At 54.9% G+C, this 115343-nt stretch carries 99 protein-coding genes, 5 tRNA genes, 1 other RNA gene and 1 pseudogene (2 of these 106 only partly in view); 55 read left to right on the top strand and 51 right to left on the bottom strand.

Annotated features, from left to right (window positions below):
* The 17 genes from L2Y28_RS16980 to luxS all read left to right on the top strand — a co-directional run.
* A protein-coding gene (locus tag L2Y28_RS16980) for a metal ABC transporter ATP-binding protein (protein WP_022649143.1) crosses the window boundary here: on the top strand, window positions 1-342 show its 3' portion. 312 nt of this gene lie to the left of the window's left edge; the window shows 342 of its 654 coding nt (coding positions 313-654); the start codon falls outside the window, past its left edge; it ends in the stop codon at window positions 340-342.
* Window positions 339-1199 carry a metal ABC transporter permease gene (locus L2Y28_RS16975; protein ID WP_022649142.1) on the top strand — a complete coding sequence of 287 codons (861 nt, stop codon included), beginning with the start codon at window positions 339-341 and terminating at the stop codon, window positions 1197-1199. Before L2Y28_RS16980 ends, L2Y28_RS16975 begins: the two co-directional genes overlap by 4 nt.
* Window positions 1200-1213: 14 nt before the next feature.
* The gene (locus tag L2Y28_RS16970; RefSeq protein ID WP_022649141.1) at window positions 1214-2092 is read left to right on the top strand and encodes a metal ABC transporter substrate-binding protein; all 879 of its coding nucleotides are present in this window, start codon (window positions 1214-1216) and stop codon (window positions 2090-2092) included.
* Between the two features lie 130 nt (window positions 2093-2222).
* Window positions 2223-2720 (top strand): nicotinamide-nucleotide amidase, encoded by a 498-nt coding sequence (gene pncC, locus L2Y28_RS16965; protein WP_003862172.1) that lies wholly within the window; start codon window positions 2223-2225, stop codon window positions 2718-2720.
* 89 nt (window positions 2721-2809) lie between these two features.
* Window positions 2810-3868, top strand: coding sequence for a recombinase RecA (recA, locus tag L2Y28_RS16960; protein WP_022649140.1), 1059 nt, complete (start codon window positions 2810-2812; stop codon window positions 3866-3868).
* A 68-nt stretch (window positions 3869-3936) separates the two neighbouring features.
* Window positions 3937-4437 (top strand): recombination regulator RecX, encoded by a 501-nt coding sequence (gene recX / locus L2Y28_RS16955; protein ID WP_017382782.1) that lies wholly within the window; start codon window positions 3937-3939, stop codon window positions 4435-4437.
* A gap of 131 nt (window positions 4438-4568) precedes the next feature.
* Entirely contained in the window at window positions 4569-7196 is a 2628-nt protein-coding gene (gene alaS / locus L2Y28_RS16950; protein WP_022649139.1) for an alanine--tRNA ligase, read from the top strand.
* 241 nt (window positions 7197-7437) lie between these two features.
* Window positions 7438-7623 carry a carbon storage regulator CsrA gene (gene csrA / locus L2Y28_RS16945; protein ID WP_000906486.1) on the top strand — a complete coding sequence of 62 codons (186 nt, stop codon included), beginning with the start codon at window positions 7438-7440 and terminating at the stop codon, window positions 7621-7623.
* Between the two features lie 342 nt (window positions 7624-7965).
* A tRNA-Ser gene (locus L2Y28_RS16940) sits at window positions 7966-8058 on the top strand.
* 4 nt (window positions 8059-8062) lie between these two features.
* Window positions 8063-8139: transfer RNA gene (locus L2Y28_RS16935), tRNA-Arg, on the top strand.
* Window positions 8140-8203: 64 nt separating this feature from the next.
* Window positions 8204-8280: transfer RNA gene (locus L2Y28_RS16930), tRNA-Arg, on the top strand.
* Window positions 8281-8344: 64 nt separating this feature from the next.
* Window positions 8345-8421: transfer RNA gene (locus L2Y28_RS16925), tRNA-Arg, on the top strand.
* Window positions 8422-8485: 64 nt separating this feature from the next.
* Window positions 8486-8562 (top strand) — tRNA-Arg (locus tag L2Y28_RS16920).
* Between the two features lie 126 nt (window positions 8563-8688).
* The gene (gene yqaB, locus L2Y28_RS16915) at window positions 8689-9255 is read left to right on the top strand and encodes a fructose-1-phosphate/6-phosphogluconate phosphatase (protein ID WP_022649138.1); all 567 of its coding nucleotides are present in this window, start codon (window positions 8689-8691) and stop codon (window positions 9253-9255) included.
* Entirely contained in the window at window positions 9252-9680 is a 429-nt protein-coding gene (locus L2Y28_RS16910) for a YqaA family protein (protein WP_017692791.1), read from the top strand. The genes yqaB and L2Y28_RS16910 overlap by 4 nt, the downstream gene beginning before the upstream one ends.
* An 83-nt stretch (window positions 9681-9763) precedes the next feature.
* A complete protein-coding gene (gene gshA, locus L2Y28_RS16905; RefSeq protein ID WP_022649137.1) occupies window positions 9764-11308 on the top strand; it encodes a glutamate--cysteine ligase in 1545 nt (514 codons plus the stop codon).
* A 152-nt stretch (window positions 11309-11460) separates the two neighbouring features.
* Complete coding sequence (gene luxS / locus L2Y28_RS16900) at window positions 11461-11976, top strand: S-ribosylhomocysteine lyase (RefSeq protein ID WP_003862180.1); 516 nt, start codon at window positions 11461-11463, stop codon at window positions 11974-11976.
* 61 nt (window positions 11977-12037) lie between these two features.
* Here the strand turns inward: luxS and L2Y28_RS16895 are convergent.
* Window positions 12038-12181: pseudogene (locus tag L2Y28_RS16895) on the bottom strand (hypothetical protein); the annotation flags it as partial.
* A gap of 310 nt (window positions 12182-12491) precedes the next feature.
* On the opposite strand from L2Y28_RS16895, the gene L2Y28_RS16890 reads away from it, so the two are divergent.
* Window positions 12492-13598, top strand: a complete 1107-nt coding sequence (locus L2Y28_RS16890; RefSeq protein ID WP_226860881.1) for a DDE-type integrase/transposase/recombinase — start codon at window positions 12492-12494, stop codon at window positions 13596-13598.
* Window positions 13599-13682: 84 nt separating this feature from the next.
* Here the strand turns inward: L2Y28_RS16890 and emrB are convergent, their stop codons facing one another.
* The 12 genes from emrB to L2Y28_RS16830 form a co-directional block, all read right to left on the bottom strand.
* Window positions 13683-15230 carry a multidrug efflux MFS transporter permease subunit EmrB gene (gene emrB / locus L2Y28_RS16885; protein WP_022649134.1) on the bottom strand — a complete coding sequence of 516 codons (1548 nt, stop codon included), beginning with the start codon at window positions 15228-15230 and terminating at the stop codon, window positions 13683-13685.
* A 16-nt stretch (window positions 15231-15246) separates the two neighbouring features.
* Entirely contained in the window at window positions 15247-16419 is a 1173-nt protein-coding gene (gene emrA / locus L2Y28_RS16880; RefSeq protein WP_022649133.1) for a multidrug efflux MFS transporter periplasmic adaptor subunit EmrA, read from the bottom strand.
* A 128-nt stretch (window positions 16420-16547) separates the two neighbouring features.
* Window positions 16548-17078, bottom strand: coding sequence for a multidrug efflux transporter EmrAB transcriptional repressor EmrR (emrR, locus tag L2Y28_RS16875; RefSeq protein ID WP_017694792.1), 531 nt, complete (start codon window positions 17076-17078; stop codon window positions 16548-16550).
* A gap of 314 nt (window positions 17079-17392) precedes the next feature.
* Window positions 17393-18577 (bottom strand): MFS transporter, encoded by a 1185-nt coding sequence (locus L2Y28_RS16870; RefSeq protein WP_017692795.1) that lies wholly within the window; start codon window positions 18575-18577, stop codon window positions 17393-17395.
* Between the two features lie 209 nt (window positions 18578-18786).
* Window positions 18787-19782 carry a glycine betaine/L-proline ABC transporter substrate-binding protein ProX gene (proX, locus tag L2Y28_RS16865; RefSeq protein WP_017382774.1) on the bottom strand — a complete coding sequence of 332 codons (996 nt, stop codon included), beginning with the start codon at window positions 19780-19782 and terminating at the stop codon, window positions 18787-18789.
* A 9-nt stretch (window positions 19783-19791) separates the two neighbouring features.
* Window positions 19792-20856, bottom strand: a complete 1065-nt coding sequence (proW, locus tag L2Y28_RS16860) for a glycine betaine/L-proline ABC transporter permease ProW (protein ID WP_022649132.1) — start codon at window positions 20854-20856, stop codon at window positions 19792-19794.
* Entirely contained in the window at window positions 20849-22051 is a 1203-nt protein-coding gene (gene proV / locus L2Y28_RS16855) for a glycine betaine/L-proline ABC transporter ATP-binding protein ProV (RefSeq protein ID WP_022649131.1), read from the bottom strand. Before proV ends, proW begins: the two co-directional genes overlap by 8 nt.
* Window positions 22052-22384: 333 nt before the next feature.
* A complete protein-coding gene (nrdF, locus tag L2Y28_RS16850; protein WP_022649130.1) occupies window positions 22385-23344 on the bottom strand; it encodes a class 1b ribonucleoside-diphosphate reductase subunit beta in 960 nt (319 codons plus the stop codon).
* Window positions 23345-23353: 9 nt separating this feature from the next.
* Window positions 23354-25498: a class 1b ribonucleoside-diphosphate reductase subunit alpha gene (nrdE, locus tag L2Y28_RS16845; protein WP_022649129.1), complete on the bottom strand. Its 2145-nt coding sequence runs from the start codon at window positions 25496-25498 to the stop codon at window positions 23354-23356.
* Entirely contained in the window at window positions 25471-25881 is a 411-nt protein-coding gene (nrdI, locus tag L2Y28_RS16840; protein ID WP_022649128.1) for a class Ib ribonucleoside-diphosphate reductase assembly flavoprotein NrdI, read from the bottom strand. Before nrdI ends, nrdE begins: the two co-directional genes overlap by 28 nt.
* On the bottom strand, window positions 25878-26117 hold the full coding sequence (gene nrdH, locus L2Y28_RS16835; RefSeq protein ID WP_017382770.1) for a glutaredoxin-like protein NrdH: 240 nt from the start codon (window positions 26115-26117) through the stop codon (window positions 25878-25880). Before nrdH ends, nrdI begins: the two co-directional genes overlap by 4 nt.
* Window positions 26118-26360: 243 nt before the next feature.
* A complete protein-coding gene (locus L2Y28_RS16830) occupies window positions 26361-26687 on the bottom strand; it encodes a DUF883 domain-containing protein (protein WP_017382769.1) in 327 nt (108 codons plus the stop codon).
* Window positions 26688-26845: 158 nt separating this feature from the next.
* Between L2Y28_RS16830 and L2Y28_RS16825 the strand changes: the two genes are divergently transcribed.
* Window positions 26846-27190 (top strand): DUF2002 family protein, encoded by a 345-nt coding sequence (locus L2Y28_RS16825; protein WP_006811693.1) that lies wholly within the window; start codon window positions 26846-26848, stop codon window positions 27188-27190.
* A gap of 32 nt (window positions 27191-27222) precedes the next feature.
* Here L2Y28_RS16825 and alaE read toward each other — a convergent pair whose 3' ends face one another.
* On the bottom strand, window positions 27223-27672 hold the full coding sequence (gene alaE, locus L2Y28_RS16820; RefSeq protein WP_022649127.1) for an L-alanine exporter AlaE: 450 nt from the start codon (window positions 27670-27672) through the stop codon (window positions 27223-27225).
* A 497-nt stretch (window positions 27673-28169) separates the two neighbouring features.
* Between alaE and stpA the strand changes: the two genes are divergently transcribed.
* Entirely contained in the window at window positions 28170-28574 is a 405-nt protein-coding gene (gene stpA / locus L2Y28_RS16815; protein ID WP_022649126.1) for a DNA-binding protein StpA, read from the top strand.
* A 37-nt stretch (window positions 28575-28611) separates the two neighbouring features.
* On the opposite strand, the gene L2Y28_RS16810 is transcribed toward stpA, so the two are convergent.
* Window positions 28612-28791: a hypothetical protein gene (locus tag L2Y28_RS16810; RefSeq protein WP_006811690.1), complete on the bottom strand. Its 180-nt coding sequence runs from the start codon at window positions 28789-28791 to the stop codon at window positions 28612-28614.
* An 82-nt stretch (window positions 28792-28873) separates the two neighbouring features.
* Window positions 28874-29392 carry a rhodanese family protein gene (locus L2Y28_RS16805; protein ID WP_022649125.1) on the bottom strand — a complete coding sequence of 173 codons (519 nt, stop codon included), beginning with the start codon at window positions 29390-29392 and terminating at the stop codon, window positions 28874-28876.
* Window positions 29393-29571: 179 nt separating this feature from the next.
* Here L2Y28_RS16805 and L2Y28_RS16800 point away from each other — a divergent pair, with 179 nt between their 5' ends.
* A complete protein-coding gene (locus L2Y28_RS16800; RefSeq protein ID WP_003862203.1) occupies window positions 29572-29730 on the top strand; it encodes a YqaE/Pmp3 family membrane protein in 159 nt (52 codons plus the stop codon).
* Here L2Y28_RS16800 and L2Y28_RS16795 read toward each other — a convergent pair.
* Window positions 29727-30656, bottom strand: a complete 930-nt coding sequence (locus tag L2Y28_RS16795) for a LysR substrate-binding domain-containing protein (RefSeq protein ID WP_022649124.1) — start codon at window positions 30654-30656, stop codon at window positions 29727-29729. The two genes, L2Y28_RS16800 and L2Y28_RS16795, sit on opposite strands and share 4 nt — an antisense overlap.
* 320 nt (window positions 30657-30976) lie before the next feature.
* Between L2Y28_RS16795 and L2Y28_RS16790 the strand changes: the two genes are divergently transcribed.
* The 7 genes from L2Y28_RS16790 to L2Y28_RS16760 all read left to right on the top strand — a co-directional run bounded on the left by L2Y28_RS16790 (window position 30977) and on the right by L2Y28_RS16760 (window position 39430).
* Window positions 30977-31582: an ankyrin repeat domain-containing protein gene (locus tag L2Y28_RS16790; protein ID WP_022649123.1), complete on the top strand. Its 606-nt coding sequence runs from the start codon at window positions 30977-30979 to the stop codon at window positions 31580-31582.
* A gap of 108 nt (window positions 31583-31690) precedes the next feature.
* Complete coding sequence (gene fdrA, locus L2Y28_RS16785; RefSeq protein WP_023330176.1) at window positions 31691-33232, top strand: acyl-CoA synthetase FdrA; 1542 nt, start codon at window positions 31691-31693, stop codon at window positions 33230-33232.
* On the top strand, window positions 33232-34647 hold the full coding sequence (locus L2Y28_RS16780; RefSeq protein WP_022649121.1) for a DUF1116 domain-containing protein: 1416 nt from the start codon (window positions 33232-33234) through the stop codon (window positions 34645-34647). The genes fdrA and L2Y28_RS16780 overlap by 1 nt, the downstream gene beginning before the upstream one ends.
* Window positions 34648-34658: 11 nt before the next feature.
* Entirely contained in the window at window positions 34659-36239 is a 1581-nt protein-coding gene (locus tag L2Y28_RS16775) for a hypothetical protein (protein ID WP_022649120.1), read from the top strand.
* A complete protein-coding gene (locus L2Y28_RS16770; RefSeq protein WP_022649119.1) occupies window positions 36236-37192 on the top strand; it encodes a carbamate kinase family protein in 957 nt (318 codons plus the stop codon). The genes L2Y28_RS16775 and L2Y28_RS16770 overlap by 4 nt, the downstream gene beginning before the upstream one ends.
* A 1-nt stretch (window position 37193) precedes the next feature.
* Complete coding sequence (locus L2Y28_RS16765; RefSeq protein WP_022649118.1) at window positions 37194-38573, top strand: amidohydrolase family protein; 1380 nt, start codon at window positions 37194-37196, stop codon at window positions 38571-38573.
* 125 nt (window positions 38574-38698) lie between these two features.
* Window positions 38699-39430, top strand: coding sequence for a bifunctional 2-polyprenyl-6-hydroxyphenol methylase/3-demethylubiquinol 3-O-methyltransferase UbiG (locus tag L2Y28_RS16760; RefSeq protein WP_022649117.1), 732 nt, complete (start codon window positions 38699-38701; stop codon window positions 39428-39430).
* On the opposite strand, the gene L2Y28_RS16755 is transcribed toward L2Y28_RS16760, so the two are convergent.
* Window positions 39427-40029, bottom strand: coding sequence for a short chain dehydrogenase (locus L2Y28_RS16755; protein WP_022649116.1), 603 nt, complete (start codon window positions 40027-40029; stop codon window positions 39427-39429). The genes L2Y28_RS16760 and L2Y28_RS16755 overlap by 4 nt on opposite strands.
* A gap of 97 nt (window positions 40030-40126) precedes the next feature.
* On the opposite strand from L2Y28_RS16755, the gene L2Y28_RS16750 reads away from it, so the two are divergent.
* Together L2Y28_RS16750 and L2Y28_RS16745 are read left to right on the top strand one after the other, a co-directional pair.
* Window positions 40127-41014 carry a LysR substrate-binding domain-containing protein gene (locus L2Y28_RS16750; protein WP_022649115.1) on the top strand — a complete coding sequence of 296 codons (888 nt, stop codon included), beginning with the start codon at window positions 40127-40129 and terminating at the stop codon, window positions 41012-41014.
* 20 nt (window positions 41015-41034) lie between these two features.
* Window positions 41035-42216 carry a PLP-dependent aminotransferase family protein gene (locus L2Y28_RS16745; protein WP_022649114.1) on the top strand — a complete coding sequence of 394 codons (1182 nt, stop codon included), beginning with the start codon at window positions 41035-41037 and terminating at the stop codon, window positions 42214-42216.
* Between the two features lie 54 nt (window positions 42217-42270).
* On the opposite strand, the gene L2Y28_RS16740 is transcribed toward L2Y28_RS16745, so the two are convergent.
* Complete coding sequence (locus L2Y28_RS16740; protein WP_022649113.1) at window positions 42271-42690, bottom strand: nuclear transport factor 2 family protein; 420 nt, start codon at window positions 42688-42690, stop codon at window positions 42271-42273.
* 95 nt (window positions 42691-42785) lie between these two features.
* Between L2Y28_RS16740 and L2Y28_RS16735 the strand changes: the two genes are divergently transcribed.
* Window positions 42786-43517, top strand: a complete 732-nt coding sequence (locus tag L2Y28_RS16735; protein ID WP_022649112.1) for an AraC family transcriptional regulator — start codon at window positions 42786-42788, stop codon at window positions 43515-43517.
* Here L2Y28_RS16735 and nudI read toward each other — a convergent pair.
* The 6 genes from nudI to L2Y28_RS16705 all read right to left on the bottom strand — a co-directional run bounded on the left by nudI (window position 43489) and on the right by L2Y28_RS16705 (window position 61514).
* On the bottom strand, window positions 43489-43914 hold the full coding sequence (nudI, locus tag L2Y28_RS16730) for a nucleoside triphosphatase NudI (RefSeq protein WP_022649111.1): 426 nt from the start codon (window positions 43912-43914) through the stop codon (window positions 43489-43491). The two genes, L2Y28_RS16735 and nudI, sit on opposite strands and share 29 nt — an antisense overlap.
* Before the next feature lie 133 nt (window positions 43915-44047).
* On the bottom strand, window positions 44048-45247 hold the full coding sequence (locus tag L2Y28_RS16725) for an HlyD family efflux transporter periplasmic adaptor subunit (protein ID WP_022649110.1): 1200 nt from the start codon (window positions 45245-45247) through the stop codon (window positions 44048-44050).
* A complete protein-coding gene (locus L2Y28_RS16720; protein ID WP_022649109.1) occupies window positions 45228-47420 on the bottom strand; it encodes a type I secretion system permease/ATPase in 2193 nt (730 codons plus the stop codon). The genes L2Y28_RS16725 and L2Y28_RS16720 overlap by 20 nt, the downstream gene beginning before the upstream one ends.
* On the bottom strand, window positions 47417-48820 hold the full coding sequence (locus tag L2Y28_RS16715) for a TolC family outer membrane protein (RefSeq protein ID WP_022649108.1): 1404 nt from the start codon (window positions 48818-48820) through the stop codon (window positions 47417-47419). Before L2Y28_RS16715 ends, L2Y28_RS16720 begins: the two co-directional genes overlap by 4 nt.
* 82 nt (window positions 48821-48902) lie before the next feature.
* Window positions 48903-59702, bottom strand: coding sequence for a BapA/Bap/LapF family large adhesin (locus tag L2Y28_RS16710; protein WP_022649107.1), 10800 nt, complete (start codon window positions 59700-59702; stop codon window positions 48903-48905).
* An 894-nt stretch (window positions 59703-60596) separates the two neighbouring features.
* Window positions 60597-61514 (bottom strand): LysR family transcriptional regulator, encoded by a 918-nt coding sequence (locus tag L2Y28_RS16705; RefSeq protein WP_022649106.1) that lies wholly within the window; start codon window positions 61512-61514, stop codon window positions 60597-60599.
* A gap of 98 nt (window positions 61515-61612) precedes the next feature.
* On the opposite strand from L2Y28_RS16705, the gene L2Y28_RS16700 reads away from it, so the two are divergent.
* The gene (locus L2Y28_RS16700; RefSeq protein ID WP_022649105.1) at window positions 61613-62335 is read left to right on the top strand and encodes an SDR family oxidoreductase; all 723 of its coding nucleotides are present in this window, start codon (window positions 61613-61615) and stop codon (window positions 62333-62335) included.
* Window positions 62336-62374: 39 nt separating this feature from the next.
* Here the strand turns inward: L2Y28_RS16700 and L2Y28_RS16695 are convergent, their stop codons facing one another.
* The 3 genes from L2Y28_RS16695 to L2Y28_RS16685 form a co-directional block, all read right to left on the bottom strand.
* Complete coding sequence (locus L2Y28_RS16695) at window positions 62375-63121, bottom strand: SDR family oxidoreductase (protein WP_022649104.1); 747 nt, start codon at window positions 63119-63121, stop codon at window positions 62375-62377.
* 101 nt (window positions 63122-63222) lie between these two features.
* A complete protein-coding gene (locus L2Y28_RS16690; protein ID WP_022649103.1) occupies window positions 63223-64104 on the bottom strand; it encodes a helix-turn-helix domain-containing protein in 882 nt (293 codons plus the stop codon).
* Between the two features lie 18 nt (window positions 64105-64122).
* Window positions 64123-64728 carry an NADPH-dependent F420 reductase gene (locus L2Y28_RS16685; RefSeq protein WP_022649102.1) on the bottom strand — a complete coding sequence of 202 codons (606 nt, stop codon included), beginning with the start codon at window positions 64726-64728 and terminating at the stop codon, window positions 64123-64125.
* A gap of 108 nt (window positions 64729-64836) precedes the next feature.
* Here L2Y28_RS16685 and L2Y28_RS16680 point away from each other — a divergent pair, with 108 nt between their 5' ends.
* On the top strand, window positions 64837-65766 hold the full coding sequence (locus L2Y28_RS16680; protein ID WP_022649101.1) for a LysR family transcriptional regulator: 930 nt from the start codon (window positions 64837-64839) through the stop codon (window positions 65764-65766).
* A 14-nt stretch (window positions 65767-65780) separates the two neighbouring features.
* Here L2Y28_RS16680 and L2Y28_RS16675 read toward each other — a convergent pair whose 3' ends face one another.
* The 6 genes from L2Y28_RS16675 to L2Y28_RS16650 all read right to left on the bottom strand — a co-directional run bounded on the left by L2Y28_RS16675 (window position 65781) and on the right by L2Y28_RS16650 (window position 71900).
* Window positions 65781-66959 carry a hypothetical protein gene (locus L2Y28_RS16675; RefSeq protein ID WP_022649100.1) on the bottom strand — a complete coding sequence of 393 codons (1179 nt, stop codon included), beginning with the start codon at window positions 66957-66959 and terminating at the stop codon, window positions 65781-65783.
* Window positions 66960-66970: 11 nt separating this feature from the next.
* The gene (locus tag L2Y28_RS16670; RefSeq protein WP_022649099.1) at window positions 66971-67762 is read right to left on the bottom strand and encodes an HpcH/HpaI aldolase/citrate lyase family protein; all 792 of its coding nucleotides are present in this window, start codon (window positions 67760-67762) and stop codon (window positions 66971-66973) included.
* Window positions 67744-68487 carry an alpha/beta fold hydrolase gene (locus tag L2Y28_RS16665; protein WP_022649098.1) on the bottom strand — a complete coding sequence of 248 codons (744 nt, stop codon included), beginning with the start codon at window positions 68485-68487 and terminating at the stop codon, window positions 67744-67746. The genes L2Y28_RS16670 and L2Y28_RS16665 overlap by 19 nt, the downstream gene beginning before the upstream one ends.
* A gap of 8 nt (window positions 68488-68495) precedes the next feature.
* Complete coding sequence (locus L2Y28_RS16660; RefSeq protein WP_023330173.1) at window positions 68496-69260, bottom strand: SDR family NAD(P)-dependent oxidoreductase; 765 nt, start codon at window positions 69258-69260, stop codon at window positions 68496-68498.
* A 3-nt stretch (window positions 69261-69263) separates the two neighbouring features.
* Complete coding sequence (hisD, locus tag L2Y28_RS16655; RefSeq protein WP_022649096.1) at window positions 69264-70586, bottom strand: histidinol dehydrogenase; 1323 nt, start codon at window positions 70584-70586, stop codon at window positions 69264-69266.
* A gap of 75 nt (window positions 70587-70661) precedes the next feature.
* Window positions 70662-71900 carry an MFS transporter gene (locus L2Y28_RS16650; protein WP_022649095.1) on the bottom strand — a complete coding sequence of 413 codons (1239 nt, stop codon included), beginning with the start codon at window positions 71898-71900 and terminating at the stop codon, window positions 70662-70664.
* A 308-nt stretch (window positions 71901-72208) separates the two neighbouring features.
* Here L2Y28_RS16650 and L2Y28_RS16645 point away from each other — a divergent pair, with 308 nt between their 5' ends.
* The 5 genes from L2Y28_RS16645 to L2Y28_RS16625 all read left to right on the top strand — a co-directional run bounded on the left by L2Y28_RS16645 (window position 72209) and on the right by L2Y28_RS16625 (window position 78163).
* Complete coding sequence (locus tag L2Y28_RS16645; RefSeq protein ID WP_023298419.1) at window positions 72209-73279, top strand: LacI family DNA-binding transcriptional regulator; 1071 nt, start codon at window positions 72209-72211, stop codon at window positions 73277-73279.
* A complete protein-coding gene (locus tag L2Y28_RS16640) occupies window positions 73276-74247 on the top strand; it encodes a nuclear transport factor 2 family protein (protein WP_022649093.1) in 972 nt (323 codons plus the stop codon). Before L2Y28_RS16645 ends, L2Y28_RS16640 begins: the two co-directional genes overlap by 4 nt.
* 106 nt (window positions 74248-74353) lie before the next feature.
* Window positions 74354-75496, top strand: coding sequence for an ester cyclase (locus tag L2Y28_RS16635; protein WP_015571629.1), 1143 nt, complete (start codon window positions 74354-74356; stop codon window positions 75494-75496).
* Window positions 75497-76792 (top strand): histidinol dehydrogenase, encoded by a 1296-nt coding sequence (gene hisD, locus L2Y28_RS16630; protein ID WP_022649092.1) that lies wholly within the window; start codon window positions 75497-75499, stop codon window positions 76790-76792.
* Window positions 76793-76846: 54 nt separating this feature from the next.
* Window positions 76847-78163: an amidase gene (locus L2Y28_RS16625; protein WP_022649091.1), complete on the top strand. Its 1317-nt coding sequence runs from the start codon at window positions 76847-76849 to the stop codon at window positions 78161-78163.
* 343 nt (window positions 78164-78506) lie between these two features.
* Here L2Y28_RS16625 and L2Y28_RS16620 read toward each other — a convergent pair whose 3' ends face one another.
* The 6 genes from L2Y28_RS16620 to L2Y28_RS16595 all read right to left on the bottom strand — a co-directional run bounded on the left by L2Y28_RS16620 (window position 78507) and on the right by L2Y28_RS16595 (window position 80971).
* Entirely contained in the window at window positions 78507-78800 is a 294-nt protein-coding gene (locus tag L2Y28_RS16620; protein WP_022649090.1) for a contact-dependent growth inhibition system immunity protein, read from the bottom strand.
* Between the two features lie 391 nt (window positions 78801-79191).
* A complete protein-coding gene (locus tag L2Y28_RS16615; protein ID WP_022649089.1) occupies window positions 79192-79419 on the bottom strand; it encodes a DUF5983 family protein in 228 nt (75 codons plus the stop codon).
* Window positions 79416-79796 carry a TA system toxin CbtA family protein gene (locus tag L2Y28_RS16610; protein WP_022649088.1) on the bottom strand — a complete coding sequence of 127 codons (381 nt, stop codon included), beginning with the start codon at window positions 79794-79796 and terminating at the stop codon, window positions 79416-79418. Before L2Y28_RS16610 ends, L2Y28_RS16615 begins: the two co-directional genes overlap by 4 nt.
* Before the next feature lie 32 nt (window positions 79797-79828).
* The gene (locus L2Y28_RS16605) at window positions 79829-80155 is read right to left on the bottom strand and encodes a type IV toxin-antitoxin system YeeU family antitoxin (protein WP_022649087.1); all 327 of its coding nucleotides are present in this window, start codon (window positions 80153-80155) and stop codon (window positions 79829-79831) included.
* A 10-nt stretch (window positions 80156-80165) separates the two neighbouring features.
* Window positions 80166-80633: a DNA repair protein RadC gene (radC, locus tag L2Y28_RS16600; RefSeq protein ID WP_022649086.1), complete on the bottom strand. Its 468-nt coding sequence runs from the start codon at window positions 80631-80633 to the stop codon at window positions 80166-80168.
* Between the two features lie 14 nt (window positions 80634-80647).
* Window positions 80648-80971, bottom strand: a complete 324-nt coding sequence (locus L2Y28_RS16595) for an antirestriction protein (RefSeq protein ID WP_022649085.1) — start codon at window positions 80969-80971, stop codon at window positions 80648-80650.
* A 629-nt stretch (window positions 80972-81600) separates the two neighbouring features.
* On the opposite strand from L2Y28_RS16595, the gene rdrA reads away from it, so the two are divergent.
* From rdrA to L2Y28_RS16580, 3 genes are all read left to right on the top strand, one after another.
* Window positions 81601-84261 carry an antiviral RADAR system adenosine triphosphatase RdrA gene (gene rdrA, locus L2Y28_RS16590; protein ID WP_022649084.1) on the top strand — a complete coding sequence of 887 codons (2661 nt, stop codon included), beginning with the start codon at window positions 81601-81603 and terminating at the stop codon, window positions 84259-84261.
* A gap of 92 nt (window positions 84262-84353) precedes the next feature.
* A complete protein-coding gene (gene rdrB, locus L2Y28_RS16585; protein WP_227746616.1) occupies window positions 84354-87011 on the top strand; it encodes an antiviral RADAR system adenosine deaminase RdrB in 2658 nt (885 codons plus the stop codon).
* A gap of 11 nt (window positions 87012-87022) precedes the next feature.
* Entirely contained in the window at window positions 87023-87709 is a 687-nt protein-coding gene (locus L2Y28_RS16580; protein WP_022649082.1) for a hypothetical protein, read from the top strand.
* A 481-nt stretch (window positions 87710-88190) separates the two neighbouring features.
* Here L2Y28_RS16580 and L2Y28_RS16575 read toward each other — a convergent pair.
* Window positions 88191-89338, bottom strand: a protein-coding gene (locus L2Y28_RS16575; protein ID WP_088263183.1) for an IS3 family transposase whose coding sequence is annotated in 2 segments (ribosomal slippage) — window positions 88191-89101 and window positions 89101-89338 — 1149 coding nt in all. Because the reading frame shifts where the segments join, the coding sequence is not laid out codon by codon here.
* 213 nt (window positions 89339-89551) lie between these two features.
* On the opposite strand from L2Y28_RS16575, the gene L2Y28_RS16570 reads away from it, so the two are divergent.
* The 5 genes from L2Y28_RS16570 (at window position 89552) to L2Y28_RS16550 (ending at window position 96782) form a co-directional block, all read left to right on the top strand.
* The gene (locus tag L2Y28_RS16570) at window positions 89552-91861 is read left to right on the top strand and encodes a TerB N-terminal domain-containing protein (protein WP_022649079.1); all 2310 of its coding nucleotides are present in this window, start codon (window positions 89552-89554) and stop codon (window positions 91859-91861) included.
* Between the two features lie 3 nt (window positions 91862-91864).
* The gene (locus L2Y28_RS16565; protein ID WP_022649078.1) at window positions 91865-93181 is read left to right on the top strand and encodes an ATP-binding protein; all 1317 of its coding nucleotides are present in this window, start codon (window positions 91865-91867) and stop codon (window positions 93179-93181) included.
* The gene (locus L2Y28_RS16560; RefSeq protein ID WP_022649077.1) at window positions 93178-95376 is read left to right on the top strand and encodes a DEAD/DEAH box helicase; all 2199 of its coding nucleotides are present in this window, start codon (window positions 93178-93180) and stop codon (window positions 95374-95376) included. Before L2Y28_RS16565 ends, L2Y28_RS16560 begins: the two co-directional genes overlap by 4 nt.
* A 294-nt stretch (window positions 95377-95670) precedes the next feature.
* Window positions 95671-95868: a hypothetical protein gene (locus L2Y28_RS16555; protein ID WP_022649076.1), complete on the top strand. Its 198-nt coding sequence runs from the start codon at window positions 95671-95673 to the stop codon at window positions 95866-95868.
* A gap of 251 nt (window positions 95869-96119) precedes the next feature.
* Window positions 96120-96782, top strand: coding sequence for a GIY-YIG nuclease family protein (locus tag L2Y28_RS16550; protein WP_022649075.1), 663 nt, complete (start codon window positions 96120-96122; stop codon window positions 96780-96782).
* A gap of 401 nt (window positions 96783-97183) precedes the next feature.
* Here L2Y28_RS16550 and L2Y28_RS16545 read toward each other — a convergent pair whose 3' ends face one another.
* The 5 genes from L2Y28_RS16545 to smpB all read right to left on the bottom strand — a co-directional run bounded on the left by L2Y28_RS16545 (window position 97184) and on the right by smpB (window position 104404).
* Window positions 97184-97822 (bottom strand): hypothetical protein, encoded by a 639-nt coding sequence (locus L2Y28_RS16545; RefSeq protein ID WP_014226448.1) that lies wholly within the window; start codon window positions 97820-97822, stop codon window positions 97184-97186.
* Between the two features lie 432 nt (window positions 97823-98254).
* Window positions 98255-101884 (bottom strand): ATP-binding protein, encoded by a 3630-nt coding sequence (locus tag L2Y28_RS16540; RefSeq protein ID WP_022649073.1) that lies wholly within the window; start codon window positions 101882-101884, stop codon window positions 98255-98257.
* A 138-nt stretch (window positions 101885-102022) separates the two neighbouring features.
* Window positions 102023-103264, bottom strand: a complete 1242-nt coding sequence (locus tag L2Y28_RS16535; protein ID WP_022649072.1) for an integrase — start codon at window positions 103262-103264, stop codon at window positions 102023-102025.
* Between the two features lie 204 nt (window positions 103265-103468).
* Window positions 103469-103832, bottom strand: a transfer-messenger RNA (tmRNA) gene (gene ssrA, locus L2Y28_RS16530).
* 89 nt (window positions 103833-103921) lie between these two features.
* On the bottom strand, window positions 103922-104404 hold the full coding sequence (smpB, locus tag L2Y28_RS16525) for an SsrA-binding protein SmpB (protein ID WP_003863115.1): 483 nt from the start codon (window positions 104402-104404) through the stop codon (window positions 103922-103924).
* 156 nt (window positions 104405-104560) lie between these two features.
* Between smpB and L2Y28_RS16520 the strand changes: the two genes are divergently transcribed.
* Complete coding sequence (locus tag L2Y28_RS16520) at window positions 104561-104998, top strand: type II toxin-antitoxin system RatA family toxin (RefSeq protein ID WP_003863117.1); 438 nt, start codon at window positions 104561-104563, stop codon at window positions 104996-104998.
* Entirely contained in the window at window positions 104988-105275 is a 288-nt protein-coding gene (locus L2Y28_RS16515) for an RnfH family protein (RefSeq protein ID WP_003863119.1), read from the top strand. The genes L2Y28_RS16520 and L2Y28_RS16515 overlap by 11 nt, the downstream gene beginning before the upstream one ends.
* A gap of 61 nt (window positions 105276-105336) precedes the next feature.
* Here the strand turns inward: L2Y28_RS16515 and bamE are convergent, their stop codons facing one another.
* The 3 genes from bamE to nadK all read right to left on the bottom strand — a co-directional run bounded on the left by bamE (window position 105337) and on the right by nadK (window position 108439).
* Entirely contained in the window at window positions 105337-105675 is a 339-nt protein-coding gene (gene bamE, locus L2Y28_RS16510) for an outer membrane protein assembly factor BamE (protein ID WP_003863121.1), read from the bottom strand.
* A 138-nt stretch (window positions 105676-105813) separates the two neighbouring features.
* Window positions 105814-107475 (bottom strand): DNA repair protein RecN, encoded by a 1662-nt coding sequence (recN, locus tag L2Y28_RS16505; protein ID WP_022649071.1) that lies wholly within the window; start codon window positions 107473-107475, stop codon window positions 105814-105816.
* A gap of 85 nt (window positions 107476-107560) precedes the next feature.
* On the bottom strand, window positions 107561-108439 hold the full coding sequence (gene nadK, locus L2Y28_RS16500) for an NAD(+) kinase (protein ID WP_022649070.1): 879 nt from the start codon (window positions 108437-108439) through the stop codon (window positions 107561-107563).
* Window positions 108440-108561: 122 nt separating this feature from the next.
* On the opposite strand from nadK, the gene grpE reads away from it, so the two are divergent.
* The gene (gene grpE / locus L2Y28_RS16495) at window positions 108562-109155 is read left to right on the top strand and encodes a nucleotide exchange factor GrpE (RefSeq protein ID WP_003863126.1); all 594 of its coding nucleotides are present in this window, start codon (window positions 108562-108564) and stop codon (window positions 109153-109155) included.
* 52 nt (window positions 109156-109207) lie between these two features.
* On the opposite strand, the gene L2Y28_RS16490 is transcribed toward grpE, so the two are convergent.
* Together L2Y28_RS16490 and L2Y28_RS16485 are read right to left on the bottom strand one after the other, a co-directional pair.
* The gene (locus tag L2Y28_RS16490) at window positions 109208-110494 is read right to left on the bottom strand and encodes an HlyC/CorC family transporter (RefSeq protein WP_026094274.1); all 1287 of its coding nucleotides are present in this window, start codon (window positions 110492-110494) and stop codon (window positions 109208-109210) included.
* 19 nt (window positions 110495-110513) lie between these two features.
* Complete coding sequence (locus tag L2Y28_RS16485) at window positions 110514-111305, bottom strand: inner membrane protein YpjD (RefSeq protein WP_032622392.1); 792 nt, start codon at window positions 111303-111305, stop codon at window positions 110514-110516.
* Window positions 111306-111471: 166 nt separating this feature from the next.
* Here L2Y28_RS16485 and ffh point away from each other — a divergent pair, with 166 nt between their 5' ends.
* From ffh to L2Y28_RS16455, 6 genes are all read left to right on the top strand, one after another.
* A complete protein-coding gene (ffh, locus tag L2Y28_RS16480) occupies window positions 111472-112833 on the top strand; it encodes a signal recognition particle protein (protein ID WP_003863132.1) in 1362 nt (453 codons plus the stop codon).
* A gap of 116 nt (window positions 112834-112949) precedes the next feature.
* Window positions 112950-113198 carry a 30S ribosomal protein S16 gene (gene rpsP / locus L2Y28_RS16475; RefSeq protein WP_022649067.1) on the top strand — a complete coding sequence of 83 codons (249 nt, stop codon included), beginning with the start codon at window positions 112950-112952 and terminating at the stop codon, window positions 113196-113198.
* 15 nt (window positions 113199-113213) lie between these two features.
* Complete coding sequence (rimM, locus tag L2Y28_RS16470) at window positions 113214-113753, top strand: ribosome maturation factor RimM (protein WP_003863136.1); 540 nt, start codon at window positions 113214-113216, stop codon at window positions 113751-113753.
* Window positions 113754-113784: 31 nt separating this feature from the next.
* The gene (gene trmD / locus L2Y28_RS16465; protein WP_003863138.1) at window positions 113785-114552 is read left to right on the top strand and encodes a tRNA (guanosine(37)-N1)-methyltransferase TrmD; all 768 of its coding nucleotides are present in this window, start codon (window positions 113785-113787) and stop codon (window positions 114550-114552) included.
* 43 nt (window positions 114553-114595) lie between these two features.
* A complete protein-coding gene (gene rplS / locus L2Y28_RS16460; RefSeq protein ID WP_002914145.1) occupies window positions 114596-114943 on the top strand; it encodes a 50S ribosomal protein L19 in 348 nt (115 codons plus the stop codon).
* Between the two features lie 132 nt (window positions 114944-115075).
* On the top strand, window positions 115076-115343 hold the 5' portion of the coding sequence (locus L2Y28_RS16455; protein ID WP_022649065.1) for a DUF2946 domain-containing protein. 137 nt of this gene lie beyond the right edge of the window; 268 of the gene's 405 nt are visible here — the first part of the coding sequence; the start codon lies at window positions 115076-115078; the stop codon falls past the right edge of the window.

Below are 115343 nucleotides of genomic sequence, written 5' to 3'. Positions count from 1 at the left end.
GATACCCGCATGCGCATTGCCGGCGCGCTTGAGCGCGTGGGGCTGGCGTCCATGGCGTTATCCACCATCGATGAACTCTCCGGCGGGCAATTCCAGCGCATGCTGTTTGCCCGCGTTTTAGTGCAGCAGGCACCGCTGGTGATGCTGGACGAACCCTTCACCGGCGTTGATGAAGCGACCTGCAACGTGCTGATGGATCTGATGCTGGAGATGTATATGCAGGGGCAGACCCTACTGGCGGTTCTGCATGACAGCGAGCGCGTAGCACGTCACTTCCCGCAGACGTTACGTCTGGACGCTGATAGTCCCCAATGGAAAACCGAGCGGGTGAGGGTGGCATGATCTGGCATACATTCTTCCAGCCGTTTATTGAGTACGGCTTTATGCGCCGTGCACTGGTGGTTTGCCTGGCGCTCTCCGTCAGCACCACGGCGCTGGGGGTATTCCTTCAGCTGCGTCGGATGAGCCTGATGGGGGACGCCCTTTCTCATGCCATTTTGCCGGGTGTCGCGGTGGGCTATCTGCTCAGCGGTATGTCGCTTCTGGCAATGACTGTCGGCGGGTTTATTGCCGGTATCGCCGTTGCGCTGGTGGCCGGGCTGGTCAGCCGCCGCACGCCCCTTAAAGAGGATGCCAGCTTCGCGGGGTTTTACCTGGGTTCCCTGGCGCTGGGCGTCACGCTGGTGTCGCTGCGCGGTTCAAATGTCGATCTGCTTCATCTTCTGTTTGGCTCCATTCTCGCCGTGGATAGCGCGTCAGCCCTGTTCGTGACGGGCGTTTGCATGTTCACGCTCCTCACGCTGGCGATGTTTTATCGTGGGCTGGTCAGCGAAGCGTTCGATACCGCGTGGTTGCAGGTGAACGCGCGCTGGCTGCCCGGGATGTTACACGGTCTGTTTCTGGCGCTGCTGGTGCTCAACCTGGTGGCCGGTTTTCAGGTGCTCGGCACGTTGATGGCCGTCGGGCTGATGATGTTACCCGCCGTGGCAGCACGCTGTTGGGTGCGCACCCTGCCAGGGTTACTTCTGATGGCGGGTATCAGCGGTATTTTTTGCGCGTGGCTGGGCTTAAGCCTTTCCTGGGCAGTGAGTCTGCCCGCCGGGCCCTCCATTGTGCTGACCGCCAGCGCATTGTTCTTTATTTCCGTTTTATTTGGCACGCGCAGCAGGCTGGCGGATAGCCTGCGGGCGCTTTTTTAACGCAAGGGGAAACGATGAAACGTACAGGGTTAGCCGTGGCGCTCGCGCTCGGCATGATGACGCACGGCGTAATGGCGAAAACGCTTAATGTGGTGACCAGCTTTTCCATCCTGGGAGACATCACGCAGCAGGTTGGCGGCGATCGTGTGAAGGTTACGACGCTGGTGGGGCCGGACGGTGATCCCCATACTTTCGAACCCTCGCCCAAAGACAGCGCGGCGTTGAGTAAAGCTGACGTGGTGGTGGTCAATGGGCTGGGGCTGGAGGGCTGGCTCGATCGTCTGGTGAAAGCCTCCGGATTCAAAGGCCAGCTGGTGGTTGCTTCGGACGGCGTGAAAACGCACACGCTGGAAGAGGACGGTAAAACCGTGACCGATCCGCACGCGTGGAACAGCGCGGCGAACGGCGCGCTGTATGCGCAAAATATTCTCTCTGGGCTGGTGAAGGCCGATCCTGAAGATACGGCGGCGCTTGAAGCTACCGGTAAACCCTATATTGCGCAGCTCTCTCAGCTGGACGGTTGGGCTAAAAAGCGTTTCAGCGACATCCCACAGGCGAAGCGCAAAGTGCTGACCAGCCACGACGCCTTCGGCTATTTCAGCCGCGCCTACGGCGTGACGTTTATGGCGCCGCAGGGGCTGTCGTCTGAGAGTGAAGCCAGCGCGGCGCAGGTAGCGGAGATCATCAATCAGATTAAAGCTGACGGTGTGAAAACCTGGTTTATGGAAAACCAGCTTGATCCGCGCCTGGTGAAGCAGATTGCGACCGCCACGGGCGCCCAGCCGGGCGGTGAACTTTACCCGGAAGCGCTGTCCGCGAAGGGCGGCGTGGCGGACACTTACGTCAAGGCGTTTCGCCACAATGTGGATACCCTCGCTAACAGCATGAAATAAGCGTCTCTCTGGCCGATGCGCCCGCATCGGCTTTTTTCTGAAGCCCCCTCGTAAAACCCGACGCGCATCCCCATATTTGATGAGAAAGTGCTATCTTGTGCTGCATGTTTTTCTAAGGCCTGGAGCGAGAATGACTGACCATGAATTGATGCAGCTAAGCGAAGTGGTGGGGCTGGCGCTGAAACAGCGCGGCGCGACTCTTACGACCGCAGAATCCTGCACCGGCGGCTGGGTGGCGAAAGCAATTACCGATATTGCTGGCAGTTCCGCCTGGTTTGAACGCGGCTTTGTGACCTACAGTAACGAGGCTAAAGCGCAGATGATTGGCGTGCGTGAAGCCACGCTTGAGCAGCATGGCGCGGTCAGCGAGCCGGTGGTGATCGAAATGGCGATTGGCGCGCTGAAAGAGGCGCGCGCAGATTACGCTATCTCCATCAGCGGTATCGCGGGGCCGGACGGCGGCAGCGACGTGAAGCCTGTCGGCACCGTCTGGTTTGGCTTTGCCACCTCAAAAGGTGAAGGGATCACCCGCCGGGAATGCTTCAGCGGCGATCGCGAAAGCGTGCGTCGTCAGGCAACGGAATACGCGTTAAAAACGCTCTGGCAACAATTTCTACAAAATACTTGATACTGTATGACTATACAGTATAATTGCCTCAACAGAACAGAAGTCCATGGTGAAGCGCAGTTGCTTCTCCCGGCATGACAGGAGTAATAATGGCTATCGACGAAAACAAACAGAAAGCGTTGGCGGCAGCACTGGGCCAGATCGAAAAGCAATTCGGTAAAGGCTCCATCATGCGCCTGGGTGAAGACCGTTCCATGGATGTGGAAACTATCTCCACTGGTTCGCTTTCTCTTGATATCGCACTGGGCGCTGGCGGTTTGCCGATGGGCCGTATCGTAGAAATCTACGGTCCGGAATCCTCGGGTAAAACCACCCTGACGTTGCAGGTTGTTGCGGCGGCACAGCGCGAAGGTAAAACCTGTGCGTTTATCGATGCCGAGCACGCGCTGGACCCGGTCTATGCCCGTAAACTGGGCGTTGATATCGACAACCTGCTGTGCTCCCAGCCGGATACCGGCGAGCAGGCCCTGGAAATTTGTGACGCGCTGGCGCGCTCAGGTGCGGTTGACGTGATCATCGTCGACTCCGTTGCGGCGCTGACGCCAAAAGCAGAAATTGAAGGTGAAATCGGTGACTCTCACATGGGCCTCGCGGCACGTATGATGAGCCAGGCGATGCGTAAGCTGGCGGGTAACCTGAAGCAGTCCAATACGCTGCTGATCTTCATCAACCAGATCCGTATGAAAATTGGTGTAATGTTCGGTAACCCGGAAACCACCACCGGCGGTAACGCTCTGAAATTCTACGCTTCTGTCCGTCTGGATATCCGCCGTATCGGCGCGGTGAAAGAGGGGGATAACGTCGTCGGTAGCGAAACCCGCGTGAAGGTTGTGAAGAACAAAATCGCAGCACCGTTCAAACAGGCTGAGTTCCAGATCCTCTACGGCGAAGGTATCAACTTCCTCGGCGAGCTGGTTGACCTGGGCGTGAAAGAGAAGCTGATTGAAAAAGCGGGCGCATGGTACAGCTACAACGGTGACAAGATTGGTCAGGGTAAAGCGAATGCTATCTCCTGGCTGAAAGAGAACCCGGCGGCGGCGAAAGAGATTGAGAAGAAGGTGCGTGAACTCCTGCTGAGCAACCAGGACTCTAAACCTGATTTCGTGGTCGACGGCGCGGATGCTGAAGAAACCAACGAAGACTTTTAATCCTCTCGGATAAAAATGAAGGGCTGCTGATGCGGCCCTTTTTGCATTTCTGAATCGACAGGTTTTTTATGAGTGAACCGACATCACGCCGACCAGCCTACTCACGCTTGCTGGATCGGGCCGTGCGTATTCTTGCCGTGCGTGACCATAGTGAACAGGAGCTGCGGCGGAAACTGTCAGCGCCCGTCATGAGCAAAAACGGTCCGGAAGACATTGATGCCACCGCGGAAGATTATGACCGCGTGGTTGCCTGGTGCTACGAGCATCACTATCTGGATGACGGCCGTTTTGCCGCTCGCTTTCTTGCCAGCCGTGGTCGTAAAGGCTATGGGCCAGCGCGTATCCGCCAGGAGCTGAACCAGAAAGGTGTAGCCCGTGAATCGATTGAAAAAGCCATGCGCGAAAGTGAAATCGACTGGTGCGAACTGGCGCGTGAGCAGGCGGTACGAAAGTACGGTGAGCCGCTGCCGCGTGAATTTTCAGAAAAAGTTAAAATCCAGCGCTTTTTGCTCTACCGCGGCTTCCTGATGGAAGATATTCAGGATATCTGGCGTAATTTTACCGATTGAACGCATGCGGGATTTTACTTCCCACTAAAGAAAACTTATCTTATTCCCACTTTTTCAAGTAGCTGGTCCGTCCAACTGTTTACAGATACAGATCTGCTGCGACATTTCGTTAGCTTGATTTCAGGATAATTATGAGCAAGAGCACCGCTGAGATCCGTCAGGCGTTTCTCGATTTTTTCCATAGTAAGGGACACCAGGTTGTTGCCAGCAGCTCCCTGGTACCGAACAATGACCCGACTCTGCTGTTTACCAACGCCGGGATGAACCAGTTCAAGGATGTGTTCCTTGGTCTCGACAAGCGTAATTATTCCCGCGCCACAACCTCACAGCGTTGCGTGCGTGCGGGCGGTAAACACAACGATCTGGAAAACGTCGGTTACACCGCGCGCCACCATACTTTCTTCGAAATGCTGGGTAACTTCAGCTTCGGCGACTACTTCAAACACGACGCCATTCAATATGCGTGGGAACTGCTGACCGGTGAAAACTGGTTTAATCTGCCGAAAGAGCGTCTGTGGGTGACCGTGTATGAGACCGATGACGAAGCGTTCGACATCTGGGAAAAAGAAGTGGGTATCCCTCGCGAACGTATCATCCGTATCGGTGACAACAAAGGCGCGCCTTACGCGTCTGATAACTTCTGGCAGATGGGTGACACCGGCCCTTGCGGTCCGTGCACCGAGATCTTCTACGATCATGGTGACCACATCTGGGGCGGCCCTCCGGGAAGCGCGGAAGAAGATGGCGATCGCTACATTGAGATCTGGAACATTGTCTTCATGCAGTTCAACCGTCAGGCCGACGGCACCATGGAGCCGCTGCCAAAACCGTCCGTAGATACCGGTATGGGTCTTGAGCGTATCGCGGCCGTTCTGCAACACGTTAACTCCAACTATGAGATTGACCTGTTCAGCACCCTGATCAAAGCCGTTGCCGAAGTGACGGGCGCAACCGATCTGAACAACAAATCACTGCGCGTTATCGCAGACCATATTCGTTCCTGTGCGTTCCTGATTGCTGACGGCGTTATCCCGTCGAATGAAAACCGTGGCTATGTGCTGCGTCGTATCATTCGTCGTGCGATCCGTCATGGCAACATGCTGGGCGCGAAGGACACCTTCTTCTATAAACTCGTTGGGCCACTGATTGGCGTGATGGGCTCTGCCGGTGACGAGCTGAAACGCCAGCAGGCGCAAGTTGAACAGGTTCTGAAAACCGAAGAAGAGCAGTTTGCCCGTACGCTGGAGCGCGGACTGGCGCTGCTGGACGACGAGCTGGCGAAACTCAAGGGCGACACGCTGGATGGCGAAACCGCTTTCCGCCTGTACGACACCTACGGCTTCCCGGTTGACCTGACGGCGGACGTTTGCCGCGAGCGCAACATCAAAGTTGACGAAGCAGGCTTTGAAGCCGCAATGGAAGAGCAGCGTCGTCGTGCGCGTGAATCCAGCGGTTTTGGCGCGGACTACAACGCGATGATCCGCGTTGATAGCGCGTCTGAATTTAAAGGCTACGAAGAGCTGGCTCTGACCAGCAACGTGACCGCGCTGTTTGTTGACGGTAAAGCCGTAGACAGCATTAGCGCAGGTCAGGACGCGGTTGTTATCCTGGATAAAACACCGTTCTATGCGGAATCCGGCGGCCAGGTTGGCGATAAAGGCGAACTGAAAGGCAATGGCTTCAGCTTCAGCGTAAGCGATACCCAGAAATACGGTCAGGCAATTGGTCACCAGGGCAAACTGGTTTCCGGTTCTCTGAAAGTGGGCGAGGGCGTTCAGGCCAACGTTGACGAAGCTCGCCGCGCGCGCATTCGTCTGAACCACTCGGCAACCCACCTGATGCACGCAGCCCTGCGCGAAGTGCTGGGTACGCACGTTGCACAGAAAGGTTCTCTGGTTAACGACAAAGTGCTGCGTTTCGACTTCTCGCATTTTGAAGCGATGAAGCCGTCTGAAATTCGTGCGGTGGAAGACCTGGTGAATGCCCAGATCCGCCGCAACCTGCCAATCGAAACCCACATCATGGATCTTGAGGCAGCGAAGAAGAAAGGTGCGATGGCGCTGTTTGGCGAGAAATATGACGACCGCGTTCGCGTGCTGAGCATGGGCGACTTCTCTACCGAACTGTGTGGCGGTACTCACGCATCCCGCACCGGTGACATCGGCTTGTTCCGCATCGTTTCCGAGTCGGGGACGGCGGCAGGCGTGCGTCGTATTGAGGCGGTGACCGGGGAAGGCGCGATTGCCAGCCTGCATGCGCAGAGCGACCAGCTGCACGAGATCGCGCAGCTGCTGAAAGGCGATAGTCAGAACCTGGGCGAAAAAGTGCGTGTCGCGCTGGATCGTACCCGTCAGTTGGAAAAAGAACTCCAGCAGCTGAAAGAACAGGCTGCGGCGCAGGAGAGCGCAAACCTCTCCAGCAAAGCGGTAGACATTAAGGGCGTCAAACTGCTGGTCAGCGATCTGGCGGGCGTTGAGCCTAAGATGCTGCGTACCATGGTCGACGATCTGAAGAACCAGCTTGGTTCGACGGTTATCGTGCTGGCAACGGTCGCAGAGGGTAAGGTTTCTCTGATTGCGGGCGTCTCTAAGGATGTGACGGATCGTGTCAAAGCAGGGGAACTGATTGGCATGGTCGCCCAGCAGGTGGGTGGCAAAGGTGGCGGTCGTCCGGACATGGCGCAAGCCGGTGGTACGGATGCGGCGGCACTTCCCGCGGCATTAGCCAGCGTTGAAAGCTGGGTAAGCGCGAAACTGTAATAACTACAAAGCACAAGCAGACGCCATAGCGGTAACGTTATGGCGTCTTGCTCACTGCGCTATCGATAACGATAAAGTCAGGTTGAGTTTGTGTATATCGGCTAAACTTACGTTTAACAGAATGTGATGCCGTGACTGCTTACACTTTACGTGTTTGTCATCGCTTACTTTTTGGCGTTATATGATGGATAATGCCGGGATACAAGAGACCCGACTCTTTTAATCTTTCAAGGAGCAAAGAATGCTGATTCTGACTCGTCGAGTTGGTGAGACCCTCATGATTGGGGATGAGGTCACCGTGACAGTTTTAGGGGTAAAGGGTAACCAGGTACGTATTGGTGTTAACGCTCCTAAAGAAGTATCTGTCCACCGTGAAGAGATCTACCAGCGTATCCAGGCTGAAAAATCCCAGCAGTCCAGTTACTGATATTGTCGCGTCTCGCTGTCGGGCGAGACGCAACCCTCCTGTTATTTTTCCTGCATAAAGTTACCGTTCTATTTCAAACGCTTCGTTTTTGACCACTCTCATAACCTTATCTCATCCAAATGACGCGCTTCTCTCAACAGAATTCTGTGAAGATGCCTGCAAAATCCGCTTATAAAACACTCTCTTTGCGGCTTTTACATGCGAATTGCGTGCGAATTGTGCAAACGAAAAAAGCATGTGGAAAATTGTTTGACTTATAAGTCCCAGAAAGTAATATATGCGCCACGCAGCGACGAGAAGCTCTTAACGAGTTGCTCGAAGCACTCGAAAGAGGCGTTGTGTGGTGAGGTGGCCGAGAGGCTGAAGGCGCTCCCCTGCTAAGGGAGTATGCGGTCAAAAGCTGCATCCGGGGTTCGAATCCCCGCCTCACCGCCATTTTGCATCCGTAGCTCAGCTGGATAGAGTACTCGGCTACGAACCGAGCGGTCGGAGGTTCGAATCCTCCCGGATGCACCATCTATTACTTCATATTGCTTTCGAAGTGATATGAATATCGAGCAGTACAGTAGTAAATCCCGATGCATCCGTAGCTCAGCTGGATAGAGTACTCGGCTACGAACCGAGCGGTCGGAGGTTCGAATCCTCCCGGATGCACCATCTATTACTTCATATTGCTTTCGAAGTGATATGAATATCGAGCAGTACAGTAGTAAATCCCGATGCATCCGTAGCTCAGCTGGATAGAGTACTCGGCTACGAACCGAGCGGTCGGAGGTTCGAATCCTCCCGGATGCACCATTTTTTAATTCATATTGCTTTTGAAGTGATATGAGTATCGAGAAGTACAGCAGCAAATCCCGATGCATCCGTAGCTCAGCTGGATAGAGTACTCGGCTACGAACCGAGCGGTCGGAGGTTCGAATCCTCCCGGATGCACCATCTCTTCTTGTGATCCCCTTCGATGTTTAGTTCTTAATCACTCTCATTGTTATCACTTCGCAATCAGCGACAAAAATCCCCTTTTACGATAAAGTAATGCTTTGTTAATCGTTTAGCGAGAGCACGATGTACGCACAGTATGACGGTTTGATCTTCGACATGGACGGCACCCTCCTGGATACCGAACCCACGCATCGTCAGGCCTGGACCGAAGTCCTGGGCCGTTACGGTATGCGCTTCGATTTACAGGCGATGATTGCCCTCAACGGATCGCCCACCTGGCGTATCGCACAGGCCGTGATTGAGCTGAATCAGGCCGATCTCGACCCGCACCAGCTCGCGCGTGAAAAAACCGACGCGGTAAAAGCCATACTGTTAGACACCGTGCAGCCTTTACCACTCATTGACGTCGTCAAGGAGTGGCACGGGCGTCGTCCTATGTCTGTCGGTACGGGCAGCGAGAGCGCGATTGCTGAAGCGCTACTCAAACACCTTGGCCTGCGCCACTATTTTTCTGCCGTCGTTGCCGCCGATCATGTTAAACATCACAAACCCGCACCGGATACCTTCCTGCGCTGTGCAGAATTAATGGGTGTACCACCTGCAAAATGCGTGGTGTTTGAAGATGCTGATTTTGGCATTCAGGCCGCGCGTGATGCCGGAATGGCGGCGGTGGACGTTCGCTTACTGTGAGTGACGCGCTGTCACTCGCTTCATTATTCGCCAGCAGTTTTTTAAGCTCCACCCTCTTACCGGGGAATTCGGAAGTGGTGCTGGTGGCGATGCTGTTGTCCGGCGTGAGTCAGCCCTGGTTGCTGGTCTTAATAGCAACAATGGGTAATAGCCTTGGAGGGCTGACTAACGTTATTCTTGGACGTTTCTTTCCGCTACGCGAAAAATCTCGCTGGCAGGAAAAGGCAGTGGGCTGGCTAAAACGCTATGGCGCTGCCACGCTGTTATTAAGCTGGATGCCTGTAATAGGCGATTTACTGTGTCTGCTGGCGGGATGGATGCGCATCTCCTGGGGACCGGTGCTCTTTTTTTTGTGCCTTGGCAAGGCGTTACGCTATGTTTTACTGGCATGGGTAACACTACAGGGTATGACGTGGTGGCACTAATTGGTGGAATGAATTCGCGACCTTCAATCGTCAACCATTACAATTATGCTGAGTGACAATTTTTTGACAGGCGGGAGGTCAAATTGATCCCGGACGTATCACAGGCGCTGGCCTGGCTGGAAAATCACCCTCAGGCACTGAAGGGGATTCAGCGTGGGCTTGAGCGCGAAACGCTGCGCGTAAATGCGGATGGTAGCTTAGCGACTACGGGACACCCGAAGGCGTTAGGCTCGGCGCTGACACATAAATGGATCACAACCGATTTCGCCGAAGCGCTGCTGGAGTTCATTACGCCAGTAGACGGTGATATTGATCATATGCTGACGATCATGCGCGACGTGCATCGCTTCACCGCCCGCAACCTCGGCGACGAGCGTATGTGGCCGCTCAGCATGCCGTGCTATATCGAGCAGGGGCAGGATATCGAGCTGGCTCAGTACGGCACCTCGAATATTGGACGGCTGAAAACGCTGTATCGCGAAGGACTGAAAAATCGCTACGGCGCACTGATGCAGACGATCTCTGGCGTGCACTACAATTTCTCTCTGCCGATGGCGTTCTGGCAGGCGAAGTGCGGTGAAACGGATAAAGAAGCGATCTCCGCGGGCTACTTCCGCCTGATCCGCAACTACTACCGTTTTGGCTGGGTTATTCCGTATCTGTTCGGCGCGTCCCCGGCCATTTGTTCATCGTTCCTGCAAGGGAAACCGACCACGCTGCCGTTCGAGAAGACCGAGTGTGGCATGTACTATCTGCCGTACGCGACCTCGCTGCGCCTGAGCGACCTTGGCTATACCAATAAATCGCAAAGCAATCTCGGAATTACGTTTAACGATCTGCACGAATATGTGGCAGGCCTGAAGCGGGCGATAAAAACCCCGTCGGAAGAGTACGAAAAAATCGGCCTCGAAAAAGACGGCAAGCGCCTGCAAATTAACACCAACGTATTGCAGATTGAAAATGAACTGTATGCGCCGATTCGTCCGAAGCGCGTGACGCGCAGCGGTGAAACGCCGTCGGATGCGCTACAGCGCGGCGGGATCGAATACATTGAAGTGCGCTCGCTGGATATCAACCCGTTCTCACCGATTGGCGTTGACGAGCAGCAGGTTCGCTTCCTTGACCTGTTTATGGTCTGGTGCGTACTGGCGGATGCGCCGGAAATGAGTTCCGACGAACTGCTGTGTACTCGTGCCAACTGGAATCGCGTGATTCTGGAAGGGCGCAAGCCGGGTCTGACGTTAGGTATTGGCTGTGAAACGGCCCAGTTCCCACTGTCCAAGGTAGGGAAGGATCTGTTCCATGACCTGAAGCGCGTAGCCCAGACGCTGGATAGCGTGTACGGCGGCGAAGCTTACCAGAAGGTCTGCGACGAACTGGTTGAAAGCTTCGATAACCCGGAACTGACATTCTCAGCACGTATTCTGCGTTCTATGATTGAACAGGGAATTGGTGGCACAGGGCGTTCACTCTCAGCGGAGTACCGTGAGATGCTGATGCAGGAGCCGTTAGAGATCCTGAGCGAAGCGGATTTTGTGGCAGAGCGCGATGCGTCCGTTGTGCGTCAGAAAGAGGTCGAAGCGGCGGATACGGAGTCGTTTGAGGCGTTTCTGGCGAAGCAGGCCTGAACCAAAAGAAAAAGGCCACATCGCTGTGGCCAAAATATACATCTCTGAATTCAGGGATGATGATAACAAATGCGCGTCTTTCATATACTCAGACGCGCATTCTGTAGAAGAGTTCAGTTTATTTTAAAAAAAATCACTATCGGAGGTGACGTATGCCGTTATTAGATAGCTTTACTGTCGACCATACCCGTATGGAAGCACCAGCAGTCCGCGTGGCGAAGACCATGAACACGCCGCACGGCGACACGATCACCGTTTTCGACCTGCGCTTCTGCGTGCCGAATAAAGAAGTGATGCCAGAGAAAGGCATTCACACGCTGGAACACCTTTTCGCCGGATTCATGCGCGACCACCTGAACGGCAACGGCGTGGAGATCATCGATATCTCTCCGATGGGCTGCCGCACCGGTTTCTACATGAGCCTGATTGGTCAGCCTGAAGAGAAACGCGTCGCGGATGCGTGGAAAGCGGCCATGGAAGACGTGCTGAAGGTGAAAGAGCAGAACCAGATCCCAGAGTTGAACGTTTACCAGTGTGGCACTTACCAGATGCACTCTCTGGAAGAAGCTCAGGAGATTGCCCGCCATATCATCGAACGTGATGTTCGTGTAAACAGCAACGACGAGCTGGCCCTGCCAAAAGAAAAACTTCAGGAACTGCACATTTAGTATTGTGCCTGTGGATGCCCGGTGGCGCTTCGCTGACCGGGCCTACAATACTGATGACGACAACCACGGCCAGCTCCGCGCTGGCGACGCCGGTATCGCGATCGTTTTGCGGATGCACGCTGTTACAGACGTCGCTGCGGCGGCTGAAGTAGTGGCAGAAATATTCGATCTGGTCGAGATAGACGTTCGGCGTGCTCACTTCGACGTAAGTCTGTCGAGAGCCAGCGCGTGGCGCGGGTGTGTTCAGCATGGTACGCTCCTGTTGTCTTTTCACTCTCGTGAATCAATTTCAGGCGCGCTGCTTTATCGGAAGTGACAATCGCTGTCGCGTTTTGGACACGGTGCGGTGTTTTGCCGGATGGCGGCTACGCCTTATCCGGCCTACGTTCGTAGGCCCGGTAAGCGTAGGGTATGAACCGGAAACATGGGTAACAGTTATAACTGGCATAGAAGAGGAGACTCGCTATGCCCTGGACTGAGACCCGACCTATGCAACGCCTTGATTTTATCCGTGCCTGCCATGCAGGTACGGATTCTTTTCTGCCCTCTGCCGTCTCTTCGGCATCAGTCGAAAAACCGGTTACAAATGGCTTCAGCGTTTTGACCCCTCTGACCTGTCATCTCTCTCTGACCGGTCGCGTGCTCCGCACTCCCACTCCCGGACAGTTCCTGATGATATCGCCGGGCAGCTTACGGCCCTGAGGCAAAAACACCCTGACTGGGGCCCCAAAAAACTGCGGATGTGGCTGCTCAATCATCACGTCGATTTTACCGTCCCCGCTGCCAGCACTATCGGCGATATCCTCAAGCGTGAAGGCCTGGTTCCGGATAAAAAGCGAAAGCGCAGAACCCCGGGCAATCGCCAGCCCCTGACCATCATCAGTGAGAACAATCAGGTCTGGAGCGCTGATTTTAAAGGCAAGTTCAGGCTGCTGAGCCGGAAATACTGTCATCCCTTCACCCTCACCGACAATCACAGCCGGTATCTTCTGAGCTGCCGGGGAGCAGACCGGGAGAGCGAGCCCTTCGTCAGGCAGTGCCTGACGGATGCGTTCCTGGAGTACGGTCTGCCGGAAGTCCTGAGAACGGATAATGGTCAGCCTTTCGCAGGAACAGGTATCGCCGGGTTAAGTCGCCTTGCAGTCTGGCTGATAAAGCTGGGCATCAGACCGGAACGCATCAGAAAGGGGCATCCGGAAGAAAACGGCCGTCATGAGCGAATGCATCGTTCGCTGAAAAGTGCAGTAAAACAGGGCAACATATTTATGACGATGGAAGAACAACAGCGGTGGTTCAGTGGCTACCGGGAAGAGTTTAACTACGAAAGGCCGCATGAAGCCCTGGCGGGTGCAACGCCCGGAACGGTATGGCAACCCTCAGGCCGGCACTGGGATGGCAGGGTTCCTGAATATGCTTATCCGGAAGGAGGTACGGTCTACAGGGTGAAATCAAGGGGGACACTCTATATGGGGAAAAAGGGGACGGTGTACCTGAGTGAAGCGCTGACTGATGAGTACATCATGCTGGAAGAACAAGATGATGGCCTGGAGGCCATCATCTTTAATGGAATAACGCTTGCGTACTACGACCGAAAAACCCAGAGTGTGCTCCGGATAGACTGAAAAGTGTTACCTATGTTCCCGGCCTGATCTGTTACCTATGTATCCGGTCATACAGTAGCGCCACCGGGCAAACCGTGCACAGGGCTAGTGCGCTCCACCGCCCCCGCTACCGGCACCAAACGGTGGTTTGGCAAACCACACCAGCCCCAGCAGGACGATGAAGATCCCCGCCGATATCCAGAAAATCTCGTTTGCCGAGATAATCAGCCCCTGGTTGGTGATCTGCTGGGCAAGCCAGCCGGACGCCTGCTGCTCCGTCATCCCCATCCCCTCAAGCTGGCTATACATCTGCTGAGCGTTAGGGTTGAACGGGTTCACCGCTTCGGTCAGCTGGGCATGGTGCATCGCTTCCCGGTTGGTCCACAGCGTGGTGGTGATCGATGTCCCGATGGAGCCCGCCAGCGTACGGGTGAAGTTCGACAGGCTCGATGCCGCCGCCATCCGCTCAGGCGGCAAGCCGGAAAGCGTAATGGTGGTCAGTGGCATAAAGAAGCACGCCACAGCAAAGCCCTGAATAAACTGCGGCCACGCGGAGGCGCCAAAGTCCATTCCCGGTTCAAACGTATACGCGCGCCAGTAGAAGCACACGGCGTACATGATGAAGCTGAACGTCACCAGCCTGCGCATGTCGAGCTTATGGGCGAAACGGCCAATAATCGGCGACAGCAGAACCGGAATTAACCCCACCGGCGCGGAGGCCAGCCCCGCCCAGGTTGCGGTATAGCCGTACACCTCCTGCAACAGCTGCGGCAGCAGAACAATCGCGCCGAAGTAGAGCATATAGGCGAGGCTGATACAGAGGCAGCCGATGGTGAAGTTTCGCGATTTAAACAGCGAGAGGTCGACTATCGGATTTTCGTCCGTCAGCTCCCAGACAATCAGGAAGCTAATGGCAACCACGGCGACCACCGTCAGCACGATGATTTCCGTAGAGGCGAACCAGTCCAGCTCTTTGCCGCGGTCGAGCATGATTTGCAGGCTGCCGATGCCGACAACCAGCAGTGCCAGCCCGATGCCGTCGATCCGCCGCTGTTCGGTCCGCGTTTCGCGACCACGCAGAGACTGTAGCGTCATCAGCACCACCAGCGCACCGATGGGTACGTTGATGAAGAAGATCCAGCCCCAGTGATAGTTATCGCTGATATAGCCGCCGAGGATTGGCCCGCAAATTGGGGCGACAATCACCGTCATCGACCACAGCGCGAGCGCGATGGAGCGCTTGGCGGGCGGATAGTTGTTCAGCAGTAAACTCTGCGATAGCGGAATCAACGGCCCGGCGACAATCCCCTGGATGACGCGGAAGAAAATCAGCATCGTCAGGCTGCTGGACATGCCGCAGGCCCAGGAGGCCAGCACGAACAGGATCGTCGACCAGAGGAACAGCTTCACTTCACCGACGCGCTTCGCCAGCCAGCCGGTGATGGGAATAGAGATGGCGTTCGCCACCCCGAATGAGGTAATGACCCAGGTCCCCTGGCTCAGCGATGAGCCAAGGTTCCCGGCGATCGTAGGGATCGCCACGTTTGCGATGGTGGAGTCCAGCACCTGCATGAATGTCGCCAGCGACAGCGCAATGGTCATAATGACCAGCTGCGCCCCCTCAAGCGGTTTTTGCGGCTTTTGCTGTTGCATAACGCTCACCTTCGGCTTAACCGGCGTTTGCCTTCACGATGTCATCGATCAGCTTATTGACCGGATCGAGGCTAATTTCACGGGCGTTACTTTCATAAGCTGGCGTGCTGCGCACCTGGCTTGCGAGGATCTGACCGTCGCGGTTGGCGGTATCGACCGTCACCAGCGTGGAAAGGCCAATTCGCAGCGGATGGTCTGCCAGCTGCTTAGGATCCAGCTCGATACGTACAGGCAAGCGCTGTACCACTTTGATCCAGTTGCCGGTGGCGTTCTGTGCAGGCAGCAGGCTGAACGCGCTGCCGGTCCCCATGTCCAGACCGACTACTTTACCGGTGTACTTCACGTCATCGCCGTAGATATCGCTGACCACGGTTGCGGTCTGGCCGATACGCATATGCGCCAGCTGGGTCTCTTTGAAGTTCGCGTCCACCCACAGGTTGTTCGCCGGAACGACCGCCATCAGCGGCGTGGTGGTGCTAATTTGCGCACCCGGCTGCACGGAACGACGGGAAACGTAACCGGTCATCGGGCTGACGATTTTGGTACGTTGCAGGGCAAGCCATGCGTTACGCACTTCGGTCGCCGCCTGTTTCACCGCCGGCTGGTTTTCCAGAGAGGTGCCCAGCACCATCGCCTGGTTGGCGTTGTACTGTTGGATCGCCACGTCCAGCTGCGCCTGTGCGCTCGCCACCGCATCGCGGGCGTGCTGCAACTCTTCACGGCCAATCAGGTTGGCGGTGCCGAGAGGAACACGACGCTTGAGGTCGCTCTGCGCCTGGGCCAGGGCCGTTTTCTGCACGTCGATATTGGCCTGAAGCTGTTTGCTGTTGATCATCAACTGGCGGGTCTGGCGAACGCTGGAGGCCAGCGCCGTCTGTGCTTTTTCAAACGCCTGTTGGGCGTCGGTCGGGTCAAGCGTGACCAGCACATCCCCTTTTTTCACAAAGTCGGTGTTGTCAGCCCAGACTTTCGTCACGCTGCCTGACACCTGCGCCATGATTTGAACCTGATTCCCTGCCACGTATGCATCGTCTGTCTCTTCAACATGACGCAAGACTAAAAACCAATAGATCCCATATGCCACGGCAATAATAATAAAGAGCAAGGTCAGCAGAATAAGGGCGCTCTTACGTTTGCCCTTCTTGTTGACCGGTTGCTGCGGGGGGGTGTTCTCCGCATTTGCGCTCATTGTTGTTCTCCACGATCTTTTTATTTTCACATCGGCTGAGCCGACCTGTTGTCAGAAAGGCCAGCAGTTTCACGTGCTGGCCTGTCAGTTTTTCTTTTGCAATCTGGAATGTTGAGCGGATCGTCGCGTTAGCGCAGCGCCTCAAGAATGACGCCATCTTCATCCATCTGGTCCAGACGGGTGAGCAGCTTGCGAGTAATGTGCTCAAGCTGGTCGCGCTCGGCGGTGCTGAGGGCAGACCAAAGCTGGTGCAGGCAGTTATGCTGCGGTGGCAACACTTCGCGCAGGAATTCGTGACCTTTCTCGGTCAGTTGCAGATGCAGGCAGCGGCGATCGTTATCGCTCTCACGGCGCTCTATCCAGCCGCGCTTCTCCAGCTCATCAGCAATACGGGTTGCATTGGTACGGGATGAACCCAGCGCGCAGCTCAGTTCAGACGGCTGAATGCTGTGGTTTTCCTGAGACTCAAGCGTAATCAACGCCATAAACAACGTCTCGTTAATCCCTTGCGCTTTCAGCATCTTGTTACGATTTTCCAGCAGCTTACCCTGCATGTGCATGCACAGGCGGGTCAGCAGGATCTCCTGATACGGGAAGTCCTCATGACGACTGGCGCGGAACTTAAGCATTTGTTCAATGGGCGTAAACGAACTATCCATTTTGGGCATAACCTCATTAATTACAGCCGATATAGTAACGATAGTGACAAATAATGTAAATGAATTATTTGTGCGGTTATATCCGCCAAACGTATGTCACCATCAGAAAGCGCCGGGTAAATCCGTGACCCGGTGAGCACAGAAAGTGTGGGGTGTGTACCCGCGAAAGAGGGGATGTGAGGACAGGGGTCTGAACTATTCATGCCGGTAGTAAATATGTCACCCACAGTAAAATTTCTGGGATAAATGATTACCGTTACCTTAACAGATGCAGGCCCCCTTTACACCCCAGGGGGCCCAAAGCAATGTAAAACTTAGTGAATTGCTTCCTGGCGGTGATAGCCGCGCCACCATACCAGCAGATTTATCGCCGCCACGATGGCGCCGATTGCGCACACGCCCGTCCAGCCCGCATGCTGCCAGGCGGAGGCTGAGATTAGCGAGCCCGCCGCGCCGCCGATAAAGTAGCTGGTCATGTACCCGGCCGTCAGACGGTTACGGGCGTCTGGTTTCACGCGGTAAATCACGGTCTGGTTGGTGATATGTACGCCCTGCACGGTGAGGTCGAGTACCAGAATACCGACAATTAGCGCCAGCACTGAGACGTGTCCGTACCAGATAGCCGCCCATGAGAGCAGGAGTAAAACCAGCCCTGCGGAGGTAGTCATATGAGATTTACCTTTGTCGGCCAGGCCACCCGCCGGGCGCGCGCCCAGTGCGCCAGCCGCGCCTGCCAGCCCGAACAGGCCAATCACGCCTTCTGAGTAGTTAAACGGCGGCGCGGCGAGCAGAAACGCCATCGACGTCCATAAGATGCTGAAGTTGGCGAAGGTGAGACACCCCAGAACGGCGCGTGTGCGCAGGAGTTTATCCCGGGTGAAGAGGCTGAAAACGGAGGCGAGGAGCTGCGGATAGTTCAGGTGATTCTCCTGCTTCACCTTTGGCAGGCCGCGCCACAGGGCCAGCGCCATGATAACCATCAGCACGCTTGCCACCCAGTAAACGGTGCGCCAGCCGCCGAGGCTCGCCAGCAGCCCGGCAACGGTTCGCGCCAGCAGGATACCCAGCAGCAGGCCGCTCATAATAGTGCCAACCACTTTGCCGCGTTTTTCCGGGGAAGCCAACGTCGCCGCGAGGGGAACCAGAATTTGTGCCACCACCGAGAACAGCCCCGTCAGCGCGGTACCGATAATCATCATCGTTAACGACTGGCTGCTGGCGGTGATCAACATCCCGCCTGCGGCCAGCAGCGTCATGGAGACGATAAGCATGCGGCGCTCAAACATATCGCCTAATGGCACCAGGAACAGCAGCCCGGCCGCATAGCCGAGCTGCGCAGCGGTGACGATAAAGCCGGCGGAGCTGGCTGAAAGATCGAAAGCACGCGCGATAGTATCAAGCAGAGGTTGCGCGTAATAGTTGCTGGCGACGGCCAGTCCCGTTGCCACGGACATTAAAAGGATGAGTGCGGGGCTAAGCCCTTGAGTTGTTTTTGTCATTTGTTTCAGGAATCGTAAGTTAAGTGATTATTTTTCCGGAAACATAATAACCAATGATTGTGAATGTTGGGGGATTGTTACGTGGTGGATTGTGCGGTTTAGGTTGGGTGCGGTTTGATCCCCTCACCCTATCCCTCTCCCCAAAGGGGGGAGGGGATTTTATACACCCTCTCCCCTTTGGGGAGAGGGCAGGGTGAGGGGTAGTATTTTTACTTCTGCGCCTCAAGCGCCTCTTTCACCCAGCCATCGAACTGCTGCTGGTGGGCTTTGATCCAGCCATCCACGTGGCCTTTGATATCAGCTTCGGATGATTTACCCGCGTGCATCATCGCGTTCTGGGCGTTAATGTCTGCCAGCGGCAGTTTCATTACCGAGAACAGCTTCGCCGCCGCCGGGTTTTTCTCGGCCCAGGCTTTGTTCGCCACGATATGCATGGTATTCACCGGGAAGCCATAGTTCATGCCGTTTGGCAGTTTGGTGTCGATATCTTTCTGCTCGCCCGGCAGGGAGGAGAAGGGCACCTGCAACCACACCACGTCTTTGCCCGGCTTCAGCACGTCGCTCACCCAGTACGGCGTCCAGGTGTAGTAGATCACCGGCTTGCCTTCTTTAAAGCGGGCGATGGTATCGGCCATCATCGCAGAGTAATTGCCGTGGCTCACGTCGACGGTCTTCGCCAGATCGAAGGCTTTGTTCTGGTGGTTAATCACCGCTTCACAGCCCCAGCCCGGCGAGCAGCCCATCATGTCGGCTTTGCCGTCACCGTTGGTATCAAAGAGTTTGGCGATCTTCGGATCTTTCAACTGTTCAATATTGGTGATGTGATACTTATCGGCGGTTTTCTTGTCGATCAAATATCCCTGCGCAGCGCCGGTCACAAAGGTGCCTTCGCGGTAGAATTTCTTGTCACCGCCTGCGGCGGCATACATATCGTCGTGCAGCGGCTGCCAGTTCACGGCGGTAAAGGTGGCATCGCCGGAGGCAATAGAGGTATAGCCCACGTTGTAATCCACTTCACTGGCGGTATTCACCGTATAGCCCAGTTTCTCCAGCGCACGGCTGACAATCTGGGTCTGGAAGGACTCTTCCGAAATGGTGCTCTGCACCGGCTGCACGGTAATGCCTTTGCCCGGCAGGTCAGCGGCAACTGCGCTGGTGGAGACAAGGGTCGCAAACGCTGTGGCAAAAAGTACGTTATGTCGCATCGTTGTTCCTTATTTTGTGAATGGGCGGGTGAGTAACCCGACAGGGCCGGTGGTATACCAGCGACGGTTGCCGCGACTGCGTGAATCACGACCGACAGCCTGGGTCAGGCGGTCAAGAATGATGGCGAGGATCACAATCCCGACGCCGCCGACGGTCGCCAGCCCCATATCGAGACGGCCAATGCCGCGCAGTACCATCTGACCTAACCCGCCAACGGCAATCATTGAGGCGATCACCACCATCGACAGCGCCAGCATCAGCGTCTGGTTAACACCTGCCATAATGGTCGGCATCGCCAGCGGAAGCTGAACCTTAAACAGCATCTGACGCGGGCTGGCGCCAAACGAGCGTGATGCCTCTATCAGATCCGCAGGCACCTGGTTAATGCCCAGAATGGTCAGGCGAATAATCGGCGGCAGGGCGAAGATAATGGTCACGACCACCCCCGGTACGTTACCGATGCCGAACAGCATCACGATAGGCACCAGGTAAACGAACGCTGGCGTGGTCTGCATTGCATCCAGCAGCGGGCGGATAATTTTTGCGGCCCGCGGGCTGCGCGCCAGCCAGATCCCCATCGGCAGGCCGATCGCCACGCAGAACAGCAGGGCGGTCAGCACCAGCGCCAGGGTGATCATCGCCTGAGACCACGCGCCAATCGCGCCGATGGCAATCAGGGAGATCAGCGTGGCGATACCCATACCCGCGCTGCCGAACTGCCATGCGATCAGCGAGAACAGGATAATCGCCACCGGCGCGGGCATGCCCAGCATCAGCTGCTGGAAGCCGTTCAGGATGTAATCCACCGGGATACGGATCCCCTGGAACACCGGACGGAAGTGGGTAACGACCCAGTCGATCCCCTCCGTTACCCAGCTATCCAGCGGGATCAGCGTCTTGTGGAACGGATCCATAATATTGAAATGCTCTGGGGCAGGCGCCGGTGCGCTGTTGAGCCAGTCTGCCGCGCCGCCGCCATCGGCAGGCGCAGGCGTCGACCCCCACGCATCGGCAGATTGCGCCGCGCTGTCCGCTGCTTCAGTGGTGCCCCATGGGTTTGATTGATCAGCCATTGTTTGTCCCCTCGCGATCTAAAGCCTGTAGCAGCATCCGTTTTGAGATGATGCCAACGTACTGTTGTTCTTCACCGACAACCGGCACGGCGCACGGCGCCTGACCCACGTGAGAGAGCAACTCGCTGAGCGGCGTTTCGGCGTCCACGGCAAGCGGAGCGTCAATCAACGCCGCATCGATTCCCTGGTTTTCGCTCAGGGCGGTTTTCAGGGAGTCGATGGAGACAACGCCGACAAATTTATTGCCGCGTTCAACCAGATAACCGTATTCACGGTCTTCGTCCTGCAACAGCTTCAGCGCGGAGCGCGGACCAAAACCTGGCGTTTTTCGAATAATGCCGTTTGGTGTTCGACGGGCAATATCTTTCGCACTGAATACGTGGCTAATATCCACGCCGCGGAAGAAGGTGCGCACATAATCATTCGCCGGATTATTGAGAATTTCATCCGGTGTGCCGACCTGCACCACTTCACCATTTTGCATAATGGCGATACGGTCGCCAATACGCATGGCTTCATCCAGATCGTGAGAAATAAAAACAATGGTGCGCTGATGTTTGGCCTGTAATTTTACCAACTCATCCTGCATCTCGGTGCGAATTAAGGGATCGAGCGCCGAGAAGGCTTCGTCCATTAATAAAATATCCGGATTAATCGCTAATGCGCGCGCTAATCCCACGCGCTGACGCATACCGCCAGAGAGCTCATCCGGATACGCATGAGCATAATTTTCCAGCCCGACCTGACGCAGTGCATCAAGGGCTTTTTCCTGACGTTCCTGAGCGGGCGTGCCGGCTAACTCCATGCCAAAGGCGGTATTATCGAGTACCGTCATGTGCGGCATCAGTGCAAATGACTGAAACACCATCGCAATTTTCTTTCTGCGCACCTCGCGGAGTTCCGCGTCTGATATTCTGGCGATATCAACGCCGTCAATCAGCACCTGTCCGCGGGTGGGTTCAATCAGGCGATTGAGAAGGCGAACCATAGTGGATTTACCCGAACCGGATAATCCCATGATGACAAAAATCTCGCCTTCTTCAATGGCCAGACTGGCGTCTTTAACGCCAAGCGATAGCCCGGTTTTTTCCAGAATTTGCTCTTTCGAAAGGCCTTTCTCAATATATTTGAAAGCACGCTGCGGGTGCTCGCCAAATACTTTATAAAGATTTTTCACTTCTAATTTAATTGCCATGCAATAGAGAGTGTCCTGTTATTTGTTTATGTCGATATGATTACCATGGTAAATAGTTAACTGGCATTACCCTAACATACTCAGAATCTGAGACAACCCTGGACCTGCCTGAGGTCGGAATTTTACCGCAAGCGAAACGGCTGAATTTCCCATGAATAAAGGGCTGAGGGCGCTTTGAATTTTTCTCAATTTTTTGCTACTGCATGGGAGAATTTCGCCTGAATCGGTGTGATTCAGGCGAATATGAAGGGGAAATTACAGTGTAGTACGTAGTGGAATATTCGGCTGGAAATAATGAAATGTAGAGTTAATTAATGAACGTTAATTCATTCATTAAAAATCCCAGTCCTCGTCTTGCGTCTCCACCGCTTTACCCATCACGTACGACGAGCCGGACCCGGAAAAGAAGTCGTGGTTTTCATCGGCGTTGGGCGACAGCGCCGCGAGGATCGCCGGGTTCACTTCCGCCATTTCCGGTGGGAATAACGCTTCGTAGCCCAGGTTCATCAGCGCCTTGTTGGCGTTGTAGCAGAGGAAGGCTTTTACGTCCTCTTCCCAGCCCGTTCCGGCGTACAGCTCCTCGGTATAGCTCAGCTCGTTGTCATACAGATCCATCAGTAAATCGAGGGCAAAACCTTTGAGTTCCTCGCGTTTTTCCGGGGTGACTTTCTCCAGTCCTTTCTGGTACTTATAGCCGATGTAATACCCGTGTACCGCTTCATCGCGGATGATGAGGCGAATCAAATCGGCGGTATTGGTGAGCTTGCCCCGGCTCGACCAGTACATGGGCAGCCAGAAGCCGGAATAGAAGAGAAAAGATTCCAGGAACACGCTGGCGATCTTCTTCTTCAGCGGCTCGTCGGCCCGGTAATATTCCAGCACCAGATCTGCCTTGCGCTGCAATGACGCGCTCTCTTCGCTCCAGGCGTAGGCCGCGTCCACGTCTCTGGTCTGGCACAGGGTGGAGAAAATCGAGCTGTAAGAGCGGGCATGGACCGCCTCCATAAAGCTGATATTCGACATTACCGCCTCTTCGTGCGGGGTCAGCGCATCACTCATCAGCGCGGGCGCACCCACGGTATTCTGAATGGTGTCCAGCAGCGTCAGGCCGGTAAAGACGCGGATTGTCAGCTGCTGCTCGGCATGGCTCAGGGTTTGCCAGGCCGGAATATCGTTGGAGAGCGGCACCTTTTCCGGCAGCCAGAAGTTGCTGGTCAGGCGGTTCCAGACCTCCAGGTCTTTATCATCCTGAATTTTGTTCCAGTTAACGGCGCTTACGCGTGACAGTTTCATCCTTTCTCCTTACAGCGCGCAGGACACGCAGCCTTCAATTTCGGTACCTTCCAGCGCGAGCTGGCGCAGGCGAATGTAGTACAGCGTTTTGATGCCTCTCTTCCAGGCGTAGATCTGCGCTTTATTGATATCCCGCGTGGTGGCGGTGTCCGGGAAGAAGAGCGTCAGCGACAGCCCCTGGTCCACATGTCTGGTCGCCTCGGCGTAGGTATCAATGATCTTTTCCGGGCCGATCTCATAGGCGTCCTGGTACAGAGCCAGATTCTCGTTAGTCATAAACGGGGCAGGGTAGTAGACGCGGCCGGTTTTGCCTTCCTTGCGGATTTCTATCTTCGACACGATCGGATGGATGCTCGAGGTGGCATGATTTATATAGGAAATGGAGCCGGTTGGCGGAACCGCCTGAAGGTTCTGGTTATAGATGCCGTAGTGCATCACATCCTCACGCAGCTGTTGCCACATCTCACGCGTCGGCAGGGTGATGCCGGCGCGGTCGAAAAGCGCGCGTACTTTTTCGGTTTTCGGCTGCCAGTCGCCTTCCAGATACTGGCTGAAATACTCTCCGCTGGCGTAGCGGGACCGCTCAAAGCCTGCGAACCGCTGGTTGCGTTCGCGCGCCAGCATCATCGAGGTATGCAGCGCATGCCAGGTGATGGTATAGAAATAAAGGTTGGTGAAATCCAGCCCTTCCGGGCTGCCGTAGGCGATACCCTCCCGCGCCAGATAGCCGTGCAGGTTCATCTGCCCAAGGCCGATGGCATGCGACGCGGCGTTGCCCGCCTCAATGGACGGTACGCTGCGGATGTGGCTCATGTCCGATACCGCCGTCAGCCCGCGAATGGCGGTCTCTACCGTGCGGCCAAAATCGGGGGAATCCATGGTGTGGGCAATATTCAGCGAACCGAGATTGCAGGAGATATCTTTGCCGATATCCGCGTAGTCGAGGTTCTCGTCGTAACTGGACGCGCTGTTGACCTGCAAAATCTCCGAGCACAGATTGCTCATGTTGATGCGCCCGGCAATCGGGTTGGCGCGGTTCACCGTATCCTCGTACATGATGTACGGGTACCCGGACTCAAACTGAATTTCGGCAAGCGTCTGGAAAAAGTCGCGGGCGTTAATGTATTTCTTACGAATGCGCTCGTCCGCCACCAGTTCGTCATACAGTTCGCTGATGGCCACATCGCCAAAGGCTTTGCCGTAGATACGCTCGACGTCATACGGCGAGAAAAGCGCCATGTCGGCATTTTCTTTGGCCAGCTTAAACGTGATATCCGGGATCACCACGCCGAGCGACAGGGTTTTAATGCGGATCTTTTCGTCGGCGTTTTCACGTTTGGTATCCAGAAAACGCAGAATGTCCGGATGATGCGCGTGCAGATAAACCGCACCCGCGCCCTGACGTGCGCCAAGCTGGTTGGCGTATGAGAAAGCATCTTCCAGCATCTTCATCACCGGGATGACGCCGGAGGACTGATTTTCGATGCGCTTGATCGGCGCGCCCGCTTCCCGCAGGTTCGAAAGCAGAAATGCCACGCCGCCGCCGCGTTTCGACAGCTGTAGCGCCGAATTCACCGCACGGCCAATCGACTCCATATTGTCTTCAATACGCAGCAGGAAGCAGGAGACCAGCTCGCCGCGCTGGGCTTTGCCGCAGTTAAGGAAGGTTGGCGTGGCAGGCTGGAAGCGGCCTGAGAGGATCTCCTCCGTCAGCCTTTCGGCCAGAGCTTCATCGCCCTGCGCCAGCGTCAGGGCTACCATCACCACCCGATCTTCAAAGCTTTCTAAATAGCGTTTGCCGTCGAAGGTTTTCAGGGTGTAGCTGGTGTAATACTTCCACGCGCCGAGAAACGTCTGGAAGCGAAAACCGCTGGCGTGCGCCCGTTCAAACAATGCCACCGCGAAGGCGCGGTCGTAGCGGGTCAGGACGCGCTCTTCGTAATAACCCTCTTTTACCAGCCAGTCGAGACGTTCCTGCTGGCTGCCAAAGACGACGCTGTTCGGGCGTACATGAGCGGCAAAAAAGGCGTCCACCGCCTCACGATCTTTGCCAAACTGAATGCGCCCCTCCCGGTCATAGAGGTTTAGCATGGCGTTTAATGCATGGTAATCCGGCGTCGCCTGAATCACGCGCTCTGCGGTTGTCGTTGCCAAAATTCGTTCACTCCTTTACGCACGTTCTCTACGTCCTGCTGTGTCCCCATCAGTTCAAAACGATAGAGATACGGCACGCCGCATTTTTGAGAGATGACATCCCCGGCGCGGGCAAAGGCCTCGCCGAAGTTGCGATTGCCTGCCGCGATCACGCCGCGAATCAGCTGCCGGTTATGGGGGTCGTTCAGAAAGCGGATCACCTGACGAGGCACAGCCCCCGCGGTGCCGCCACCGCCATAGCTGGGCACTACCAGAATGTAGGGTTCGTCTACCTGAATACGCTCCCGCTCGTTCAGCGGAATGCGAATCGCGGGCAGCCCGAGACGCTCCATAAACCGAAGCGTGTTTTCCGAGCTGCTGGAAAAGTAGACCAGCCTGCTCATGCACTGACGCCCTGAGCGGCAAGGCGGTTGATCATATCCGGACGAAAGCCAGACCAGCTGGTGTCGCCGGCAACCACGACCGGAAGCTGACGGAAACCCTGCGCCCGCAGGGTGTCTGCTGCGTCAGGCACCTGATCTATATTGACCATCTCAAATGCCACGCCGCGACTCTCCATCGCCCGTTTCGTGGCGTGGCACTGAACACAATCGTTACGAGTGTAAATAATAATGCTCATGATTCGTATTTCCATTTAGAATGAGAGAACGGCGCGAGTAAACGCGTCATGTTGTATCTGTCTTGCTAAAGGGAATACTAGATGTAGTTGAGATAACTTTCAACCACACAAGATATGGGAAATTCAGATTGATAAGGCCCCAATGATGAGCCTGGCGGGGCAGGGCGAACTGCGCGGGTTTTTCAGGCTTTCAGGCAAAGAAAAGCCCCGGCGCCTGAGGCTACCGGGGCTGAGAACGCGTGCTTACTTACGCAGGCTAAGCAGGGCGCCGACAAAAATCCCGACTGCCGCGACCGTTCCCAGCGTACACAGCGGTTTTTCACGTACGAAGGTGGTGGCGCAGCTGGCCATATCGCAGGCCGCCTGAGTGGTACGTGAGCGGCCATTCATCCTTGCGCGCGTTTCACGCAGCAGAGACTGAGCCTTACGTTTCGCGGCATCTGCTTCATCCTTCGCGTCAGAGCCCCAGGATTTCAATACGGCTTCCAGCGTGTCCGCTAATTGGCTGACATCGTTACGAATATCCTGGGTGTCGTCGTTAATATCGTTTCGGTTCGGTCTGTTAAACATACGATCCTCCATAATTTGTGTTCCCGTTTAGTTTAGTCCAGAAATGTAATATCTGAAGCGAGTCACGGCTTATCGGGCAGTTTATGGAATATTCTGAAAGCCCTGCTAATGCTGAATACTGTAAGGTTGCCCGGCAGGTATGATAATGAGGAAAAGATATGTATTTACGACCCGATGAGGTGGCGCGCGTTCTTGAAAAAGAAGGGTTCACCATGGATGAGGTAACATCAAAAGCGTACGGATATCGCCGTGGTGAGAATTATGTTTACGTCAACCGTGAAGCAAGAATGGGGCGTACTGCTCTCATTATTCACCCGACACTCAAAGACAGAAGCCTGTCATTTGCTGAGCCCGCCTCGGATATTAAAACCTGCGATCATTATCAGCAATTTCCGCTCTATTTAGGCGGCGAGACGCATGAACATTATGGTATTCCGCACGGTTTCAGCTCGCGTATGGCGCTGGAGCGTTTCCTGAAAGGGCTGTTTGGCGACGTACAATAAATCAGCGACTGGCATGAGCCAGTCGCCTTATCTTACGCTTTTGCCTGGCTATAAGGGCTGACTTTAAACAGGCGGCGGCAGTAGTCAAGGAAGTAACCGTACACCGCACCCATCAGCATAGATACCACGATATTTGAACTTACCGCGGCGGCGATTTGATGCCAGTCTGCGCCCACCGTCAGCAAAATAACCACATACACCGGGGACTGGAACGTCACGTAAGCCAGCACGTCCGCCAGGTTTTTTACCCAACCTGCCGGGCTAATACGCCGGGCGAAACGCATCACCGCATCGCGATACATGCCGTACGGCCAGGCAATCATGATATTCACCGGAATGGCCACCAGGCGCGATGAGAGGGACTGCTCAAAGGTCATTCCGGACAGGAAAATTTCAATCAGCATGTTTACGACGGAACAGTAAACGACCATCGCGAACGTATCCGCTACCGCATGGCGCAGGCGAGACTGCGGTGAGAACATGTCTGAACTCCTCGAACAGGACAAAAAAGTGGCGTTTTCACCTGCGGCGTTTAGTGCTTTAGGTTGGTTTGTTTTGAGTGTATAGCGTATCCCTCTGGCTTTTAACTAACAAGTAGTGATTAATTTTTATTTATGGGCGCTTTGTCCATAAAATTCTCTAAAGTTGGCTGTTTTTTGTGTGAGTCGTTATTTTCTTTCCCACTCACCGTTTTATTAAACGAAATCAAACTATTAGCTTATCTGAGCAAGCGTATAACGTTTGTTATTCGGAGGATGCCGGGCGGTTTTTTGAACGGCATTAAACAGGGATTTTTGACCAGGTGCAGGACGGAATATTACGCATTAAAACTGACAGGTAATTCGGGGTTATATTAACGGGATATTCTAAAACATTTACAATAATGTCAAAACGACAGAGTGGGTAGATATCAGAACAAAAATCAATTATTCTGTTGCCTGATTTATGTTATACACACGAAGAAAGGTTTCTCATTATTATGGCTTTAACGTTACAGAATCTTAATAATATCCGTACCCTCCGGGCGCTGGCGCGTGAATTATCCATGGATGTTCTGGAAGAAGTGCTGGAAAAAGTTCGGATTGTCACAGAAGAAAAACGCAGCGAGCAGGCTGAATTAGAGCGCCAGCGCGCTGAACAGCAGGATAAAATTAATGCTCTGCTGGAACTGATGAAGGCAGACGGTATTTCCCCGAGCGATCTGTTAGGCGGAGAACTGGCTCATGCGGGCCAGCCGGCTAAAAAACGTAAAGCGCGTGCGGCGAAATATCGTTTCATCGACGCGAACGGTGAAGAGAAAACGTGGACCGGTCAGGGACGTACGCCAAAGCCAATTGCGAACGCACTGGCAAACGGTAAATCGCTGGATGATTTCCTGATCTGATGATTATTCGGGCGGTGTATTCCGCCCGATTATTGACTTAGCAGACGCCAAAGTCACCTTCTTCGGAGTACAGAACTACGTCCGCCGCTTTCAGGTGATATTTCTCGCCCTGCTCATTGCTGGCCTGTACGGCCACAATGTTTTCACCATTTACTTCGAGCACTTTCAGTTTCGGACCGCCCTGACGCGGTTGGACATAATCACCGACAGAAAACATAGCACCTCCTCATCATTGTCACGATCTTCACCATAGCCCACGTCCGGGGCGGGGTACAGCCTAATCTTTCAGATACCCCTTATCAGGTACGTCGGTTCCACGGCATCACTTTCAGCAGTCGCGCCATACCGCAAAAACCTGTCACTCCGGCGAACAGCAGCCCGGCGCCCACAAAACCGCTTAGCAGGAAAAAGCCGCTGGAGACGCTGTAACCCAGCACCACGCCGCAGAGAATCAGCAGCCCGGCGGCGATCTGCACCTGACGCATCAGCGGAAGCGGCTGCGATTTATCTTCAACGGTCAGCAGCCCGGCCTGCTTCCAGCCCTGAATGCCTCCCTCAACCACAAAGGCGTTCGCAGGGGACGCTGCCCGGGCAAGACGAGCATCATTGTTTGCGGTTCTTGCGCCAGACTGACAGTGGAAAATCACCGTTTCTCCCGGCGCTGCGTTAAGCCCGCCGGGTAACGAATCCAGCGGAATGGAGTGCGCCGCTGGAATATGCTCGCGGGCATACTCGTCGGGGTCGCGAATATCGATAAGTTTGGCGCCTTCAGCAATAAGCGCGTTTGCCTGCTGCGGCGAAATAAGAGGAAGAGACATTGTGTTTCCTTACGGTCAATTTCAGAACAGTAGAGCATTTAAGGCAGGGTTTCAGCCAGTGTAAAGAGGGTAAAGGCAGGTAAAAGCGCGAGAGACGAATGGCAGTTACCCGTAAACTGGCTACGCTTAGAGAAGTGTCTTTTATAATTTTCAATTGGTTAGCTTGCACGGAGTTATTTATGGGTTTTTGGCGCGTTGTTTTTACGATTATTCTCCCGCCGCTGGGCGTGCTGCTTGGCAAGGGACTGGGCTGGGCGTTTATCCTGAACATCCTTCTGACCATCCTGGGTTACTTCCCGGGTCTTATCCACGCGTTTTGGGTTCAGACGAAAAGCTAGGTACGCCACAATAGATCACTGTAGATCCGGGTCAGCGCGCCCTCGGGGCCAAACTGCTGTTTGATCCAGCGCGTGACCTGACCGGTCGCCGCATGCTGCGTGGCAAGCAGCATGCGCGAGTCCTGGCGCGGATTATTGATTCGCCGCTTTACCAGCAGCCCGTCCTCCATCGCCTCACGCGTCATATACTCCGGTAAAAATCCAATACCCTCCCCCAGGATCTGACACTGACACTTGGTGTTAAAGTCCGGTACCAGAATCGCCTCCTGACCGTGAAGCAGCCAGCCGACCTTCTTGTTGATGGTATGTGCGGTGTCCTCGACCATGATATTGGGATACAGACGCAGCTGACTTTCGGAAATGGGCTCCGGGGCGAACGCCAGCGGATGCGTGGGCGCGATGGCAAATACCCAGCGGATCGCGCCTATCTCGGTGTAATCGATGCCACCGCCATCCAGCAGCGTATCCGGCGCGCCAATGGCGATGTTGGCCTGATTATTAATGATGGAATCCCAGACGCCGTTATACACCTCGGTCGTCACCGTGATTTGGCAGGTAGGAAACTGTTTTTTCAGCACCTGGAGCAAACGCGCGGTATGGCGTGGCGTATACAAAAGCTGATTAATGCAGATGCGCACCCGCGTCTCAATGCCCTGCGAAATGGTATCAATCCCGCGCTTGATGGCATGAAAGTCATTCAGCAGGTCGGTCGCTTTACGATAAAAATAAAAACCGGATTCGGTCAGCTCAATGCTGCGCGTGTTGCGTACAAACAGCACCACGTCCAGCCCGGTCTCCATACGTTTGATGGTATAACTGATGGCGGAAGTGGTCACGCCCAGCTCGGCAGCCGCTTTGCTAAAACTGCCAAAGCGTGCCGCGGTGGTGAAGGCCAGCAAATTCTCTTCGGTAAAGATGGAATTCATATTATGGCTCCTGGTTACCATCAGTTTTGAACATATTTTAACACCGGCGTTACATCATAGTTGATGTCGGTCACAGTTCTGGATTTTTACGTAGAGCCGCGCTGTGTAAGGCTTTTTCATTCATAAGGATAATGCACCCCGAGGCGCGTAAAAGCGGTAAACCATAAGAAAAAGGTTGCACAGACGCACGTTTTTGCCGGACTGTTGAATTTAACTCAACAATGAATTGCGTGTCGATGAATCATTTTTAAGCGGATTCTTTTATGACCAGGCTGTTGCTATTCTCAGGTCATCAGAAGTGAAACATAGGGAGTCTGAATATGTCTGCAACTGCACTGGTTACAGAATTTTTGCTGGCGGCAGAAGAGGGTAATATCGACGCGCTAAAAGCCTGCCTGGAAAAAGGCGTGGATATTAACGCGACCAACCGCCAGAAAAGAACCGCCATTATTATTGCCAGCCTGAAAAAGCATTACGCCTGTGTGGAATTTTTAATTGCCGCCGGGGCGGATATTGATAAACAGGACCAGACCTGTTTTAACCCCTTCCTGATCGGCTGCCTGACCAATGATTTAACCCTGCTGCGCATTGTCCTTCCGGCGGATCCGGATCTCGACCGTCTGACGCGCTTTGGCGGCGTGGGCATTACCCCTGCCAGTGAAAAAGGGCACGTTGAAATCGTGCGCGAGCTGCTGGAAAAAACCGACATTAACGTCAACCACACCAATTTTGTCGGCTGGACGCCGTTGCTTGAGGCCATCGTGTTAAACGACGGCGGCGCAAAGCAGCAGGAAATTGTGAAGCTGCTGCTCGATCACGGCGCGAATCCGCACATGACTGATAAATACGGCAAAACCCCGCTCGAACTGGCGCGGGAAAAAGGCTTCAACGCGATCGCAGACCTGCTGCTGGCGGCAGGCGCATAGCGCATTCGGTCAGCCTTCCCCTGGCTGGCCGTGAATCAAAAAACGCATTGTTACCGACGTGCATTTAGCACGACGGCGGCCCCCTTTTATCTTAAACAGGTGAAAATAATGCCAACCAAAATCGTCATAAAAAAGAATACGTATTTCGATTCGGTTTCCTTAATGTCGGTTTCCACCAAAGCCAATAAATTGCCGGGCATCGAGCAGGCGTTTGTGGCGATGGCGACGGAAATGAACAAAGGGGTATTAAAAAACCTCGGGCTATTAACGCCGGAATTAGCGGACGCGAAAAACGGCGACCTGATGATCGTTATTAAAGGCGACGCGGCGAATGAGGAAACCCTTGCCGCCATTGAAGCGTTATTTACGCGTAAAGAGAGCGCTGGCTCCCATGAAGCACGCTACGCGACGATTGCCAGCGCCAAAACCCATCGTCCGGACAGCAACCTTGCGGTGATATCCGTCAACGGCACCTTCGCCGCCCGCGAAGCGCGCCAGGCGCTGGAAAACGATCTCAACGTGATGCTGTTTTCCGATAATGTGTCGCTCGACGACGAGCTGGCGCTGAAGCAGCTGGCGCATGACAAAGGATTGCTAATGATGGGGCCGGACTGCGGCACCGCCATTATCAACGGCGCGGGGCTGTGCTTTGCCAACGCGGTACGTCGCGGGCCAATTGGCATCGTTGGCGCCTCCGGCACCGGTAGCCAGGAGCTGAGCGTGCGCATTCACGAGTTCGGCGGCGGCGTGTCGCAGCTGATCGGCACCGGCGGGCGCGATCTCAGCGAGAAGATTGGCGGCCTGATGATGCTCGACGCCATCGACATGCTGGAGGCGGACGACGCGACCCGGGTGATAGCGCTCATCTCCAAACCGCCTGCACCCGCGGTGGCAGAGAAAGTGCTGGCCCGGGCACGCGCCTGCCGCAAACCTGTGGTTGTGTGCTTCCTGGGCCGCAACGAACCACCAGCCAATGAAGACGGCTTGCAGTTTGCTCGTGGCACCAAAGAGGCGGCCCTGAAAGCGGTGCTGCTTACCGGCATTAAAAAAGACTCTCTGAATTTACATCCGCTCAACTGGCCGCTGATCGAAGAGGTGCGCGCCCGCCTGACGCCGCGGCAGAAGTACATTCGCGGCCTGTTCTGCGGCGGCACCCTGTGCGACGAAGCGATGTTTGCCGCGCTGGAGAAGTTTGACGATGTTTACAGCAACATCCAGCCGGATCCGGCCAGGCGTCTGAAGGACATCAGCGTCAGCCAGGCCCACACCTTCCTTGATTTCGGTGACGACGATTTCACCAACGGCAAACCACACCCGATGATCGACCCGACCAACCGCATCAGCCGCCTGCTACAGGAGGCGCGCGATCCGCAGGTGGGCGTCATCGTGATGGACTTCGTGCTTGGCTTTGGCGCACACGAGGATCCGGTGGGGGTGATGATCGAGGCGATCAAAGAGGCACAGGCAATCGCGAAAGCCGACAACCGTCCGCTGGAAATTCTCGGCTACGTGCTCGGCACCGATCAGGATCCGCAGTCGCTGGCCCAGCAGTGCCAGCTGCTGACCGACGCAGGCGTCATCTGGGCCAGCAGCAGCACCAATACCGGATTACTGGCACGCGAATTTGTCTGCAAAGGGGAGAGAGCATAATGACGACCTTATTCAACCAGCCGCTGAACGTGATTAACGTCGGGATTGCGATGTTCAGCGACGACCTCAAAAAACAGCACGTTCCCGTGACCCAGCTCGACTGGACGCCGCCGGGGCAGGGCAATATGCAGGTGGTGGACGCGCTGGATCTGCTGGCGGAAAAACCGCTGGCGGAGAAAATTGCCGCCGCGAACAACATTGCCCTTGAGCGCATTATTCAGTCCCATCCGGTGCTGGTGGGCTATGACCAGGCCATCAACGTGGTGCCGGGCATGACTCGCACCACCATTCTGCATGCCGGTCCGCCTGTTACCTGGGAAAACATGTGTGGGGCGATGAAGGGCGCGGTCACCGGCGCGCTGGTGTTTGAAGGGCTGGCGACGGATCTGGAGGACGCCGCAAGGCTGGCGGCTTCAGGGAAGATCACCTTCTCGCCGTGCCACGAGCACGACTGTGTGGGCTCTATGGCGGGCGTCACCTCCGCGTCGATGTTTATGCACATCGTTGAGAACAAAACCTACGGCAACCGCGCCTTCACCAACCTCAGCGAGCAGATGGCGAAGATCCTGCGCATGGGGGCCAACGATCAGAGCGTGATCGACCGCCTGAACTGGATGCGCGACGTGCTCGGCCCAATGCTGCGCGACGCGATGATGATTATCGGCGAAATCGACCTGCGCCTGATGCTGGCCCAGGCGCTGCACATGGGCGACGAGTGCCACAACCGCAACAACGCGGGCACCACGCTGCTTATCCAGGCGCTGACGCCGGGGCTGATCCAGGCGGGCTATCCGGTGACGCAGCAGCGTGAAGTGTTCGAGTTTGTCGCCAGCAGCGACTACTTCTCCGGTCCGACGTGGATGGCAATGTGTAAGGCCGCGCTGGATGCCGCCCACGGCATTGAGTACAGCACCGTCGTCACCACCATGGCGCGCAACGGCTACGAGTTCGGCCTGCGCGTTTCCGGCCTGCCGGGGCAGTGGTTCACCGGCCCGGCGCAGCAGGTGATCGGCCCGATGTTCGCGGGCTATAAGCCGGAAGACTCCGGGCTGGATATCGGCGACAGCGCGATTACCGAAACCTACGGCATCGGCGGCTTTGCGATGGCGACGGCCCCGGCAATCGTGGCGCTGGTGGGCGGCACGGTGGAGGAAGCCATCGATTTCTCCCGCCAGATGCGCGAAATCACTCTCGGCGAAAACCCGAACGTCACCATTCCGCTGCTGTCGTTTATGGGCATCCCGTCCGCCATCGACATCACGAAGGTCGCGGGCAGCGGCATTCTGCCGGTCATTAATACCGCCATTGCCCATAAGGACGCCGGTATCGGCATGATTGGGGCGGGCATCGTTCACCCGCCGTTTAGCTGTTTTGAAAAGGCACTGTTAACCTTCCGCGATCGCTACGTTCTATAAGGTATGCATCCATGAAAAACATGAAACTGGAGTGGAAAAGAGGTGACTGGGCAGCTTATTTCGGGTTGATGACCAACAACCTGACCAATTTGCTGACCATGATGGGGTTGCTCATTTTTGTCGTCGGCATCCCGAAGGAGATTGTTTATGGACGCATCGCGCCAGCCTTCGGGCTGGCGGTGCTGGTGGCGAGTCTTTGCTATACGTGGTTTGGCCTGCAAATGGCGCGCGCCACCGGACGAACGGACGTCACCGCGCTGCCGTCCGGCCCGAGCGCGCCGTCGATTTTTACCGTGACCTTCCTGGTCTTAATGCCGGTTTACCAGCAAACCGGCGATGCGGATTTCGCGATTCAGATTGGCCTGGTGTGGTGCTTTGTGGAAGCGATGATCCTCGCGGGCGGTTCCTTCCTGGGGGAAACCATCCGCAAGATGATCCCGCGTACCGTGCTGCTGTCGTGCCTGTCCGGTCTTGGCCTGCTCCTGCTGGCGATGAACCCGATGTTGCAGGCGTTCGAAGCGCCGACCGTGTCGTTTATCGTCCTGCTGCTGATCTTCATTAACTGGTTCGGTAAAAAGCCGATTTTCGCCCGCATCCCGACCGGCCTGCTGTTGTTGATTGCCGGTACTCTGCTTGCGTGGATCTCCGGCCTGCAAAGCCCGGATGCCATTAAAGCGTCCATGTCATCCTTCGGCTTTAACCCGCCGGAAGTGCATGTGGACAGCTTTATGCAGGGGTTGCCGCATGCGCTGCCGTATCTGGCGTCCGCCGTACCGCTGGGGCTGGCGAACTACATCTTTGACCTGGAGAACATCGAAAGCGCCCATGCGGCGGGGGATGAATACCCGACCCGCAAGGTAATGCTGGCGAACGGTCTGGCCTCCATGCTCGGCTGCCTGATGGGCAATCCGTTCCCGGTTACGGTCTACGTCGGCCATCCTGGCTGGAAAGCGATGGGCGCCAGCATCGGCTACACCCTGGCGTCCGGCGTGACCATGTTCATCGTGCCGCTGTTCGGGCTGGGGGCCTTTATGCTCGCCATCATCCCGATGACCGCCATCGTGCCGATTCTGGTGTTTATCGGCGTCGTCACCGCCAACCAGGTGGTGAGGGAAACCCCGAAAGTGGAGGTGCCCGTCATCTTCATCTGCCTGTTCCCGTGGATCGCCAACTGGGCGCTGACCATGATGAACAGCGTGATGAGCGCGGCGGGGACCAGCGCGGCGAAAATTGGCACCGACGTGCTGCACAGCAAGGGGATCTACTACGAAGGCCTGATGCATCTCGGCAACGGCGCGCCGCTCGCCAGCATGCTCTGGGGCTGTATCGCCATCTTCGCCATCATCAACAAACCGCTACGGGGGGCCGTCGCCGCCGCAGGAGGCGCGCTGCTGGCGCTGTTTGGCGTGATCCACGCGCCGGTGGTGGGCTTTGCCGAGGGCAGTTCCCTGATGTTCGTCACGGCCTACCTGATGATGGGCGGGATGTTTGTGGTGAAGCATGTTCTCGATATCTCTGTTAATCCCCCTCTCCCAGTGGGAGAGGGCCAGGGTGAGGGCGCCAGAACGCACCTTCTAAAGGAAACAAAATGAAAGAGCTTATGGTCGTTGCCATCGGCGGCAACAGCATTATCAAAGACAACGCCAGCCAGTCGATTGAGCATCAGGCGCAGGCGGTCAAAGCGGTGGCTGAGTCGGTGCTCGAAATGCTGGCCTCGGACTATGACATCGTGCTCACCCACGGCAATGGCCCGCAGGTGGGGCTGGATCTGCGCCGCGCCGAGATCGCCCACGAGCGGGAAGGGCTGCCGCTGACCCCGCTGGCAAACTGCGTGGCGGATACCCAGGGCGGCATCGGCTACCTGATCCAGCAGGCGCTCAACAACCGCCTGGCGGCGCGCGGGGAACAAAAAGCGGTCACGGTCGTCACGCAGGTGGAGGTGGATAAAAATGATCCTGGCTTTATGCACCCGACGAAACCCATCGGCGCGTTCTTCAGCGAGGCGCAGCGCGACGAACTGCAACTTGCGCACCCGGACTGGCATTTTGTCGAGGATTCAGGCCGGGGCTATCGCCGCGTGGTAGCTTCACCGCAGCCGCGGCGCATTGTTGAGGCGGATGCCATCAAGGCGCTGACGCAGAAAGGATTTGTGGTGATCGGCGCAGGCGGCGGAGGCATTCCTGTGGTGCGCAGTGACCAGGGCGATTATCAGAGCGTGGACGCGGTGATAGATAAAGATCTCTCCACCGCGCTGCTGGCGCGCGAGATCGGCGCCGACGTGCTGGTGATCACCACCGGCGTGGAGAAAGTGTGCGTGAACTTCGGCAAGCCGAACCAGCAGGCGCTGGATACCGTCAACGTGGCGCAGATGACGCGCTACAGTGATGAAGGCCACTTCCCGGCGGGCAGCATGTTGCCAAAAATCGTCGCCTCGCTGGAATTTTTACGCCATGGCGGCAGGCGCGTGATCATCACCTCGCCGGACTGCCTGCCCGCAGCGCTGCGCGGTGAAACGGGTACCCACATTGTTAACGAAGGAAGATAAGATGAGTGAGAATAAAAGCCGCCGCGAGTTTATTAGCCAGAGCGGTAAAATGGTTACCGCCTGCGCGCTGTTTGGCGCCACGGGTTCCGTCGCGTATGCTGCCGATTCTGCTAAGGCAACCTGCGAGACGGGTAAACCGATGAACATCACCGCAAAACATTACTATCTCGACAACGTGCTGCTGGAAGCCGGGTTTAACTTCGACGGCAGCGTGGCGACAAGCACCCGCACCGAGCTGAAAACGCTTGAGATCAAAGACGGGAAAATCGTCGCCCTGCGCGATAACAACAGCCACGCCGACGCGGCCCTGCCGCACTTCGATGCGGGCAAAAAGCTGATGCTCCCGGCGATGCGCGACATGCACATCCATCTGGACAAAACCTTCTATGGCGGCCCGTGGCGCTCCCTGAACCGTCCGGCGGGTACCACCATTCAGGACATGATCCGCCTGGAGCAGAAGCTGCTGCCGGAATTACAGCCTTACACGCAAGAACGCGCCGAAAAGCTGATCGACCTGATCCAGTCCAAAGGGTCCACCATCGCCCGCAGCCACTGCAACATAGAGCCGGTTTCCGGCCTGAAAAACCTGGAAAATTTGCAGGCGGTACTGGCGCGCCGAAGCCCAGGTTTTGACTGTGAAATCGTTGCCTTCCCGCAGCACGGTCTGCTGCTCTCCAACTCTGAAAAGCTGATGCGCGAGGCGATGCAGGCGGGGGCGCATTATGTGGGCGGGCTGGACCCAACCAGCGTCGACGGCGCGATGGAGAAATCCCTCGACACCATGTTCCAGATTGCGCTGGATTATGACAAAGGGGTGGATATCCATCTGCACGAAACCAGCCCGGCGGGCGTGGCGGCGGTGAACTACATGGTAGAAACCGTGGAGAAAACGCCGGCGCTGAAGGGGAAGCTGACCATTAGCCACGCCTTCGCGCTGGCGACGCTTAACGAACAGCAGGTGGATGAGATCGCCACCCGCATGGCGGCGCAGCAGGTGACCATCGCCTCGACCGTGCCGATTGGCACCCTGCACATGCCGCTGAAGCAGCTGCGTGATAAAGGCGTGTTTGTCATGACCGGTACCGACAGCGTGATTGACCACTGGTCCCCGTACGGTCTGGGGGACATGCTGGAGAAAGCCAACCTCTACGCCCAGCTCTATATTCGCCCGAACGAACAGACGCTTTCGCGGGCGCTGGGCATCGCCACCGGCGACGTGCTGCCGCTGAACGACAAAGGTGAGCGCGTGTGGCCTAAAGCGCAGGACGACGCCAGCTTCGTGCTGGTGGATGCCTCCTGTTCCGCCGAGGCCGTGGCGCGTATCTCTCCGCGTACCGCGACGTTCCATAAGGGGAATCTGGTCTGGGGCTCAGTGGGCTAATGTGATGCCGGGTGGCGCTGCGCTTACCCGGCCTACGGTTCGGAGATTTTGTAGGTCGGGTAAGGCGAAGCCGCCACCCGACAATGCAGTATACTGCTATGCACATTCTTAAAGAGGGATCTGCCATGGCACAAAACATCTACGACAACCCGGCATTTTTTGAAGGCTATGCCCAGCTTCCGCGCTCGGTTCAGGGGCTGGACGGCGCGCCGGAGTGGCCTGCACTTAAGGCGATGCTGCCGGATTTAACCGGCACATCAGTTATCGATCTTGGGTGCGGCTACGGCTGGTTCTGCCGCGTGGCGCGCGAGCTGGGCGCTTGTGACGTCACGGGCGTCGATATCTCTGAAAAGATGCTCGCCCGCGCGGCAGAACTGACGGATGACACGCAGATCCACTATCAGCGTAGCGATCTGGAATCTCTTCAGCTTCGCGAAAACAGTCTCGATCTGGTCTACAGCTCGCTGGCGCTGCACTATCTGCCGAAACTGGATGCGTTATTCGCCAGGGTGCAGCGTGCGCTTAAACCCGGCGGCAGCCTGGTTTTCTCGATGGAGCACCCGATTTATACCTGCGCCACCCGTCAGGGCTGGCTCACCGACGACAACGGTGAGCGGTTCTGGGGCGTGAACCATTATCAGGACGAAGGCAAGCGCGTCAGCAACTGGCTGGCAGAGGGGGTAATCAAATACCACCGCACGCTGGGTACCACGCTTAACGCGCTGATCAAGGCCGGATTGACGATAAGCGAAGTCAATGAGTGGGGACCAACGCAGGCGCAGGTTGACGCCAGGCCCGCGCTGGCCGAAGAGGCGGAACGCCCGATGCTGGTGCTGATCGCCGCCCGTAAGGCTTAATAGCCGACTTTATATACCCGCCCGCTCTGTACCCCTTCCACGCTGCGGCGGTAGGCCTGCGCAACGGTCGCAGCGGGAACGCTTTCAAAGCCCGGGAAGAAGCCATCATATGCTTTGACGGATTCCGTCAGCACCGTCGGGCTGATCAGGTTAATGCGGATCCCGCGCGGCAGTTCACAGGCCGCGGCGCGCACAAACCCTTCCAGCGCCGCGTTTACGGTGGTGGCATTGACGCCCTGAGCAATCGGTTCGTGCGCCACAATCCCGCTTATCAGCGTGATCGAGCCGCCTTCGTTCAGGAAGTGCTGGCCGGTCAGCGCCAGACGAACCTGCCCCAGTAGCTTATCCTGCAAGCCCCGGTTGAACTCGCCGTCGGTCATGGTTGCGAGCGGGCCGAAGTGTACCCCACCGCTGGCGGAGACAATCGCATCCACCGGGCCGATCTTTTCGAACAGTGCTTGTACGCTCGCCTGCGAGGTGATATCCACCTGATGCTCGCCCTGCGTGCGACCCACGCGGATCGTCTCGTGGCGTTGGCTTAACTCTTCTGTGACTGCACGACCGACCGTACCGCTGGCACCAATAATGACGATTTTCATAGCAGACTCCTTATGTTGTGAGTCTTCATTCTTTAATAAATAAAAACTCAGATAAACTGGGCTAACGTTAGAAGATTACTAACCAGAGGTTTGGAATATGGATAAGCTTCGCGGGATGGAGACGTTCATCGCGGTGGTGGAAAGCGGCAGCTTCACCGGCGCGGCGGCCCGGCTGGAGATGTCGGCGGTGATGGTCGGGAAGTATATTGCGCTGCTGGAATCGCAGCTCGGCACGCGGCTACTGGAACGCAACACCCGACGCCAGAGCCTGACCGACGCCGGACGCGTTTATTTCGAAGAGGCCAGGCGCGTGCTGGAGCAGGTCTCCATTGCTGAAAACGCAGTTGAACGTCTGCGAGCCACGCCCGCCGGCACCCTGCGCGTGACGGCACCCACCTCGTTTGGCGGCTGCGTTATCGCGCCTCTGACGGCCACGTTTTTACAGCGCTACCCGCAAGTGCGCATCGAACTGGATCTCACCAACCGAATGGTGGATCTGGTGGAGGAAGGGGTCGATCTGGCCATTCGCATCGGGGAGATCCGAAATGAGGATCTGGTGGCGAAATACCTGTGTCCCTACAACATGACGATCTGCGCCGCGCCGGAATATCTGGCGCGTCACGGTACGCCGCAAACGCCAGCCGATCTGGTGGATCACCTGTGTCTGTCGCACACGGTATGGACGGCGCGTAACGAGTGGCGGCTGCCCGGTGTGGAAGGCGAGGTGCGCTGGAAGCGTGATGCCGTCTTACGATGCAATGACGGCTACGGCTTACGCATGGCGGCGCGAGCCGGGGCAGGACTATTGCTGCAACCGGAAGTGCTGGTGGCTGAAGAGCTGGCAAACGGCAGGCTGGTTCGGGTTCTGGAAGCGTTTACGCCCGCGCCGAGGCCGGTGCATTTATTGTGGCGCCAGGATTTGCGTCCGCTGCCTAAGCTAACGGAATTTATTGCCCATATTCTGCTAAGATTGGGCACAATATAAAAAAAGAAGGTAAGTAAAGAATGTCTGCAAACAAACTCGCCAGCAGCGCGCAGGGCCTGCAATCCTCTGCCATCCGTGAATTATTAAAACATAGCAAAATGGCAGGCGTGATTTCGCTGGGGGGCGGTATTCCAAACCCGGATCTGTTCGATCATGAAGGTTTAAAAATTGCCGCTGATGCCGTGCTGTCTCAGCATTTTGGCGAAGCGTTCCAGTACGGCCTGACGGAAGGCGTCCCGGGGCTGCGCGAAGAGATCCAACGCATCTGTGAAGGTCGCGGCATCGCCTGTAAAGCCGATGACGTGGTCATTACATCCGGCTCTCAACAGTCGCTTGACGTGCTGGCGCGTGCGTTAATTAACCCGGGCGATACGGTCGTCGTTGAGCGTCCGACCTACCTCGCTGCGTTGCAGGTCTTTGGCCTGGCACAGGCGAATTTTGAATCCGTCGGCACCGACGGCGACGGCATGAAAGTAGATGAACTTGAAGCGCTGGTGGCAACCAAAACCATCAAAGCGGTTTATATCGTGCCAACCTTTGGTAACCCGGGCGGCGTGACGCTCTCCGAGGCGCGTCGTAAACAGCTGGTGGAATTATCGAAGCGCTATGACTTCGTGATTATCGAAGACGATCCGTACAGCGAAATCAACTATACCGAGGAAGCGTTCCGCCCGCTGATTGCTCATGCCAAAGATATCGGCAATGAGGATAACGTGGTGTACACCTCCACCTTCTCTAAAATCCTCGCGCCGGGCACCCGCGTGGGCTGGGTGCTGGTGCCGGAGTGGCTGAAGCGTGCGGTGGTGAACCTCAAGCAAACCACCGATCTGCACACCAGCACGCTGTCGCAGCTGATGACGTACGAATATCTGAAAACCGGTCGTCTGGCGAATCAGATTAAAATGATCCGCGAAGCCTATCGCCAGAAATACCAGACCTTTGCCAGTGAACTGGAAGCGGAGCTGGGCGATGTGATGTCGTTCCACAAGCCAAAGGGCGGCATGTTCCTGTGGGCGAAAATGAATAACGGCATCAATACGACGAAATGGCTGGAAAAAACGTTGAGCAACGGCGTCGTGTTTGTGCCGGGTGAGTTCTTCTACTGCAACGAGCCGGACCACACCACGCTGCGCATGTCTTTCGTTACCCCAACGGATGAGCAGCTTAAAGAAGCGGTTCGACGTCTGAAAATTTCCCTGTAAGCGGATGCGCATAATGGCAGATGCCGTTATGCGCTGTTCCCGTGTAGGGTAAGGTTATTGCATGGCGTGGGCGAGGGTGCGGTCAAATGCATCGCCGTCTGGCGCCTGTGTGACTTCATGGATCCGACAAATTTTCCCCTCGCGCAGCGTGGCAAACATATACACCTCTAATTCTGCCTGGCGACCATCCGGATATGTCACGGCCACTCTGTGCCGGTCTGCCACACATTCGTTATGGCAACATAACGCTTCCACGGTAAACGTAATCTCGCGGATCTGCGCACGCACATGGTTCAGGTGTTTCATAAATCCCTGATAATCAAGCATGTGACCGTCCGTAACCTGCTGATAATCGGGCGTAAACACCTCTGCCGGATCTACATTGCCATTGAATAAGCGGGTTAACAGACAGGCCATTTGCTCGCGCTGCGCGGTGTTGTCGGGCTGGTTTATCAGGGATGTAATGATGGTCATGTTAGCTCCTCGTGATGTTGAGCCGCTATTATCCTTGACAGCATAAGGCGTAGTTTCTGTAATAAGTCGAAGAATAACGATTTTCGGTCAAATTCATGCTGACAACTGAGAGGCTTGTTCATCCCGGCGGCTATCACACCCCGTGGCACAGCCATCATGCCGGCCAGCTCTGGCGCATTGCTGCGGGGCTGCTGGTGATTGAGACGCCGCTGGGGCGTTCGGTGGTACCCGCAAAACATATCTGCTGGATCCCGCCTGGTCAGCAGCACGCTGCCTTTTCGGAAAGTGCGATTGAAGGTTGCGCTGTCTATCTTGACCCTGCCCATTGTGAAGGGCTTCCGGAAGAGGCCACGCTTTTCGAGTCGGACGATTTTACCGATGCACTGTTTTCCCGTTTAAGCGTTGCCGGGAGTGAATACGATCCCCGAAAGCTCATCCTGCTGCTGGAGGAGTTGGCTCTGGCGTCTCAGGTCCGCTTTTATCTGCCCGTACCGACCGATCCCCGGCTGAAAAATGTGGTCAGGGAACTGCTGCAATCCGTCGATGATAATCAGACGGTGGAAAGCCATGCCAGCCGTGCCGGGATGAGCGTACGTACATTCAACCGGCGGTTTAGCGCGGAGACGGGGATGAACTTCGTCAACTGGCGCCAGCTGGCGCGCGTCATGCAGGCGATGGAGTGGCTGGCGGCGGGGAAGCCGGTGGGGTGGATTGCGCTCTCGTGCGGATACAGCAGCGTCAGCGCATTTATTGAAGTTTTCAGAACGTGGACCGGTAAAACGCCGGGGCAGTGGACGATTAAAGAAGGCCCTTTTGCGCAAAGGTAATGCGCGTGGCCTCGTTGAGATCCAGCTCTCTTAACGATTCCGGATAAACCCAGGCGATCTCCTGAAACTCGTCGTTAAACGTAACATCCCGATTGGCGCTGATGCAGTCGAAGATCAGATAAATCATATAAATTTCCTCGGTGGTACCATCGGCGTAAGTTTTGACCCTGATGTCATCGCGAAAAGCCCAGGGCTTGACGTCGATAATGTCCAGCGCGTCGCCCAGCTCCTCACGGACTTCACGGCGCAGCGCCTGTTCCATGGTTTCGCCTGGTTCCATTCCACCACCGCAGAGTGCCCACTGACCGGGGAATACACCGCGATCGTCGGCCATTTTACATAGCAGGTAGGCTCCGTCATTCTGGATGATGGGGCAGACAATGGTTCGTTGGCGCATGATTTCTTCCTGAAAAATGAATTTGGGCTACTATAGCAGATTGGTGATGGAGATCATGTTAGGTGTGTTGGATCCTCATCACTCGGAACAGCGGTGTAGGCCGGGTAAGGCGAAGCCGCCACCCGGCGTTTGACTACCGCTCCCTCAGCGCCTCCTTCGCCCGGTTAAACGGCTTAATCAGATAATCCAGCACCGTTTTCTCCCCGGTCTTAATATCCACCGTCGCAATCATCCCCGGCACAATCGAAAAGTGCCTGCCCGCCTTGTTCACCAGATAATCCTGGCTTGTGCGAATGAATACACGGTAGTAAAACACCTCCGGCTTCGCTTCGTCCTGAATGGTGTCCGGCGAAATGGTCTCCACCACCCCGTGCAGCCCGCCGTAAATCGCGTAATCGTAGGCGGTGATTTTCACCAGCGCCTCCTGATTAGGATGGATAAAGGCGATATCCCGGGGCGAGAGGCGGGTTTCAATCAGCAGGTGATCGTCCACCGGCACAATTTCCATTAACTCGCCGTTGGGCGGTATGACGCCACCGATGGTGGTCACCTTGATGTTTTTCACGATCCCGCGCACCGGCGACTTCACCGTCAGGCGGGTAACGGAATCCTCGCGGCCTTTCAGGATCGCTGACACCATATCCACCTCGGCGTTGGCCTTCGACAGCGCTTCACGGGCCTGCACGTAATACTGGGAACGTACGTCGGTGAGCTTCAGCTCCAGGTCGCTTTTCTGCCGTTGCAGGCGCAGCACTTCCACGTGGCTGGCGGCACCGGTTTTCACCAGCCGTTGAGTGATCGCCAGTTCTTTATTGGCGAGCGCTAACGCGGAGCGGAGTTCACGCTGCGTATCCTCCAACTGGGCGCGGCGAGAGTTGTAAAGCCGCGTTTCTGCGGCGGTCAGGTCGGTCCATTTCGCCAGGGAAGGCGGGAATTTCAGCGGGAGATCGTTCACCTCGGCGTACAGGCGCACGCTGGAGGCCAGCGACGCGCGGTAACGCGCCGCGCTTTCGCCGACGTTAGATTCCGAGCGGGTAGGATCCAGCCGCGCCAGCACCTGTCCGGCCTGCACCTGATCCCCTTCGTGTACGTTCAGCTCGGTGAGGATCCCCCCATCCAGCGACTGCAATACCTGCTCGCGTGAACTGGGGATCACTTTTCCGGTGCCGGTTGAGACTTCATCCAGCACCCCGAACCACGCCCAGACGCCGAGCACCACAAACATCAGCAGGGAGAAGAAAACAATGCGCCGGGCACCGGTATAACCGCTCTCGGAGTCGAGCGCGTTATCCAGATCTTCTACTGCGGCAACGTCACGCTGATTGATTTTCATTATTCCACTCCCGTCCGGTTGCCTGCTGCTGTTGCTGCATACGGCTGTTGTTCAGCGCCTGCGCTTTTGGCGCGTCCATCACCAGCATGCCATCTTTGAGTACCACCACGCGCTCCACCAGCTCCAGTACCGGCACGCGGTGGGTCGCGACAACCAGCGTGCGGTTGCCGAGCCACGCCCCGAGACGTTGAATAAATTCCCGCTCGGTATGTTCATCAAGGGAGGCGGTCGGTTCATCCATCAGCACGATATTCGGGTCGCGCAGCAGCATCCGCGCCAGCAGAATAGACTGCCGCTGCCCGCCGGACAGCCCGACGCCGTTCTCCATAATCGGGTAATCCAGCCCCTTTGGCAGCTTCTGCACAAAGCTGGCCGCGCCGCACATCTCCAGCACCTCGAAGATCTCTTCATCGGTGGCGCGCGGCATGCCGAGCGTGATGTTCTCGCGCAGGGTGCCGTAAAACAGCCGGGCGTTTTGGGTCATAAAGCCGACGTTTCGCCGCACGTCAGCCACGTCCAGATGCGGCAGGCTGAGGTTGTCGAGCCGCAGTTCACCGCCCGCCAGATCCATCCCGCCCGCCATCGCCTGCAACAGGGTTGATTTACCCGCGCCGTTGCGCCCGAGGATCGCCACTTTTTCGCCCGCTTTGATCTCCAGGCGGTTAATGCGCAGCGCCATGCGGGGATCTTCCGGGTGATAGCGGAACTGCGCCTGCTCGAAAAGATAGTGGCCGCGCAGCACGTCCTGGCGGATCGGCGTCTCTTCGCGCTGGTTCTCGGTCGGCAGCTGCATAATGCTGTCCAGCCCCTCTTTGGCCGCCTTCACCTGCTGCCAGCGGGCCAGCACGCCGCACAGCGTCGCCATCGGGGCGATCATCCGTGAGGCGAGCATCGAGGCGGCCACCACCGAACCGGTGGTTAAGGTGCCGTCGATCACCATCGGCGCGCCCACCACGATCACCCCGGCATAGACCAGGCTCTGAATGGTCATCCCCCAGCTGATCAGGTTCTGCGTCAGTTCGCGGGTGCGCAGGCCTGATTCGGCGGTGATCTGGATATAGCTGTTCCACTGCTGCAAAAAGCGGTTCTCCGCCTGCATCAGCTTGATGTCCTCCAGCCCCTGCACGCTCTCCACCAGCACCGCGTTGCGAAGGGTAGATTCATGCGCCGACTGCTTCGCCAGCTCTGCCAGCTTCTTTTGCAGCAGCAGGCCAGGCAGGACCATAATCACCGCCGCCACCGGGGCGATCCACGCCAGCTGCGGGGCGATGATCGCCAGCACAATCACAAACAGGATAAAGAACGGCAGATCGACGATGGTGGAAATGGTGGAGGAGGTGACCATCTCGCGGATCTGCTCCAGCTCGCGCAGCTGGGAGATAAAGCTGCCGGTGGAGCGCGGAATGGCGCTATGGCGTAGCCGCAGCGCGTGGCCGAAGACCCGATCCGAGACGCGCATATCCGAGCGTTTGCCCAGCAGATCCATAATGTGCCCGCGCGCCACGCGCAGCACAAAACCAAACAGCGTGGCGATCAGTACCCCAATGGTCAGTACGTAGAGCGTCGGGTAGGAATGGGCGGGGATCACCCGGTCATACACCTGCATGGAAAAGACAATGCCGGAGAGGGAGAGCACGTTGATAAACAGCGCCGCCAGCATCACCCAGCTGTAAGGGCGAAGGTCGCGCATCACCAGCCGGTAGAGCCAGTCCGGGCGGTATTTTGAGATATAGGCGTCCACGCGGCTGTCCTTCAGCGCCGCCAGCGGACGCAGGGCGATGACGTGGCGGATGGCAGGCAGCATCGCACTCATCGACAGGCGGTTGGTGTGCGTGTTGTCGTCGAAAAAGCTGACCTCAAGCGTATCCTCGCCGTCGAAATTGTCGATCACGCCGATTTTACCGTCGTTTAGCTCTACCACCACCGGCAGACGCCAGCTGTTGATGGCGTGCTGATCGGCCGTCAGCAGCTGGAACGTCAGCCCGGCTTCACGGGCGAGCTGCGTCAGCGCGGGCACCATCGGTTTGCCTTTCAGCCACGGCGCGCCCGCGATCAGCGAGCCTGGCGAGCAGGCAACGCGATAGCGCGTCGCCACATAGCCAAACGCCTGCGCCCACTGCTCCAGCGCCTCATCCGTCATGTTTTCACCCTGCGGAATATCGCGTTGCTTCATGGCTGGATCTCCACGGTCTGGATGGTGCGGTTTTCAAGATCGAACGCCTGACGTATGCGCCCGGTTTGGTAGAGACAGTTCAGCTGAAGCTGGCGGAGCTGTCCGGCGGTTTGCTGCTGGGTAAAGCGCGCCTGATACACCTCCTGCTCGGCGTTGAGCACGTCGAGCAGCGGGCGGGAACCAAGATCGAGATACTGCTGCTGATACAGCTCGCGGGTACGGGCGCTGAGCGCTTCCTGGCGGCCCTGGATCTGAAGCGTGCTCATCAGGCTCATCACCTGGCTGCGCGCTTCCAGCAGTTTTTGCCGCACCTCAAGACGGGTGCGCTGAATGGTGGACTGGGCCGATTCCACCGCGTGTCCGGCGGCGTTACGCCGGGCGGTGAGGCCGCCGCCCTGATAGAGCGGCATCTGCACTTTTACCCACGCGGAGTACTGGGTGCGGTCCCGCGTTTCGTTGCCTGAGTAGCGGTCGTTAAGATAGTGGCGGACTTCCGGCTCCAGCGAGACGGTAGGGGTCATCTGCGCGTTGGCATAGTCGAGATTGGCCTGCGCGACGTTGGCCTGCGCCCAGGCCGCTAAAACCGAGGGTACCAGGCGATCGTCCGGCTCGGCAATATCGCAGCTGCGGGCGAGACTTTGCGGAAATTCATTGCTGACCGCGTTCAGGCCGTCCCAGCCCAGCATGCTCATCAGCGTGGCGCGTGAGCTGTCGAGGCTGGCCTGATACTGCATCAGCTGCGCTCGCGCGCCTTCGATACGGGCATCGGTCTGCACCACGTCAGAGAGCGACGTGGCGCCTTCGTCATTACGCAGCTTCGTCAGTGTGCCGATGGAGGTCAGGGCGTCCAGCTGTTCTTTAGCGGTCTCGACCATCTGCTGCCAGGTCTGCACCTGCACCATAGCGATGGCGGTATCGTGGGCGATAGTGTCGATGCTCACCAGCACGTTGGCCTGCTGCTGGGCGACGCCCGCGTTTTCGGCGCGCACCTGGCTTGCGACTTTGCCGAAGTCGTAAAGCATTTGCGAAAGAGAAAGCACCAGCGAGGGGGTAAAGCCATTATCGTCGCCGTCGTGGCTATAGCCGTTATCCATGCCGGCGTTAATTTGCGGATAATATTTCGATTTGGCGACGTCCACATTTTCGCTCTGCTGATAGAGTTTGCCGACGGCTTCACTGATGGCCGGATGCCAGGTCACGGCGCGGTTTACGGCTTCATCCAGCTGTAGCGTGCCGGGGGCGGCTTTGCTGGCTACGGGCGCCACGCGGCCATTTAAAGAGGGGAGTTCCTGCGTTTCGCTTAATTGTCCGGTATTAATCATCGCCGCAGGGTTTGCCGCGATAGCGGGCACAGATATCAGGCAGCACGAGAGCCACCAGTAAGGCATCTTCTTTCCCATGTCTTGTCCCTAATAAAAAAGTACTGCTTTTTTGTTTATGCCCGGGCGCTGTGCGCGCCCGGGTCATTTCTTGCAGGTGCTATCAGGTAATGATGTGTTGCTGGTTTACAAGCTCGTCGTAGGTGGTCTGAACGTTGTCCAGCGTAACGAGCGTAGATTTAGTGTAGGCGGCTCCCGTGCCGTCACGGTCGATGGAGATCACAGTATTGTTACCGCTTTGTGAAACAGAGACATAGTTCCCCAGCGTCGACGCGCTACCGTTCCAGCCCACCAGCAGATCGCCAATGTCGATCTTGTCTCCCTGCGACAGGGAGAAGTTCGTCCAGTGGTCACCCGTGCTGTTACCTGCGGTGGCGTTACCCGCCGTAGTGTTCAACACCTGATAAATCAGCGTGTCGCCGTAGGCCGTGCCGCTAATCACATCGTTATGTTCCGAACTGACAAATTTCGGTGCCATATTGATGGTCAGCGAGGCGGTATCCCGGGTGCCGTTGGCGTCGGTCAGGGTGTAGTTAAAGACCTCCTTGCTGGTAATGGTAGAGAACGATATCCCAGGGTTGAGTGTGTAGGTGTAACTGCCGTCTGCGGCAATTGCCAGCGTGCCGTAGTGGCCCGTGATGTTTACCTGCGTGCTGCCGGTGTAAGGATCCAGCGTGGTGGTTACGCCGTCGTAGCCGGTAATGCTGAGACGGGTATCCACCGAGTGCAGCTGGTCCATCGCGCCCGCGGAGCCGGTGCCGTCGAAGATATTGCCGTCAACGGTGTGGGTGCCCGTGGCGTCAAACTGCGACAGGGAGTAGCTGGTCCCGGTGACGCTTGGGGTAACGGTGATATTTCCCACCCCCAGCGGTCCCATTCTGCCGGTATAGTTCAGCGTATAGGTTCCCGCCTCCAGATCGAGACCCGTCAGGTTGATGGTCGCCGTGCCGCCCAGCAGCAGCCCGCCGTTAAATGAGCCGGATCTGAGGGTGGTGGTGCCGTTGGTCAGTGTCCAGTCGACCGTTAACCCGGTAAGGGTCAGCAGCGAGGCGACGTTAAACGACAGAACCACGTTATGCAGTGCAGTATTAGGATCCACCACGAAGGTCCCGCTTCCGCTGCCCTGGGTTGAGGCTAGCAGCGCGGCGTTCCAGCTCGCCGACCCGACGGTGGTATCCGAGTATGCGGCGGTGCGGTGCACCGAGTTCACGTCCATCGCCGTGCTGACATCGTTCACCGCGTCCATTGGCTGCGCGGTCGGGGTGATGTTCAGCGATGCCGTGTCTTTCGAGCCGTTCGGCGCGGTGATGGTGTAGACGAAGGTATCCGGGGTGCTGATGCTGTCAGCGCCGACTCCGCTGTCCAGGGTGTAAGTGTACTCCCCGGCTGCGTTGATCCGCAGCGTACCGTACTCGCCGGTGATCTCCGTCAGGCCGCTGCTGTTCACCGCCACGCCGTTAACGTCGGAGACCACGGTACCTGCTGGCGCAATATCATCCGCCAGCACATCCCCGGTCGTGCTCTCGCTCACGCTTGCCACGCTGTAGACATGATCCTGCAAGACGTTCAGCGTGTAGGCCGTCAGCGCGGTGATCCCCGCCGCCGTATTGAGCAGGAACAGGTACTCGCCAGCGGGCAGGTTCAACGTCAGCTGCGGGGAGGTGCCGCCCAGCAGCGGCGCGCGCAGCCAGCCGGGTTCAACGCGCATCTGCTCGAAGGTCTGCGTCGCATTGTTGAACTTATAGATGTAGAGGTCGAACACCGAGGCCAGCGCGACGCCGCCCACGGACGCCTGAACGGTCATGGTGCGGGTGGTGCCTTCTTCCACGTTATAAATGATCGGGTTGGCCAGATCGTCCAGCAGGTTCAGCCCCAGGGTATTGCCAAGGTTGATCCCCACCAGGGTAAAGCCGCCCTGCGACGAGGTGCCGTTGTTGATCGCCTCCACGGTGGTGTCGAAGGTCAGCGAGGCGGTATCGTCCACGGCCACGATCCCGCTGCTGGTAGTGCCTTCGCCCAGCGACAGAACCAGATTTGCCGAGGCGCTGGTGCCGTTATGGGTGATGGTGTAGGTAAAGTTCTCCGTGCGGCCAATGACGGCGGCGCTGGTGTTGGTCAGGTTATAGGTATAGCTGCCGTCCAGGTTGATGGTCAGCGTGCCGTATTGCCCCTGAATCACCGTGCCGTCAGCCGTAACGCTGGTGGTGGTGCCCTGGGCGTTGGTGACCGTAGTGACGGTGGTGCCCGCCGGGGCGTTGTCGCTGCCTGCGGTTGGATCCACGTCAGTGATGACGTTCCCGACAACGCTGGTCTCGCCGGACACGGTGCCTGCGCTGGTCTCTTTCACCGCCACATCGAGGCTGGTGTAAGAGCCGGTTGCCAGCAGGTTAGTGTTGTAGCTCAGGACGCGATACTGACCATTCGCCAGCCCGGTCAGGTTCAGCGACACCCCCGTCGCGCCGAGGGTCAACAGGTCAGCGAACTGCGGCTGCCCGGTATCGACCACGGTGGTCCAGGTGTTGTTGGCGGCGTCGAAGCGCTGTACTACCAGCTCAAGGGTATTGAGCAGGGAAAGAACGGCACCCGTGGCGTTGGCGTTCACGGCAATATCCGCACTGCCGCCGTTGCCGACGGTGAAACCTACCTGCGCGGTGTCGTTGCCGAGCAGCGTCAGCACGTTACCTACGGCGCCTACCAGCAGGAAACCATAGTCGCTGTACTGCGAATTGGTCACCGTGGCGGTGGTCGTGAGCGCCAGTTCTTCAGCGTTGGTGCTGGCAGAGAGCGGCACCACCGGCGCAAGGGCTGAGCCGGGCAGCGAAACGTTGCCTGCCGCATCGGTGGCGGTGATTTGCAGCGTCTGACCTTCCGTCTGTTTATTGAGGAAGGTGTAGCTCCAGGAACCGTTGCTGTCCGCCGTGGCGGTGACCGTTGAATTATCCGCCAGGCGGATGGTGACGGTGCTGCCCGCTTCAGCGCTACCGGTCAGTACGCTGCCGTCTGCGTTGAAGGTCCCGGTTGGAGCCGTTGGCGCAGTGAGATCGACAATGACGGTGGTCGACGTGGAAATCGGGCTGGTGCCCGAGCCGTTGCTCGCCGTGGCGGTGAAGGCATGCGGGCCTTCACTCAGCACCGGCGTGGTGAAGCTCCAGTTGCCGCTGGCATTCGCGGTGACCGTGCCCATCAGCACCCCGTTGTTATAGAGGGTGATGGTCGTGTTCGGCTGCGCCGTGCCGCTCAGGGTTGGCGTGGTGTCATCGGTGGTATTCCCGTTGGTCAGGTTGCCCGTCACCGTGCCAACGTTATCGTCAATATTGGCGATAACAGGCGCGTTCGGGATTGTGGTGATCGGGGCAATCACGGAGGTGGTGATACCCGCGTTACCGGCCTTATCGGTAGCAAAGACAATCAGTGACTCCCCGCCGGTCTGTGGAGGGGTGAGGGTGGCGCTGAAGCTTCCGCTACCGTCCGCGACGGCCGTTCCAAGCACGGTTCCTGTGCTGCTGGTGATGGTGACGGTGCTTCCCGCTTCCGCTGTACCGGTGACCTGCGTCCCGTTGGTGATCACCGCCAGCCCGGTTGGGGCTGGTGGCGGCGTCAGGTCAACGTTGATCGTGATAATCGGTGAAGCCACGCTGGTATTGCCCGCGGCATCGGTGGCGGTTGCGGTGAAGTTATGCGCGCCTTCCGTCAGCGTGGTGCTGGTTTGCGGCAGCGTCCAGTTGCCGTTGGCATCGGCAGTGACGGTCCCCACCAGCGTCGTGCCGTCGTAAATACGTACGGTGGCATTGGCTTCTGCCGTACCGTTTAAGGTCGGACGGGTGTCGTTGGTTGGGTTGGTGCCAGTAACAGGTCCGGTGACGGTCCCCACATCATCCTCAATCGAGGTGATTGCCGGTGCGACAGGGGCGGTGGCATCCACATTAATGGTGTAACCGCCGGTCTGCGCGCTGGCGTTGCCCACCGCGTCGGTGGCGGAGAAGGTCAGATTATGCGGCCCGTCAGCCAGCGGGGTGGAAGGCGTAAAGCTCCACGCGCCGCCGGTGGCGACTGCGGTGCCAATCTGTACCCCATTATCAAAGATGGTGACCGTCGCGCCGGCTTCTGCCGTACCGGTGATCGTTGGCCGCGCGTCGTTGGTTAACCCGCCGTTGGCGACAGGCGCAGCGGCGTTACCGACATCGTCGGTGATGCTGGTCAGCACCGGCAGCGCTGGCGGCGTGGTGTCAATGGTCAGGCTGAAGTCGGCGGACGACGTGCTGGTGTTACCCGCCTGATCCGTTGCTTCTGCGGTAAAGGTGTGTGACCCACTGTCCAGCGGCACGGTGATATCGACGGTCCAGTTGCCATCGGCATCGGCAGTACCGGTGCCCACCAGCGTGGTGCCCTCATAAATATTCACGGTGGCCAGCGGCTCGCTGGTCCCCACCAGACGCGGGAGAGGATCGTTGGTGGTCTGGCCGGAACCTATTGCCCCGGTGATGGTGCCAACGTCGTCAATCGCCTGGGTGATAACCGGCGCGACAGGCGCAGCCGTATCTACCACCAGCGTAAAGCCTGGTGAGGCAGGGCTGACGTTGCCCGCGGCATCGGTTACCGTGGCGGTCCAGGTGTGGCTGCCGTTTGCCAGCGTACCGGTGGTAAAGCTCCATACGCCGTTTGCGTCCGCCACGGCGGTACCCACTTCACGGCCACTTTCATAAATGGTGATGGTCGCGTTGGCCGCCGCGGTGCCGTTCAGCGTTGGCGTGGTGTCGTCTGTGCTTTGTCCCGAGGCGACCGGGCCCAGCACGGTACCAGCATCGTCAGTGGCCGGGGTAAAGACCGGTGCTTCGGGCACCGAGGTATCCACCGTCAGGTTGAACGGTGGTGAGGTGACCCCGGTATTGCCTGCGGCATCGGTGGCGTTGAAGGTAATAACGTGCGGCCCTTCGCCCAGTTCAGTGGTCGGCGTGAAGGTCCAGTTACCCTGGGCGTTGACGACCGCCGTGCCGATTTCCACATCATCGACAATAACGTGTACCGTTGCGCCCACTTCCCCCGTACCGTTGAAGGTTGGACGTGTGTCGTTCGTGGAGCCGTCGCTGGCGAGGGTTCCCGTTCCCGGGCTGACATCGTCTATTACCGTGGTAACCACCGGGGCCGCAGGCCCGGCGGTATCCACCGTAAAGGCGAACACTGGCGAGTTGGCGGAGACGTTTCCGACATCATCGCTGGCGTTAACGCGCAGGTTATACGTCCCGTCCGTTAGTACCGGATCCGGCGTAAAGGTCCAGTTGCCGCTGCCGTCGACCGTGGTGGTGCCAATCTCGACGCCGTTATTCAGCACGTGAATGATGGTACCCGCCTGGCCGGTGCCGCTGAGGGTTGGCGTGGTGTCATTGGTCACCTGCCCGGCGGTAAGCGGGCCGGTTGCGCCTCCCGGGGCGTTGTCGCTGACCGTAACGATCGTCGGCACCTGTGGCGCAGTCAGATCGATTTCGACGCTCCAGGCGTTGGACGGCTGGCTGACGTTGCCCTGCGGATCCGTCGCTCTGACGGTAAAGTCATGCGTCCCTTCGCCGAGGGCGGTTTCAGGGGTAAATGTCCAGGCACCGGTGCCGTCTGCTGCCACCGTACCAATTTGCGTAGCGCCATCAAAAATGGCGACGACGCTGTTCGGCTCGGCGCTACCGGTCAGGGTTGGCGTAGTGTCGTTGGTTGGATCGCCGCTTGGGACAGGCGTTGCCGCATTCCCTGCGTTATCCGTCACGCTGGTAATCACCGGCGTGGTGGAAACGGTGTCGACAACGATGGTGATCCCGGCCGACGGGGCGCTCTCATTGCCTGCCGGGTCGGTGGCGGTCACGGTCAGGGTGTGGCTGCCGTCGTCCAGCGCAGGCGGCGTGTAGCTCCAGGTGCCGGTCGGACCGACAACAACGGTGCCCAGCGGGTCGCCGTCATCGTACACCGTAATGGTGTCCCCGGCCGTGCCTGTTCCGGTCAGGGTAGGACGGTTGTCGTTGGTGCTCTGCCCGTCAGCGATTGGGCCGATGACCGGGCCTACGTCATCGGTCACCGCACCGATGGCTGGTGCGGTCGGATCGGTGAGGTCGACGGTGACGGTCGCGATCGGCGACTGCCCGCTGGTCGCGCCGGTGCCGGTATTCGTGGCGGTGACGGCGAAGGTGTGTGGGCCTTCCGCGAGCGGCAGCAGCGGCGTGTAGCTCCAGTTGCCGTCTGTATCCGCAACAATTTCGGTCAGCGGAACCAGCGCCCCATCCAGATAAATGGTGATGACGCTACCCGGATCGGCGGTGCCGGTAAGGGTAGGCGTGGTGTCATTGGTGGTTTTATCTTTCACATCGCCAGTGACGGGATCGGCATCATCGTTGATTGCCGTAATCACCGGCACCGCTGGCAGAATAAGCGGGGAGTCCGGTACGTCAAAGGTGGTTGTCGGGCTTGCATTACCTGCGGCGTCCGTGGCGAACAGCGTCAGCGTCGCGGGATCCAGTTGGGCCGGGGAGAGGGCGATGGCGAAGGTGCCTCCCGTCGCGACCCCGGTCCCGATGATATTGCCGCCGGCGTCACGCACCGTCACCGTGGTTCCGTCATCTGCCGTACCGGTCAGCGGCGTGCCCTCTGCGGCAATGGTGATATTGGTTGGCGTTGCAGGAAGCAGCGTATCCACCGTCACGCTGAGATCGCCGGAGCTGGCGGAGGTATTCCCCGCCGCGTCACTTGCGGCAACCGAGAAGGTGTGCGGCCCTTCCGCAAGCGCGGGGTCGGCTGTCCAGGACCATGTCCCGTTCGGCTGAACCACCACGACCACCGGAGACGGCGTGCCATCAACAGAAACGGTTACGCTCGAACCCGGCTCGCCAATCCCGGTGAGGGTTGGGGTACCGTCGCGGGTGTAAAGCACGCTGTTGGTCAGTTGGCTGTCAGAGACGGCGTCAATTTGCGGCACGGTCGGTGCCTGCGTATCGACCGTCACGCTAAAGACCGGGCTGACCGGGCTCAGGTTACCCGCGTCGTCCACCGCGGCGACGGTGATATTCAGCGGACCATCGGTTTGTGTCGGCAGGGTGTATGACCACTCGCCATTGGCGATTTCAACGCGATCCACTTCCACGCCGTTGTTGTAGATAATCACCGTTTCGCCGGTCGTGCCGCCTCCGCCAATGACAGGTGTGTTATCGTTGGTTGAGCCTCCATTCTGAGCGCCGCCAATGGAACCGATGAGCGGGGTATCCGGGGCGAGGGTGTCGACCGTTATCGTGATACCGGTTGATGGCAGAGATTCATTGCCGGCTTCATCGGTGGCGGTCGCCGTGTATTGGTGCGTCCCTTCGCCAATGTTGCTCTCAGGACGCCAGCTCCAGTTACCGCTACCATCCACCGTGACGCTGCCCACGGCCTGCGGCTCGCCTGTACCCACCTGGTCATAGATGGTAATGACGTCATTCGGCGTACCGGTGCCGCTCAGTACCGGGCGCGGATCGTTGGTGGTTCCGCCGTTGTCCACTGGCCCGGTGATCTGGCTTACGCTGTCTGTCACCGTCGGGATCCCCGGCTGGCCCGGCGCGTCGGTATCAATGGTAATGGTCACTGGCGTGGACGGTGCGCTTTCGTTCCCGGCGCTGTCCTGATTGGTCACCGTCAGGGAGAGATCGTAGGTGCCGTCAGGGAGCGGATCTTCCGGTGTCCAGCTCCAGTTACCGTCGCCATCGATCTCGGCTTCACCTATTTTGGTTGCGCCATCGTAAATGCTTACGGTATCTCCCGGCGTGCCCGAGCCGCTCAGGGTTGGTGTGGTATCGCGGGTGGTCTCCCCAGGATTCAGAGCCGTCCCCGGTGTGGCACCGTCCGGGTTCACGGTGATCTCAGGAATATCCGGCGTTGCAGGCGCGGTCGTGTCGATCGCCAGCTCAAACGGTGGCGAGATGGTGGTATTACCCGCCTCATCCGTCGCGTGGACCGTCAGCGAATGCGGGCCGTCCGTCAGCGGCGTGGTTGGCGTAAAGCTCCAGCCGCCGCTACCGTCAAGCACGGCCGTGCCGAGCAGGGTGGTCCCGTCATAGATAGTGATGGTGGTGCCTTCCGGTGCGGTTCCCTGCAGCTGCGGCAGCGTGTCATCAGTAGTATCCCCGCTGTTAAGCGGAACCTGCACAGTGCCGATGTTATCGGAGACGGTGTCAAGGGTGGCTGCCGGTGGCGGAGTGGTATCGACGGTAAAGGTAAAGCCGGGTGATGATGCGCTGGTGTTGCCGGCCGCATCGCTCGCGACGACGGTGAACGTATGCTGCCCGTTCCCTAATGCGGTAGTGGGCGTGAAGGTCCATGCGCCACCGTTATTCACAATGGCAGTACCAATATCCTGTCCGTCCAGGCGGATCGTCACGGTGGAGCCCGGCTCGCCGGTACCGTTCAGCGTCGGGAGCGTGTCGTTGGTGATTTGGTTGTTGTCGAGCGGCCCCGTGCGGCCCGGTACGTCATCAATGACCTGCGTAATGGCTGGAGCGCCCGGCGCGGCGGTATCCACCGTGATGCTCCAGGTGTTCGATGTCCCGCTGAGGTTATTGTTGGCGTCAACCGCCGTCGCCGTCAGCACGTGCCCGCCGTCGGGAAGATCCGTTTCCAGCGTGATGGACCACTGGCCGTCAGGCCCAACCACTGCGGTGCCGATTTCAGTGGTGCCGCTGTAGAGGGTGATCGTCGTGCCGGGCTCGCCCGTTCCGTTGATGGTCGGGGTTTTGTCGTTGGTGAGACCGTTCTGGCTGACAGGACCGGTGACGTCGAGCGCATCATCCTCCACGCCTGTGATGACCGGGGTTTGTGCCGCGGTGATGTCCGGCGCGTCAAACGGCGCGGTCGGGCCGGTGTTTCCGGCGGTATCGGTGGCATCTGCGGTCAGGGCTTCGCCGTTGGCTTTCGGCGGGATCAGATCAACGCTGAAATTACCCTGATCGTCGGCGACCGCTTCCCCGACCTTAACGCCATTTTCACGAATGGTGACGGTGCTGCCCGGCTCGGCTGTACCGGTTACCGTGGTGCCGTCGGCAGAGATCACCACGTTTTCCGGTGCCAGCGGTGGGGTGCTGTCTGGCGCGTCGGCAAAGCCAGACGGACTGGTGTTGCCGCTGCCGTCGGTGGCCGTCACTGCAAGGGCTTCGCCGTTGGTCTGGGCTGGCGAAATCGGGATGGTAAAGGTGCCGTCCGGACCGGCGGTGGCCTGGCCGATGATCGTACCGTCCGGCGCTTTAATAATAATCGTGCTGTTTGGCTCGGCGGTTCCGCTGACGCTTGCCCCGTCTTCCGCCACCACCAGGTTACCCGGTGCGGCAGGCGCGGTGATGTCCGCTGCGTTAACCAGCGCCGGGGAACTCTGGTTGCCTGCGGCATCGGAGGCGACCACGGAGATGATCTCGCCGTTCACTTGTGCAGGGTTCAGGTCGGCGACGTAGTTGCCGTTGCTGTCGGCAGTGGCGGTCCCGATTTGCACCCCGGCGTTGTTGGTGATGACAATTTTGCTGCCCGGCTCGGCAGTACCGGTGATTTGCGTGCCTGTCGAATTGAGCGTCGCCTCCGGCATGTCTGGCGGCGTAAGATCGACGGTAAAGTTGATCGGCTGAGACAGGCCGCTCTGGTTGCCTGCCGCATCGGTCGCGGTGGTGGTAATGGCGTGGTTTCCTTCAGACAGGTTGGTCGACGGGGTAAAGCTCCATTTCCCGGTAGCATCGGCCGTGGCGGTGCCGATCGGCTTGCCGTTGTCATAGAAGGTAATAACGGTGCCAGCTTCACTGATGCCGCTGAACGTCGGGCGTGCATCGTCCGTGCGTTGTCCGTTGCTCAGCGGGCCCGCTTCGGTGCCCACGTTATCATTGACGGTGACAATCTCGGGGGCAGCCGGCGCGGTTGAATCCGGTGCCGTGACCTGAACGCCCGGGCTGGTATTGCCGGACGGATCGGTGGCGGTGGCGGTGATCTGCTCCCCGTTGGTGAGCGGCGTGCCGAGATCGATAGTAAATTTCCCGTCGCTGCCAGCCTTGCCCGTTCCGATGGTGTTGCCATCGGCATCTTTCAGTGTCACGGTGCTGCCCGGCTCAGCCGTACCGGACACGGTTTTGCCGTCAGGCGAAACCTCCAGATTGGCAGGTGCATCCGGCGCGGTGAGATCCGGTGCTGTGACCTGACCACCCTGGCTGGTATTGCCGGACGGGTCGGTGGCCGTGGCGGTGATCTGCTCCCCGTTGGTGAGCGGTGTACCGAGATCGATAGTAAATTTGCCGTCGCTGCCGACCTTGCCCGTTCCAATGGTGTTGCCATCGGCATCTTTAAGGGTAATCGTGCTGCCCGGTTCAGCCGTACCTGTTACGGTTTTGCCGTCAGGTGAGACCTGAAGATTAGTGGGAGCATTCGGAGGCGTAGTATCAGGTTCGGAAGGATTTCCCGGATTACCGGGATTCGGGTTGTTGTTATCGTCATCTCCGCCACCTCCACCGCCGGTTCCCGCCGCAATAGCAATCCCACCTGCGGCGGCCAGGCCACCCAGCACCCAGGGCCACGCAGCGGCGCCGCCGGCATCACTCCCTGACGCCGCCAGTAATGCATCGGTGGAGGCGATGGATTCATAGGTCGCGGCACCGGTTGGATCTTCAATCCACCACAGCGCTCCGTCACTCTCTTCAAGCACCAGCTGGCTTACGCCCTGCGCATCAGTAACGTAGAAATTCTTGAGGGTAATCACTTCGCCCGAGTTGAGGGTAATCACCAGATCGTTTCCGCTGCGGGAGTAATCTGCGATGTTGGCTCGATCCACGTTAAGCTTAACGATTGAGGAGTGATCGAGTGTTATCTGTGTCCCTTCCGTGGTCGTTTCCACGCCAGTTAATTTAGATATAACAGATATTTGGCTCATACAGTTATTACTCCAGCAGAGTGATTGGTTACGGCGTGTCAAACAAAGCCATCGTTTCTGAAGGGATGAACGCGCTCCCGGCGAAAATACTGTTTAATAAACAGGATTTACCGTTACTTTCTTTAGCGCGACCGATGCCCGCCAGGATTAAAAGTGGCAACCTCAGGGCAAAGCTAATTATTTACACAGGAAATAGTTGTTTATTTATATGTTTGCGATTTATAAGCCTTATTATTTGTGCAGGTATTAAATTATTTCGTTATAAAAATGATATAGCTATAAATGTCTGAATACGCAAATTAAGTGTTCGTAAACCCAACGCGGCTATTGCAGGGGAGATTAATTGATAGCGTGAATATATTTCGTTAGCTATGAGGGCGCGTGGATGAAGGGTTTTGGCGTAAAAGGTGCAACCCTTAAAACGGTGCTGGTGGGGCGATATTAATAATTATAATATGCGATAAATATCTAATTTTGGTTAGGTTTAATTGCTGCTTAATTGTAGTTTAAGTTAGGGTAAAATATCTGGTGTATGATATATTTAAAACTCTCTCATTTATAAAATATTTTTTTACGGGCGGGTTAATTTCTGCTACTCAAAAAAATTACGTATTTTCTACTCATGTTTAATAAATAAAAGGCCGCAAGCGTGGCCTTTCAGAGGCTATCGGTATTAGCCTAAAGAAATTATGCCGATTTCCACGAGGGCGGCTAATGTCAAAAGAATAAAGAGGATAACAACTATTGGTCTGTACATTTTTAAGGTTCCATCCTTGTGTGAAGTCCTGCCCATCGTGTCCGTTGTCATTTTCCATGGTAATGACGTGCTGTCGTTGATGCTCATCAAAGGGACGCAGTAGATTGAGGAAAATCTGCATTCAGGGTTGGAACCATTTAACGCAGTGTAGGCTGCGTGGCGGGGAGCTGTCGCCACTGGCGGATGTGCTCGATCAGGGCTCTGAGCTTGGGGGCCATATTGTGGCGCTGGGGAAAATAGAGATAAAAACCAGGAAAAGATGGAAGAAACGCATCCAGTAAGGAAACCAGCTGTCCTGATTCAATGTACGGTGTGAAGGTGTCCTCCGTGGCAAAGGTTATACCACCGCCGGCCAGCGCGAGGCTGAGCATAAGACGCAGATCGTTAGTGGTGATTTGTGGTTCAATTGCCACATCGAAAGGGACGCCTGCTTCCTCAAACTCCCAGCGATAGGGGGCAACGTCCGGGGAAGGGCGCCAGCCGATACACCGATGAGCGACCAGCTCACGGGGGTGCGTCGGTGCGCAGTGTGTCGCCAGATAGGAAGGTGAAGCCACCACCCGTTCACGCTGCTGGCCCGTAAGGGGAATAGCGATCATGTCTTTTTCGATAACTTCGCCCAGCCTCACCCCGGCGTCATAGCCCGCTGCCACGATATCGAATTCCTCATCTGACACGAAAACATCAAGCGATACCGCAGGATGCGCGGCCGTAAACGAGGCGAGCAGTGGGCCCGAAAGAAACGCTTCCGCAATTGAGGTGACAGCGATCCTGAGCTGTCCGCGCGGTATGCTGTCCGAGGTGACGTCGTCAAAGGCCGCCTCAATGTTGGCGATGGGCCCCAGCAACGATTTATGCAACCGTTCACCCGCTTCGGTGAGCCTTACCGAGCGCGTGGTGCGCATCACCAGCAGGGTCTGAAACCCATCTTCGAGACGTCTTATTCCCTGGCTGACAGCGGAACGGGTTATGCCCAGGCGCCCGGCGGCAGCGCTGAAGCTGCGTTCTTCGGCGACCGCCAGAAAAAGCGGTAACAAATTAAGATCGATTTTCATTGTTTAACATTGCTAACCAGTGAGTCCAGTAAAGGCAGGATACAAGAAACAATGGTCTGTATCTATGATTGCAGTGAACTCAACTGAAGGAGTAAAACATGAACAAAGTCATCTTAATTACCGGCGCCTCCAGCGGTATCGGAGAAGGTATCGCCAGAGAGCTCGGCAAGGCTGGCGCAAAAGTGTTCCTGGGTGCACGCAGGCTGGATCGCATCCACGCTCTGGCTGATGAAATCCGCAGCGCAGGAGGGGAGGCAGAGGCTCAGGTATTAGACGTTACCAGCCGCCAGTCGATGGCCGCCTTCGTTCAGGCAGCACGGGAAAAGTGGGGCCGCATTGACGTACTTATTAACAACGCGGGCATTATGCCTCTCTCTCCCCTTTCGGCTGGCAAGCAGGATGAATGGGAGCGCACCATTGACGTAAATATCAAGGGCGTACTGTGGGGTATTGGTGCTGTTTTGCCGATTATGGAAGCCCAGGGCTCGGGGCAGATCGTCAATATAGGCTCGATTGGTGCCTTGTCCGTCGTGCCCACGGCCGCCGTCTATTGCGCGACCAAATTTGCGGTACGGGCCATTTCCGATGGTTTACGTCAGGAAAGTTCGAACATCCGTGTGACCTGCGTCAACCCTGGGGTAGTGGAAAGCGAACTGGCCTCGACCATCACGCACGAAGAAACCATGGCGGTGATGGATGCGTACCGGGCTATTGCTCTCAAACCGGCTGATATCGCTCGCGCCGTGCGCCACATCATCGAGGCGCCTGAGAGTGTCGATACCACCGAAATCACCATCAGACCTACGGCCTCTGCAAACTAACGTTGCGGGTCAGGCACCAGCCTGACCCGCTTCACCCTCTTACCACGGCTGTTCGGTCGGCATAATAAACAGCTCTGCCACGTCCACATGTTCCGGTGCCTGCAATACGTAAAGAATCGAGTCGGCGATATCATCGGCTTTCAGGAACGTCATCTTCTCCTTCAGCTGTTCCATCTGTGCACGATAATTTTCGTCACTGATATGCTCGAATAATTCACTTTCAACGGCACCCGGCTGAAGCGAGGTGACGCGAATGTTGAACTGAGGGGCCAGCTCCATACGCAAAATATCCGAGAAGGCGGCAACCGCGTGCTTCGTCGCGCAGTATACGCCCAGTCCGGGAAACGTTTTACGCCCGGCGATCGACGAGGTATTGATGATATGACCCGAGCGCTGTGACTGCATAATCGGCAATACGGCCGCGACCGTGTTAAACAGGCCCTTTACGTTTACATCTACCATTCGATGCCACTCGTCAACCCGGAGGCTGGCGATATCCGAAATCGGCATCAGCCCGGCGTTATTAAAGGCGATATCAATATGGCCATAGCGTTTGTGCAGTGCCTCCACCCCTTTATTAACTGAGGCCGGGTCAGTGACATCCATGGCCAGCGCCATGGCTTCCCCGCCAGCAGCCTCAATTTCAGACACCAGCGCCTGAAGACGATCCAGACGGCGGGCAGCGAGACCCACCCTGACGCCCTGTTCCGCTAACTTTTTGGCCGTGGAGGCACCAATTCCGCTTGAAGCACCGGTGATGAGCGCGACTTTACCGTTGAGTTCCATAGTTGATCCTCTTGAGAGTTAATTTCAACGCTTCAGAAAGAATGTCTGAAGTACGGGTCAATAATGGATCTTTCTGGCAATCGCTTCGCGCGGGCTTTTGCTCAAACTGTCGGGCTTTTGCTGCGAACGGCATCGCTGCGATAGTGGGAGGGCGTCACGCCGTTATGCCTGAGGAATACGGCAGCAAAGTGGCTGGGGCTGGTGTATCCGACGTTCAGTGCAATATTGATAATGGAATCATTGCTTTCCGATAGCATGCGACGCGCCTCCTCCATGCGTAGCCGGATAAAGTAGTGAGAAGGGGAAAGTCCGGTTGACTGTTTAAAGGCGCGGCTAAAATGGTATTCGCTAAGATCGGTCAGTTCAGCCAGGCGTGCCAGGTCAAACGGCTGGGCTAACCCTTCACGCATTGCCGTGAAGACCCGGTGCAGCTTAAATGCCTGCAAGCCCCCGCGGTGTCGTTTCGCATGTGTGCCATAGGTGCGAATCAGATGTACTGCCAGCGCCTGCGCAATGCCCTGAATAAACGGGCCGCTGGGTGGATTTTGCAGATACAGCTCCTGACGTATCTGCTCCAGCAGGGCGGATAGCGTGTCGTCGCGCGCGCCGGAGACTTCCCGCAGTTCATACTCCTGCATCATAGCCACTCCCATATAAACATGCATAACGACGAAAGGCGTATCTGGCCCGGCGTGCCAGCGCATTTCAGTAGGAGAAGCCGCCGTTGTGAGAAAGAAATCGCCTGCGGTAACGCGGTTTGCTAACCACGGCTCACCGGGGGAACGCTCCTCAACGACGGCATTACCTGAGAGGATCCAGACGATAAAAGGCTCCGGCACTGCCGGAATAATGACGTTTTCCTGCACGTGTCTGCGCGCCAGAATTTGCACGAATACATCCCGGGAAGATTGCGCCCGATGTTCCCTGATCAGCTTGCCGGGAAGGTATTCTTCAAAGGTCTCTGCGGAAGTACGCTGCGTCATATTTATCGTTGCCTTTAGCTATGCCAGTTGCACCAGGTTCACCGCCGGAAGAGGCCCTCCGGGGAATTGTTGTAGCGTACCGCCAACCTCCAGGCTGCCTAAATCAATACTTGCGAAGCCCAGTTGACCGGCTAAGGCTGTTATTTCCGCCTTTGCGTCAGGATGGTCTCCGGAGATAAAGACGACACGACGGCCACCCGCCTGCGCCGGATCCTGAGCCAGCACCCCTGCAAGGAGAGTATTGAAGGCTTTAACGACGCGTGCACCCGGAGCCCACTGTGTCACCACCTGGCTTGAGTTTTTTCCGCCCAGTTCAGCCAGCGTGAAGCCTGGCAGTATGACCGGGTTGGTCGCGTCGATCAGGATACGCCCCTTCCAGTTGATGCCGCGTAACGCGGCCTCGGTTTTGTCCCAGTTTGTGCTGACAAAAACGATGTCGGCCTGGGCGGCCTGTTCTACGGTGCCAGCGCGAGCCCCGTGGCCCAGTTTCTCAACCACCGCAGTCAGGCTTTCCGGCCCGCGGCTGTTACTCAGAATAGCGTTCATGCCCGCTTTAACCAGTTGTTCTGCAAAGGCTTTCCCGATAGCGCCAGCGCCGATGATACCTACAGTAGTCGTTTTCATATTGTATTTCCTTCATTGAAGAGTAGTGAACATGCACTGAGAGTAGTAATCTTTGACCTATCTGAATAGCCTATATAATTAGATGGGATCCATCTGCTGGAGCGATACATGCTGGACGGTATGTCTGTTGATCAACTCCGCACCTTTATTGCTGCCGTTGATGAAGGGAGTTTTTCCGCCGCCGGTCGCAGGCTGCGGCGCGCGCAGTCGGTTGTCAGCGCGACGCTGGCAAACCTTGAGGCGCAGGTCGGGTTTCCATTATTCGATCGTACCGGGCGTTATCCGACGCTGACGGAGGCGGGCGTCGCCATGCTGGAAGCGGCGCGTCTTGCCACTGCCGGGATGGACGCCTTTAAGGCTAAGGCGCGCACCTTAGCCGAAGGTCTTGAGCCTGAACTGGCGGTGTCCGTCGACGTGATGTTTCCCGTAGCGCAGCTCACCGCTGCGGTGCAGGCGTTTCAGCAGGCATTTCCTGACACCCCGCTGCGTTTGTATGTGGAAGCGTTGGGGGCGGTGTTCCAGCCTTTACTGGACGGTCATTGCCGGGTGGCGATAACCGGATCGCTGCCGCATCTTCCGGCGGGATGCATCTCAGAATTCCTTCTCAGCGTGCCTGCGGTGGCCGTTGTCTCCCCTGAGCATCCGCTGGCGAACGCGTCCGGTCCGATCCTTCGTTCACTTTTACAGGAACACGTCCAGCTGGTGCTGACCGATCGCTCCTCTCTCACCGTGGGCCGAAGCTTTGGCGTCATGTCGTCAAAGACATGGCATTTAGCGGATATGGGCGCGAAGCACGCCTTCCTGCGTGCCGGACTGGGGTGGGGTTATATGCCGCTGCCAATGGTCGAGGAAGATCTCGCAGCGGGAAAACTGGTTACGCTGAACGTGCCGATGCAGCCCGACGTCGGGCCCGGTTTTTCCATGCAGGCGGTGCACCTGGAGGAACATCCGCCCGGCCCGGCCGGACGCTGGTTCGTTAACAGGCTGAAAATGCAGGCTGGCATGCCTCTCAACGAACGCAGCGGATCCGGCAAGTGAGCTCAACGGATAATTCAGGTTTTGTTGCTGTTGCATGTCTCCAGTATCGCACCGGCCCGACGGGCCGTGGCAGGCAGGATGTCGGCATCGGCCACGTAGCCATCGGGATCGAGACAGCGATTGTGTTCTCTCGCCTGTTGCAGGATCGCTTCATCCCAGTAGAGGCGCTTACGCTGATCGCCGCGGGTCGTCAGAATAAACTCCGTTTTGCCGTCAACCGCGCGGTAGCGACGCCAGCTGTTTGCCGGAACAGAGATCACCGAACGTTCCGGAGCGATAACGCTCACTTCTTCGCCCGCCTCGTTCCAGGTGACCTCCAGCTGGCCTTTAAAGACCATAATGACCTGAATATCCGGGCAGAGATGGCGGCCCACAACGTGATCCTCGGCGAGACGCAGCCATTCGACGGAAAAACCGTGCGGGCTCACGATAGCGGGAGCGGAATCCCGATCCTGTGAAATGCCGAAACCGATAACCGGCGCAATTTCGCCGCCGTGTCCTGGCAGCACCGAATCCAGCAGTCCCTGGGCTGACCAGCAGCGGTCATCGCCGGTTACCGCACGCTGGCGCATCTCCTCAACGCTGTAGTCACGCAGCCCGGCAATATATTCCTCTGACAGCGGCGTCAGCAGCGCGGCGGGGTCAGGCCGCGGATCGCCGGTTTCCTGTGTGATGAGCATGTTGTCTTTACTCAAATACATTCCGTATTCGCTGGCTGCCGCCAGCACGGAAGGATGCCAGATGATGCCGCCCGTGTTGTCCCCGCCGAGCACCGTAAACACCATACCGCTGGTCTCTTCTTTACTGACGTTGGTGAAACCGCGGAAGATCCAGGTCGGTATTGAAAGGATAGTGGGTGCGCTAAATTCAGCTTCATGCTCGCCGTTGGCGCCCCAGCGAAAACGCCATGTTCCTTCATGGATCAGGAACACCTCGGCGGTGAAATGCAGATGCAGGTTATTGGTTACCCCTTTCGGCATAGCCGCCGCGCCAATGTTAAAGCCGTGCGGCTCGGGAATATTGACGACCTGCTCGCTGGACTGGGTTACACCCGGGCCGATGAAGGAATAGTTTTGTTTGAGATGCGAGCCGGGTAGCTTGCAATCAATAAAAGCAAGATTACAGGAAATCATGTCCTCGGGGGCGATTAACCGTGTTCGAGCCTGACTCTGGGTAAGATGGATGGTTTTCATTATTTCTCCTTTTAATAACCGGATGCACCGGTGGTAGGGATAGCGTTGCCGCGGGCGAGGGCAATGGCTTCACGCGAGGCGCGACCCAGTTGCATGACGTCGTTTGCAGGGGTAACAAACTGAAAACCCTGATCAATGCGCGCTGCGGCGGCCGCGCCGGAAGTGCAGAAAATTCCGGCAATCTTCTGCTGCTGGCGGCAGCAGTGAATCACCCGCTCAATAGCAGCAAGCATTTCGGGATGTTGGGATTCGGCGCTGGCGCTGCCGGTCAGCGTCAGTGAGAGATCGTTGGGGCCAATAAACACACCGTCCAGCCCTTCGGTATCAAGGATGGCGTCAAGATCAGCCAGCCCTTCGCGGGTTTCGATCATCGCCAGCGTCAGGATCTCGTTGTTAGCGTGCTGTGGATAATCACTGCCGCCGTAGAGTAGACCTCTGGCCGGACCAAAGGAGCGAACACCCAGCGGTGGATAGCGACAGGCCGCGACAAAACGGCGAGCCTGTTCCGCGCTGGAGATCATCGGGCAGATTACGCCGTAGGCTCCTGCGTCTAATACGCGCATGATTTGCGCCGGATCGTTATCTGCCACCCGCACCAGCGGCACGGCAGGCGTGGCCGATAGCGCCTGTAGCATTGACAGCGCGCTGGCAAAATCAATCATGCCGTGCTGCAAATCGACGGTGACGGCGTCGTAACCCTGATGGCCCATAATTTCCGCGCTATAACCGGACGGGATCGCCAGCCAGCCGTTTATGATGGGAGTATTTTCCAGAAATGCGGTCTTTAAACTGTTTTTGCGCACTGTATGCACTCCGTTATCCACTGACGCAGCAGCGGCGCGATCTCATCCGGGGTTTCCAGCGGAATAAAATGCCCGCCAGCCTCCACCGTATGCCTGGTCACGTTCGCATTGCCTGCTGCCAGTAGTTGATGATGATGGGGCGTGCAGATAACGTCCTGCGCGCCGTTTAGAAGTAATGTGGGGCAGGCGAGGGCGTTAAACGCAGTCCGGTTGTCCTGCCGGTGAATGGCCATTTCCGTTTGCCCGGCAAAGGTCTCAATGCCGCACTCTTGCGCCATTCGGCAAATAGTCTCTTGCAGGATCCGATCGGACAGACGTGACGGGGCGACATAGCTCTGCCACAGCGAGGAGACCAGCCAGTCGGCCAGGCCCCGCGCCTGTGCGGTGCGTACCGCTTCCCGGCGTGAAGCGAGGGTGTCTGGCGCAACGGGCAACGGATTAACGGAAATCAGCGTCAGCCCGTTCACTCTTTCTGGCGCGTCGGCGGCCATTTGCAGCGCGACTATGGCACCGAGAGAAAACCCTGCCAGCAGAAAGCGCGGCGGCAGAACCTCTAATAACCGCCGTGACGCCTGCGGCGCGGACTCCGCACCCGTCAGCGTAATACACGACACCGCTGCGACATTCAGCCGTTCAATAACGGGCTGCCAGAGCCGGGCGTTACAAAGCGTGCCACCAAGCAGCACCAGTGGGAGATCGGTATTGTCCAGAAGCGGATATTCCATTCCATCCCTCACGTAGCCGTCCAGCCGCCGTCAACCATCAGGGCACTGCCGGTGATCAGCCCGGCGGCATCTGAGGCGAGAAACACTACCGGGCCCATAATGTCCTCCAGCCTGCCTAACCGGCGCAGCTTGATGTTGTCCAGCACGTACTGGCAGAACGTCGGATCGGCGAGCGCCGGGCGCGTCAGGTCGGTTTCAATGAAGGTTGGGCACAGCGTATTAACGCGGATCCCCGCATCGCCCAGCTCCAGCGCCATCGTTCGGGTTAACCCTTCAAGCGCGAATTTGGAGGCACAGTACACGCTACGCTCGGGGCCACCAACGTGTCCCATTTGCGATGAGATGTGAATAATCGACCCTCCCTTACCGCCCGCCCGCATTCTGCGCGCCACGCGCTGGCTGACAAAAAAGGTGGCGCGCAGGTTAAGCGCCATCACCGCATCGAAATTGTCCTCGTTCACCTCAAGAAACGGCTGGTGGCGGGCCAGCCCGGCACTGTTCACCAGAATGTCGGGCGTGGGCAATGTCGCCAGCACACGCTCAACCTCCTGAGCGTCGGTAATATCCAGCTCCAGCGGGTGAAATGCGAGCCTGTGTTCCGCTGCCACACCTGCGGCATGCGCCAGCGCCTCGCGGCCCCGGGCGGCGATCCATACCTCTGCGCCCGCCTGTGCGAGGGCGACGGCGGCAGCGAAGCCAATCCCTCTTGACCCGCCGGTTACCAGCGCGCGTTTGCCGTGCAGGGTGAAAGAGGGCGTTTGCAAAAGCGTCATGGCTTACACCTTTTCCCTGACCGGGGCCGGTGTGGCGTAGGGAACCTCCGTCTGGCCATAACGGCGCACGCGAATATTGGCCTGCTCGGCATGTCCGGCGAAACCCTCCAGCAACGACAGACGCGAACAATAGCTGCCGATTTCGGCGGTGGCTTCGTCGCTGAGGACTTTCTGGAAGGTGCAGGTTTTCATGAACTTGCCCACCCACAGGCCGCCGGTATAGCGTGCGGCTTTTTGCGTCGGCAGGGTGTGGTTGGTTCCGATCACCTTATCGCCATAGGCCACGTTAGTACGCGGCCCAAGGAACAGCGCGCCGTAATTGGTCAGGTTAGCCAGGAACCAGTCGTCCCGGTCGGTCATCACCTGAACATGTTCGGAAGCGATACGATCTGCCTCCAGCAGCATCTCTTCGTAGCTGTCACAGACGATGATTTCCCCGTAGTCCTGCCAGGACTGGCGGGCAATGTCGGCGGTAGGGAGCTTTTCCAGCAGCCGTTCCACTTCGCTGAGCGTCTCTTTGGCAAGCTGGAGCGAGTTCGTCAGCAGGATGGCAGGGGTGGTGACGCCGTGTTCGGCCTGGCCCAGCAGATCCGTGGCGCACATTTCCGCGTCAACGGTGTCATCGGCAATCACCAGCGTTTCCGTCGGACCGGCAAACAGATCGATACCTACCCGGCCGAACAGCTGGCGTTTGGCCTCCGCGACGAAGGCGTTACCGGGGCCGACCAGCATGTCGACCGGTGCCAGCGAGTCCGTGCCCAGCGCCATGGCGCCTATCGCCTGAATGCCGCCAAGGGCATAGATTTCCGTTGCGCCAGCCATTTTTTGCGCCGCGACAATCGCCGGGGCGGGCTGACCGTTAAACGGCGGGGCACAGCTGATAATTCTTGAGCACCCCGCCACGCTGGCGGTGATAATCGACATGTGCGCGGAGGCGAGCAGGGGATATTTTCCGCCAGGCACGTAACATCCCACGGCGTTAATCGGAATATTTTTATGCCCGAGAATAACGCCGGGACGCGTTTCAATTTCCAGATCCCGCAGGCATTCTTTCTGCGCGCGGGCAAAATTCGCCACCTGCTGTTGGGCGAATTCAATATCCTGAATATCCTGGCGGCTTAACTGTTTTATGCAGCGGTCGATCTCCGCGGGGGTCAGACGATAATCCTGACGGTCATAACGATCGAATTTAATGGATAATTCGCGAATGGCTTTATTTCCACGCTTTTCAATATCCGCAAGTATTTGCTCAACCGTTTCTCTTATTTGCTGGTTGGCTTGCTGGCGCTCTTCGGTAGATTTACCGGTTTTTAATTTCCAGGACACACGCTTCTCCTTACCTTTTTTAGATGTCAGTTGTCCTCCCGGCAGACCGGGAAAGGGTGTTTACTTCAGAGTGGGTTATTGATCCGGCGCGGCGGCGTACGCACCGTTTTTTAATAATTGGGCTGAGGTTTGCGTTTTACGGGCATATACCCATCGAGCGGACAGCGGCGTGGCAATAGCGGCCACAACGGAAAGGGCGGCAATCAATATATAACCGGACGACAGGTTAATATGTTGCATCATTACGCCCATCATTACCGGCCCGACAAACATCCCGCAGGAATAAATGGTCTGGAATAGTCCCATTCGCGTGGATTGTTCATCGGACGAGGTATTCACTACGCTGAGCGACATAAATGCGGCAAAGGCCATACCGAACGAAAAACCTGCCAGCGCCTGCCACAGGTAAATGACGTACATATTGCTGGTAAAGGGAATGCCGAAGGTGGAGATCACCTGTAAAACGATGCCGAGCACGGCGGTTTTTACCAGCCCAAGGCGCTGATAAAACACCGAGCTGCACAGGGCGATGGCCAGCCCGTAAAACAGAAGGTGGATGTTTCCGAGCACCGCGAGGATCCCCGCCCGGGCGCCGAGCTGTTCGGCGTAGACCGGCGTCAGGGTGTCCCGGGTGGCGAAGGGCACCAGAATGACGACGGTCGCCAGGATGCCAATCAGCCAGACGGAACGGTCGGCCAGCTGCTGGCGCGCGCCGGTGATGCAGGCTTTAAGCGTGGGGGCCTGCACCGGGTCGTGCACGTCCTGAATGCGGGTCGTCAGGATCAGCGCCACCAGGGCGGAGATGCAGGAGACAAAAAAGGCGATGTTATTGGCAAAATAGTGGATCAGCACCGCGCCAATACAGTTGCCGAGAAACACGCCGATGGGCCCTGCCAACGCCAGCAGCGCGACGGCGGCAGGGGCTTCGTTGCGACCGAAGTAACGCATGAACAGGATGTTGTACAGCACCCATGTCGCCGCCGTGACGCCGTCTGCCGCTTTCGCCAGATACAGCGTAATGGCATTGGGTTCAAGCCAGGCAATTGGCCAGGCGATAATTGGCAGCAGCAGGCCAATCTGGATGAAGATCCTGCGGCTTTTAACCACGTCGGAAATAATGCCTAACGGGAAGCGTATCAGAAGGGTTGCCAGCCCGGATGCGCCCATGATGATGCCCATGATCTGTGGCTCAATGCCCTGGTTGATCATCATGGGGGCCAGGAATGCATCAATGCTATGGATGCAGATAAAGAACAGGATGCTGATGATGAAAAAGAGCCGGGCTTCCCGACGGCGTAACAGTGCTTGAAACATGGTTTTGAACCTCTTAAGAATTAATGGGTTATAACCAGTCAGGGACGACGTTTACCGGTTCAATCCTTTGGGCGACTCCTGTTCTCTCCGGTACCATTGACGGTATGAAAACTCTTTGCATACGTATTCAAGATTTGAAGTTACGAAAAGGTTTCATGTTTGTAAAGTGATCTCGATCTTGTTGTGAGAATTTTAATTTTTTGTGTTGCATACGCATGCAAAGGTGGTGTAAGTATAAAAAACACCCACTTGCTGAGGCGTTTGAAGCACGCGCAAATGGGCAGGACGTTGATAAGGAATCAGGGGTAATGAAACGTAAGACTTTTGCAGCAGTCACATCCCAACAGGTCGCTCAACTGGCGGGGGTATCGCAATCTGCGGTGTCGCGAACGTTCACGCCGGGGGCCAGCATTTCACCGGCAACGCGTGAAAAAGTGCTGAAGGCGGCGCGCGAGTTGGGCTATCGCCCGAATGCGATAGCCCGTTCGCTCAACACGGCGCGTTCGCGCATTATCGGTGTCGTCATTTCTTACTTTGATAACCCCTTTTACTCGCAGGTGCTGGAGGCGCTGGCACAAAAGCTGGATACGCTGAACTATCACCTGCTGCTGTTCGTTGGCGACCGGGACGGTAACGTTGACCGTATTTTTGACCAGATTATGCAGTACCGGGTGGATGGCATTGTGCTGGCCTCGGTGACGCTGTCGCTGGAGTTATCCGAGGAGTGTCTTGCCGCCGGGATCCCGGTAGTGCTGTTTAACCGCAGCGAAGAGAGTGGCATGGCCTCCAGCGTCAACAGTAATAACGAAGCGGCCGCGCGGCAGATTGCCGAGTTTCTGCTGGCGGGGGAGCACAAGCGTTTTGCCTACGTGGGCGGCGTGGCTGATTCCCCGGTCAATATCGCCCGCCAGCGCGGGTTCATCTCCACGCTGGAAGAACATGGCATCACCGATGTGCGGGTGGTGCACGGGAATTACGACGCTCAGCAAACCACCCGGGCGGCTTATACCCTGTTTTCGGCGTCGCCAGCGCCGGATGCGGTCTTTGTCGCCAACGATCATATGGCCGTCACGGTAATGGATGTGGCGCGCTATGAGTTTGGTTTGCGCATTCCGGAGGAGGTCTCCATTGTCGGGTATGACGACATCGGCCCTTCCGGCTGGCCCTCTTATGCGTTGACCTCGGCGTCGCAGCCGGTCGGCGCGATGGTAGATGCCACGGTGGAACTGTTAATGAAGCAAATTGACAGCGGAACCATAGAGCCTGAACAGATTACGGTGCCCGGTACGCTGGTGATACGCCACTCGGCGCGTCGCCCACGCAGCGGCGTTATCGAAACCAATGGTTTAACGCTATTCCAGTCTAAGGAGCGCACATGACCAGATTGCGGGGCTTCAGCCCTCAATTCGACTCTATCCAGCAGTTCATTTTGACGCTGACGCATGTCGTCTGGGAGCAGAAAGATATCGGCCAGCTGGCGGATTTTTACGCCACGCCGGTGGTTTTCACTACCCCCGAAAAACAGCTGCATGAGCTTTCCCAGTTTATGCGCCTGACGCTTGAGGCGATGCACAGCTTCCCGCAGCGAGCGGTGCTGACGGAGGATATTCTGTGCAGCCAGAACCCGGGGGACGAGTACTATGCGGCTCAGCGTACCGTAGCCCGCATTCAGCATCAGGGGGAGGGATTTTTTGGCCCGCCGACCGGGAAAAATGTCTGGGTCCGCACCTGGGCCGATCGCATCTGTGTTGATGGGGCCGTACGCCAGGAGTGGCTGCTTCAGGATCGTGCTGCGATTGTGGCGCAACTGGGGCTGGATATCCGCGAATTTGCCTTTAACCTGGCGACCATGCGCCAGCAGCTTGGCGTGGAGGCGGTCTCTGCCGAGACGCTGGATGCCCGCTGGGCGGGCGGGCCCGAGGGCGACGACGTAGAAGGGGCGCTGGCAGGCGTCGTTGAGCGCTACTTAACCATGTGGGCGGGCGGTAACAGTGGCGTGGTGCCCGGTCTCTATCACCCAGCGGCGACGCTTTACGCGCCGGGTCATTGCCTCTGCACCGGTGAGCAGGAAATTGGCGCACAGCTTTCTGGCTACCGCGCTTCATTTGCCGACAGCGAAACGCAGCTCCATCATCTGATTGTGCGTAAAGATCCTAACGAGCCGATTCGGCTTTCCCTGCGCTGGTCGTTATTAACCTGGCATGACGGTTACGGCAAATTTGGTGCGCCAACCCGTAAACCCATATCAATTACCGGTATCAGCCAGCTTGAATTACGTGATGGTTTAATTTTCCGTGAATATCTGGGGATCGATGAATTAGCGATCTGGTCGCAAATAGTGAATTAACAGGGGCGGCAGCCCCCTTATTCTGGCTGCCGAAAATAATCGAGTTTAATTCACCCTCACTTACGGGTGCGGGTTCCTATTGTCTGAAAACAGAGCAGGAGTTTATATGTCTTCCACCGAAGCAACAAATAAAGCACCAGCTGTACCCGAAAAAAGCAGCGTGAAATCGCTGAAAGAGGAACCTGTATTACAGGTGGAGCGTCGTGATTTTGTCGATCTGGTACCGGAAAAAAGACCGCGCGTGCAATCATTACGCGGCTTTGATGACTGCTATACCGATATTGTCGATTATATAGTTCGCTGCACCCATAAAATATGGGACGAGCGCGATGTCGGCTTAATTTATTCTCACTATACCCATAACTGCGTGCTGTATAACGCGCTGGGGACACTCTATAACCGTGAGCAGGTGGTACAGGATACGCTGCAACGCTTAATTGCCTTCCCGGAGCGGCGCGGCATGGCAACCCAGGTTATCTGGAACGGAAATGATGTTGACGGTTTTTATACCTCTCACCTGGTGACGGGAAGCGGGCGGCATACCCAGCACAGCCATTTAGGCAAGCCGACCAACCGCACCTTCGTTACCCGTACCGTGGCAGATTGCATGATCCACGAGAATAAAATTTACCGGGAGTGGGTGGTCAGCGACAACATGTCGTTAATGAAACAGCTTGGCCTGAATACCGATCAAATCGCATTTAATATGGCAAAGGAGCAGTTTGATAAAGGCTTCCGCGTGATGGACATCGGCGAAAATGGCCGCATGCTGGGACAATATCCGCCGGAGATGGAGTGCGATGTATCCATTGCACACACCGATACGGAAGAGCAGTGTCTGCGCTGGCTGCACGAGATCTACAATCGTCGGATGTTCGGCAAAATCAAAGAGGTTTACGCCCCTAACGTGCAGTGGCATGGCCCGCTGATGAAAGAGCTGTACGGCACCGCGGCGGTAACCCATCAGACGCTGGCGCTGGTGGGGATGATCCCTGACGGCGCGTGGCTGCCGCAGCATATCTGTTCCAACCCGTGCGATGAAGGCGGCGTCAAAGTGGCGGTTCGCTGGATCATCGAAGGGCATCACCTGGGTTACGGCGAACTGGGCAAGCCGACCGGAGAACGACTGTTCGTGATGGGCATGTCGCACTACCACATCGTCAACGGCAAAATTGTTGATGAATGGGTCGTGTATGACCACCTGGCGCTGCTGGCGCAAATCAAACTCGGCCAGATGGAGGACGCGTAAATGTTAAATCAGGTGAGCTGGATTAAGCGCCCGCAGGGGCAGGATGCGCAGGCCGATCGTTCCCTGACGGAGAAGGTCAGCGCCATTATCGAGCGCGTGAAAACCGAAGGCGATACGGCGCTAAGAGCCTTTTCGCAGCAGTTTGATAACGTCGTGCCGACGCAGTTTGAGGTGAGCGAGCAGGAGATCGCCGAAGCACTGCAGGGGATGGATGCCCAGACGCGCCGCGACAGCGAGTTTGCTATTAATCAGGTGCGTCGTTTTGCGCAGGCGCAGCTGGCGACCATGCAGCCGCTGGAAGTTGAGACGCTGCCTGGCGTACATCTCGGTCACCGGATCATCCCGGTGCAGACGGTGGGCTGCTACGTACCGGGTGGGCGTTACCCGATCCTCTCTGCGCCGGTGATGTCGATTGTCCCTGCGACGGTGGCGGGCTGCGAACAGATCATCGCCTGTCTGCCGCCGGGAGCGCATCCTGCGATGATCGCGGTTTGCCATCTGGCGGGCGCGCACCGCATTTTCAGGGTAGGTGGCGCGCAGGCCATTGCGGCCATGGCCTGGGGAACGGAGAGCATTCCATCGGTGGACAAAATCGTTGGGCCAGGCAACGCCTTCGTTAACGAAGCGAAACGCCAGGTGTTTGGTCGAGTCGGCATTGATGCCCTCGCCGGGCCGAGCGAGATTTTCACTATCGCTGACGACAGCGCCGATCCGCGCATTCTGGCCGCCGATATGCTGGCGCAGGCAGAGCACGATATTCATACCCGCGTCGGGCTGGCGACAACCAGCCGGGATATCGCTGAGCGTACCCTGGCGGAGGTTGAGCGTCAGCTTGCCAGCCTGCCAACGGCCGCCACGGCGGGGGAGGCGTGGCGCCGGCAGGGTGAGATTGTGCTCTGTGAAGATGAAGCGCAGCTGATTGCGTTTGCTGACCATATGGCGACGGAGCATTTGCAGGTGCATACCCGCGATCCGCACGCGACGGCGGCGAAGATCCGCAACTATGGCTCGCTGTTTATTGGTCAGAACGCCAGCGTGGTGTTCTCTGATAAATGCTGCGGCACCAACCATACGTTACCGACGATGGCGGCGGCACGCTATACCGGCGGTCTGTGGGTTGGGGCGTACGTCAAAATCTGTACCCATCAGTGGATTGACGAGCAGGGTATCCCGGCAATCGCAGAACCGGCGATCCGCCAGAGCCGTACCGAGGGGATGCAGGGGCACCGACGGGCGGCGGAAATTCGTCTGCGTCCGCAGGACATTGATGCCATTACTACCGGCATGCGGGACTAAAACGTATCCCGGGCAGCCTTCTGCCCGGTTTTCATCACGAGGGAGCCTGAGTCTATGAAGCGCCTGATACCGCCAGACGACTGCCCGGAGGAAATTGCCCGCCGTCTCGACGTCATTCAGCAGCACCGGGCGCTCAACGCGATCCTCGGGGTTAACCCTGACGCCATGTCTCAGGCGGAACAGCATCAGCAGCAGCGTCGACGCGGGGAGCCGATCGGCCCCCTGCACGGCGTGCCGTTGATCGTCAAAGATAATATTGCCTGCGCACCGATGCCCATTACTCTTGGCTGCCGGGCGCTGGCCTCACTTAACGCGACGTCGGATGCGCTTGTTATACAGCGGTTGCGCAGGGCAGGAGCGATTATCCTCGCCAGAGCGAATATGTCCGAGTTTGCTTTTGACGTGCGCTCGCGAAGCTCGCTGGGGGGCGATGTGGCAAACCCGCTTCGCCCGTCACTCACCGCCGGAGGTTCCAGCGGAGGATGCGCCGCGGCGGTGGCGGCGGGGATGGCGGATGGCGCATTGGGTACCGATACCGGCGGCTCTATCCGCATTCCCTGTAGCTATACCGGGCTGGTGGGGCTACGGCCTGCTTTTCGCCGTTCACAGCTGGATGGCGTGGCGCCGCTCTCGCCCAGCAAAGATACCGTTGGGCCAATGGTACATAGCGTTGAAGATGCCGCCTTGCTGCATGCGGTGAACCATGGTTTGCCACCGGTTGCGCTTCCTGTGCGTTCGCTGAAAGGCGTTCGCTTTGGTGTGGTAACCGCGTTACAGGGAGAGGATGAGGTACAGCTGGAGGTCTGGCAGTCGGCGCTGCACACGCTGCGTCGTGCCGGAGCAACGCTGGTGGAGGTATCATTACCTTTGCTGGACGACGTAAGTCAGGCGACATGCCTGAGCCTGTATGAATTTCGCGTGGCGATTGACGACTGGCTTAGCAAACAGCCTGGCGCTCCCTCCGGACTGACAAGCATTGTGGACTCCGGCGCTTACCTGCCAGAGTTTGCGCCGTTTCTACGTCAGATGCTGGCGAGTAGCACGCTGAAAACTCCGCTCTGGCTGGCGGGGCGTCGCTTTCAGCGCCTGTTGCGGCAGAACCTTTGCCAGGTGGCGGAGGTGCAGCGCATCGACGGATTTGTGTATCCCACCGTACAACGATTACCAGAAAGTATGGCGAAGATGCCGCCAGGCTGCGCGCCGGAACTGGCCGCCATCAGCGGCCTGCCAGCTATAACGTTGCCGTGCGGCGTAAGCCGTATCGGTCTGCCGGTGGGGATGGAGATGTTATCGGTGCAGGAGAATGAGACGGCGCTGATGGTGCTGGCGCTGGCGTGTGAGGGGGCGCTGGACGGGAAGGGACAGATATAAAAAGCCCGCAGAGCTTGCGCCGTGCGGGCTTTCAGCACTTCATCGGGTGATTCTGGTAATCACCGATGGAGGATTTTTGGACTGGTGGAGTCTGAATAAATTCATTAATAGGCTGTTTTTTTGTTGATAATTTATAAATTCAACTTTCACGGGTATGCCAATGGCGATTTGTTGCAGTGTTTCCTGTGGTTAAGCAAACCTGTTTTTTGAATGGATCACATCAAGAAAAAGCTTTTTTGGATTTAACTGTTCACCCTTAACTTATATTTAGAAAGAAAAAGACCGGCTGTTGCCGGTCTGAGGTCGGTTAAGCCGTTACGGGTTTGTCTTCCTGTAGCTACTTCTAAGAAAGGGCAAGTCTGCGCACAGTCATCAGGAAATCGAATGGGGTTGAATCCCACAACTCAGGTGAGAAATCAAATCCATACCGGCTTTTGAATTGCTCATCCAGCCTGTCTTCGTAAAGCTCAAGGAAACAATCGACCTCTTCGGCTAACTCTTTTAACATCCAATCTGGGGCTGTTTTTTTATAGAGTTCAATAGTGCCCTCAATAGTATCCTCTCCCTCATTTATGAGGTCATGATCCTGATTGAAATAACCCTGAATCAGCTGATCAATATGATAGAAATTTTGCATAATCCATTTGTCCTATGGGGTCGGGAATGCTGTAAGGATATAGCGACAGAGCTGGTCATCCTTGTACTCGGAGTTTGGTTCAAAAGGCATTGAGTAGTTGCCTATTGCAGAACATCTATTGCCGATGAACAAGAGGCGTGGCAAGCGGCATATGGGCACTGGATGCAAAAATGTAAAACTGGGGTTACTGAAGTTAGCGCTGGCCAAAGTTTTGCCGAGTGGACGTAATGTGGACATGGGCAAAAAAAGGGGTTACGTTTTCACGTAACCCCTTGTTTTATTTGGGCTGGCGGAGTCTGAATTAGTCCGCTAACCATCTGAATTAAAATATTAATTATTCAATTCAATTATTCTTTGGTGCCTAAGAAGGTGCCTAAAACTAATTTTCATTTTATCGGTCCGCTTGGCGTGATCTTACAAGTCTGCTTAGACGAAGGCGAGAGCTGGTTTCGACAATCACGTCGCCGGGTTCCTCCGCGATACGCAGTGTAAGCCCTTGAGCATTAACGGCAGCTATCTGCTCAGCGATCTCGATACCGTCAACATCGACCGCGATTTTTCCCATGTTCAGCGCCAGCACATTAATGCTGTCGGCGTTAAGCTTCAGACCGATTTTCACTGTGTTTTGTCCTCCCGATACTGGCCCGTTGTGATGCGGGTGATGGTGCTGTAGCCGCTGCCCACTATCAGGCCGGTTGCACGGTGGGCACGCAGGATGTCGATGGCACCAATCAGTGAAGAGTGCTCGGTGAGGCTGGAGCTGCTGTGGTCAGTGCGCAACAGTTCATACCTTTCCACAATGAAGTTGACGGCGTCGCACAGAGAGATACCGGCGTTGATGTGCGCCTGAATTACGCCGTCGTCGCCAAACGGCGTGTCATTGAGTGTGAGACCATAATGCTTATCCAGCAGATGCGTGAGCAGGAGTTGCCAGACCTGCACGGGCGACGGACATGGCTCAGCCGCCCGAGGTTCGGGTAACGGTAAAGTTTGCATTGGGTGTGTCCTGTTTTTTTGGAGGTGGCCGGTCAGCCGGTAGCTACCGCTGAGGGATAAATCGCGATGTAAAGGTAGCCGTGCGAACCGAGCGTGTCGGCTTCGCAGGTTAGCCCGTTAAGATGCAGAGTGACGCGATGCTGATGGCGGGGATTCAGCTCACCGGCTGAAAGCATTTGTTCCAGCTGCTTCAATATCACCGGAAAAGCCTGGTCGAGGCGCAGTGCCTCATCGTCGCTCAAGTCGCCACTAAACTCTGCTCGGTCAGCTAGAAAGTGCAGCCGGTTGCCTTCCTGCACCAGCTTGGCACTGAAGCACGGCGTTTTACCGCACGTCAGTCCCCATTGTTCAGAATGCATATGTCCTCCTTTATGACCAGCCGCGTTCGGTAAACGAAACAATCTCTTTGCTGCCGACAATCACATGGTCCAGCACGCGCACCTCAACCAGCGCCAGCACTTTCTTCAGTCGCTCAGTAATGCGCCGGTCGGCGTCACTGGGTTCGGCATGACCGGAGGGATGGTTATGGGCAAAGATGGCTGCAGCAGCGTTGTGGCGTAATGCTGCTTTCACCACTTCGCGGGGATGAATTTCCGTGCTGGCGATGGAGCCGTAAAACAGCGTTTCGTGTGCCAGTAGCCGGTTCTGATTGTCCAGAAACACCACCATGAACACTTCACGCTCCAGCCCTGCGAGGTTCAGCCGCAGCCAGTCGCGGGTGAGTGATGCTGAGGTAAACGACACGCCCGGTTCACGCAGGTAATTTTCGATCAGCGTCAGGGCGCGTTTTATGGTGCGGTGTGATGAAAGAGGAAGAGATAATGCAGTCGTTTCCATAACGTCCTCCGGCATCAGTCGATGATGTGCATGATGACGCTGCTTTCAGGATGGCTGAGCGCAAATTCGCGCAGGCGATAGTAGTGTTCGCTCATGGCGGGGCTGCCGGTTCTGCAGGCGTGGTGGTTCCAGTTCAGCAGGCAGACTGCGATGCCAGCGGCTCCGCTGCTCATCTCCGCGCAGTTGCCATTTAGTTTGTTGAACATGGCCCAGTTATCCTCACTGTTGGGTGCGATGAAGGCACCACCGTTGCTTAGCGTGTAATAATTCCAGTATCCGCCGTTGTAGGCTTCACACAGGCGATCCATCCAGGCGAAGGCGTAGGGCTCCAGCAGCATCTACTGGGGGATTTTGCCGAAGTGCTTGGGCCAGAAGTTAAGACGCTGCTTGTCCGCTACGGGTGAGGCAGTAACTGATGATGTGGTTTGATTCATGATGACTCTTTTTGGCATAAAGCAAAACGCCCCGCTCTTTCGAACGGGGCGTCTGCGGGTGTGATGTCAAGGATGATGAGTCTTCAGTCAGGTAGCGCAAATTCATTGCGTTTGCCGTTGGCTCAGGTAACGGTTAATCGGATACGCCAGCCTTGTCATCAACGGTGATATTGTCAGTGCGGGACAGATTCGAATTGTCATCGTCGAAAACAACGCTGGGGAGGGATGGAGAGGCGACTTGGTTATCGATATATGAGAGGTTCGCAGCTGTTTCAGGTGCATCGGATTACATCAGAAGACGTAACGGCTAGTCTCCCTGATGCGGGTATAGTTCGCGGCTTTGAAAAAAGGTTAGGCTTCCTTCTGGATTACATGAGAAAAAATTCTATCAAAATGATTTTGATCATTTTTTCATATTGGGTTTTATGGTGTTCGTGTTTTTTAACGAGTTATATTATTGTATCTCTTTAGTTTCTTTTTGGTGCTGTGTATATTTTCGTTCTATACACCAGCTAAGATGACAAAGGGACTCTATGTCTACGCATCGTTTTATTCCTCTAGATGTATCCGAATCGGCTGTCGTAAAAGACTCTCGTTCGCTTTTACCTCTTGATGTTTATAAAAAAATTGCTCAATTTATTCGCAAGGCTTTAGACAATCTCCCCGAATCCGCTATTTCACCCGAGCTTAACGCTGTACGTAGCCACAATGCGGTCTCTGTCGATGGTGAGAGGGGGACAGGGAAAACCTCTGTGCTGGTTAATCTTAAAGAGTATCTTCAGCAGGATCACAAAGATTTATTGTTAGATATACATATCCTTAACCCGGTCGATCCTACACTGCTGGAAGATAACGAATCCCTTTTTCTCCATATCATTGTTGCCGCACTACTGTCTGATAGGGCAATAAAATTGGCGCAAAGCCAATCACCGGCCAAAAGCCAAGCGTTAAACAAAAGCCTTGAATCACTCGCTCATGCTTTAGCTTCTGTCGAAACACAGAGTGCTGATTACGGCATGGACAAGCTACGCGCTATGTTCGGCAATCAGCATCTCGCCGACTGTGTGCAGCACTTTTTCAAAACCACTCTAGACCTATTGGATAAAAAGCTTCTGGTATTGCCGATTGATGATGTCGATACCTCTCTAAATCGTGCTTTTGAAAACCTTGAAATTATCCGCCGTTATCTAACAACCCCGTATGTCTTGCCGATTGTCAGCGGAGATCGCGATCTATATCGTGAAGTCACCTGGCGTGATTTTCACGGACGTCTGACCAAAGATTCCCATTATCGTCCGCGCGAGGCTTACGACAGAGCTGTAGATCTGGCTATAGAATATCAGCGTAAGCTGTTGCCGCTGCCGCGTCGTCTGGTGATGCCGGAAGTGAGCGAATACCTGACGGAAAAATCGGATAGAGCGATCAATCTGGAACTTAAAGGAGAGAAATTAATCTCTCTCAATAGTTTCTATGTCTGGTTACAGATATTTATTTCCGGTCCGGTGAATGGCCTCGAAGACAGCCAGCTTTCCTTGCCAATACCCTCGATTCGCGCGCTGACTCAGCTGATTAACCACTGTGGCTCATTGATTCCAGATTTACCCCCTGCAATTCGCAACGCGTCTGATGAATTACAGGTTAAGCGGCTTTGGCAGATGCCAGGGGTAAATCCAAAAGCATTCGATACTTTTTATCAGGAATATCGCCAGCAGAGCATGTCATCCAAACGTGACTATGCACGTGCATATCAGCGATTTTATGATGAGCAACACCAGGCCATAACCATTGAAGAATGCATTCTGGGCAGGGAGGAAATAGACAAATGGGAACAGGCGCTGCTCAATTATTTCCGGTATGAAGTCAAGGCCGGAGCAGTATATCTGGTGCTGCTCGCCAGCAGCTACTGGCAGTCACTGAAAGATAACCGTTCAGATATGGTTGGCCGCTCTGTGCTCGACACGCCGCTGTTTAAACCGCTAATTCACGATACCGGCGATCTTAACCATTTTGACAAAAAATACGATTTTTCTGAATGGATCAATCGCCTGCAGGACCGCTTACCGAATAGCTGGCTTTCCAGTCTGCAATCTCATCACACGATCCTGCCTTATCCAGTGGCGGAAGTCGGAGTGAATACCGCGACTGACTGGCAATATTGGTTACAGGTGCCAGAGGAGGTGAAGGAGCAGGAGGTGGGCGACAAAATTATCTTTCTAGCATCCTTGTCGATGCAGTACAACTTCTATACCAACGCCAAACAGTCACTGATGATGAATATCGGGCGTATTTTTGAAATCGTCGTTGCCAGTCTGTGCGGGGATGTACGCATGATCGATTTACAACGCATCATCCAGAATGCCCCCTTCTTCTCTGCCAGAGCATTGGCACCAACGAAAAATGTCATGGTGACAGAAGAGGCAACCAAGAACAAGTTTGTTGACGAAACGGAGACGAGCGATTTCTATCAGCAGCAGGGTGAGGTTGCGGATATCCAGGAAAACTATCTGTCAGAATTAGTGCATAACATTTCTCAGTGGCGCGAGCGTCACAATCTTGACAATGTGCGCTTTTCACCATGGCTGGTCTATAAGGTCTTCAACAAGGTCTTTAGTCAGGCTGCAAATACAGTAACTTTTCCCAACGGTTCCAGAGATATTGGAAAAGTGCTTGAAAGTATCGGCAAAGCTTTTTATTCAACGTGGTCAGCTTTTGGTAGTTTTGAAAAGGGTCGACTGTTTGGTCTGCCTGAAGTGGTGGCTACAGTAAATTTAAACTCTCCCTATAACTTCGTTAGTAATGACCATTTCAATGTCAATGTCGGACCTTTCGTTGTCAGAGCAGAACAGTCTGCGCCAGCAAAAAGTCAATATGCTGCGAGTACGCGGACGGCCAGCTTTTACTTGGCCGATCATCCTCTTAAACTTTGGATAGAGGAAGCGCTGGCAGTGTTTGCACCCGTCCCCAAAAAACAAACTCCGGACACTGAGGTTAACGATCCTCGTCTCTGGCTACGTGAAAAATTGGGGTTGGAAAAGGATACGCGGCTGACGGATAAGAGAATTGCAGCTTCATTGAAAAATTTTAGTAATAATCAACGTGCGAGTTTATTGAATGAGATGTTCACTTTATATCCTGATGATCAACTGACCAGCCGCCTTAACGATATCATCGACTGGATGAAGGTGGAAAGATAGTGCTCCTACGGTCACTTTCAGAACATGCTGCGGGATGTTTCTACGGTAGCGAACTGCTGGCATCACAGCTGTGGATTTTTTTGCAGCAGCCCGTGAGCAGCAACCAGTCTCAGAATATCCAAGCGTTACAGGAAAGCTGCTATCAACAGTTGATTGAAAGTGTTGATAGTCGCCACCCGCGCCGTTATCGTCTAAACGATATCAGCCAACTGATGGATAAGCTCTGCGATGGGGACCTTTTTCATACGGGCAGACTGCCCTGGCTGACCAAGATTTTTGAACAGTTAATGGTGCGCAACGGCGATCTTATCTGCTATCGCGAAACGGAAGTTCAGGCCTATGCCCGGCTGACGGCTGAGCTGGATCCGACACTGCTGGTAGCGTGGAATCTGAGCCAGTGGCTAGAAGAAAGCAGTAATCCTACGGCAAAGGATATACAGCGTATTGTAGCGGTTCAGGACACCTTTTTTGCACCGCCGGGTAATCCGGTACAACCCTTTGCGGAAGGGCACGTGCATATCGGAGGCGTGACCGCTGACAGCGCAATTCTTGATGAATACCTCTTGGCAAACCCGTCTTCAGCGCTGCCCGAGAGTAAGCGTTCATCCCCCTGGCATCTGCAGCAGACCGCGCAGCTCAATAAGCTACTGGAACGCTTAAGAACATTATTGTGGCTGTTGCTGGATGGCAAAAGTGATGGGCCGGCCACCTGCATTAACCAGCAACCGCAGCGGGAGAATGGCGAGGCACGATTACATCCGTGGCAAGACGAGTGGGTAAATCTCGTTCCACAGCTGTCAATGCCGCTACAAAAAGCCAGACTTCCCGACTGGGAAATGACGGCAAAAATTCATGCCGTAAATGAAGTGGGTTCCCCCGGCTGGCTGCTGAGTCAGTTTGCCGTGGCGATGCAGTGCAACTTACGCGGGCGCTGGTTGTGGCTGCAACTCTATCTTTGCCGTTGTTACCGTTCCACTCAGGCTACACCACAGGTTCGGGTCGCCATTCTCTGTTGGTATCAATCGATGAATGAGTTTCGTCGACGGCTGATTATGGACGGTCAGGGGTTAACCCGGTTCTCTAAACATTATTTTAACGGACCACTGGGCAGGGGGAGCAAGGCATTACGCAAAGACAATATAAGACAATTATTATCAGTTGCCGGCGATGTGGTGGAAATTAAGTCACATCCGGGCGTTTTTAGTGCTGATTTTGCCGCAGATTTTGCCACCACGCTGGCGCAGGAGACGGGTTTCGCACTACCGGAAGCGCCTTATATCTTTGGCGAACATGAAATTGTGCCGGATGCGAAAGTGCATAACTATATGCAGCAGCTTGAGCGCTGGCAGTTTTGCGGCCATTTTTCGCGCTCGGCAATGCCCATAGAGCGTGGTAGGGCCCCAGTCGCTAATATGAAAGCACTATGGAAATCTGCCATCGAATTGATGAAAAAAGCAGACAACACAGCTACCTGGAACCGACCTGAATTTATGATGGGCCATCGTAATCCGCATTTTCATTTTCAACCTGCGCGCTGGTTCCGCGGGCTGGACGTGGCGGGGGATGAAAACGATCTACACATCGAATGGTTTGCGCCGGTGCTACGCTGGCTGCGGCGGGGGTTAATTTCACGTCCTGAGGGTGAGTATGCTTCGGCTGGTTTCCATTTGAGTATTCACGCCGGGGAGGACTATTCCCATCCTCTATCTGGCATGCGCCATATTGATGAGACGGTGCGTTTTTGTGAAATGCGTGACGGCGATCGTTTGGGGCATGCTTTGGCGCTGGGCATTGAACCGCAGTGGTGGATGGCACGCCAGGGCGAGATGATTCTATCAGCAGACGAACATCTGGATAATCTCGTCTGGCTGTGGCATCACGCCGTTACGTTAAGTGGGCGTTTACCCTTGGCGCAACAGGTGCAGCCTCTGTTAGCGCGTAGGATAGCCCGCTTCTTTCCTGCATCTGGCTGGCACAGCGTTTCTGACCTTGCTGACGGCCGTCACTCCGCTCAGCTCCAGCGCGAAAGCGCTGATCCCGAAATCCTGTTTCGCGCTTGGCTACTGCGCAGAAACTGTTATTTTCGATTAACGCAGTTGCATGGCGGTACTCCTCTCAGCACCCTAGAGTTCAGTGCCTTACCTGATTTCAAAACCTTGAAGAGCTCCGATCCTGCGGCGGTACTGTATTCTAAGCGGCACCAGCATCTGTCCGCCGCAACCGCGCAGCAGTTGGTCATTGTGCGTATCGGCGATGAGTGGCAAGCGCAAAGCGACCACATTGCTCTGAGCGGAAAAAGTATGATGGAAGATAGCGCAATGCTGGAGGATGTTGATACCCCGGCAGAGGTGGAATTTATGCATGCAGTGCAGGATTATCTGCTGGATCGGTACGATCGAATCGGCTTGATTATTGAGACCAATCCGACGTCAAACATCTATATCGCCCGGCTTGAAAAGCACCGCGAACATCCTATTTTTCGCTGGAACCCGCCTGATGAGACATTGCTGGCGGCGGGTGAAGTCTATAACCGTTTTGGTTTACGTCGCGGCCCGATGAAGGTGTTAATCAATACTGACGATCCTGGCGTCATGCCTACTACATTACGTACCGAATTTTTATTACTCCGTGAAGCCGCCATCGAATCGGGTATCAGTCGAACGGTAGCTGAGCGCTGGCTGGAACAGATCAGACAGTATGGCATCGAGCAATTCCACCGGAATCACATGCCTGTTTTTACCCCACTTTAAGGTGTTATCAGATGCACAAAGAACCCGTTGTTATCGCCAGTTTTCCGCAATTAATACACTGGTTTGATGACGAAGCCAAAAGGCTATTGGCGAAAAGTGAGCAGGTACGTATGCTCAGTTACCTATTTCGGCGTTTGTCGCTTTATTTCGGCAGTGCACTTTGTTTCTTCATTTTATGCCTAGTGATGACGTTTACCAGGAGTGTGACGCTCGTTATGGTCAATGATTGGTTGAATTCTGTGCCAGAGGCTCTGAGCTGGTGGGCGGGGCTGGTACTGCTGGTTATTAATGTCGCCTCCATTTTGTTTTTTCGCCAGAGTAACCGGATTGCGGCCATCATACTCTCCAGCTTGATTCTAATCGCCTTGATGGCACTATTCTTCGTGGCATTAGATGCCGAACAACCGGTAATCGTTGGGATTTCGCTTGCGGGAAGTGTGACGATCATGGCTTTGATTGCTAATAAAACACTGGGTTTCACTCGCCGTGACGAGCGTTACCAACTGTTTAGCCGCCGTGCTAATTTTTTGGCTACTCTTTATAGATCGCAGCAAGCAATGAACTCTGTCTTTACGCAGGAGAATTTGCAGGAGTTAAAGCAGTTTAACGAAAATCTGTGGAGTACCAAGCAAAGTGATACTCTGAGTGATTCATTCTACCTCCTGAAGAAGCTTGAAGATAAACTTAGCAAAGATTGACGCCCTTCAGCGATCTTTTCCTATCCTTCAGGTTTATAACAAAATCCGATCCATTTTTCGGGTAAGTTTTGCAGTTACTCAAGATTATCCCCTAGGGTTACTTCTGACTCCGCAGCAGGCTAAACTCAGGGAAATACGAAAATGGATACAACGTCTTGAAATGGAGAATTAAATCCTAAAAAAGCTACCGCTGTCGGCCTCGCTCAAAAGTTCACGATAATCGACAGTTTGAGGGCGCAATATCCGATAGCGTCACTGTGCCGGCTGTTTAGTGTTCACCGAAGCAGTTAGCGTGGACTGCCCCCACCCTAGTAGACAATCCTGCCCTATAGTTTGGTCAGATCACACTTTATAGAATGGTAGCACTGACCACTGGTATGTTACTCAATTTATATTTTATCAATAGGTTATCAGCGCTATAAGCCACAAATAATCATAAAAACGTTTATTTCTTACTGCAAGATGAATCGCCACGGATAATCTAGACACTTCTGAGCCGTTGATAATATAGGTTTTCATATTCAGCCGGTGGCATCTGCTCGCTCGAACCATGCCGACGCTTACTGTTATAAAACATTTCGATATAATCAAAAATATCGCTTCTGGCTTCGTCTCTCGTTCCGTAGATCCTTTTCTTAATCCGTTCGCGTTTCAGTAGCTGGAAAAAGCTTTCCGCAACCGCGTTGTCGTGGCAGTTACCGCGACGACTCATGCTGCCTTCCAGACCGTGTGATTTCAGGAACGACTGCCACTCATGGCTCGTGTACTGACTACCCTGATCAGAGTGAACCAGTACCTGCTTTTGAGGATTACGCCTCCACACCGCCATAAGTAATGCGTTCAGGACAATCTCTTTTGTCATGCGGGGTTGCATTGACCAGCCGATAACTTTTCGGGAGAACAGGTCAACCACCACGGCCAGATACAGCCAGCCTTCGTGGGTTCGGATGTAGGTTATGTCCGTCACCCAACGCTCATCCGGTGAGTCCGGATTGAACTGCCGCTGGAGCCTGTTGGGTGTCACGATACTGGCTTCGCCTTTACGTGCTCGTGGGCTACGGTACCCAACCTGAGCTTTTATTCCGGCACGCTTCATCAGCCGCCAGACCCGGTTCACTCCGTACTGCTGTCCGGTATCACGCAGATCGAGATGGATCTTGCGATAACCATAGACGCAGCCAGACTCAAGCCAGAACTGTTTGATTTGCCCGGTCAGCATCTGATCTGTCTGGTGACGCTGCGAATGTGGCTGCTGAAGCCAGAAATAAAATCCACTCGGATGGACATCCAGAACCCGACAGAGCAAACGAACAGGCCAGCAACGGCTGTTGTCGCGGATAAAGGCGTACCTTAGTCGGACAGCTTTGCGAAGTACGCCGCGGCTTTTTTTAATATGTCCCGTTCGTCCGTAACCCGCTTCAACTCTTTCTGAAGACGGCGGATCTCGGCCTGAGCATCTGACTGTTCATTATGAGTGGAAGAATCCGGGCCGTACTTCTTTATCCAGGCGTAAATACTGTGAGTGGTGATATCGAGACGTGTTGCAACACTGGAAACAGAATGACCACGATCAACAACCTGTTTGACTGCTTCAATTTTAAACTCTTCAGGATAACGCTTACCGCTCATGGGCACCTCTCTTTAAGTCATCTTAAATGACTCTGAGGTGTCTGTTAAACCCGTGGCGATTCATTTTGTTATTTAAATCAATTGGTTAATTTTAATTGCGATTTGCTTTTAACCCTAGCGATTTAGACGTATTATTTTGAGATTAATCCACTTGCCATGCATTTCATACCACATTTCAAATGTGAATGGAGAATGATTTTAAGGTTATATATCATGGAGTTATTGAAGTTTCTGGCAGCGATTTTAGTAATCTACTTGTTGTTTTTTAGAAAGAAAAAACGTAAATCTCCAAAGTCTGATGCTTCAAGCCCCGTGAAAGCACCGCCAAAAGAATGGCTCGCTGACATCAAGAAAAAAGAGGTGGTTGTGCGAAACGATGATAGTGAAGACGATAACCTTGCAACTTTTACATTGAGCGGTGGCCGGGGTGTTGAACTTCGGGTGACAACCAATCATTACCGGAACACCTCAAAGTCAGCAGGTGCACTAGCTCGATGGGTACTTCCGGGTGAGATGATAACTGTAGCTGGTGTATCAATTAGCGGTGGCTACATTTACGTGGGGCAACGTATGAAGCCCTCCGGTCAGGAATCAGGCGGCTATTATGACGATGGAAGTGAGGCATCATTAATTGATGACACATGTAAGATAAAACCTACTTCTTATCTTTACGAGGACAGTTCCTTAGGATACTGGCCCAGTTTTTCCTCTCTTTCCCCAGAGGCACGCGGTGCGTATGTCAGTTGGCTTGCCAGCGATAGGTCTGATCCATCGTGTCCTATCGGCTATGTTTTTATCTACCTCTACGGCCTGGAAAGAAAAGCGCTCGTAGATTCAACTGACCCAAAATTCCCTGATGCTGAGTTCCGTAATCTGTTCAATGAAGTCGCTCGGTTAAGATCGGTATTCATTGAGAACCGCTCCTTCCGTGGATATTCGACCCAATTACTCGAAGCCATGTCTATTCTGCGCCCGAACATGGGCTTAGCCACTGAGCTCGATAGCAATTCAGGTTTCAGCAACAGCATGCAATTTAAGCTGGCTCTGGCAAAAACTGTACATGAAGGAGTTCCTGTATCAGCTGAACTGGCGTTGAACTGGGTAATAAACCACACCGAGTATTCGCTGCGTACCCCGGCTCGCCGCTGTGCTAAAGAGTTTGCTGCGCTTTTCAAACGGCGTTACACACTCAAATATGGTGAAGGGATGGTCGTTAAGGCGAATAAAACGCGCCTGAGGTTAGATTACACACCAGCAAGTCCTAGTTTGCGAGGTGTTCGACTTCCTGTTCCCGACCTGCCTGATCCAAGTGCGTTGAAGAGCCCTGTCCAGAAAATTATGGCTCTTGCCGACATATGTATGGATGAACTTGATGCTTATAGTCGCTACCTTGGTAGGAAAGGTACGTCAGTCAATGATACGGCTGCAATTATGTTGCTCCCTTCAGAGATTGTTAATGAAAGCGCAGAAAAAATATTAAGCTCATTCAAACGCTGGGCTGATGAGGCGATCCTCGTCAAGGAGGGGGTTGTCTCAGTTGCTGACTTTTGGGCACATATGAATGCCAGTTGCCCCAATAAGATCAATAAAAAAGAGGCCGATTTGATGCAGGCCTTTGCTCTGAAGATGGGTTACGGTCTGGCACCTGACCCGTATTATCACCATGTGAAGGCGGACGTTGATGGGACACTTGTTCTATTCCCTGCCGCCGAAGGTGGACGCTTCTCACCTTCTCCTGAATTTATCTCAGCCGTAATGACGCTCAGATTAGGGGCGATGGTTGCCTTGATTGACGATTCTCTTGATCAAGCTGAACAGAAAGTGCTTGAGAATGCCATCAACAACAATCCTGGCTTCACCGATGATGAAAAACGCTCTCTACATGCGTATTTAACGTGGCAACTTCATACCCCAGCCAATATGACAGGAATGAAAAGCAGGATTGAGTTGATGGGGGCCGCGGAAAAAGCTGCTGTGGGTAAGGTTATCGTTAGTGTTGCCTGTTCGGATGGGACGATAGCGCCTGCCGAAATCAAACAGCTTGAGAAGATTTATTCAAGTTTGGGGCTGGATCCCTCATCTGTCTCAAGCAATATCCATCAGCATTCCGCAACTGAACATGATCTCGTCTCGTCTGTACCAACTGATCAGACAACAGCAGGGTTCACACTGGATGCTAATGTACTTGCCCGCCACGAATCTGCCACGGATGATGTTCGTAAATTGCTGAACACAATTTTCACCGAAGAAGAACCGGAAGAGCCAGAAAGCGCTCCAGCCTCATCAACGGAGGCGGGGGGGCTTGACTCCGCACATAGCCAGCTTTATCGCAGTTTGCTGGAGAAAGAACAGTGGTCCCGAAAAGAGGCGACAGAATTGTGCGGAAATTTGAATTTGATGCTCGGCGGTGCGCTTGAGGTGATCAATGACTGGTCCTATGCGGTGGTTGATGCTCCAGTACTGGACGATGCCGATGATGATATCTGGGTTGACCTGGAAATTGCCAAAGAATTAGAGGGATAGTGAATGTCTGTAACACGTATAAGAGTGAAAGAACGTGACGCTATTATTCAGTCACTTAAGTCAGGTGTAACGCCAAGGATAGGCATTCAGCATATCCAGGTTGGCCGCGTGAATGAGATCACCGCTCTCCATCAAGATATTGAGAGGATTGCTGACGGTGGTTCAAGCTTCAGACTTATCATCGGTGAATATGGTTCTGGTAAAACGTTCTTTCTGAGTGTTGTGCGCTCTATTGCGCTAGAGAAGAAGCTGGTGTCTGTCAGTGCAGACCTTTCTCCTGACAGACGCATTCACTCATCGGGAGGTCAGGCTCGTAATCTCTATTCTGAGCTTATGAAAAACATGTCCACCAGAAACAAGCCGGATGGTAATGCGTTACTTAGCGTTGTTGAAAGATTCGTTACGGAGGCAAGAAAGGAAGCGGACACGGACGGCTCCGAGGTTTCATCAGTTATTCATAAACGCCTGGCAGCTCTGTCAGATATGGTGGGTGGATATGACTTTGCGAAGGTCATTGATGCATTCTGGCGCGGGCATGAGCAGGATAACGAAACGCTAAAATCCAATGCTATTCGCTGGTTGCGGGGAGAGTACACCACCAAAACTGATGCCCGTAACGATCTCGATGTTCGGACTATTATCTCAGACGCATCATTCTATGATTCTTTGAAGCTGATGAGCCTTTTTGTCCGCCAGGCAGGCTATGCCGGTCTTTTGGTCAGCCTCGACGAAATGGTGAACCTCTTTAAGCTGAATAATACGCAAGCAAGAACAGCGAACTACGAACAGATTTTGCGGATCCTGAATGACTGCCTGCAAGGCTCAGCCGAGAACATTGGTTTTATCCTCGGGGGTACGCCAGAGTTTCTTTTCGATCCGCGTAAAGGTCTTTACAGCTATGAGGCGCTCCAGTCGCGTCTGGCGGAAAACCGGTTCGCGCAAAAAGCAGGAGTGATTGACTACTCATCCCCCACTTTGCATCTTGCCAGCCTCACCCCTGAGGAACTGTATATTTTGCTGAGAAATCTTCGTCATGTTTATGCAGGTGGAGATCCAGAGAATTATCTGGTACCAGATGAGGCACTGACTGGATTCCTGCATCACTGTAGTAAAACCATTGGAGACGCTTACTTCCGTACCCCCCGTAATACCATAAAAGGTTTCCTGGACATGCTGGCCGTGCTGGAACAAAACAGAACGATGAACTGGCAAGCACTAATCGAGGGTGTGGCGATTGAAGAGGACAGGCCCAGCGATATGGATGACGCCACTACGGAGGAAAGCGATGACGACGACGGACTGGCGAACTTCAAACTATGAGCAGAGCCTACGATAGCCTCGATCCCCGCGTCCGTAAGTGGGTTTACAAGCAGGGGTGGTCTACATTAAGGCCCTTGCAGGAGAGTTCTATCCCGGTAATTTTAGCCCGTGATCGAGACGTGCTAATCAGTGCAGGTACAGCAGCGGGTAAAACAGAGGCTTTCTTTCTTCCTGCCTGTTCGGCAGTTGCAGATCTCACGAATGGATTTGGCATCGTCTATATCAGTCCGTTGAAGGCATTGATTAACGATCAGTACCGTCGTCTTGGGAGCCTTGGAGATGCATTGGAAATGCCAGTGACTCCCTGGCATGGGGATATACCACAAAGTAAAAAGAAGAAGGCTCGGACGAACCCTGCTGGTATTTTACTGATTACACCTGAGTCACTTGAGTCATTGCTCATAAATTCAATGGGCTGGCTCAAACAGGCGTTTTCTTCAGTCGCATACATCGTTATTGATGAGTTTCATGCTTTTATTGGCTCAGAGCGTGGTGTACAGCTGCTTTCTCTGCTCAATAGAATTGACCATGTGCTAGGACGCCAGGTAAATCCAATTCCCCGCGTAGCGTTGAGTGCCACGCTGGGGGAACTGGAGAAAGTGCCCGAAATGTTGCGCCCGGACAAACGACTCCCCTGCGTAACTATTACAGATAGTAATAGCACGACCACTCTTCAGGTACAGGTCAAAGGGTACCTGGAGCGAGTGATCCAAAAAGAGGAAGAACTTCAGAGTTCAGCTGAACATGACGTTTGCGCTGACATTTTTAGACTTTGCCGTGGCGATTCTCATTTGGTCTTTGCAAACAGCCGAAAACGCACTGAAAGCATTGCGGCAACGCTGAACGACATGTGTGAGGAACAAATTGTTCCGAATGAATTTTTCCCCCACCATGGTTCCCTTGCCAAGGAATTACGTGAGGCGCTTGAATCTCGTCTTCAGAAAGGAAATTTGCCCACAACAGCTGTTTGTACAATGACGCTTGAGTTGGGAATTGATATCGGTAAGGTTAAGTCGGTTATCCAAGTTACGCCTCCGCATTCTGTTTCCAGTTTGCGCCAGCGTATGGGGCGTTCTGGGCGACGCGATTCCCCATCAGTACTCAGAATGCTAATTACAGAAAATGAGCTTACTGTTAATAGCAGCATTGTTGACCACCTACGGCTGCAACTGGTCCAGTCGATGGCAATGATCAGATTGATGATCTCTAAACAATGGTTTGAACCAGCTGATGTTCAACAGATGCATTACTCCACGCTGCTACACCAGATCCTTGCTATTACCGCACAATGGGGCGGAGTTCGTGCCGATCAGCTCTGGGTACAACTATGCCAGACAGGGCCATTTAGAAATGTAGATTTGAACGATTTTAAAAGTCTGCTTAAACATATGGGAACATGTGGCCTGCTCACTCAACTTGCTAGCGGCGAAATGGTTGTTGGGGCAGAAGGGGAGAAACTGACTAACCATTACACTTTTTATGCTGTGTTCAATACACCAGAAGAGTTCCGCATTGTCACTGGAAACAGAACCCTTGGAACAGTGCCTGTAGATTCCCCACTGCTACCAGACCAACACATCATCTTCGGTGGGCGGCGCTGGAAAGTGACAGAGATTGAGACAGAGAAAAAAGTTATCTACGTAGAGGCGACCAAAGGCGGTCAGCCACCACAATTTAGTGGTGGAGGAATGTCTGTTCATGATGCCGTTCGTCAGGAAATGCTCGCTATCTATAGGGAAGGTGATTACCGCATAGCAATAGGCGGCAAGAAAGTAGATTATGCCGATGCTGCCGCCAGAAACCTATTTGCGGAAGGCTGTAGTAACTTTCAGCGTTATAACCTGCAAAATGAGTATTTTATTACGAGTGGGCAACACTGTTATGTAATTCCCTGGATGGGGGATAAAGTTGTGAATACGATTACAGCCTTGCTCATACGTTGTGGCTTTAAAGCTAATTCATTGGCTGGAGTTATAGAAATTGACGGCTCAAGTATCACTTCTGTTCAACAGGCCCTTAAAGGCCTGCTGTTGTCATACTTGCCCTCAGCGTTTGATCTTGCTGTAAATGTTCCAGAAAAGTACTTAGATAAATATGATGAATATTTACCAGATTTTCTGCTTGCGAAAGGATTTGGGGAAAAAGCGTATGACATTGAAGGCGCGTGTACCTGGCTGAAAGAACATCTTCAGTAAACTGGTTACACAAAAAGGGGGAGATGTTCCCCTTAAGCTTGAGGCCGATTGATGATATCAATTTTTGCTCTTGGCTCGGATCTGCCAGAAATCGAGGTCATAAGGTCTGCTTTGAGCGAGGAGCGGACATTAGCCTTACAAGCATAACTGAACTGTACGCAGGATCTCTAAAATCGAATGGTTCGGTTAAGTGCAGTGCTTACAAGACAAGCATCGCGTGTAGTTTTGGGTGAGATTGATTAAATTATTTTGTGGGGATATGATTCAAACAAAAGATCCTTAAATGAGGTTGTTATGCCATACATTCGAGTAGAGAAAGATGGCCTACAGTATGAAGGTGAGTATTTCTGTGAAGAGAATATGGTTACAGTCTTTGGGGTGAGAGGAGGACAGTCCAGCGTGGTTCTTAATGGGATGACAGAAATCGCTGCTGCTCGTACTGCGTTGCGAAATCTTATTAGAGAAAATCAGATTGATCCTCTAACTGATTAAAAATGGTCCATATTTACTGACGGCCTATTTGAGATATTTTAGATCAAATTTATTCTGAAAGTTAGATTGGAGTGAGAAGCGGGCATCAAACCGTTATCACTAGCAATAAGTTGTTTAAATTAAATAATGAAATAATCAGATGGTAACATAATGGATGAGAACACTGCAATTGGAACAATAAAAATGGATATCACTTAATAAGTGTAGTAAAGTCCATTTTATATATCCCTGTAAATTTATGAGATACTTCCATGAGAACCGACAACTTAAGAATGATTGCGAGTGGGGAATATGTTTTCGATATGTTATTGGATAGTGGTGAATTATACTATACAAGTCACACTTTTGACACGAAGGAAGATGCAAATAGCTGGATGGAAGAGTGGCAAACTTGGGCAAATAGTGTATCGAGTGGAAAAGTAAGTAGTATTTATTATATTTTACAAGCACCTGATACTTGGGCCGGTTCTTCAGATAAAAATAATCCTTATTCGGGGCTTTATGTGAAAATAGGACGTTCCAATAATGTGCTAAAAAGATTATCTAACTTACAAACAGGTACATTTGGTCAATTAATATTACACGCTTTGGAACCTGGTGGATCAGAAAAAGAAAATTATCTACATGAAAAATTTAGCAACGAAAGACGTCAAGGCGAATGGTTTATATGTACTAAAGAACTTACTAAGCATATATTTACAACATGGTTTAGAAATAAGGTGCTCCCACCAGAACATCAAATGAAACTAATGCAACTCGCAGAAAGGATTGGTGTTTATTCGCACATACATAGTCTAATGGGGGGGAAGCCCGATTTAGTAAACCCATCAATTAGTGAACCTTGGGAATGCGAAAAATATGTTTTCGTTGATTTGGTTTATAGCTCTTTAGCAAAACAAGTTAATAATAAATAATAAGTTTTGTTCTTTTAACCATACAGTTAATGATTAATTAATGAATGAGGTGATTTAAAGTTATGAAGTTTTAATAAGTTCCAGAATTTTTTTCTCATCCATTGGTTAAAGAATTATATAATCATATCTGCTTCTGGCACACAGCAGACAAGTACCTGCCGATAAAGGTCTGCTGAGAGCGAGGAGCGGGCTTTTGTCTATTTATGAAGAGAGAAGGAGATAGTAGATCGTCTGAAAGCAGAGAAATAAGTCCAGAGCGTGGCGGCGAACTAACTCATAGAGTGGTCATGAATACGAGCAGTCGCCTGAAATGTTGGGCTACTTGGACTAATTATCGGATATGGTTAAGTGATATCCCAGCTATCAACCGGGAATTGATTTATGCTTTCGCCCCTACATTATCAACGTTCGTAAGTTGTCCCGTCTGGGCGCATGTACATACCATCACTCAGATAAACGTCTTCGCCATCCTCAACACATAGGTCAGAATAAATATCGACCATGCTAGGTTCGACAATATTCGTCGAAATTCCATGAGCATCGTAGAGTTCAAAGAAGCGAGTGACCCATTCCTCGTTGACCTCATCTTGTATAGTTTTGCCTTGATCTATAGTAATGGAAAACATGGAGATGCAATTATTCTGAAAGCGGTCTACTTTTTTCTCAGGTTGAAGATGATTTTCTTGGGCTAACGTCTCAGCGACCGAAAAAAGGAGCTTCTGGTTTACTGGCAGCTTGTATCCGACAGTCAAACCACCCCCAGTGCGAATTCTCTCTTCGGGCCTCGTTGGTGTCTGCACTTCAAAAGAATTACCATCATCATTTTGAGCTAAAAAGCGGACGAAAACCGTGTCTCCACGGACTAACATCCAATCCTTTCCATGTTTTGGTTTCATTGCTTTAACTATCTGAGGTTGTAATGCTGACATGCTCATGGTGTTAGATACCGAAAAGAAAACATGAAAGAGATTATACCGGATAGAGTGTTTTTTTATAGATCCGCTACTCTTGGCGAGCATCACAGAAAAGAGACGCTTCAAGCCAACGTCCGCTCCTGGCACTAAACGGGCTAAAGCAGACTGATTTGATGAGATAAGGGTATAGATGAATTCTCCATACCCTTGAACGATTACTTCCCAGTTGGTTTGCTTGGTTTCAGTCCTGGGGTATTGCCGGGTGTATCCTTATTATCACGTCTGCGTTGATCGGGTTTTCCTGTTGATTTTGCGATTGGTTTTGGACCAAGTTTAAGCCCCATAATCATACTCCTTAGCCATGTCAGAGGTTATTCCTCAGTGTGGATATAAGGGGAGCGGTAAGAAGTATCAAGCTTGGATGGGCGGTGAAAAGTGACTGCTTGACTATTATGTGAGCAATGTCAGATTTTAACACATAGCGGCCAGCCCATTACTGAAGTTAGCCAAGAATGAGTCGCGATGAGCCCTCAATAATGAGGGCCACCTCGGAGATTGTTAGGCTGATTTCGCCAATTGCCGATGCAGGACCTGAAGGCTAGTTCCCGCCCCTGTCCATGCAGCAGCCGAGCCGACCACATACAGGTTTTGCTTGGCGCGTGAGACGGCTACATTGATTATGTTTGGTGGGCTTGCCGCCCACTGACGTGCCCTTTGCTGACTCGCTTTCGGCGCACCCAGCAACAGGATTACCGTGTCCGCCTCTCGACCCTGGAACGTGTGGATTGTGCCTACACGATCACGGCACCATTCATCCAGCTTTACGCCGAACGTTCGAAGCAGATCAGTTTCACTGTCGAGACGCCGACGCATGTTCTGCTCTACGATCTTGAATGGTGTGATGATAAATACGTCCGGATTTGTAATGCCCGATGCTGCCAGCTCTTTGAGCATTCTCACAACCGCTTCGCCCTCGTCGGGACACCACTTCGTCTCAGCATCGCCATTGATATCCACCCAGTGAGATCTCCCCAAAGCCGAGCCGATAGATCCGGGTTTTTTAGGCCCGACAGCATGGACCATCTGCCCGGCATAGGCGATGGAGTTAGAAACATCAAACATTGGGTTCTGGCAACGCCTGTGAACGAGCAATGGCAGCCCGACTTCTCGATCACCTACGTCCATGACGAAGGTGGATTTGAAGCGCGATGCCTGATCAGCAAGGGTCTGTGTAGATGCTGCGGGGGCAGACCATTGGACTTGGTCAATGTCAAAGAACTTGCAGATTTCGGCGTTCAGCTTTTCAGGAAGTGAAACTACAGGTGGGATTTGCAACGGGTCACCTACCACGATGGAGCGCTTTGCCCGCATGATAGCTCCAACTGCTGCCTGAGGAACGGCTTGGCCCGCTTCATCTACCAGAAGCCAACCAATGCTCTCTGGTGGCAGATCCCCGAACATCGTCCGAACAGAGGCGAATGTCGTGGACACGGTCGGCACAACCACGAAAAGGCTTGACCAAAGGTCGGGGAGAAGTTCACGGTGAGCGGAAGACTGGAAGGCACCAGCTACCATGCCTGACATCAATAACCCAAGATTGTGTTGCAAGCGGCTGGCCGAAGCATCGATGAACGTTTTATGCACAGTCAGGGCAGCGGCGAAAAGATCCTCCCGCAGGCAATGAACCTCATCGGGAAGCCATGGTGCAGTGAGGTGGATAGACTCGTGCTCGCGTTCGAAGAACCTCTCATCAACGACCCTGTCTCCCATACGGTTTCGTGCCTGTGCCTCGGTTGCCTTCAATTTCGAGACAGCCTGACATTTGCTGGAAATTTCCTGGTCGAGTTGCTGTAACTGGGACTCAGTATTGCTCCACTCAGCCCTTGCAAGCTCTAGGGCACCGTCCGTCCCCTGCGCCCGTATGACTGATTGCTGCAAGGTCGCCGAGAGCTTCTGCAGTGTCGATCTCCACGACTTCCAGGCCGCAGTCGCAAACAAACGGGAGAAGAAACCTGGACGGCAAGCAAGATGGCTGTCGAGCATGATCTTGTCCTGCTCGATCTGCGATTTTGCCTTCTCATGCTCTCGTTGGCAGGATTCAGCAGTCTTGTGTGCTTCTTCGACGGCTTCATTCAGACTCGGTCGACGCTGTTCAGCCCTTTGAAGTTCGGTGATCGCTCCCTTGAGCGCCTGGATATCCCGTCGCATCTCTTCGATGCTGGCGATTTCGGCGTCTATCGTCTCCTTAAGTTTAAGAAAGGCGGTTCGCGCTTTCTGCCAGGCCGCCGCAGCATCCGCTTCGTTGGTGCTGGGCCGCTCATTGACAACCACGCTGGGCATCACGCGATCGATGGTTTCGCCAGTTCGCTCGTCCTTGATCTCACGCATGACATTTATGCCGCGAGCTGCTTTCAGGTAGGTAAGGAAACCACCGTCTTCATTCCACCAGAAACCTTGCTGAAACGCGCCTCGGTTGCTGCTCTTGCCGAGAGCTGCGGCGATCAACCCCCAGGTTTCGACAGTGTCGGAGGGGATGCCCCCCTCGGCCTCGGCTTCGAAATAGCCGGCGCGTTTGGGATTCGCAATCAGGTCGCTGATGGACCGGAAGTAGGCGATCTGTTCATGGCGACCATTGGCTTCCTTGAGAGGAAGCTCTTTACTGACGTTTTCGACTGCTTTGTTATTGGAGGAGGCTACGACGATCTCATGGCCCTTCAAGGATGCATGTAACTTGTAGAAGTGCAGGAATGCATTGGAACCGAATGCCAGCTTCTCGCCTGTTGTGGAAAAGGCATCCTGCGGTTTGTTGAAGCCGGACATCGCCGTGGCTCGATCGAGAATGCATCCAACGACGATATCCCGGAGAAGAGTGGTCTTTCCGGTTCCCGGAGGCCCATTGACGCCGATGATACCTGGAGCATCATTCAGCTCAGCACGCGCCGCATTCACGGCAGCCTGTTGAAGCAGCACCAGTGGATGGCCGCCTTTCGAAGGCCAACGAGCCTGCGGCATGAGCGACGGTGCGACGAACGGCTCAACTGCGGAAATGGGCGATAGCACGTCGATTTTCTGGTCAGGTCTGCCAATTCCCATGTAGCGGCGCAAACCGGTTCCGGCTTTGCCCGTCTCGAGCAATTTGGTTGCTTCACCGAGATCTTCAAGATAGAAGGAATTCAGTAACGAAGGTTCAGGCGGCGCCTTAGCCTTGAAATGATGAAACACCTTAATCGCGAATGTGGGTGGCTCAACCAAATGCTCGGGTACACTGAACTGCGATACAAGCCATTTATAAGCGTTATGAACAACATTCAGATCGATCGGTATGGGTTCTCCATCTTTGTTGTGATGGCGAACCATTCGATCCAGATGCTCGATAATGCGCGGCTCAACATTCGGCCAATTTCCTAAACTCCCAAGCTTCAGATCGAGAGCCGGCTTGAGTGCCCAGGCAAAACTGGACACGGCAACGCCTTTGTCCTCAAGCACAAAGCCTTCTTTGTCGATCAGGATCGAGCCGATGGCCGCTTTCTTACCGTCCGGGCGTGAACGCTCCTCATCCTCGCCAAAAACCTTGACCAGCTCGTCCGTCGCCTTGTCGAGAGCGATGGAGCCGAGGATGACCTCGAAATAAAGCTTATAACTGGGCTTGCTGCGGGCATTTGGTCCCCATGGAACACCTCGCTCCAATAGAGCAACCCTAGAGCGGTCGCCGGTTGCCATATCCTCTGGGCATTTATAACCTTGAGGCGACAGTGCTTCGAGGGCTGTCCATGCTGCCAGTATTGCTCGCGCATCATTCGCCTTACCTGATGGAGAAAAAGACGGGATCGGACCAAGGTCGATTTGGTCTTTGTCGAATTGCTCTCGTATGGCAGAGTCTGGGATGGCCTTCAGTTGCAGTTGCTCTTCCGCAGCAGGCGAATTGTGGGGCACAACTCGAGAAGATTGAATGGACACCGAATCGGGATGGCGTGATGATGGGCTGGAAGCCGACATGGCGACCACGCTGTGGCCGCTAAGTGCAAATAGAGATTGCTCGATTTTAGCCGTCAGCGTCCGCGCCCTGGCAGTGTTGCGAAAGGTCAGCTCGCTCAACAACTGTTCAAGTTCGCTAACATTGTTGCTGGACTGCTCGAAGATTGCTTCCAGATCGAAGATTGATTTTTGCGCATACTGCCGTGTCTTCATTTATTTCTGCGGCTCCATATCCCTTCAATTAAGAGATATTATGCTAATTAGCTTGATTTCTAAAACTATTAGCTTTCGCTTGAAATATAAATTCTCATCTGGCCCACTACTAAAGTGGGAACTGTCATTAATTATCCGTCATCCCGCTAAACGCTCTCCCCTCATACCTCTCTCAATCATACTTCCGCGATCAGCAGCCATAACAAAATCAGCCCACCATTGCATCATCGATCGCCGTTGCTCAAGGTAATCACTGCGGTTATAAGCGCGACGTACCTCATTTTTGTCTACATGAGCCAGTGCTGCTTCAATCACATCAGGCGGAAAACCTTGCTCGTTGAGAGCTGTACTGGCAATAGATCGCAAACCGTGTGAAACGAGCACCCCGCCAAAACCTGCGCGTTTAAGCGATGCGTTAACGGTTTGACTGTTCATCGGCTGGTTTGGCTTGATGCGGCTGGGAAAGATAAATTCTCGATTTCCACTTAACGGCTTCATCATCTCCAGTATCGCAATTGCTTCATCTGACAATGGAACAGTATGGTCGCGGTTCATTTTCATGCGTGCTGCATGAATCTTCCATTCTCGGGCTTCTAAGTCTACTTCATCCCAGCGAGCTTCAGCCGCTTCGGCGGGACGGGTGATAGTAAGAAGTTGCCACATGAACAAGCAGCGTGTTGAAAGGCTAATGCTGGCTGTTCGCATCGTTTGCATCAACTGAGGCAACTGATCCGGGCGAATACTTGGCATATTCTTCTTCTGCGGCTTCTCAAATGCCTTGCCAATGTTGACACTGGGTACAGCATCAATCAGGCCTGTGTTCTGGGCATATATCATGACTTCATTGATACGTTGACAAAGACGACGAACGGTTTCTAGGGCCCCTCTGGCCTGAACAGGTTGAACGGCCTGAACCAGTGTATGAGCTTTAATATCTGTGACGCTAACGTCGCCAATCGCAGGAAAGACATCTCTCTCAAGAGAGCGCCAGATATCTTCAGCATAGTCCTCTGTCACACTAGCTTTCTTCACATTCCACCAACGCTCAGCCACGAGTTGGAAAGTATTGGTTTTGGCTTCCAGCGAACTGCGAAGTTGTTCTTGCCGATGCTCCTGTGGATCGATTTGTTTCGCGAGGAGTGAGCGAGACTCTGCCCGGTAGTTTCTGGCATCGGCAAGTGTAACTGACGGGTAGGGGCCGATGCTCTTCTTCGCACGTTTCTTGGTGACAGGGCGAATGTAGCGAAATTGCCAGATTTTACTCCCGCTGGATTTGATGAGTAGCTCAAGGCCATCGCCATCATAGAGAACGTAGTCCGCTTCCTTGGGTTTAGCAGATTCGATTTCTTTAACGGATAGAGGTTTGGTTTGTCTTGCCATTGCCGGGTTTCCATAGTTTTAGGCACCTCAAAAACAGTAAAGCTTTATGAGGTGCCTAACAAGGTGCCTAAAAGGTTCGGATTTAATTAGTTGGCATCGGACTTCGCGGGACAAATTACAGGCACAAAAAAGCCCGCAGGGCTTGCGCCGTGCGGGCTCTTAGGACTTCATCGGATGACTCTGGTAATCACCGATGGAGAATTTTGGTGGAGCTGGCGGGAGTTGAACCCGCGTCCGAAATTTCTACATCCTCGGTACTACATGCTTAGTTTATCTTTACATTCGCACGCCAGCTGCGGACAAACACGCCACTAACGAACTAGCCTGATTAGTTTTAACGCTTCAACCCCAGGCAGGGTTTCCACGCGATCTCTTTTGGGTTTGACCTCTCTTTGATCCCCGTCTTAAGAGCGGAAGCTAGGGAGAGAGGGCTCTTAGCAGGTTATTAAGCTGCTAAAGCGTAGTTTTCGTCGTTTGCGACTATTTTTTTGCGGCTTTTAACGAGGCAAACCGCCCCTCGGCATGCACCTTGGGTTTCGCAAATCCCGTCGAATCCAGAATCAGCCCCAATAGTGTTGAACTCAGTATACCAGATTTCACTTCCTCGATACCAGCCCGAAACGCTAACTTATTGAATAGTACAATAAGCGCGCAGAATCAACGTCCTGCGTTTTTCATGATACGTGCTTTGTCGAGCTGCCACTCGCGTGCTTTCAGGTCAGTACGCTTGTCGTGCTGTTTCTTACCTTTCGCCACGCCGATTTTCACTTTGCACCAGGCGTTTTTCCAGTACAAAGAGAGCGCAACTACGGTGAAGCCTTCGCGATTGATGCGTCCGTAGAGGGATTCCAGTTCGCGCTTGTTCAGCAGCAGCTTACGGGTGCGGGTTGGATCGCAGACGTAATGTGAAGAGGCGACGGTCAGCGGCGTAAAGTTCGCGCCGAACAGGAAGGCCTCACCGTCTTTCAGGATCACGTAGCTGTCGCCGATATTGGCTTTCCCGGCACGCAGCGATTTTACTTCCCAGCCCTGCAACGCAAGGCCAGCCTCGAATTCTTCTTCGATGAAATACTCGTGGCGAGCACGCTTGTTGAGCGCAATGGTCGCCGAACCAGGTTTATGTGCTTTTTTCTTCGTCATAAGTGTCGTAAAGCCGTCGGTAATCTGATTTTAAAAAGTCACCTCATTGCGTCCTGTGAGGTCTAACGCGCTATCTTAGCACGAGATAAGGCTTAGCGTTTTTTTAACAGGTGATAAATGTTATTATTTGTCTGTTGTGTGACCATGGAAAATGCTATGCCTCAGATTAGCCGTACTGCGCTTGTTCCCTACAGCGCGGAACAAATGTATCAGTTAGTGAACGACGTTCAGTCCTATCCGGAATTTATTCCAGGATGCACCGGTAGCCGGGTGCTGGAATCCGGCCCGACTCAGATGACTGCGGCCGTGGATGTCTCCAAAGCGGGGATCAGCAAAACGTTCACCACGCGCAATACCCTGACGAGCAATCAGAGTATTTTGATGCATCTGGTGGATGGTCCGTTTAAAAAACTGATGGGAGGGTGGAAGTTTACGCCACTGAGCGCTGACGCCTGCCGCATTGAGTTTCATCTGGATTTTGAATTTACCAATAAGCTGATCGAACTGGCGTTTGGCCGAATATTTAAAGAGCTGGCCTCGAATATGGTTCAGGCGTTCACCACGCGCGCCAAAGAGGTTTACAGTGTCGCATAAGATTGCTGTTGAGGTGGTGTATGCGCTGCCGGAGAAGCAGTATTTGCAGCGCGTGACGCTTGAAGAGGGCGCCACCGTTGAGGCGGCTATCCGGGCCTCCGGCATCCTTGAACTTCGCCGTGATATTGACCTGGCGAAGAATAAAGTCGGCATTTATAGCCGTCCGGTTAAGCTCGGTGATGTGCTGAAAGAGGGCGACAGGGTTGAAATCTATCGTCCGCTGATTGCCGACCCGAAAGAGTTGCGCCGTCAGCGAGCAGAGAAATCCGGTAAATAGCCAAATAAACATACACAAAAAAGGTGCTCATTGAGCACCTTTTTGCGTTGCTGACGCCTGATTATTTGGTCAGGGCAGGCTTGTTGTCGATGTTGGTCAGCACTCCGGCACTGCTGAAGGTCAGCGTCAGGGTTTGCTGGGTCACATCTTCATGACCAGGCTGCTGGCGGAATACATAGAACCAGGTGTTTGTGCCGAACGGATCGGACATCATCGGGGTTCCCAGGGCATAAGCGACCTGCTGTTGTGTCATACCTACGCGGATTTTGGACACATCGTTAGGAGTAAGGTAGTTCCCCTGGTTGATGTCAGGACGGTAAACCACTTTCTCCAGAGTGGAACAGCCTGCGGTCAACATCAGAAGAACCGCTGCGGCAGCGGTCAGCGTTTTACAGCGCATAGTGATTTGATTCCTTTTCGGGCCCGAGCAGTACGCGGCTCATATGTAATATGCCGATGATAATAGACCTTGCCCCACTTTGAAACTGGTCTGGCGGCGTTTTTGTTGTTCTGTATGACCCTGAGATCCCGAAAAAGTTTATGCCGCCAGCAGTTCTTTCGCATTCGCGAGCGTATTACGGGTGACTTCACTGCCCCCCAGCAGGCGTGCCAGCTCCTGCAAGCGTGAGCGTTTATCCAGCGGCTTCATGTGCGTTTCCGTCATTTCGCCATCGGTTTCCTTGCTAACGATAAAGTGGTGATGACCACAGCCGGCGACCTGCGGCAGGTGAGTCACACACATAACCTGCGTCGATTCACCCAACTGACGCAGCAGTTTGCCGACAACGGCCGCGGTCGGGCCGCTGATACCCACATCCACTTCATCGAAAATCAACGCCGGGGTTTCCATTTTACGGGCGGTAATCACCTGAATGGCCAGGGCGATACGCGACAGTTCACCGCCGGAAGCCACTTTCGAAATCGCCTGTAAAGGCTGGCCTGGGTTGGTGGTGACGCGGAATTCTACGCGGTCTGCGCCTTCCGCCGTCAGGTGATGCTCTTCAAAGCGAACATCAATAGTGAACACCCCATGCGGCATCGCCAGCGTATGCATGCTGTCGGTAATATGCTGGCTAAGCTCCAGAGCATAGTGCTGTCGCACGTCGTGCAGCCGTTTCGCCGTTTCCAGCGCCTGCTGATGATGCAGATTAACCGCCAGAGACAAGGTTTCGAGGGAATCGGCTTGATCGTCCAGCTGCTGCTGTTCCTCCAGCAGAGACTGATAGTAATTCGGCAGCTCTTCCGGGGTAACGTGATGCTTACGCGCCAGTGAAATCTGACGGGAGATGCGTTGCTCAAGCTCGAACAGACGGTTCGGGTCGAGATCCAGACGTTCACAGTAGTGGCGCAGCTCATCCCCGGCTTCTGAAATCTGAATTGCGGCCTCTTCCAGCATTTCCAGTACGCCAGAAAGCTTATTGTCCATGCCGGTCAGTTCGGTCACAAGCTGACGCACGGTATATAGTTGGCTCTGCAAATTCACGTCTTCGCCATCCGCCAGCATGTTCAGGGCATTCTGACTGATGGAAAGCAGCTGACCGCTGTTGGCCAGACGCTTGTACTCCTCGTCGATTTGCTCAAATTCACCCGCCTGAGGGTTAAATTCGTTCAGCTCTTTCAACTGATATTCCAGCAGCTCGGCGCGCGCGGTACGCTCCTGGCTTTGCTGTTGATGCTGCGCAAGTTCGCGGCAGCTTTGATGCCACTGACGATAGTGCTCAGCCATGAGTTGAGTAAGCGCGTACTCACCCGCATAGCCATCGAGCAGGGCTTTCTGCTGTTCGGGTTTGATTAGCTGCTGGTGCGCGTGCTGACCATGGATCTGGATGAGCAGCTGGCCCAGCTCGCGAAGCTGGGAAAGGGGAACCGCTGTACCATTGATAAAACCGCGGGAGCGGCCGTCACTGCTGATGACGCGACGAAGTAAACACTCACGTCCATCTTCCAGCTGGTTCGCTTCCAGCCAGCGCAGGGCGGCAGGCGTGTCTTTTAACGAGAAGCGGGCGCAGAGATCGGCACGGGCCGCACCTGTGCGCACCATATCACCCTCTGCACGACCGCCGAGGCACAAGCCGAGGGCATCAATGGCAATGGATTTACCTGCACCGGTTTCACCGGTAATCGCCGTCATTCCGCTATGGAAGTCGATCTCAAGCTCACGAACAATGGCAAAGTTGCTGATGGTCAGTTGTGCCAGCATAATTGTTTTCCTGTATGAAAAACCATAACTGTGTTTGTATACAGTATAAACTGGTTTTATATACAGTAAAGCGCTGGATGTAAAATCAGAACAATTTTTTTGACCAGCCGAGTTTTGAGCTTAATGTATTGAAATAACTGTAATCTTTTGGATGGATAAGGTTCAGGTGATAATCGCAGCGGCGAATGAGGACATCTTCTCCTTCTTGAATGGGAAGCGCAATCTGGCTGTCGCAGCTGATCTCCAGGTCGCTGCGGCGATGTGAAAAACGCAGGCGGATGGTGCTGTCGCCGTTTATCACCAGCGGACGCGCCGAGAGCGTATGCGGGAACATCGGCACCAGGGTGATCGCATCCAGCGATGGCGTCAGGATTGGGCCTCCGGCTGAAAGCGAATAGGCAGTTGACCCCGTCGGGGTTGAAATAATCAGCCCGTCAGACCGCTGCGAGAAAGCGAAGATTTCGTCGATATAGACTTCGAACTCGATCATGTGCGCCACTTTACCAGGGTGGAGAACCACCTCGTTAATAGCGGTGCTGATGCGCTTCTGGCAATCCTGCTGGCAGACCTGGGCTTCAAGTAAAAACCGTTTTTCACTGATATAGTGACCTTCCAGCACGTCCGCCAGCTGCTGTTGCGCATTGTCCGGGTCGAGGTCGGTCAGGAAACCAAGATTGCCACGGTTAATACCAATAACCTTAATATCATAGCGAGCCAGCGTTCGCGCCGCGCCCAGCATATTGCCGTCGCCGCCGACCACCACGGCGAGATCCGCCTGCTGGCCAATTTCCGCCAGCGTGCCGGTTCTGACGCTTTTAAGCTGCAACTCCTGGGCGATCTGCTGCTCGACCATCACTTCATAGCCTTTACCACACAGCCAGCGATACAACATTTCATGTGTCGTCAATGCGGTAGGGTGACGCGGATGGCCGACGATCCCAATACACCTGAAATGATTATTCATTTTCTGGAGGTCCTTGTGCCTGATGAATGATGACAATCTGCCTTGTTCCCTTGAATCCAGGAAACTGATCCCCATAATAAGCGAAGTTAGCGAGATGAATGCAGAAAAACGCGGAGAAATTCATGAGTAGTAAAGAACAGAAAACGCCTGAGGGGCAAGCCCCTGAAGAAATTATCACGGAACAGCACGATGAAGTTGAGGCAGTAGAGCCAGACACGTCTGCTGAGCAGGTGGACCCGCGCGATGAAAAAATTGCCAATCTGGAAGCTCAGTTGGTAGAAGCGCAGAATCGCGAACGCGATGGCGTACTGCGTATCAAAGCGGAAATGGAAAACCTGCGCCGTCGTACCGAGCTGGACGTTGAAAAGGCGCACAAATTTGCGCTGGAGAAATTCGTCAACGAACTGCTTCCGGTGATCGACAGCCTGGATCGCGCGCTGGAAGTGGCGGATAAAGCTAATCCGGATAACGCGGCGATGATTGAAGGCATCGAGCTGACGCTGAAATCCATGCTGGATGTGGTGCGTAAGTTCGGTGTTGAAGTGATTGCCGATACGGATGTACCGCTGGATCCAAACGTTCACCAGGCCATTGCGATGGTGGAATCCGAAGACGTTGCCGCGGGTAACGTGCTGGGCGTGATGCAGAAAGGGTATACCCTGAACGGTCGTACTATTCGCGCTGCGATGGTGACCGTGGCGAAAGCGAAAGCGTAATTTGCCGACCCGTAGTGCCGGGTGGCGGCTTCGCCTTACCCGGCCTACAACATTACTCGGCGATACTTTCGCGTAAAGGTTTAACGGGCAGGACCTTCACCTGCTTAATCATGTTGTCCTGAACGTCCAGAATATCAATATCATACTGCTCAATGCGCACGCGCGTGCCTGCCGCCGGGATCTCTTCCAGCGCTTCCAGGATCATTCCGTTCATCGTCCGCGCTTCGTCTTCCGGCAAATGCCAGTTAAACGCTTTATTGATTTCACGAATGTTGGCGCTGCCGTCGATAAGCACTGACCCGTCGTTTTGCGGGGTGACTTCTTCTGCAAGGGAAGGCGACATTGACGTGGTAAAGTCCCCGACAATCTCTTCCAGAATATCTTCGACCGTCACCAGTCCCTGTATGTCGCCGTATTCATCCACCACCAGACCGACTTTCTTCTTGTTTCGCTGGAACTTCACCAGCTGCGTGCTCAGCGGGGTGCCTTCCGGCACGTAGTAAATTTCGTCGGCGGCGCGCAGCATCACCTCTTTGGTGAACTCGTTTTTCTCAGTCATCAGACGATAGGCCTCGCGCACACGCAGCATGCTGATGGCATCGTCGAGAGAATCGCGATAGAGGACGATACGCCCGTGCGGGGAGTGCGTCAGCTGGCGGACAATGGCCTTCCAGTCATCGTTAATATCAATCCCGACGATTTCATTGCGCGGCACCATAATGTCGTCAACGCTGACCTTTTCCAGATCCAGCACCGACAGGAGCATGTCCTGATTGCGACGGGAGATCTGCGAGCGGGATTCGTTCACGATGGTACGCAGTTCGTCTTTGCTGAGCGCGCTACTGATGGTGACGTCTGCCTTTATACCAACCATGCGCATCAGCACCCGTGTCACCATATTCAGCAGCCAGACCAGCGGCATCATCAGAATAAGCAGCGGTGCTAACAGGAAGCTGCTCGGGTAGGCGACTTTTTCCGGGTAAAGCGCCGCGATGGTTTTGGGCAGCACTTCCGCAAACACCAGTACCACAAACGTGAGCACACCTGTGGCAATCGCCACGCCTGCATTGCCGTACAGACGCATCCCGACGATAGTGCCCAGTGCAGAGGCGAGAATATTGACCAGGTTGTTACCGATAAGCACCAGGCTAATCAGACGGTCCGGCTTACGCAGAAGCTTTTCGACACGACGCGCGGCACGGTTACCCTGCTTGGCGCGATGACGTAACCGGTAGCGGTTCAGCGTCATCATGCCGGTTTCAGAGCCAGAGAAATAAGCGGAGATGACCACCATGATGACCAGAATGACGATCAGCGTGGTGGTAGAGATGTGTTCCAGGGGGAACTCCTTTTGTTACTTAGCCAGCAAATTGCTGTATGAAGCGGCTACCAAAATAGGCAAGCGTGAGAATGCCCGCACCCGCAACGTTGAACCAGACCACGCGACGTCCGCGCCAGCCTTCATGATAATGGCCCCATAACAGGACAATATAGACAAACCACGCGATGATGGAGAGGACCGCTTTATCGATATTCTCCACGCTGAACAGGTTCTTCATATAAAACAAGCCCGTGCACAGCGTCAGCGTCAGCAAAACCACGCCGACCTGGGTGATGTGGAACATCTTACGCTCAATCACCATCAGCGGCGGCATTTCATGGTTAAACGCCAGCTTTTTATTTTTCAGCTGGTAGTCGATCCAGGCGAGCTGCATGGCGTAAAGGGCGGCGATGATCAGCGTCGCGTAGGAGAACAGCGACAAGCCGATATGCACCAGCATCCCCGGCGTGGCTTCCAGATGGGTAATAAACTCATTGGGCATGAACGTGGCTAACGCCAGGTTGATCAGCGCAAAGGCGTAGACTATCGGCAGCAGCAGCCAGCCACGATTTTTAGACGCGACAATGGTCATGACCGTACAGATCATCAGGCTGACCAGCGAGCCGACGTTCAGCACGCTCAGATTTTGCACGCTGCCGTCGCCGGGAATGATGCGTGATTCCAGCGCAAACGCATGGCTAATCAGTGCGATCACTGCCGAAAGAATAGCCATGCGCCGCCAGCCGCTGTTTTTTTGCAGCAGGCCAGGAATGATCAGCGCGAGGCTGACAGAGTAGGCAACAAGGGCGATCGGTGCGAAAACAGGCATATAGGCGTCGACAGTTGTCTTAATAAGAAAGAGAAGCAGTATAACGTTACGTGACGCCTGCTCCAACCGTTGCATAACAACAAAGGCGCCTTCATGTTATACTCCGGCAAAATTCTGTGTATGTGTCGCCCAGGCGACCTAACGTTTCTACCCCAGGCGAGAGACAATGTTTGATAATTTAACCGATCGTTTGTCGCGCACGCTGCGCAACATCAGCGGCCGTGGACGCCTCACCGAAGAGAACATCAAGGAAACGCTGCGCGAAGTGCGCATGGCGCTGCTGGAAGCAGACGTTGCGTTGCCGGTCGTGCGTGATTTTATCAACCGCGTGAAAGAGAAAGCGGTTGGTCATGAAGTTAACAAGAGCCTGACTCCGGGTCAGGAGTTCGTCAAAATCGTCCGTAACGAGCTGGTTTCGGCGATGGGCGAAGAGAATCAGGTGCTTAACCTGGCGGCTCAGCCACCGGCCGTCGTGCTGATGGCGGGTCTGCAAGGTGCGGGTAAAACCACCAGCGTCGGTAAGCTGGGGAAATTCCTGCGCGAAAAGCACAAGAAAAAAGTGCTGGTGGTTTCGGCGGACGTGTATCGCCCGGCGGCGATCAAACAGCTGGAAACGCTGGCCGAGCAGGTTGGCGTAGACTTCTTCCCGTCCGACGTGGCGCAGAAGCCTGTTGACATCGTTAACGCGGCGCTGAAAGAGGCGAAGCTGAAATTCTACGACGTGCTGCTGGTGGATACCGCCGGTCGACTGCACGTTGACGAAGCGATGATGGACGAAATCAAGCAGGTTCATGCTTCTATCAATCCGGTAGAGACCCTGTTTGTTGTCGACGCCATGACCGGTCAGGATGCGGCAAACACCGCAAAAGCGTTTAACGAAGCCCTGCCGTTAACCGGCGTGGTGCTGACCAAAGTCGACGGCGACGCTCGCGGCGGTGCGGCGCTGTCTATACGTCATATCACTGGTAAGCCAATTAAGTTCCTCGGCGTGGGCGAGAAAACCGAAGCGCTGGAGCCGTTCCACCCGGATCGTATTGCCTCCCGTATCCTCGGCATGGGCGACGTGCTGTCGCTGATCGAAGATATCGAAAGCAAGGTTGACCGCGCGCAGGCTGAAAAACTCGCCAGCAAGCTGAAAAAAGGTGACGGTTTCGATCTGACCGACTTCCTTGAGCAACTGCGTCAGATGAAAAACATGGGCGGTATGGCAAGCCTGATGGGTAAACTGCCGGGTATGGGGCAGATCCCGGACAACGTCAAATCCCAGATGGATGACAAAGTGCTGGTGCGTATGGAGGCAATCATCAACTCGATGACGCTGAAAGAGCGCGCGAAGCCAGAAATCATCAAAGGTTCCCGCAAGCGCCGTATCGCAGCCGGTTGCGGCATGCAGGTCCAGGACGTTAACCGCCTTCTGAAACAGTTCGACGACATGCAGCGCATGATGAAGAAAATGAAGAAAGGCGGCATGGCGAAGATGATGCGCGGCATGAAAGGCATGATGCCGCCCGGTTTTCCTGGGCGATAATCGCTTTTGAGATTGCTTTTTGCCCGAAAATGAGTAAAATTTTCGGGCTTTTAATATGACACCCGGGCTCCGTTCCTCGATGGGGCCCGGTTGTTTTATTCACACAAGAGGATGTTATGGTAACTATTCGTTTAGCACGTCACGGCGCTAAAAAGCGTCCGTTCTACCAGGTTGTTGTGACTGACAGCCGTAATGCACGCAACGGTCGCTTCATTGAGCGCGTTGGTTTCTTCAACCCACTGGCCTCTGGCGCAGAAGAAGAAACTCGTCTGGATCTGGATCGTATCGCTCACTGGGTTGGCCAGGGCGCTACTGTTTCCGATCGCGTTGCTACGCTGATCAAAGCAGCAAACAAAGCAGCTTAATCTGTCACGGTGGTCATGATGAGCAATAAAGCACCTGTTGAACCGATCGTATTGGGAAAAATGGGTTCTTGCTACGGTATCCGTGGTTGGCTCAGAGTGTTTTCCTCCACTGAAGACGCTGATAGCATTTTTGATTACCAGCCCTGGTTTATCCAGAAAGCCGGTAAGTGGGAAGAGGTCGAGCTGGAAAGCTGGCGTCACCACAATCAGGACATCATCATCAAGCTGAAAGGCATTGACGATCGAGATGCCGCGAATGCGCTGACTAATTGTGAAATTGTCGTGGATTCGTCGCAGTTGCCGCAACTGGAAGAGGGTGACTACTACTGGAAAGACCTTATGGGTTGCCAGGTAGTGACCACTGAAGGCTACAGCCTGGGGAAAGTCATCGACATGATGGAAACCGGGTCAAATGACGTTCTCGTCATTAAGGCAAACCTGAAAGATGCATTTGGCATCAAGGAGCGGTTGGTCCCGTTCCTCGATGGACAGGTTATCAAGAAAGTCGATCTCACTACTCAAACCATTGAAGTAGATTGGGATCCTGGTTTTTAAATTCTCCGGATAAACGGTAAAAGACGGCGCTATGTGGATTGGCATAATTAGCCTGTTTCCTGAAATGTTCCGCGCGATTACCGATTACGGGGTAACTGGCCGGGCAGTAAAGAATGGCCTGCTGAGCATCCAGAGCTGGAGTCCTCGTGACTTCACGCATGACCGGCACCGTACCGTGGACGATCGTCCTTACGGCGGCGGACCGGGGATGTTGATGATGGTGCAACCCTTACGGGACGCCATTCACACAGCAAAAGCCGCGGCAGGTGAAGGCGCGAAGGTGATTTATCTGTCACCTCAGGGACGCAAGCTTGATCAAGCGGGCGTGAGCGAACTGGCGACGAATCAAAAGCTGATTCTGGTCTGTGGTCGCTACGAAGGGATAGATGAGCGCGTAATTCAAACCGAGATTGACGAAGAATGGTCTATCGGCGATTACGTTCTCAGCGGTGGTGAGCTACCAGCAATGACGTTGATTGACTCCGTCGCCCGGTTTATTCCGGGGGTTCTGGGCCATGAAGCTTCGGCAACGGAAGATTCCTTTGCCGATGGATTGCTGGACTGTCCACACTATACTCGTCCTGAAGTGTTAGAAGGGATGGAAGTCCCGGCAGTGTTACTGTCTGGAAACCATGCCGAGATACGTCGCTGGCGTTTGAAGCAGTCGCTGGGCCGGACCTGGCTTAGAAGACCTGAACTTCTGGAAAACCTGGCTCTGACTGAAGAGCAAGCAAAGTTGCTGGCCGAGTTCAAAACCGAACACGCGCACCAGCAGCATGAACATGATGGGAAAGCGTAATACGCTCCCGAATATCAGTTTACCCAGGATAAGAGATTAAATTATGAGCAACATTATTAAGCAACTTGAACAAGAGCAGATGAAGCAGGACGTACCTTCCTTCCGTCCAGGTGACACCGTGGAAGTGAAAGTATGGGTTGTTGAAGGTTCCAAAAAACGTCTGCAGGCATTCGAGGGCGTGGTTATCGCTATTCGTAACCGCGGTCTGCACTCTGCATTCACTGTTCGTAAAATTTCCAACGGCGAAGGCGTTGAGCGTGTCTTCCAGACTCACTCTCCGGTAGTTGACAGCATTGCTGTTAAACGTCGTGGTGCTGTACGTAAAGCTAAACTGTACTACCTGCGTGAGCGTACTGGTAAGTCTGCTCGTATTAAAGAGCGTCTGAACTAAGATTCGCTTAAGCGACATCCTGTCAGAAAGGGCTGGCCGAAAGGCTGGCCCTTTTTTTATCTCATCGCAACTCTCGCGTTAACCCTTCCGTCATAAATCATTTACAATGTTCGCCTCTTGGGGGGAGGGTAAGTGGATAACGTACTGCATCAGCATAGCTGGAAACGCGCAGCGGCATTGACCGCGCTGTTTGCGATCCTGCTGATCGTCGTGGCGCCGCTGATCTCCGTCTCGCTGCAAAAAGATCCCATGAGCGCCATGCCGGGCATGCACCATGACATGAGCATGATGTCGATGGACGAGCATCATGGGGATATGCCGCATTCCATGCCAGTTGACCATGCGGAAGCCTGCGGCTACTGCGTGCTGTTAGCGCATGTGCCGGGCGTGATGCTGGCGC

Origin of the sequence: Enterobacter sp. JH25 (assembly GCF_021725435.1) — a bacterium.
In the GTDB taxonomy this organism is placed as follows: domain Bacteria; phylum Pseudomonadota; class Gammaproteobacteria; order Enterobacterales; family Enterobacteriaceae; genus Enterobacter; species Enterobacter intestinihominis.
The sequence above is the reverse complement of the archived record's forward strand: the minus strand, read 5'-3'. Positions and strand labels throughout refer to the sequence as shown.

Bases quoted from the DNA above. Each gene is read 5' to 3' on its own strand.
- L2Y28_RS16975 (WP_022649142.1), top strand. From the start codon at position 339: ATGATCTGGCATACATTCTTCCAGCCGTTTATTGAGTACGGCTTTATG.
- L2Y28_RS16970 (WP_022649141.1), top strand. From the start codon at position 1,214: ATGAAACGTACAGGGTTAGCCGTGGCGCTCGCGCTCGGCATGATGACG.
- pncC (WP_003862172.1), top strand. From the start codon at position 2,223: ATGACTGACCATGAATTGATGCAGCTAAGCGAAGTGGTGGGGCTGGCG.
- recA (WP_022649140.1), top strand. From the start codon at position 2,810: ATGGCTATCGACGAAAACAAACAGAAAGCGTTGGCGGCAGCACTGGGC.
- recX (WP_017382782.1), top strand. From the start codon at position 3,937: ATGAGTGAACCGACATCACGCCGACCAGCCTACTCACGCTTGCTGGAT.
- alaS (WP_022649139.1), top strand. From the start codon at position 4,569: ATGAGCAAGAGCACCGCTGAGATCCGTCAGGCGTTTCTCGATTTTTTC.
- csrA (WP_000906486.1), top strand. From the start codon at position 7,438: ATGCTGATTCTGACTCGTCGAGTTGGTGAGACCCTCATGATTGGGGAT.
- yqaB (WP_022649138.1), top strand. From the start codon at position 8,689: ATGTACGCACAGTATGACGGTTTGATCTTCGACATGGACGGCACCCTC.
- luxS (WP_003862180.1), top strand. From the start codon at position 11,461: ATGCCGTTATTAGATAGCTTTACTGTCGACCATACCCGTATGGAAGCA.
- emrB (WP_022649134.1), bottom strand. From the start codon at position 15,230: ATGCAACAGCAAAAGCCGCAAAAACCGCTTGAGGGGGCGCAGCTGGTC.
- emrA (WP_022649133.1), bottom strand. From the start codon at position 16,419: ATGAGCGCAAATGCGGAGAACACCCCCCCGCAGCAACCGGTCAACAAG.
- emrR (WP_017694792.1), bottom strand. From the start codon at position 17,078: ATGGATAGTTCGTTTACGCCCATTGAACAAATGCTTAAGTTCCGCGCC.
- L2Y28_RS16870 (WP_017692795.1), bottom strand. From the start codon at position 18,577: ATGACAAAAACAACTCAAGGGCTTAGCCCCGCACTCATCCTTTTAATG.
- proX (WP_017382774.1), bottom strand. From the start codon at position 19,782: ATGCGACATAACGTACTTTTTGCCACAGCGTTTGCGACCCTTGTCTCC.
- proW (WP_022649132.1), bottom strand. From the start codon at position 20,856: ATGGCTGATCAATCAAACCCATGGGGCACCACTGAAGCAGCGGACAGC.
- proV (WP_022649131.1), bottom strand. From the start codon at position 22,051: ATGGCAATTAAATTAGAAGTGAAAAATCTTTATAAAGTATTTGGCGAG.
- nrdF (WP_022649130.1), bottom strand. From the start codon at position 23,344: ATGAAACTGTCACGCGTAAGCGCCGTTAACTGGAACAAAATTCAGGAT.
- nrdI (WP_022649128.1), bottom strand. From the start codon at position 25,881: ATGAGCAGGCTGGTCTACTTTTCCAGCAGCTCGGAAAACACGCTTCGG.
- nrdH (WP_017382770.1), bottom strand. From the start codon at position 26,117: ATGAGCATTATTATTTACACTCGTAACGATTGTGTTCAGTGCCACGCC.
- L2Y28_RS16830 (WP_017382769.1), bottom strand. From the start codon at position 26,687: ATGTTTAACAGACCGAACCGAAACGATATTAACGACGACACCCAGGAT.
- L2Y28_RS16825 (WP_006811693.1), top strand. From the start codon at position 26,846: ATGTATTTACGACCCGATGAGGTGGCGCGCGTTCTTGAAAAAGAAGGG.
- alaE (WP_022649127.1), bottom strand. From the start codon at position 27,672: ATGTTCTCACCGCAGTCTCGCCTGCGCCATGCGGTAGCGGATACGTTC.
- stpA (WP_022649126.1), top strand. From the start codon at position 28,170: ATGGCTTTAACGTTACAGAATCTTAATAATATCCGTACCCTCCGGGCG.
- L2Y28_RS16810 (WP_006811690.1), bottom strand. From the start codon at position 28,791: ATGTTTTCTGTCGGTGATTATGTCCAACCGCGTCAGGGCGGTCCGAAA.
- L2Y28_RS16805 (WP_022649125.1), bottom strand. From the start codon at position 29,392: ATGTCTCTTCCTCTTATTTCGCCGCAGCAGGCAAACGCGCTTATTGCT.
- L2Y28_RS16800 (WP_003862203.1), top strand. From the start codon at position 29,572: ATGGGTTTTTGGCGCGTTGTTTTTACGATTATTCTCCCGCCGCTGGGC.
- L2Y28_RS16795 (WP_022649124.1), bottom strand. From the start codon at position 30,656: ATGAATTCCATCTTTACCGAAGAGAATTTGCTGGCCTTCACCACCGCG.
- L2Y28_RS16790 (WP_022649123.1), top strand. From the start codon at position 30,977: ATGTCTGCAACTGCACTGGTTACAGAATTTTTGCTGGCGGCAGAAGAG.
- fdrA (WP_023330176.1), top strand. From the start codon at position 31,691: ATGCCAACCAAAATCGTCATAAAAAAGAATACGTATTTCGATTCGGTT.
- L2Y28_RS16780 (WP_022649121.1), top strand. From the start codon at position 33,232: ATGACGACCTTATTCAACCAGCCGCTGAACGTGATTAACGTCGGGATT.
- L2Y28_RS16775 (WP_022649120.1), top strand. From the start codon at position 34,659: ATGAAAAACATGAAACTGGAGTGGAAAAGAGGTGACTGGGCAGCTTAT.
- L2Y28_RS16770 (WP_022649119.1), top strand. From the start codon at position 36,236: ATGAAAGAGCTTATGGTCGTTGCCATCGGCGGCAACAGCATTATCAAA.
- L2Y28_RS16765 (WP_022649118.1), top strand. From the start codon at position 37,194: ATGAGTGAGAATAAAAGCCGCCGCGAGTTTATTAGCCAGAGCGGTAAA.
- L2Y28_RS16760 (WP_022649117.1), top strand. From the start codon at position 38,699: ATGGCACAAAACATCTACGACAACCCGGCATTTTTTGAAGGCTATGCC.
- L2Y28_RS16755 (WP_022649116.1), bottom strand. From the start codon at position 40,029: ATGAAAATCGTCATTATTGGTGCCAGCGGTACGGTCGGTCGTGCAGTC.
- L2Y28_RS16750 (WP_022649115.1), top strand. From the start codon at position 40,127: ATGGATAAGCTTCGCGGGATGGAGACGTTCATCGCGGTGGTGGAAAGC.
- L2Y28_RS16745 (WP_022649114.1), top strand. From the start codon at position 41,035: ATGTCTGCAAACAAACTCGCCAGCAGCGCGCAGGGCCTGCAATCCTCT.
- L2Y28_RS16740 (WP_022649113.1), bottom strand. From the start codon at position 42,690: ATGACCATCATTACATCCCTGATAAACCAGCCCGACAACACCGCGCAG.
- L2Y28_RS16735 (WP_022649112.1), top strand. From the start codon at position 42,786: ATGCTGACAACTGAGAGGCTTGTTCATCCCGGCGGCTATCACACCCCG.
- nudI (WP_022649111.1), bottom strand. From the start codon at position 43,914: ATGCGCCAACGAACCATTGTCTGCCCCATCATCCAGAATGACGGAGCC.
- L2Y28_RS16725 (WP_022649110.1), bottom strand. From the start codon at position 45,247: ATGAAAATCAATCAGCGTGACGTTGCCGCAGTAGAAGATCTGGATAAC.
- L2Y28_RS16720 (WP_022649109.1), bottom strand. From the start codon at position 47,420: ATGAAGCAACGCGATATTCCGCAGGGTGAAAACATGACGGATGAGGCG.
- L2Y28_RS16715 (WP_022649108.1), bottom strand. From the start codon at position 48,820: ATGGGAAAGAAGATGCCTTACTGGTGGCTCTCGTGCTGCCTGATATCT.
- L2Y28_RS16710 (WP_022649107.1), bottom strand. From the start codon at position 59,702: ATGAGCCAAATATCTGTTATATCTAAATTAACTGGCGTGGAAACGACC.
- L2Y28_RS16705 (WP_022649106.1), bottom strand. From the start codon at position 61,514: ATGAAAATCGATCTTAATTTGTTACCGCTTTTTCTGGCGGTCGCCGAA.
- L2Y28_RS16700 (WP_022649105.1), top strand. From the start codon at position 61,613: ATGAACAAAGTCATCTTAATTACCGGCGCCTCCAGCGGTATCGGAGAA.
- L2Y28_RS16695 (WP_022649104.1), bottom strand. From the start codon at position 63,121: ATGGAACTCAACGGTAAAGTCGCGCTCATCACCGGTGCTTCAAGCGGA.
- L2Y28_RS16690 (WP_022649103.1), bottom strand. From the start codon at position 64,104: ATGACGCAGCGTACTTCCGCAGAGACCTTTGAAGAATACCTTCCCGGC.
- L2Y28_RS16685 (WP_022649102.1), bottom strand. From the start codon at position 64,728: ATGAAAACGACTACTGTAGGTATCATCGGCGCTGGCGCTATCGGGAAA.
- L2Y28_RS16680 (WP_022649101.1), top strand. From the start codon at position 64,837: ATGCTGGACGGTATGTCTGTTGATCAACTCCGCACCTTTATTGCTGCC.
- L2Y28_RS16675 (WP_022649100.1), bottom strand. From the start codon at position 66,959: ATGAAAACCATCCATCTTACCCAGAGTCAGGCTCGAACACGGTTAATC.
- L2Y28_RS16665 (WP_022649098.1), bottom strand. From the start codon at position 68,487: ATGGAATATCCGCTTCTGGACAATACCGATCTCCCACTGGTGCTGCTT.
- L2Y28_RS16660 (WP_023330173.1), bottom strand. From the start codon at position 69,260: ATGACGCTTTTGCAAACGCCCTCTTTCACCCTGCACGGCAAACGCGCG.
- L2Y28_RS16650 (WP_022649095.1), bottom strand. From the start codon at position 71,900: ATGTTTCAAGCACTGTTACGCCGTCGGGAAGCCCGGCTCTTTTTCATC.
- L2Y28_RS16645 (WP_023298419.1), top strand. From the start codon at position 72,209: ATGAAACGTAAGACTTTTGCAGCAGTCACATCCCAACAGGTCGCTCAA.
- L2Y28_RS16640 (WP_022649093.1), top strand. From the start codon at position 73,276: ATGACCAGATTGCGGGGCTTCAGCCCTCAATTCGACTCTATCCAGCAG.
- L2Y28_RS16635 (WP_015571629.1), top strand. From the start codon at position 74,354: ATGTCTTCCACCGAAGCAACAAATAAAGCACCAGCTGTACCCGAAAAA.
- hisD (WP_022649092.1), top strand. From the start codon at position 75,497: ATGTTAAATCAGGTGAGCTGGATTAAGCGCCCGCAGGGGCAGGATGCG.
- L2Y28_RS16625 (WP_022649091.1), top strand. From the start codon at position 76,847: ATGAAGCGCCTGATACCGCCAGACGACTGCCCGGAGGAAATTGCCCGC.
- L2Y28_RS16620 (WP_022649090.1), bottom strand. From the start codon at position 78,800: ATGCAAAATTTCTATCATATTGATCAGCTGATTCAGGGTTATTTCAAT.
- L2Y28_RS16610 (WP_022649088.1), bottom strand. From the start codon at position 79,796: ATGCAAACTTTACCGTTACCCGAACCTCGGGCGGCTGAGCCATGTCCG.
- L2Y28_RS16605 (WP_022649087.1), bottom strand. From the start codon at position 80,155: ATGCATTCTGAACAATGGGGACTGACGTGCGGTAAAACGCCGTGCTTC.
- radC (WP_022649086.1), bottom strand. From the start codon at position 80,633: ATGGAAACGACTGCATTATCTCTTCCTCTTTCATCACACCGCACCATA.
- L2Y28_RS16595 (WP_022649085.1), bottom strand. From the start codon at position 80,971: ATGCTGCTGGAGCCCTACGCCTTCGCCTGGATGGATCGCCTGTGTGAA.
- rdrA (WP_022649084.1), top strand. From the start codon at position 81,601: ATGTCTACGCATCGTTTTATTCCTCTAGATGTATCCGAATCGGCTGTC.
- L2Y28_RS16580 (WP_022649082.1), top strand. From the start codon at position 87,023: ATGCACAAAGAACCCGTTGTTATCGCCAGTTTTCCGCAATTAATACAC.
- L2Y28_RS16570 (WP_022649079.1), top strand. From the start codon at position 89,552: ATGGAGTTATTGAAGTTTCTGGCAGCGATTTTAGTAATCTACTTGTTG.
- L2Y28_RS16565 (WP_022649078.1), top strand. From the start codon at position 91,865: ATGTCTGTAACACGTATAAGAGTGAAAGAACGTGACGCTATTATTCAG.
- L2Y28_RS16560 (WP_022649077.1), top strand. From the start codon at position 93,178: ATGAGCAGAGCCTACGATAGCCTCGATCCCCGCGTCCGTAAGTGGGTT.
- L2Y28_RS16555 (WP_022649076.1), top strand. From the start codon at position 95,671: ATGCCATACATTCGAGTAGAGAAAGATGGCCTACAGTATGAAGGTGAG.
- L2Y28_RS16550 (WP_022649075.1), top strand. From the start codon at position 96,120: ATGAGAACCGACAACTTAAGAATGATTGCGAGTGGGGAATATGTTTTC.
- L2Y28_RS16540 (WP_022649073.1), bottom strand. From the start codon at position 101,884: ATGAAGACACGGCAGTATGCGCAAAAATCAATCTTCGATCTGGAAGCA.
- L2Y28_RS16535 (WP_022649072.1), bottom strand. From the start codon at position 103,264: ATGGCAAGACAAACCAAACCTCTATCCGTTAAAGAAATCGAATCTGCT.
- smpB (WP_003863115.1), bottom strand. From the start codon at position 104,404: ATGACGAAGAAAAAAGCACATAAACCTGGTTCGGCGACCATTGCGCTC.
- L2Y28_RS16520 (WP_003863117.1), top strand. From the start codon at position 104,561: ATGCCTCAGATTAGCCGTACTGCGCTTGTTCCCTACAGCGCGGAACAA.
- bamE (WP_003863121.1), bottom strand. From the start codon at position 105,675: ATGCGCTGTAAAACGCTGACCGCTGCCGCAGCGGTTCTTCTGATGTTG.
- recN (WP_022649071.1), bottom strand. From the start codon at position 107,475: ATGCTGGCACAACTGACCATCAGCAACTTTGCCATTGTTCGTGAGCTT.
- nadK (WP_022649070.1), bottom strand. From the start codon at position 108,439: ATGAATAATCATTTCAGGTGTATTGGGATCGTCGGCCATCCGCGTCAC.
- grpE (WP_003863126.1), top strand. From the start codon at position 108,562: ATGAGTAGTAAAGAACAGAAAACGCCTGAGGGGCAAGCCCCTGAAGAA.
- L2Y28_RS16485 (WP_032622392.1), bottom strand. From the start codon at position 111,305: ATGCCTGTTTTCGCACCGATCGCCCTTGTTGCCTACTCTGTCAGCCTC.
- ffh (WP_003863132.1), top strand. From the start codon at position 111,472: ATGTTTGATAATTTAACCGATCGTTTGTCGCGCACGCTGCGCAACATC.
- rpsP (WP_022649067.1), top strand. From the start codon at position 112,950: ATGGTAACTATTCGTTTAGCACGTCACGGCGCTAAAAAGCGTCCGTTC.
- rimM (WP_003863136.1), top strand. From the start codon at position 113,214: ATGATGAGCAATAAAGCACCTGTTGAACCGATCGTATTGGGAAAAATG.
- trmD (WP_003863138.1), top strand. From the start codon at position 113,785: ATGTGGATTGGCATAATTAGCCTGTTTCCTGAAATGTTCCGCGCGATT.
- rplS (WP_002914145.1), top strand. From the start codon at position 114,596: ATGAGCAACATTATTAAGCAACTTGAACAAGAGCAGATGAAGCAGGAC.